This window comes from Thiohalocapsa sp. ML1 (genome assembly GCF_001469165.1).
In the GTDB taxonomy this organism is placed as follows: domain Bacteria; phylum Pseudomonadota; class Gammaproteobacteria; order Chromatiales; family Chromatiaceae; genus Thiohalocapsa.
Genome location: NZ_JABX01000001.1, coordinates 228419 through 332978, shown reverse-complemented (window position 1 = coordinate 332978; position 104560 = coordinate 228419). Strand labels below are relative to the sequence as shown.

87 protein-coding genes (1 of these 87 only partly in view) are annotated in these 104560 nt (G+C 70.1%); 50 read left to right on the top strand and 37 right to left on the bottom strand.

The window, feature by feature from the left end; all coding sequences use genetic code 11:
• Window positions 1–214, top strand: a 214-nt coding sequence (locus ML01_RS29475; RefSeq protein ID WP_216819085.1) for a hypothetical protein, incomplete at its 5' end; no start/stop codon positions are given.
• 452 nt (window positions 215–666) lie between these two features.
• Here ML01_RS29475 and ML01_RS01325 read toward each other — a convergent pair.
• The 3 genes from ML01_RS01325 to ML01_RS01315 all read right to left on the bottom strand — a co-directional run bounded on the left by ML01_RS01325 (window position 667) and on the right by ML01_RS01315 (window position 7285).
• Window positions 667–882, bottom strand: coding sequence for a hypothetical protein (locus ML01_RS01325; protein ID WP_058553574.1), 216 nt, complete (start codon window positions 880–882; stop codon window positions 667–669).
• Window positions 883–2220 (bottom strand): glycosyltransferase 87 family protein, encoded by a 1338-nt coding sequence (locus tag ML01_RS01320; protein WP_058553573.1) that lies wholly within the window; start codon window positions 2218–2220, stop codon window positions 883–885.
• A 193-nt stretch (window positions 2221–2413) separates the two neighbouring features.
• A complete protein-coding gene (locus ML01_RS01315; RefSeq protein ID WP_058553572.1) occupies window positions 2414–7285 on the bottom strand; it encodes an AAA family ATPase in 4872 nt (1623 codons plus the stop codon).
• A 328-nt stretch (window positions 7286–7613) separates the two neighbouring features.
• Here ML01_RS01315 and ML01_RS01310 point away from each other — a divergent pair, with 328 nt between their 5' ends.
• From ML01_RS01310 to ML01_RS01295, 4 genes are all read left to right on the top strand, one after another.
• On the top strand, window positions 7614–9545 hold the full coding sequence (locus tag ML01_RS01310; protein ID WP_058553571.1) for a hypothetical protein: 1932 nt from the start codon (window positions 7614–7616) through the stop codon (window positions 9543–9545).
• A gap of 228 nt (window positions 9546–9773) precedes the next feature.
• On the top strand, window positions 9774–11009 hold the full coding sequence (locus ML01_RS01305; RefSeq protein WP_058553570.1) for a BPSS1780 family membrane protein: 1236 nt from the start codon (window positions 9774–9776) through the stop codon (window positions 11007–11009).
• A gap of 1 nt (window position 11010) precedes the next feature.
• The gene (locus ML01_RS01300; RefSeq protein ID WP_058553569.1) at window positions 11011–13431 is read left to right on the top strand and encodes a penicillin acylase family protein; all 2421 of its coding nucleotides are present in this window, start codon (window positions 11011–11013) and stop codon (window positions 13429–13431) included.
• 245 nt (window positions 13432–13676) lie between these two features.
• Window positions 13677–14675 carry a hypothetical protein gene (locus ML01_RS01295; protein WP_156427493.1) on the top strand — a complete coding sequence of 333 codons (999 nt, stop codon included), beginning with the start codon at window positions 13677–13679 and terminating at the stop codon, window positions 14673–14675.
• Between the two features lie 51 nt (window positions 14676–14726).
• On the opposite strand, the gene ML01_RS01290 is transcribed toward ML01_RS01295, so the two are convergent.
• The 7 genes from ML01_RS01290 to ML01_RS01260 form a co-directional block, all read right to left on the bottom strand.
• A complete protein-coding gene (locus tag ML01_RS01290; RefSeq protein ID WP_058553567.1) occupies window positions 14727–15068 on the bottom strand; it encodes a TusE/DsrC/DsvC family sulfur relay protein in 342 nt (113 codons plus the stop codon).
• 343 nt (window positions 15069–15411) lie between these two features.
• Complete coding sequence (locus ML01_RS01285) at window positions 15412–15906, bottom strand: hypothetical protein (protein ID WP_058553566.1); 495 nt, start codon at window positions 15904–15906, stop codon at window positions 15412–15414.
• A gap of 83 nt (window positions 15907–15989) precedes the next feature.
• Window positions 15990–16469 (bottom strand): hypothetical protein, encoded by a 480-nt coding sequence (locus ML01_RS01280; protein WP_254045104.1) that lies wholly within the window; start codon window positions 16467–16469, stop codon window positions 15990–15992.
• A gap of 180 nt (window positions 16470–16649) precedes the next feature.
• Entirely contained in the window at window positions 16650–17591 is a 942-nt protein-coding gene (gene hypB / locus ML01_RS01275; protein ID WP_058553564.1) for a hydrogenase nickel incorporation protein HypB, read from the bottom strand.
• A gap of 325 nt (window positions 17592–17916) precedes the next feature.
• Window positions 17917–18300 (bottom strand): hydrogenase maturation nickel metallochaperone HypA, encoded by a 384-nt coding sequence (locus ML01_RS01270; protein WP_058553563.1) that lies wholly within the window; start codon window positions 18298–18300, stop codon window positions 17917–17919.
• 193 nt (window positions 18301–18493) lie between these two features.
• A complete protein-coding gene (locus tag ML01_RS01265) occupies window positions 18494–18904 on the bottom strand; it encodes a thiol-disulfide oxidoreductase DCC family protein (RefSeq protein ID WP_058553562.1) in 411 nt (136 codons plus the stop codon).
• Window positions 18905–19090: 186 nt separating this feature from the next.
• Window positions 19091–19609, bottom strand: a complete 519-nt coding sequence (locus ML01_RS01260; RefSeq protein ID WP_058553561.1) for an MOSC domain-containing protein — start codon at window positions 19607–19609, stop codon at window positions 19091–19093.
• 180 nt (window positions 19610–19789) lie between these two features.
• Between ML01_RS01260 and ML01_RS01255 the strand changes: the two genes are divergently transcribed.
• Both ML01_RS01255 and ML01_RS01250 read left to right on the top strand, forming a co-directional pair.
• Complete coding sequence (locus ML01_RS01255; protein WP_058553560.1) at window positions 19790–20680, top strand: DUF6279 family lipoprotein; 891 nt, start codon at window positions 19790–19792, stop codon at window positions 20678–20680.
• Window positions 20677–23076, top strand: a complete 2400-nt coding sequence (locus tag ML01_RS01250; protein WP_058553559.1) for a hypothetical protein — start codon at window positions 20677–20679, stop codon at window positions 23074–23076. The genes ML01_RS01255 and ML01_RS01250 overlap by 4 nt, the downstream gene beginning before the upstream one ends.
• Window positions 23077–23348: 272 nt before the next feature.
• Here ML01_RS01250 and ML01_RS01245 read toward each other — a convergent pair whose 3' ends face one another.
• The 3 genes from ML01_RS01245 to nudE form a co-directional block, all read right to left on the bottom strand.
• A complete protein-coding gene (locus ML01_RS01245; RefSeq protein ID WP_058553558.1) occupies window positions 23349–23795 on the bottom strand; it encodes a hypothetical protein in 447 nt (148 codons plus the stop codon).
• Between the two features lie 82 nt (window positions 23796–23877).
• Entirely contained in the window at window positions 23878–24927 is a 1050-nt protein-coding gene (locus ML01_RS01240; RefSeq protein WP_058553557.1) for a thioredoxin fold domain-containing protein, read from the bottom strand.
• Between the two features lie 110 nt (window positions 24928–25037).
• On the bottom strand, window positions 25038–25604 hold the full coding sequence (gene nudE / locus ML01_RS01235; protein ID WP_058553602.1) for an ADP compounds hydrolase NudE: 567 nt from the start codon (window positions 25602–25604) through the stop codon (window positions 25038–25040).
• Between the two features lie 83 nt (window positions 25605–25687).
• On the opposite strand from nudE, the gene yrfG reads away from it, so the two are divergent.
• Complete coding sequence (gene yrfG / locus ML01_RS01230; RefSeq protein WP_058553556.1) at window positions 25688–26395, top strand: GMP/IMP nucleotidase; 708 nt, start codon at window positions 25688–25690, stop codon at window positions 26393–26395.
• A gap of 19 nt (window positions 26396–26414) precedes the next feature.
• On the opposite strand, the gene rhlB is transcribed toward yrfG, so the two are convergent.
• Window positions 26415–27881: an ATP-dependent RNA helicase RhlB gene (rhlB, locus tag ML01_RS01225; RefSeq protein WP_058553555.1), complete on the bottom strand. Its 1467-nt coding sequence runs from the start codon at window positions 27879–27881 to the stop codon at window positions 26415–26417.
• 289 nt (window positions 27882–28170) lie between these two features.
• On the opposite strand from rhlB, the gene trxA reads away from it, so the two are divergent.
• The 3 genes from trxA (at window position 28171) to ML01_RS01210 (ending at window position 31373) form a co-directional block, all read left to right on the top strand.
• A complete protein-coding gene (gene trxA / locus ML01_RS01220) occupies window positions 28171–28497 on the top strand; it encodes a thioredoxin TrxA (RefSeq protein WP_058553554.1) in 327 nt (108 codons plus the stop codon).
• 253 nt (window positions 28498–28750) lie between these two features.
• Window positions 28751–30007 carry a transcription termination factor Rho gene (gene rho, locus ML01_RS01215; RefSeq protein WP_058553553.1) on the top strand — a complete coding sequence of 419 codons (1257 nt, stop codon included), beginning with the start codon at window positions 28751–28753 and terminating at the stop codon, window positions 30005–30007.
• 67 nt (window positions 30008–30074) lie between these two features.
• Entirely contained in the window at window positions 30075–31373 is a 1299-nt protein-coding gene (locus ML01_RS01210; protein WP_058553552.1) for a paraquat-inducible protein A, read from the top strand.
• Window positions 31374–31391: 18 nt separating this feature from the next.
• On the opposite strand, the gene ML01_RS01205 is transcribed toward ML01_RS01210, so the two are convergent.
• The 9 genes from ML01_RS01205 to ML01_RS01165 all read right to left on the bottom strand — a co-directional run bounded on the left by ML01_RS01205 (window position 31392) and on the right by ML01_RS01165 (window position 41211).
• Window positions 31392–32366, bottom strand: a complete 975-nt coding sequence (locus ML01_RS01205) for a YafY family protein (protein WP_058553551.1) — start codon at window positions 32364–32366, stop codon at window positions 31392–31394.
• A 1-nt stretch (window position 32367) separates the two neighbouring features.
• Entirely contained in the window at window positions 32368–33366 is a 999-nt protein-coding gene (dusA, locus tag ML01_RS01200) for a tRNA dihydrouridine(20/20a) synthase DusA (protein ID WP_082673830.1), read from the bottom strand.
• 820 nt (window positions 33367–34186) lie between these two features.
• Complete coding sequence (locus ML01_RS01195) at window positions 34187–34744, bottom strand: DUF697 domain-containing protein (RefSeq protein WP_058553549.1); 558 nt, start codon at window positions 34742–34744, stop codon at window positions 34187–34189.
• Window positions 34728–35516, bottom strand: a complete 789-nt coding sequence (locus ML01_RS01190) for a DnaJ domain-containing protein (protein WP_058553548.1) — start codon at window positions 35514–35516, stop codon at window positions 34728–34730. Before ML01_RS01190 ends, ML01_RS01195 begins: the two co-directional genes overlap by 17 nt.
• Before the next feature lie 7 nt (window positions 35517–35523).
• Complete coding sequence (locus ML01_RS01185; protein ID WP_058553547.1) at window positions 35524–37224, bottom strand: hypothetical protein; 1701 nt, start codon at window positions 37222–37224, stop codon at window positions 35524–35526.
• 71 nt (window positions 37225–37295) lie between these two features.
• Window positions 37296–37499 (bottom strand): hypothetical protein, encoded by a 204-nt coding sequence (locus ML01_RS01180; RefSeq protein WP_156427491.1) that lies wholly within the window; start codon window positions 37497–37499, stop codon window positions 37296–37298.
• A 14-nt stretch (window positions 37500–37513) separates the two neighbouring features.
• Window positions 37514–39703 (bottom strand): ABC transporter substrate-binding protein, encoded by a 2190-nt coding sequence (locus ML01_RS01175; RefSeq protein ID WP_058553546.1) that lies wholly within the window; start codon window positions 39701–39703, stop codon window positions 37514–37516.
• Between the two features lie 2 nt (window positions 39704–39705).
• The gene (locus ML01_RS01170; protein ID WP_058553545.1) at window positions 39706–40584 is read right to left on the bottom strand and encodes a prohibitin family protein; all 879 of its coding nucleotides are present in this window, start codon (window positions 40582–40584) and stop codon (window positions 39706–39708) included.
• Window positions 40585–40629: 45 nt separating this feature from the next.
• Window positions 40630–41211: a YcjF family protein gene (locus tag ML01_RS01165; RefSeq protein ID WP_058553544.1), complete on the bottom strand. Its 582-nt coding sequence runs from the start codon at window positions 41209–41211 to the stop codon at window positions 40630–40632.
• 547 nt (window positions 41212–41758) lie between these two features.
• Here ML01_RS01165 and ML01_RS01160 point away from each other — a divergent pair.
• From ML01_RS01160 to ML01_RS26735, 9 genes are all read left to right on the top strand, one after another.
• Complete coding sequence (locus ML01_RS01160; protein ID WP_162267941.1) at window positions 41759–42706, top strand: DNA-binding response regulator; 948 nt, start codon at window positions 41759–41761, stop codon at window positions 42704–42706.
• 162 nt (window positions 42707–42868) lie between these two features.
• Window positions 42869–43909: a prohibitin family protein gene (locus tag ML01_RS01155; protein WP_058553542.1), complete on the top strand. Its 1041-nt coding sequence runs from the start codon at window positions 42869–42871 to the stop codon at window positions 43907–43909.
• 100 nt (window positions 43910–44009) lie between these two features.
• Complete coding sequence (locus ML01_RS01150; protein ID WP_058553541.1) at window positions 44010–44225, top strand: hypothetical protein; 216 nt, start codon at window positions 44010–44012, stop codon at window positions 44223–44225.
• Window positions 44226–44328: 103 nt separating this feature from the next.
• Window positions 44329–45069 carry a sensor histidine kinase KdpD gene (locus ML01_RS01145; RefSeq protein ID WP_058553540.1) on the top strand — a complete coding sequence of 247 codons (741 nt, stop codon included), beginning with the start codon at window positions 44329–44331 and terminating at the stop codon, window positions 45067–45069.
• On the top strand, window positions 44981–46243 hold the full coding sequence (locus ML01_RS01140; RefSeq protein ID WP_256363605.1) for an FAD-dependent oxidoreductase: 1263 nt from the start codon (window positions 44981–44983) through the stop codon (window positions 46241–46243). The genes ML01_RS01145 and ML01_RS01140 overlap by 89 nt, the downstream gene beginning before the upstream one ends.
• 163 nt (window positions 46244–46406) lie before the next feature.
• Window positions 46407–48212, top strand: coding sequence for a glycosyltransferase 61 family protein (locus ML01_RS01135; protein WP_058553538.1), 1806 nt, complete (start codon window positions 46407–46409; stop codon window positions 48210–48212).
• 12 nt (window positions 48213–48224) lie between these two features.
• Window positions 48225–51098 carry an AMP-binding protein gene (locus ML01_RS01130; RefSeq protein ID WP_058553537.1) on the top strand — a complete coding sequence of 958 codons (2874 nt, stop codon included), beginning with the start codon at window positions 48225–48227 and terminating at the stop codon, window positions 51096–51098.
• Window positions 51099–51104: 6 nt separating this feature from the next.
• A complete protein-coding gene (gene galE / locus ML01_RS01125; RefSeq protein ID WP_058553536.1) occupies window positions 51105–52076 on the top strand; it encodes a UDP-glucose 4-epimerase GalE in 972 nt (323 codons plus the stop codon).
• A 24-nt stretch (window positions 52077–52100) separates the two neighbouring features.
• A complete protein-coding gene (locus tag ML01_RS26735; protein ID WP_371258167.1) occupies window positions 52101–52529 on the top strand; it encodes a DUF433 domain-containing protein in 429 nt (142 codons plus the stop codon).
• Between the two features lie 67 nt (window positions 52530–52596).
• On the opposite strand, the gene ML01_RS01120 is transcribed toward ML01_RS26735, so the two are convergent.
• Window positions 52597–53487 (bottom strand): hypothetical protein, encoded by an 891-nt coding sequence (locus ML01_RS01120; protein ID WP_156427489.1) that lies wholly within the window; start codon window positions 53485–53487, stop codon window positions 52597–52599.
• Window positions 53484–54737, bottom strand: coding sequence for an AAA family ATPase (locus tag ML01_RS01115; protein WP_082673824.1), 1254 nt, complete (start codon window positions 54735–54737; stop codon window positions 53484–53486). Before ML01_RS01115 ends, ML01_RS01120 begins: the two co-directional genes overlap by 4 nt.
• A gap of 164 nt (window positions 54738–54901) precedes the next feature.
• On the opposite strand from ML01_RS01115, the gene ML01_RS01110 reads away from it, so the two are divergent.
• The 28 genes from ML01_RS01110 to ML01_RS00975 all read left to right on the top strand — a co-directional run bounded on the left by ML01_RS01110 (window position 54902) and on the right by ML01_RS00975 (window position 84863).
• A complete protein-coding gene (locus tag ML01_RS01110; RefSeq protein WP_216819084.1) occupies window positions 54902–55297 on the top strand; it encodes a hypothetical protein in 396 nt (131 codons plus the stop codon).
• A gap of 442 nt (window positions 55298–55739) precedes the next feature.
• Window positions 55740–57020, top strand: coding sequence for an FAD-dependent oxidoreductase (locus ML01_RS01105; protein WP_058553534.1), 1281 nt, complete (start codon window positions 55740–55742; stop codon window positions 57018–57020).
• Window positions 57002–57808, top strand: coding sequence for an aldo/keto reductase (locus ML01_RS01100; RefSeq protein ID WP_058553533.1), 807 nt, complete (start codon window positions 57002–57004; stop codon window positions 57806–57808). Before ML01_RS01105 ends, ML01_RS01100 begins: the two co-directional genes overlap by 19 nt.
• A complete protein-coding gene (locus ML01_RS01095) occupies window positions 57801–58250 on the top strand; it encodes an NUDIX domain-containing protein (RefSeq protein WP_058553532.1) in 450 nt (149 codons plus the stop codon). Before ML01_RS01100 ends, ML01_RS01095 begins: the two co-directional genes overlap by 8 nt.
• Window positions 58251–58277: 27 nt before the next feature.
• Window positions 58278–60620 (top strand): PfkB family carbohydrate kinase, encoded by a 2343-nt coding sequence (locus ML01_RS01090; protein ID WP_058553531.1) that lies wholly within the window; start codon window positions 58278–58280, stop codon window positions 60618–60620.
• A gap of 76 nt (window positions 60621–60696) precedes the next feature.
• A complete protein-coding gene (locus tag ML01_RS01085) occupies window positions 60697–61692 on the top strand; it encodes an NAD(P)-dependent oxidoreductase (protein ID WP_082673822.1) in 996 nt (331 codons plus the stop codon).
• Between the two features lie 498 nt (window positions 61693–62190).
• Window positions 62191–63288, top strand: coding sequence for a DegT/DnrJ/EryC1/StrS aminotransferase family protein (locus ML01_RS01080; protein WP_058553529.1), 1098 nt, complete (start codon window positions 62191–62193; stop codon window positions 63286–63288).
• Window positions 63289–63346: 58 nt separating this feature from the next.
• Window positions 63347–64057, top strand: coding sequence for a hypothetical protein (locus ML01_RS01075; RefSeq protein WP_058553528.1), 711 nt, complete (start codon window positions 63347–63349; stop codon window positions 64055–64057).
• Between the two features lie 50 nt (window positions 64058–64107).
• A complete protein-coding gene (locus tag ML01_RS01070) occupies window positions 64108–64962 on the top strand; it encodes a sugar phosphate isomerase/epimerase (protein WP_162267940.1) in 855 nt (284 codons plus the stop codon).
• A complete protein-coding gene (locus ML01_RS01065; protein ID WP_058553526.1) occupies window positions 64959–65729 on the top strand; it encodes an SDR family NAD(P)-dependent oxidoreductase in 771 nt (256 codons plus the stop codon). Before ML01_RS01070 ends, ML01_RS01065 begins: the two co-directional genes overlap by 4 nt.
• 117 nt (window positions 65730–65846) lie before the next feature.
• Window positions 65847–67751: a transketolase C-terminal domain-containing protein gene (locus ML01_RS01060; RefSeq protein WP_058553525.1), complete on the top strand. Its 1905-nt coding sequence runs from the start codon at window positions 65847–65849 to the stop codon at window positions 67749–67751.
• A 9-nt stretch (window positions 67752–67760) separates the two neighbouring features.
• Window positions 67761–68690 carry an inositol monophosphatase family protein gene (locus ML01_RS01055; protein WP_058553524.1) on the top strand — a complete coding sequence of 310 codons (930 nt, stop codon included), beginning with the start codon at window positions 67761–67763 and terminating at the stop codon, window positions 68688–68690.
• Window positions 68687–69502 (top strand): HAD family hydrolase, encoded by an 816-nt coding sequence (locus tag ML01_RS01050; RefSeq protein ID WP_082673821.1) that lies wholly within the window; start codon window positions 68687–68689, stop codon window positions 69500–69502. The genes ML01_RS01055 and ML01_RS01050 overlap by 4 nt, the downstream gene beginning before the upstream one ends.
• A complete protein-coding gene (locus ML01_RS01045; protein ID WP_156427488.1) occupies window positions 69486–69908 on the top strand; it encodes a secondary thiamine-phosphate synthase enzyme YjbQ in 423 nt (140 codons plus the stop codon). Before ML01_RS01050 ends, ML01_RS01045 begins: the two co-directional genes overlap by 17 nt.
• Entirely contained in the window at window positions 69905–70879 is a 975-nt protein-coding gene (locus tag ML01_RS01040; protein WP_058553522.1) for a UDP-glucuronic acid decarboxylase family protein, read from the top strand. The genes ML01_RS01045 and ML01_RS01040 overlap by 4 nt, the downstream gene beginning before the upstream one ends.
• Complete coding sequence (locus tag ML01_RS01035) at window positions 70876–71763, top strand: hypothetical protein (RefSeq protein ID WP_156427487.1); 888 nt, start codon at window positions 70876–70878, stop codon at window positions 71761–71763. The genes ML01_RS01040 and ML01_RS01035 overlap by 4 nt, the downstream gene beginning before the upstream one ends.
• Window positions 71763–72635, top strand: a complete 873-nt coding sequence (locus ML01_RS01030; RefSeq protein ID WP_162267939.1) for an endonuclease/exonuclease/phosphatase family protein — start codon at window positions 71763–71765, stop codon at window positions 72633–72635. The genes ML01_RS01035 and ML01_RS01030 overlap by 1 nt, the downstream gene beginning before the upstream one ends.
• A 113-nt stretch (window positions 72636–72748) precedes the next feature.
• A complete protein-coding gene (locus tag ML01_RS01025; protein WP_058553519.1) occupies window positions 72749–74092 on the top strand; it encodes a condensation domain-containing protein in 1344 nt (447 codons plus the stop codon).
• Window positions 74089–75291 (top strand): FAD-dependent oxidoreductase, encoded by a 1203-nt coding sequence (locus tag ML01_RS01020; RefSeq protein ID WP_058553518.1) that lies wholly within the window; start codon window positions 74089–74091, stop codon window positions 75289–75291. The genes ML01_RS01025 and ML01_RS01020 overlap by 4 nt, the downstream gene beginning before the upstream one ends.
• Before the next feature lie 173 nt (window positions 75292–75464).
• A complete protein-coding gene (locus ML01_RS01015) occupies window positions 75465–77069 on the top strand; it encodes a class I adenylate-forming enzyme family protein (protein WP_058553517.1) in 1605 nt (534 codons plus the stop codon).
• Window positions 77066–78127, top strand: coding sequence for a hypothetical protein (locus tag ML01_RS01010; RefSeq protein WP_058553516.1), 1062 nt, complete (start codon window positions 77066–77068; stop codon window positions 78125–78127). The genes ML01_RS01015 and ML01_RS01010 overlap by 4 nt, the downstream gene beginning before the upstream one ends.
• 127 nt (window positions 78128–78254) lie before the next feature.
• Window positions 78255–78506, top strand: coding sequence for an acyl carrier protein (locus ML01_RS01005; protein ID WP_058553515.1), 252 nt, complete (start codon window positions 78255–78257; stop codon window positions 78504–78506).
• Window positions 78507–78510: 4 nt separating this feature from the next.
• Window positions 78511–79434, top strand: coding sequence for a sulfotransferase domain-containing protein (locus tag ML01_RS01000; protein ID WP_058553514.1), 924 nt, complete (start codon window positions 78511–78513; stop codon window positions 79432–79434).
• The gene (lhgO, locus tag ML01_RS00995) at window positions 79431–80642 is read left to right on the top strand and encodes an L-2-hydroxyglutarate oxidase (protein WP_058553513.1); all 1212 of its coding nucleotides are present in this window, start codon (window positions 79431–79433) and stop codon (window positions 80640–80642) included. Before ML01_RS01000 ends, lhgO begins: the two co-directional genes overlap by 4 nt.
• Window positions 80643–80766: 124 nt before the next feature.
• Window positions 80767–81390 (top strand): sulfotransferase family 2 domain-containing protein, encoded by a 624-nt coding sequence (locus ML01_RS00990; RefSeq protein WP_156427486.1) that lies wholly within the window; start codon window positions 80767–80769, stop codon window positions 81388–81390.
• Window positions 81391–81444: 54 nt separating this feature from the next.
• Window positions 81445–83085: a cyclic peptide export ABC transporter gene (locus ML01_RS00985; protein WP_058553511.1), complete on the top strand. Its 1641-nt coding sequence runs from the start codon at window positions 81445–81447 to the stop codon at window positions 83083–83085.
• Window positions 83086–83151: 66 nt separating this feature from the next.
• Window positions 83152–84111 (top strand): sulfotransferase, encoded by a 960-nt coding sequence (locus tag ML01_RS00980; protein WP_058553510.1) that lies wholly within the window; start codon window positions 83152–83154, stop codon window positions 84109–84111.
• Window positions 84112–84119: 8 nt separating this feature from the next.
• Window positions 84120–84863, top strand: a complete 744-nt coding sequence (locus ML01_RS00975) for a sulfotransferase family 2 domain-containing protein (protein ID WP_058553509.1) — start codon at window positions 84120–84122, stop codon at window positions 84861–84863.
• Between the two features lie 55 nt (window positions 84864–84918).
• Here the strand turns inward: ML01_RS00975 and ML01_RS00970 are convergent, their stop codons facing one another.
• Window positions 84919–85776, bottom strand: a complete 858-nt coding sequence (locus ML01_RS00970; protein ID WP_082673820.1) for a putative nucleotide-diphospho-sugar transferase — start codon at window positions 85774–85776, stop codon at window positions 84919–84921.
• 519 nt (window positions 85777–86295) lie between these two features.
• On the bottom strand, window positions 86296–87495 hold the full coding sequence (locus ML01_RS00965; protein ID WP_058553507.1) for an ATP-binding protein: 1200 nt from the start codon (window positions 87493–87495) through the stop codon (window positions 86296–86298).
• Window positions 87496–87876: 381 nt separating this feature from the next.
• Here ML01_RS00965 and ML01_RS28270 point away from each other — a divergent pair, with 381 nt between their 5' ends.
• On the top strand, window positions 87877–88017 hold the full coding sequence (locus tag ML01_RS28270) for a hypothetical protein (RefSeq protein WP_156427485.1): 141 nt from the start codon (window positions 87877–87879) through the stop codon (window positions 88015–88017).
• A gap of 318 nt (window positions 88018–88335) precedes the next feature.
• Here the strand turns inward: ML01_RS28270 and ML01_RS00960 are convergent, their stop codons facing one another.
• The 10 genes from ML01_RS00960 to ML01_RS00920 all read right to left on the bottom strand — a co-directional run bounded on the left by ML01_RS00960 (window position 88336) and on the right by ML01_RS00920 (window position 101219).
• Window positions 88336–88779 (bottom strand): type II toxin-antitoxin system VapC family toxin, encoded by a 444-nt coding sequence (locus ML01_RS00960; protein ID WP_058553506.1) that lies wholly within the window; start codon window positions 88777–88779, stop codon window positions 88336–88338.
• Window positions 88776–89030 (bottom strand): hypothetical protein, encoded by a 255-nt coding sequence (locus ML01_RS00955; protein WP_058553505.1) that lies wholly within the window; start codon window positions 89028–89030, stop codon window positions 88776–88778. Before ML01_RS00955 ends, ML01_RS00960 begins: the two co-directional genes overlap by 4 nt.
• A gap of 326 nt (window positions 89031–89356) precedes the next feature.
• Window positions 89357–89731 (bottom strand): type II toxin-antitoxin system PemK/MazF family toxin, encoded by a 375-nt coding sequence (locus ML01_RS00950; protein WP_254045102.1) that lies wholly within the window; start codon window positions 89729–89731, stop codon window positions 89357–89359.
• Window position 89732: 1 nt separating this feature from the next.
• A complete protein-coding gene (locus tag ML01_RS26725; RefSeq protein WP_216819083.1) occupies window positions 89733–90014 on the bottom strand; it encodes a hypothetical protein in 282 nt (93 codons plus the stop codon).
• 180 nt (window positions 90015–90194) lie between these two features.
• The gene (locus ML01_RS00945) at window positions 90195–91820 is read right to left on the bottom strand and encodes a cyclic peptide export ABC transporter (protein ID WP_162267938.1); all 1626 of its coding nucleotides are present in this window, start codon (window positions 91818–91820) and stop codon (window positions 90195–90197) included.
• A gap of 232 nt (window positions 91821–92052) precedes the next feature.
• Window positions 92053–92928, bottom strand: coding sequence for a YdiY family protein (locus ML01_RS00940; protein ID WP_058553503.1), 876 nt, complete (start codon window positions 92926–92928; stop codon window positions 92053–92055).
• 253 nt (window positions 92929–93181) lie between these two features.
• On the bottom strand, window positions 93182–97036 hold the full coding sequence (locus ML01_RS00935; RefSeq protein WP_058553502.1) for a type I polyketide synthase: 3855 nt from the start codon (window positions 97034–97036) through the stop codon (window positions 93182–93184).
• Between the two features lie 15 nt (window positions 97037–97051).
• Window positions 97052–97792, bottom strand: coding sequence for a carbon-nitrogen hydrolase family protein (locus tag ML01_RS00930; protein WP_058553501.1), 741 nt, complete (start codon window positions 97790–97792; stop codon window positions 97052–97054).
• Window positions 97793–97795: 3 nt separating this feature from the next.
• A complete protein-coding gene (locus ML01_RS00925; protein WP_058553500.1) occupies window positions 97796–98764 on the bottom strand; it encodes a pyridoxal-phosphate dependent enzyme in 969 nt (322 codons plus the stop codon).
• Window positions 98765–98969: 205 nt separating this feature from the next.
• The gene (locus tag ML01_RS00920) at window positions 98970–101219 is read right to left on the bottom strand and encodes a heavy metal translocating P-type ATPase (protein ID WP_058553499.1); all 2250 of its coding nucleotides are present in this window, start codon (window positions 101217–101219) and stop codon (window positions 98970–98972) included.
• A 643-nt stretch (window positions 101220–101862) separates the two neighbouring features.
• Here ML01_RS00920 and ML01_RS00915 point away from each other — a divergent pair.
• A protein-coding gene (locus tag ML01_RS00915; protein ID WP_082673816.1) for an AMP-binding protein crosses the window boundary here: on the top strand, window positions 101863–104560 show its 5' portion. Its footprint extends 500 nt past the window's final position; the window shows 2698 of its 3198 coding nt (coding positions 1–2698); its start codon is at window positions 101863–101865; its stop codon lies beyond the right edge, outside the window.

The window sequence follows — 104560 nt, the reverse complement described above, 5'->3', positions numbered from 1 at the left end:
GGGCGGACGACTGCGCATGTGGCCTCTTGTCGGCCCGGACGCCGCCGGCGCGGCATTGAGCCGCGTCGGCGCCGAGCCGGCTGGAAAGCCGGCGGTCCCAGTGAGCGGCGCCGGCACGGACTGGGAGCGCCGGCTTTCAGCCGGCTTCGCGTGCCGGGGGCTCGATGCCCCCGGCGCGCGATCTGCGGCGCGGGAGCCGGGCGGTTGCCCATGACGCGCCGCCGGGCGGACGAGCGCGCATGGTGGCCTTGTGTCAGCCCAGGCGACGCCGACCCGGCATCGAGCCGCGTCGGCGCCGAGCCGGCTGGAAAGCCGGCGGTCCCAGTGAGCCGCGCCGGCGGCGAGCCGATAATCCACTTGCGACACAGCTTCAGCGGTGTCGCGCCTCAAACGGCGCTCAGCGCCGCGGTGCAGTGACGCGCGGGAACGGTGGAGACTCGACAGCGAAACACTTATGCGCCCGTAGCCGTGCCGGAGCCGGAGCCGGAGCCGGAGCCGGGGTCGGGCCGGAGAGCCGACCTCCCGGTCGGCTCGGCGCTCGCGACATCAGTGCATTCCGCTCTGTCGCCGTGTTGACCTGGAGGTCAACACTCCAGTCAACACTCCAGTCAACACTCCAGTCAACACTCCAGTCAACACTCCAGTCAACATTCCAGTCAATAACCGTCAAACGACGAAACCCGGGTCTCGGGATTTGGGCAGCGAAGCGCTAGACGGCTCAGCAGTTCGTGTCGTGTTGGTCCCGATTTCAATAGCAATCCCGATAGCGATCCCGATCCCGATCCCGATCCCGATCCCGATCCCGATCCCGATCCCGATCCCGATCGCGATTTCGATAGCGATGTCCTTGACGTCGGGTTTTCGCCGCACTTGAACCGTCACTCAGGGCTCTGCCGCCGCCCGGCGCCGCGCTGCGGTGTGCCGGACCAGCCGCTCCAGCAGCAGGGCCCAGAGCCCGAGCACCGCCACGGTCATGAGCGCCATGATGGCCCGGGAGTCGGTGCGGACCTCGCGCGGGATCAGGTCATCGAGCGTCAGCGCGAGCACGGCTAGCACCAGCCCGGCGGCGAGCCGCCCAACCGCATCCGCGCGCGCGTGCAGCACGCCGTCGCGCAGTAGCACCAGCGCCGCTGGCAACAGCATCACCAGGTGATGCGTCCAGCTCGCCGGCGCGGCGAGGAAGACCCAGACGGACAGCAGCGACAGCTCCAGATCCACGGCCACCGGCTGGTCAAGGGTCTGCCCGCAGCGCCGTGCCCGGAGCGAGCGCGTCACCGCCCAGCCGGTGATCAGGCCGAGCGCCAGCACCAGCCCCGTCGCGAACAGCGCTGCGAGCTCCGGGCTCGCCACGACGGGCGCCGTGAACTTGTTCGGCACCAGCCAGCGCGACAGCTCGCCGGCGAGACTGCGGTTCCAGGGCGCGGCGATGCTGCTGTGCCCCGGCGGCAGTTCCGTGAAGCTCGTGGTCCCCGGCACCAGCGCCCACCAGGCGGACCAACTGCTGGCGGGGGCGAGGGCGACGCTGAGCCCGAGCAGCGCCGCCCCCGCGAGCGCTGCGCCGGCAAGGAGCCATGCACCCGGTCCCGCGCGCCAGCCACCGCCTGATGCCCGCCGGCCGAGGCAGCCGAAGGCGGCGACCACGAGCAGGCCGTAGTGCGGTTTCGCGACGCTGCCGAGCGCGAGCGCCGCACCGCCCGCGAGCCCGCCCGCGGCGCCCGGCCCCGACGGTGCCCGCGCAATGCGCCAGTACCCCCAGAGGCAGAGCAGCAGGAGCAGGTTCGTCTGTTGGAAGTGGATGGTCAGATAGACCGCGCCGAACCCAGCGACGTAGAGCGGCCCCCAGGTGGCGAGGCGCCGGCCCGCCAGCGCCGCGTCCGCGCTCGCGCCGCCGCGCGCCAAATCCCGCGGCAGCAGCAGCATCAAGACCAGCGCCAGCGCGATGTTGACCGACCACAGCAGCGCGGATGCCGCGGCCGATGACAACCCGGCCAGCGGCTGCAGCAGAAACAGCGCCGTCGGCGGATAGGTGAAGGGCAGCCCGGCGTCGCCCGGCCGGGTATAGGGCTCGGTGCCGAGCACGAAGACGCGCTCGGCCGCCGCCAGGTAGACATCAAGGTCCAGCGCGCGCAGCGGCGTCAGCGCGGTTATGACGGCGAAGAGCGCGAGCGCGGCGAGCAGCGGCAGGGGCCTTAGGAGCGAGGGCCGAGGGCCGAGGGCCAAGGGAGCCCTCCTCGGCCCTTGGCCCTTGGCCCTTGTTTCAGTGGCGATAAGGCGCGGGTTGCGCAAAAGGGTTCTCTGCCCCGGATTGGGATCGGGATCGGCTGACACTCGGTTCGATTTCGATTTCGATTTCGATTTCGATTGCGATTTCGATAGCGATGAGTGCGACTCGTCGGCCTGAGGCTTCGCTGCGCTAGGGCTCAGCATCCGCGCGTGCCGCCGCCGCGTCGTCCACGATGACGTTGTCGGCGCGGAAGCGATAGGCCTCGCGGATCAGCGCGAGCCTGCTGCGGTCCTCGCCCCAGCGCTTGCGGACCTCGGCGGACACCTCGCCGCCGTCGCGCCAGATGCGCCAGAGCATCGCCGCGTTCTCCCAATAGGCGCCGGCGATGTAACGGCCCTCAGGGCTGAACACCGCCGCGGCGACGCCGCCCAGGCTGGCCTGCACCGGCAGAAACGCCTGCTGCTCCACGAGCTCGTTGGACCCATCCATCGGCGCGTCCGGTCGGCGCCATAGACGGATGCTGCCGTCGCGCGAGGCGGTCAGCAGCCAGCGGCCGTCCGGGCTGAAGTCGGCGCGGTAGATGCGGTCCTGGTGGCCCATCAGCACCGACACCGGCGTACCGTCGCGTTGCCAGACCCGCGCCGTCTTATCCAGCGATGCGGTCAGCACCTGCGCGCCGTCCGGCGCGATGGCGACGCTGTAGACGCGCCCGGCATGGCCGGTCAGGTGGCCGGCGAGCCGGCACGCGCCGTCCGCGTCGATGGCCACCAGCGCGGCGCGCGCATCGGCGCCGGCCACCGCCGCGATCCCGCCCTCCGCGCTGAGCGCAATGTCGCCGATGGCGCCGATGCCGACCTCTTGCTCGCAGCCCGGCCGCCAAGCGCCGGCCGCGTCGCGCAAGAAGACCCGCAGCACGCCGGCATCATCGCCGGTGGCCACCAGCGTGCGCGCGCCCACGGCCTGCACCGCCGCCGCCTCCACCGGCACCTGGCCGTGCGGTAGTGTGGGAGTGTCGGCAAGCGGTTTGCAGGCCGGCACCGTGAACAGCCGCACCGGCCCCGCCGGGTCGTCGGAGGTCGTCAGGAGCCAGTCGCCGGCCGGGCCGAACAGCGCGTTGTAGACCTCGCCGTTCGGCGCTGTCGCCGCCGGCAGCGCACAGGAGTGCTCGGTGACGAGGTCATGCACGCCCGCCGTGCCGTCGTAGGCGGCCGAGGCCACGAAGCGCCCGGTGGCATCGAAGCTCACCTGCCGTACGCGCCCGGTGTGGGCGGTCAGCGTGTGCAGCAGCTCGGGCGCAGGGCGATCCGCCATGCGCTCGTAGCGCCAGACGCGCACGCCGCCGTCGAAGCCCGCGGTGGCGAGCAGCAGCGCCTTGCCGTTGGGGGCCAGCGCCTCTGGCGCGCTCGCCATCGCCAGATCCCAAACGTGGTCCGGATGGCGCAGCTCGAAGCCGAGCCGCGTCACCGGGTCCACGCTCCACAGCCGCACCGTGCCGTCCAGCGCCGAGAAACTGAACAGCCGCGTGCCGTCGGCGCTGAAGCGCACGGCGCTGACCGCACCGTCGTGGCCGAGCACGGCGATGGGCTTGCCCGTCTCCAGGCTCCACAGCCGCGCCGTTTGGTCCAGCGAGGCGGTCAGGACCAGATGCTGGTTGCCGATGCTGTGCGCCGGCATCGGGGCGATCTCGACGTCGCTGACGCTGAGCTGGTGACTGCCGAGCACGACGGCCTGCCGGCTCGCGTCTAGCGTCCAGCGCACCACCTGCCCCTCGTCGTCCACGGCGACCAGGAAGTCGCCCTTGCGCCCGAAGGCGACGTCCCGCACCGCGGTGCGATGCACCTTGATCAGCGTGCCGCCGATGTTGCTGTCCGACAGCGTCATCAGCGGCGTGCCGTCGGCGCCGAACACCCGCACCTGTTCATCTGCGCCGGCGATGGCGATACGCTCGCCCGCGGCGTCGAACACCGCGGCGTTGAACGGCCGCCCGACCGGCCCCTCGGGTGGCAGCGACAGCACTCGGCGCCCTGCCGCGATGTCGAACACCTGGCTGCGCCCGGCGGCGGAGGCGGTGACGAGCCGGTCGCCGTCGGGCGCGAAGGCGAGCCCGCGGATCTCGCCGTCGCCGAGCATCCGGTTCAGCAGCAGCTTGCCGGGCAGCGTCAGGTCGAGCACGCAGACGCCGTGGCGCCCCTCGTCGTCGGCCACCGCGATGGCGAGCAGCCGCCGGTCCAGGCTCAGCGCCAGGGCGCTGCCGGGGCTGGTACCGCAGGCATAGAGCGGCTCGGCGCCGGGCGCGGCGGGCAAGCGCCAGACGCCGTCGGCGCCGATGCCGAGCACCTGGTCGGCGTCGCCGATCACGAGGCTGTGCAGCCCGAGCGCATCGCCGCCTAGGTCCCGGTCGGCCACGTAGCGCCCGCGCTCCAGCCGCCACAGCAGCGGACCGCGGTCCGGCGTGATGCTGGCGAGCAGCTCGCCGTCGGCGCTGAAGCCGGGCAGGTACGTCACCCCCGGCCGGCCGCCGGTGGAGGGGGCCATGGCCAGCAGCCGATTGCCCATGAAGGCCAGGCTCAGCGTGCGCACCGCGCGCTCCGGCAGGTCTTGGCTCGCGTTGATGGCGTCGATGACGGCCTGCGGCGTGTTGCCGCGGGCGATGTGCAGCTCCGCCTCCTTGAGCACGCTCTTGTGCAGGTTCACGCGCGCGCTGCGCTGCGCTTGCCAGGCGAGCCCGGCGGCGGTGAGCGCACCGAGCATGAGCGCCACCAGCAGCGCGCCGACGCTGCGCACGAAGCGGTTGCGCCGGCGCAGAAAGGCCAGGTTCGCCGCGGTGGCGGCGAGGAACTCGCGCTCCAGCGGCTCCAGCTCCGGCTCGTGCTCGCGGGTCAGCGGCTCGGCGGCGGCGTAGTCGCGATCCCGGTACAGATAATCGCGGTTGCAGTCCGTGCGCTTCCAGAGCCGCGCCTGGCGGTCGAGCTGCGTGCGCAGCAAGAGCCGGCGGCGGTGGCCGGCGTCCGCGAGCCAGCTCCGCACCGGCGCCCAGTCCGTGAACAGCGCCGGGTGCGCGAAGCTCGCCACCGCGCGCACGTGCTGCCAGTCCGGGCCCTCCGCGGGGCTGCCGGGCGCCGCCTGCTCCGCGCTGTCGCGCTCGGCTGCCGCCGCGGGCGCGGACGCCAGCTCCGGGGTCCGGCCACGCAGGCGCAGCCAGCGCAGGTGCCATTCCTCGCGGCCCTGGCGCCAGACGCCCCGAAACAGGGCCAGCAGCCGCAGGTCCGGCGCCTCGCAGCGCCGGCGCAGCTCCGGGTCGTCTACGCCTTCGGCGGTGACGAGTCGCGCGCCGATGAGCGCATCGACGAGGCGCCGGCAGTCCGGGTCCGAGCGCAGCACGTCGAGGTCGCCGGCGCGGGCCGCGGGTCGGTTGGCGGCGCTGCTGTCGACGGCGACAAGCGCGCGGCAGAGCTGCGGCAGCGCGGCGCGGGCGGCGGGGTCGAGCGTCGCCCAGACTTGCTCGGCGCGGTCGATGACGGTGCCGGCGACGCCGCCCTGCGCCCGCACCTGGGCACCGGTGAGCGTCAGCTCGCGGCCCGGGCCGGCCGCGGCCAGCGCGCGCTCGTAGGTGCGCTGCAACAGTGCCTGCACCGGCGGTGCCCAGGCGCTGAGGCCGCTGGTCTCCGCCTCGATGTGCTCGACGAGGCCGCGGCCCTCGCCGGGGCTGTTGCCGTCGAGCTCGATGCCGGCGACCCGCGCCGGGATCTCGATCACCTGGCGGATGCGCATCGGCGGCGGTGGCTCCAGCGCCAGCCACTGCTCCGCGGCGGGCCGGGCCGGGTCCAGCAGCGGCTCCGGCAGACCGGCGAGCGCGCGCAAGGCGTCGCTGCGCAGCGCCATCACCACCCAGATGGACGGATGGGCGGCGAGCCCGCGCAACGCCGCGAGCAGCGCCGCCGCGCTGGCGGCATCGGCGTCGAGGGCCGGCTCCAGCGGGTCCACGACAATGGCGAGCCGCAGGGCGCGCTCGCTCCCGCCGCCCTGCGCGAGCTGTTGCATCGCGCCCGCGAGCTGGCGCGCGGCGAGCGCCGGCTCGCCCGCGAGCAGCCGCGCTAGGCCGTCGGCACCGAGGCCGAAGCCGGCGAGCGCCGTGCCCAGCACATCGGCCGCGCCGAGCCGGGCAGCGAGCGCGCCGAGCGGTGTGGGGCCGTCTTGCACCGGGTCCACCAGCACGCAGCGCACGCTGGCGATGTCCTCGAACAGAAACGGTCGCGTCAGCCGCGGCACCAGCCCGGCGCGCAACAGCGAGGTCTTGCCGCTGCCGCTCGCGCCGCTCACGACGATGAGGCCGGCCTGCCCGGGTGGGCGCCGCTCCAGGCGCCGGAGCAGGCCGCGGATCTCTTCCTCGCGGCCGGTGAACACGCGCTCGTCGCCGATGTCGAAGGGGCGGTCGGCGCGGAACGGGCTGCCCTGCCACTGGCTGCCGCCGGCACCGGCGGCACGGCGCTCGGCGCTGATGCGGCGGTTCAGCAGCTTGCGCAACTGCGTTTCCACCAGCTCGCGGAATGCCGCATCGCTGTCGAAGTCCCGGAACGCCCGCCGGAAGGTATTGTCTTCGTTGAAGAAATTGGTGCGGAAGAAGTCATCGAGCCGGCGCCGGTCGTCCACCGCCTCGCGGGCGCGGGCGCCGTCGGTGATGTCCACCAGCTTCGGCGCCGTCTTGCGGTAGACCAGCACCTCGGGCGAGCCGGTGCGCGCGGAGGCCTCAACGGCGTTGACGAACTCCCACTCGGTGCCGGTCATGCCCCGGTAGGGCTCCTCCGGCAGCGGCGAGCCGAGCCGGGTCCAGAGGATCACAAGTACGATCTCGCAGTCCTCGGGCTGGGTCAGGCCGGCCTGGAAGGTGCGATCGGCGGTGAGCGCCTCTTCCTCCCACAGCACCGCCTGGAGCTCGAAATAGGGCAGATACTCCCGGCTCAGGCGCTCGACGATGTCCTTGACGGCGGCGCGCTCGTGCTCCACGTCCGCGGGCGAGGAGACGAACACGCGGATGCGCGCGTCGCGGGCGCGTTGCTTCATGCCGGGGCGGCTTTGGATGGACCGATCATGGCCCGATGATAAAAGAAAGGGGGAAGTTTGAAGTTTGAAGTTTGAAGTTTGAAGTTTGAAGTTTGAAGTTTGAAGTTTGGAATAAGGGTGAAGTTTGAAGGAGGGAGGGTGGCGCTGTAGATGGCGCTCTGTCCTTGGCCCTCGGCCCTCGGCCCTCCGCCTTCGCCCTCCGCCTTCGCCCTCGGCCCTCCCATCCGCGGTACAATCGCGCGCATCGCCGGTACGCGCGCCGGCCTCCGCATGCCGACACCCGAGCCGAGCAGCGGTGTCGGCGCAGCCAACCCACGCGGGAGGGGCTATGAGACAACAGGCGCCGTTGGAATCCATCAGCATGGACGAGCTCCTCACCGAGGCGGTCGGCACCATTCTGCGCGAGCCGGACCCCGAGCGGTTCCTGACCTGGGGGCGCGAGCGCATCCCGCTCGCGCTCGCGGGCGTGGAATCGCTGGACGCCGATGACACCCGCCGCCTCGCCGCGCTGCTCGCGCAGGCCATCTGGAACGCCGTGCCGCGGCCGGATTTGGGTTTTACCGTCAGCCCGCTGGCGGAGCCCGCACCCGCCGACCCCTGCCGCTGCGGCTCCGGAGCCGCCTATGGCGACTGCTGCATGGCCGCGGGCTCGGTGCCCGAGCTGCCGCCCGAGATCCTCTGGGACCCGCTGCTGGACCAGCTCAGCGAGCCGCAGCTCAAGGCCGCGGTGGACAGCGGCAGCGTGCCGCGCCCGCTGCTCGCGAAGGTGGCGGACCGCTGGCTCGCGCTGGACCGGCCCGGGCGCGCCGCGGCGCTACTGGAGCCGCTGTTCGACGGCGACCTGGCGACGCTGGACGAGGCCTTCGAGCCGGCGCTCGACATGCTCTGCGACGCCTACGACGCGCTGGATCACTGGAAGAAGAAGCAGGCCTTTCTGCTGCGTATCACCGACGTTGCGCCAGCGCCACTCAAGTCCGCGGCTTGGCAGCGGCTGTCGGTGATGTTTATCGACGAGGGCGACTTCGATTACGCCACCGATGCCTTCGCGCAGGCACAGCGCCACGGGCCGGACCACCCCGGCACGGCGCTGCTGGAGATCACGCTGCTCGCCGCCCGCCATCGCGACGACCATGCCCGCGCCCGTGCGCATTTCTGGCAGCACAAGCTCCGCCGCGCGGGCCACGACGGCACCGGCATTTACGAGTTTCTGGAGCGTGCCCGCGAGGACCCGCAGCAGGCCCTGATGATGAGCCAGGCCGGCGCCATGGACCCGGCCCTGCTGCGGCTGCGCGACTGGGTCCAGGCTCTCGCCGCGCGGGCGCTGCCGCCGCTCGCCCTGGAGGCCATCGACGACCCCGCCACCTGCGGCGACCCGCGCCAGTTGCCCTTGTTCGACCCGGAGCTGTTGCCGCTGCCGCCGGGCGCGCAGCGCAGCGGCGCCTGCTGCGCCGTCACGGCCGGGCGCGCGCTGGCCGGCGTCGAGCGCGGCTGGCGGCGGGTGTTCCCGGTGGGCAAGCCGTTGTCCACGCTCTTGGCCGGCACCGAGCACGAGCGCGCCTGGCTGCGCGACGAATGGCTCGATTACCTGGAGGCCGAGCCGGCCGCAGCGGACAGCCTGGACGTGCTGGACGACGTCGCCACCGCGCTCTACGTGCACCCCGAGAGCAGCCTGCCCTGGGTTGCCCACGTCATGCTCGACCCCGTTCTGCAGCGCGCCGAGTCGGTCTTGCGCAACGCCATGGGCCCGAACGGCCCCGCGGCGCTGCCCTGGACCGACCCGCGCAACCGCCCGGCGCTGCGGCTCCTGTTCCGTCGCTATCGCCAGTTCGCCGAGGCCGGCGACGAGGCCGCGGCGACGGGCATCGCCGAGCTGTTGCTGACGCTGAACCCCCGCGACAACCACGGCGTGCGCGCCGAGCTGATGAACCACTACCTGCGTGCGCACGAGGACGAGCTGGCGCTGGCGCTCGCCCGCCGCTTCCCCACCGATGCCCTCGCGGACCTGGCCTACGGCGAGGTGCTGGCGCTGTACCGGCTCGGCCATCAAGAGCGCGCCGCGCTGGTGCTGCACGAGGCCGTCGGCCGGCTGCCGCGGGTGCCGCGCTTTTTGCTGCGCAAACGCGTGCGCCGCCCGGCGCTGCACCAGGGCGGCTTTGCGCCGGGCGGCGACGACCAGGCCTGGCTGTACCGCGAGGCCATGCGCGACGTTTGGGCCGCGGAGCCGGGCCTGTTGGCGTGGATGAAGAAGGTCACCGCCTGACCGGCGCCTCCCCGCCGGTCAACCCCGGCGCCGCAGCGTCCTTGGGGGATCGGGGCGGGATCGAAATCGAAATCGAAATCCGGTGAGGCTTGCGGGTTTCGATCAGCATCACGACAACGACAACGACAACGAGACGGCGCCGGCCGGTTCGTTCCACAATCTGCGAAGACAAATCTACGAAGAAGGGACTCAACCGGGTCCTGCGGGCGACTTTGGAGACCTCACCCCATGAGCGCGTTCAATCAGGCGGTTTTCCAGGTGGTGTTCACCGGCCAACTGCGGCCCGGCGTCAATGCGGAGCAGGCGGCGCGAGACTTCGCTGCCGTGTTTAAGATTGCTGAGGATAAGGCCCGGCGCCTGATCCTGGACCAGGGCGAGCACATCCTGAAGCACGACGTGGATGACGCGAACGCCGCCCGGTATCGCGATGTGCTGGAGGAGATCGGCCTCGAGGTGCGGGTGGAGCCCGCCGGGACGCCCCTAGGTGGCGACCGCATGGACGGCGCGGCGGCCGACGACGAGCTGCCGCCCGACTGGGGCGGTGCCGCAGCCACCGGCGCTGCCGGCGCGGGCGCTGCCGCGTTCGATCCGGCCGATCCCTATGCCCCGCCGCAGGCGGACCTGACCCCGCCCATGACGGACGACGACGGCCCGATGACGGGCCCGCACGCCGTCCCGGCGGGGCATGGGTGGCTCTGGATCAGGGATGCCTACGCGCTGTTTCGGGCACGACCGCGCCCCTGGATCGGCGCGCTGGCGACCGTGTATCTGATCAATGTCGCCGTGAGCCTGGTGCCGATGGTCGGCAGCCTGGTGAGCTTCGTGCTCGGGCCCATCTTCGGCGGCGGCCTGATGGCGGGCGCAGGCAAGCTCGACCGTCATGGGGAGGCGCGCGTCAGCATGGTCTTCGACGGCTTCTCAGCCCGCGCCGGTCAGCTCGCGCTGGTGGCCGTGTTCTACCTTGTCGGCATCCTCGCCGTGATGCTGCTGGCGGTGCTCATCCTGGTGGGCGGCGGCGTCGTCTCCGGCGCCGGGCTGGAGGCGCTGTCGGCCAACGACCCGGAGGCGTTTGCCGCCGCCGTGGCGCCGACGGCGATCGTGCTGCTCGTGCTCGTCGTCATGGCGCTGATGATCCCACTGATCATGGCCTATTGGTTTGCACCGGCCCTGGTGATGCTGGAGGACATGACGGCCTGGGAGGCGATGCAGGCGAGCTTCCACGGCTGCTGGAAGAACATCGTGCCCTTTCTGCTCTACGGGCTCGTGCTGCTGGTGATCCTGATCGGCTTCTCCATCGTCGCCGGCCTCCTCGTCGGCGTGGGCGCCGCGCTGGCGGGCTCCGCGACCGGCGTGCTCGGCTTCATCGCCGTGCTGCTGCTGGTGCCGCTGCTGCTCGCCGCGGCCGCCATCGGCGTGCTGACCCAGTACACCGGCTATCGGGACATCTTCCGCCACGCCGGCTGAGGTGCTGCGCTGGCTCGCCATCGTCGTTGTCGCGCTCGCGCTGCTGGCGCTGGGTACGGTTGGCTCGGTCTACTGGCTCGGCAAGCGTGCGGAGCCGCGCTATGCGGGTGAGGTGGCGCTTCCGGGGCTGGCCGCGCCGGTGGCGCTGCGCTTTGGTCCGCACGCGGTGCCCACCATTGAGGCCGAATCCGTCGATGACGCGCTGTTTGCACAGGGCTACATCGTCGCCGCCGAGCGCATGTGGCAGATGGATATCCTCCGGCGCCTGGCCGGCGGGCGCCTCGCCGAGGTCTTCGGCGACGGCGCGCTGCCGGTGGACCGGTTCTATCGCACCATGGGCCTGCCCGAGGCCGCCCGACAGGCGTACGCCGCGCTGGAGCCCGAGTATCGGCGCCTGCTCGATCGCTACGCCGACGGTGTGAATGCCTACCTGCACGAAGCCGCCGGCCGGCCGCCGCTGGAGTACCTGATCGCGGGCGTCGAGCCCGCGCGCTGGGAGCCCACGGACAGCCTCGTCATCGGCGAGTACATGGCCTGGATCAACAGCGTGAACCTGCGCGAGGAGCTGACCTTTCTCGCGCTGGCGCGGCGTCTCGGCACGGCACGGGCCGCGGAGCTATTCCCGGTGGATGTGGGCGTGCCGGCGCCGGTGGCCGAGGTTGCGCAGTTGCCGGATTACAGCCGTCTGGTCCTGCCGCCGGCGAGCCACGTGGATGTGCGTGACCTGGCGCCGGCGGTGGGCCTGCGCGGCGGTGCCAGCAACGTCTGGGCCGTACGGGGCTCGCGTACCGCCGACGGCGGCGCGCTGCTCGCCAACGACCCGCACCTGGGGCCGTCCATGCCCGCCATCTGGTACGAGCTGGAGCTCATCGCGCCGGGCCTGCACGCCGCGGGGCTCGCGCTGCCCGGCGTGCCGATGGTGCTGCTCGGCCACAACGAGCACCTGGCCTGGGGCATGACGACGGTGACGGCGGACACCCAAGACGTCGTCATCGAGCGTCTCAATCCCGCCCGCGATGCGGCGCTGCGCGCCGATGGCCGCTGGGAGCCCATCGCGACGCGGACGGAGGAGATCCCGATCAAGGGCCGCAACGCGCCGGAGGCGCTGGCCATCCGCTCCACGAGCCACGGCGTGCTCATCGACGACGTCATCGGCCCGGACAACCCGGAGCGCCTGCCGAGCGTGCGCGTCGGCGACGCGCTGGCGCTGCGCACCAATCTGAGCGTGCCGGACCGGGCCATCGTCGGCCTCTGGCGGCTGAACACGGCAACGACGCTGGCCGAGGCGCGCGCCGCCGGCGCCGAGCTCAAGCACGTGTCGCAGAACCTGGTCATCGCGCATCGCGACGGCGGCATCGCCTGGCAGGTGACGGGCACGCTGCCGGAGCGCGGCCGCGGCACGGGCCTGCTGCCGGCACCGGGCTGGGAGCCGGGCTACGGCTGGCAGGGCTGGCAGCCCTTCGCGACCAACCCCGGCGTCACCGACCCGCCCGAGGAGCGCATCGTCAACGCCAACAACCGCAGCGTGGCCATTGAGGTCGCCGCCGCCGTGGGCAGCAGTTGGCTGCCGCCGTACCGGGCGGAGCGCATCCTGGAGCTGCTCGACGACGCCGCGGCGCTGTCCGCCGCCGACCTGGCGCACATGCAGGCCGACCGCGAGAGCCACCGGGTACGGGTGTTCATGGCCTCCCTGCGCCGAGCATTGCCGGACTTGGCCGTGCTCGACCCCGCCGCGGCGCGCATCGCCGAGCGCGAGCTGCTGCATTGGCGCGGCGACTTCCCGCCGGATGGGCGCTCCGGCGCGCTGTTCGGGCTGCTGGTGCCGGCGCTGTACCGGGCGCTGTTCGTCGACGAGCTGGGGGAGGACTTGCCGGCGCTGATGCGGCTCGACACCAATACCTACGGCCCGCTGGACGAGGCGCTGCAGAGCGGTCGCTCCAGCTTCTGGGACAACGTGGAGACGCCCGCCGTGCAGGAGGGGCCGGCGCATGTGTGGCGGGCGGCGATCCTGTCCGCGCAGGCCGAGTTGGATGAGACGCTGCCGCGCGGCCCGCAACGGCTCGACCGCCTGCGCGGCGTGACCTTCGATCACGCCTTTGCCGGCCAGGGCGCCCTCGGGCGCTGGTTCAGCGTCGGGCCCGTGGGCCTGGGCGGCGACAACTCCACGGTGAATGTCGCCAATGCGTCGATGCTCGCGCCGCGGCGCATCGGCTACATCCCGTCCATGCGGGTCGTCTACACGCCGTCGGACTGGACCGGCACCCGCGGCACGCTGCCGCTCGGCCAATCCGGCCATCGCTTCTCGCGCTTTCGCACCGACCAACTGGACGACTGGCTGGCGGTGGATGCCCACGCCTGGCCCTGGCAGGGTCCGGCGCCCGGCACCGAGCGCGGCACGCTGCGATTGGTGCCGGCGCGCTGAAACCGCGGCAGGGCGAATAGCCGCGGCGCCTGCGAAGAGAAACTACGAAACACGCGAAAAGCGCGAAAGGGCCAACGCCGGGAGCAACCCGCCCCTTGTCGTGTGTTTCGCGTGTTTCGTAGTTGCAAAAATTCGACAACGACAACGACAACGAAAAACCCGGTCTCGGTATTTCCGCGGCGAAGCACTAGCATGCGTGCTCAGGTCATCCCCCACCGGTGCCTCCTGCGCACCCCGAGTCCGCCATGCCTCGCCGCCTTGTTCTCCTGTCGTCTTCTTTGCTTGTGCTGCTCTGCGCCGCGGATGCCGGCGCCGCGCTCGTCGCCGACGTCAGCTTCGACCCCGCCAACGCGACGACGACCGCGGAGGTGAAGAGCATGGGGTATTACACGGAGTGGGGTAGGGCGCTGCCGAGCGACACCTCGGCGAGCTGGTCCGTCGGTACATCGCTCGGCACCCTGTTTCAACGGCCGACCTTCCAGAACGGGTATTCGGCGACGGGGCCGGTGACCGGCGCCGCCGGCACCGCCGTGACCATCGGCCAGGAGCCGAGCTTTCCGGATAGTCGCAGCGCGCGCGAGATCATCCGGCTGACCTTCGGCGTCGGCCACGGGCTCGCGGACGCAGCGGGCGTTGATGACATCGCCATCTTCGAGCAGGCGACGAGCGAGGCCTTTGCGCTCAGCGTGCACATCGCGCTGGGCGGCGATTTGGGATTCTCCGTCGGTTGGACCGACTGGTTCTACATCCCCTACGAGGACGCCTACGACAGCGACAACGACGCGACGCCGACGCTGGTGGATCTGGGCGCTGACCTGGGCTTGCCCGGCGTCACCATCAACGCGATAGAGCTGACGAGCCTCGCGCCAGACGACACGGTGGAGATGCAGATCGACGGCGCCGATCCAGGCCTGGGCTGGGGTCGGGTCACCTTCGGCGGCGCGTCCGGCGGGCTCACGCCGGCGCGCGACAGCAGCTCCCAACGGAAGTGGGTGCCGTTCGAGTCCACGAAGTTCGACCCGGACATCCAGTACGTCGTCGGTCTGCATGACTTGGTGGCATGCGCATCCTGCACCATCAGCGAGCCCGGCGAGCCCACCGCGGGCTCCGCGCCGACGCGCGTTGCGGCCACCGGCACGCCAGCCGCCGTGCCGGTGCTCGGCACGCTGCCGTTGCTGCTCGGCGGGCTGTCGCTGCTCGCCGTGCTGCGGCGCACGGCCGCGCGTGGTCGGTGGCGGGGTTGAGGGGGTTGCGGGGCCGGCGGCGGCTGCGCACGGCCGCCGCGCGGTGATGCCTCAGCAGGAGTGGCAGTAATACTCGGGCAGCCCGGCGATGCGGCAGGCCTGCCGGCAACCGCCGTTCGGGAACAGGCTTTCGAGGTTCTTGCGCGTGCACGGCGTGTGCTTCGACACCTCGTGACCGATGGCGCGGATCACGACCTTCGGCGACGGCGGCATCTCATGGAACGCGTAGTACTCGCGCAGGAAGTCGATGACCGTCCAATGACACTCGGTGAGCTTGAGCCCGTCATCGGCGGCCAGCGCTTCGGCAAGGTCGTTGTCCCAATCCTGGAACTGGGCGAGATGCCCTTTCTTGTTGAACAGCACTTCGCGGCCGGCGATCTGTACAGCAGTCATGCAGTGTCTCCTCCACCCGAAGGTGGCCGATGGTAGGCCGATGGTCGGCCGCTGGCGCAGATACGCACGGCTCCATCGATTGGTTTATTAGTAAATTGGAATTCTCTTGAACAGGTGTTTGTGCACCTGTCAAGGAAATATAGATCAGGCGGCCGACCCGTGCGGGCCGAATTATGGAACCCAGATCAACTGCGAGGCAGAAAACGGGGCTTGGGCGCGAATCCGGCGGGAGTCCGCGGGATTCGGCCCATCAGGAGTGACCTGCGGGGTGTGTCGGGGCGGGCTGCGCCCGCGAGCGAACCGAGGGTCCGCTCGGGTCTGGCCGGTAAGGGCTGTCGGTGGGCTACCAGCTCACGGCCGCATTGGCCACATCGCGCAGCATGTCGGCAACCTCACCCATGACCGCGCTCCCTTCGCGCTCGGCGGCGGGGATGGCGCGGTGCACGACGTAGGTGGTGTCGGCAGCGTCGGGCAGGGTATAGACGGCGATGATGAAGGGGCACTGGACGATATGCGTCGGATCCTCTGCGATCATTTTCCGTGACAACACGGCGCTGCAGAACTCGATGGATTGTGCGTGGCCATAGAGCTTCTGCTCCATGCCCAGATCCTTCCCGGTGCGCTCCAGCATCTCATCCATGTGCATGACGTTGTTGATGTACATGCCGCGTTCCTGGATCGCGAGCGTGAGGCCGTCGACGACGTCCTCAAAGCTGCTGTCGCTCTCATAGACGGCGTATCGGTCGGCGGCTTGAACGGCGAAGCCCTGGCCGAGGCCGGCGGTGAAGAGCAGCGCCGCAAGGGCCGGTGCGCGGTGGAGTGGGGTCGTCTTCGGCATCGTCGAACCTCGGCAGCGGGTCGGAGCGGGCGCCGCGGCGGCCGGCCGCAAGGGGCCGGCGCGCAGGACGGGGTCGGTCGGTCTCAGTACTGATCCATGGGCCGGAACGCGGGTGCGGAGGGCCAGTCGCCGCTCGCCGCCGGTGGGGCGGGCGGGGCGGACCTTTGGCCTTCCAACTGCTCGATGCGGCGCCTCAGCGCTTCGATTTCCTGGTCCTTCGCGCTGTCGCCGCCGGCGGCGGGAGCCGCGGGTGCGGGTGTCGCGTAGGACGGGGCCGCGGAGCCCGCTGCGGGCGGGGCGTAACCCGGTGCAGCGGGGTAGCCATAGCCGCCGCTGTAGGGTGCGTAGCCCGGCGCGCCATAGGGCGCGTAGGGTGCACCGTAGCCGTAGGGGCCGGGTCCGTAGGGCCCATAGGGCCCGTCCTCATAGTAGTAATCGTCGTTGTTGCCGCCGAACCAGCGGCCCGGACTGAACATGTCGCCGAAACCAAACGCCTGCGCGGCCGGCACGGCCACAAACAGGGCGAGCAGCCCGCAGAAGGTCGACAGGGTACGCCTTTGCATGACGATGGGCATCCTCCAAGCACTTGATGATGAAAGGGTCTCGCTCCGGGGCGGCAACACCCGCGGGCTGCCCTGCCGCAGAGAGGCGGGCAAGACGCTTGCCGCGGGATGGCGATCTAGGTGCCGCCTTTCGCCGCCGCGAAAGGATACTACAGCGCTGCGCGTGCGGAGCTGTCCGGCTCAGGCGCGCGCGTCGTCGTGCTCGTGCAGAGCGTGAACATGACCGTGCGCGTGCCGATGGCCGTGGCCCGGTTCGTGATTATGCCCGTGTCCGTGCCCGTGCCCGCCGTGCTCGTGTCCGGCGTCGCCGCCATGCAGCAGTGCACCGTCCGGCTGGAGTGCCGGGCGGGCCGTGCTGCCTTCGGCGATGCGTGCGCGCTGTTCGTTAAGCTCCGTGCGCAGCCAGTCGAGCCAGGGGCCGAGCGAGGCGGCATCCCGGCGGGCGCTGAGCGGGACGAAGGGCGCCGGGCTCGCGAGCTGGCGCAGGTAAGCCTCGGCGCGGGCGGCGTCGAAATCGTCGAGCACGGGCAGCAGGTCCGCCTTGGTCAGCAGCACGAGGTCCGCGGCGCGGAACATGACCGGGTACTTGGCGGGCTTGTCGTCGCCCTCCGGCACGGACAGCAGCGTGACGTTGCGGTGATGGCCTAGGTCGAAGCTCGCGGGGCAGACGAGATTGCCGACGTTCTCGATGAACAAGATGTCGATGCCCTCGAGGTCCAGCCGATGCAGTGCCTCGTGGACCATGTGCGCGTCCAGGTGGCAGGCGCTGCCGGTGGCGATCTGGATGGCCGTGACGCCCTTGGCGCGGATGCGCTCGGCATCGTTCTCGGTCTCGAGGTCGCCCTCGATCACGGCGATGCGCAGCTCTCGGCCGATGGCGTCGAGCGTCGCTTCCAGCAGGCTCGTCTTGCCGGAGCCCGGCGAGGACATGAGATTCACGGCCAGCACGCCGTGGGCGTCGAGGTGGGCGCGGTTGTGCGCCGCTTGGTGGTCGTTCTCGTCGAGCAGGTTGGTCAGCACCTCCACCGCCGCGTGGCCGGAGGCGGTCTCGGCGTGCTTGCCGCCGGGGCGCACGAGGTGCTCGTTACCGGGGGTGACGTTGCAGCCGCAGGTTTGGCACATGCTGGTGTTCAGGCTTTCCGTGACGGGAGTGCCCGGACTATAGCAGTGCAGCGGCGGAATTTGACCCTGCCGCGCGCGTGGAGCGCGGCGTCGGCGGTGGTGCAGGCTCCCAGGGGGTAGCGAAGCTTCGCCTCAGACCGACCAGGGTACGGCGCCTCGTCTGGCGCAGCCCGCTCTTCGGCGCATTGAACCAAGGGCCAAGGGCCAAGGGCCAAGGGCCAAGGTGGGCTCCCTCGGCCCTCGGCCCTCGGCCCTTTTGCCTGCAAGCGCGCCGCGTCGCCGCGAAACTTGACTCATCTGCCAACATTCGGCGCCGTCAAGCAAGCTAGGCGTCCTGCGCGGCCTCGTCCGGGTCGCCGTCGTCCGGGATGCTGAGCTCGAGCCGGGCGAGCAGCATCTCATCGCCGCTCACGAGCCGCGTGTGCCAGTCGCCGCAGGCGCCGCAGATAAGCCGATTCGGCGTTGCATCGGTCTCGGCGCCGCAGGTGACGCAGTGCACGCGCACCGGTGCGGGCTCGATCTCCAGCACGGCATGCTCGGCGACGGTGCCGGCGGCGGAGAGCGGAAAGGCGTTGCGCAACAGCGGACCTTCCACGCCGGACAGCGGGCCGATGCGCAGCAGGATGCGCTCCACGCGGTCGGCGCCGTGGTCTTGAGCGATGCGCTGCACCTGGTCGAGCAGCGACTGGCACACCGCGAGCTCATGCATGGGCTGGTCTCGCATGGGCCGCGCCCCGCGCGCGCGGCGCGGCGACGAGGGTCGTTGCTCGGGACGGGGGATGGACGGGGGCGGCAACGAGGCGGCCCACCGAAACGGCTCTGGTCATGCGGGATGGAGATCAATGCGGCCGGGCGAAACGCGAGACGTTAGCGGCGCCGTTCACGCCCGGCACTGACGGCGGTCAACTTTCGCCGTGGTGCAGACCATCCTGCGGCGGCGGCGCGTCGATGGCGCAGGTCCCGTCCTGACAGCGGCGCCGGAAGCGCCAGTCCGCGAACCGCGCATAACCCCAGTCCAGCGGACCCGTGAGACGCAGCGCGGTGACGACCGTCGCGAGCAGCCGATAGCCCGGCAGCCGCCGCCAGATGGCGACGAAGGCCGGCACCCCGCGGATCATCCGGCCGGTGGCGTCCTGCACATGGAGCCGACGCATGGCCGTCGCGGGGTCAAGCCCCGCGGCGGCGAGCATCTCCGGTGCCGTCGTGATGTCCACCCAGTGGATACGCTTGCCGCCGTCGAGACGGCGATAGTGGGCGATTTCGCGGCTGCACAGCGGGCAGCCGCCGTCGTAGAAGGTGGTCAGCTCGGTCATGGGTTCTTCCGGTTCTCGTGTGTGGCTGGAGCCCGCGCACCGGTGCCATCGGCGGGAGGCGTCTTTGCGTGCAGATGGGGCCACTTTCACGACGACACGGCGCTTGGGCGCAGAAGGGCGGCAGGCTTGAGGGAGCCTTTCTCGGCACTCGGCACTCGGCCCTCGGCCCTCGGTAGAGCTCCGCCCTCAATCGCTATCCAGCGGCTCCACCGCGGCGCCGAGCGCGAAGCAGCCGGAGACGACGACGGCCGCGGTGATGCCGCCGTGGCCGCGCATGGCGTTATAGCCGCCGGGGCCGAGCTCCTGCTCCATGCGCGAGCAGGGGTGGGCGAGGCCGGTCATTTCGAGCACCGCGTCGCCGATGCGAAAGCGCCGGTCCTTGAGCGCCAGCAGGTTGAGTCCGCCGACCACCAGATTGCGCCGCAGCCGTGCCGGCGCGATGGGCGGCTCCCCGAGCAGCGCCCCGAGCGCGGCCAGATGCTCGGCCTGGATCAGCGTGACCTGGCGCTTGCGCCGGCCGACCTGGCGCCGGCCCGCCGCCGCCGCAGCAGCATAGTGGTCGCCTTCGAGCCCGAGCCCGGCGACGGCTTGCGCCTCGGTCAGTGCCGTCAGCGGGGCCAGGCGCGCGGGCCGGATGCCGATCCAGTCCACCCGGCCGGCGTGCCGGAAACGGCCCAACAGGTCCGGTAGATCAAGCTCGGTCACGCGCGCTCCGTCCCGTCGGGCGAGAGTTAAGTGTCACGCCGACTCGGCGCTTGGCTGCAGAACTGGCCAAGGGCCGAGGGAGTCTTCCTCGGCCCTCAGCCCTCCCCCCTTCCCCCTTGCTATATTGCGTTCTGACTCCGCCGCGCAACCGCGGCAGCGACACGGATTCTCGACACCGCCATGCGACCCCCTCGCGCCACCGCCGCGGCGCTCGCCGCCGCGCTCTTTGCCGCCCTGCTTGCCGCCCTGCTGCTCGGCGGCTGCTCCGGCATGCGGCTCGCTTACAACACCGCGGACTTCCTTATCGAGCGCTATGCCGACGATTACCTCGGCCTCGACCGCGCGCAGATGGCGCGCTGGTCGCCGGAGCTGGACGCGGCCCTCGCCCGCCATCGCCAAGAGGAGCTGCCCTATCTCGCGGCCTTCTTCGACACGATGCAGAACGACGCGCGTAAGGGCTTCACCCGTGCGGACGTGGACTGCTTGCTGGATCAGTTCGAGACCATCTACCAGCGCCACTTCCGGCTGGCGGCGGCCACCGCGGCGCCGCTGCTCGCCGATCTCGACAACGCGCAGATCAACGCCCTGGAGCGCACCTTTCGCGAGGACGCCCAAGACGACGCCGAGGATGCCGCTCGGCCCGTGTCGGTGCGCGTGGACAAGCGCGTGGAGCGCTACGCCGACAACATGCAATGGTGGGTCGGTGAGCTCTCGGAGCGCCAGCGCGGCATCGTCCGCGACGTGGTCAGCGGCCTGCCCGAGAGCGCCGACTGGTACGCCTACCGCGACCGCAAGCGTGGCGAGCTGATCCGGCTGCTGCGCAGCGGCGCGTCGGCCCCGCGCATCGAGGCGTTTCTGAACGCCTGGCTCGTGGACTACGCCGACATGCCCGCGGGGCTGCGCCGCGATCGCACCGAGCTGCGCGGCGACATCGCGGACCTGATCCTGCGCCTGTCCGAGAGCTTCTCCGCGGAGCAGCGCCGGCGGCTCATCGACCGCGCCGCGGGGCTGCGCAACGACTTTATGACCCTGCAGCCTGATGCGCGCATGGCGCCGGTGGGCTGCCGGTGAGCGCCGCCGCCGCGCTGGCCGAGCGCGTCCGCGGCGCCCTGCGCGGCGCCGCGACCCTGCTGCCGCTGCGGCTCCTGTTGCTGCTTGCGCTTGCGGCCGTCGTGCTGCACCTGTTCGGCCTGCTGCGGCTGCCGTTTCCGCCGTTCACGACGCTTGGGCAAATCTACGTGGACAGCCCGGAGGTCTATACGCGCGAGCGCCTCGTCAACGACCGCTATGACCAGGACTTCTGGCTGCGCGAGCAACTGCGCCTGCTCGACGCCGCGGAGGCGCGCGACCTGCTGACCACCCGCGCCGAGCGCGACGTGCAGGTACGCATCGCCGACGACGGCAGCGACGCCGCCGCCGCGGCGGTGCCGGTAGCGCCGCCGGGGCTTACCTTCGAGCAGCGCTTCGAGCTGGTGTCCGGCATTCGCGACCGCATCCGCCAGCAGATGCTGGAGAACATGCTCGATGACCGCCACGATCTCACGGGCAACTCGGTGTTCGGACTCAAGTTCGATACCACCGTGATCCCGGGGTGGAACACCCGCGATCGCGCCTTCGTCAGTGTCGTGCTGCGCCCGGACGCGCTCTTCGTGCCGGCGGACGCGCCGGCCGATGCAGACACCGGTGCCGCCGCGCTGCCACGGCATCTGCGCATCCATGCCGAGCGCGCATGCCTCGCGAACCAGGCCGCTGACGCCTGCGGCGAGCGCATGTCGGGGGCCGAGCAGCGCCGCCACGACAAGCAGCTCGCCCACTACGACGCCTGGCTCACGGACATCGCCAAGCGGCTCAACCTGACCGAAGACTCCTTGTTCGAGAGCCTCTACACCCGCGGCGACCTCGGCTGCCCCAGCCCCGCCGAGGAGACCGCGGCGACGGCCGCCGACGCAGCACAGTTGCGGGCCGAGGGCTTCGCCTTCTATGACGAGCTCACCCGGCGCACGCTGCGCGCGGTGCTGGGCCTGCCGGAGGAGCGCTTCCTCATCCACAACAAGCCGCAGGCGACCCTGGACGCCTACCAGGCGGCCGCGGACCGCGCCGACCCGCTGTTCGACGACACGTTGCCGGTGCGGCTCCCCCAGCCCTGGGCGCGTTACCTGCAAATCCGCCGCCGGCCGGTAGCGCTGCCCGGCGAGCGGCCCTGTGCGTATCGGGTCTGGTTCGAGGTGCACCCGGTGTATGAGAGCTTCGTCGCGCGGCCCATCGACCCCGCCGCGCCGCCGCCCCGGGGCGCAGCAGGGCAGCCCGTCCCCATCGGCGAGACCAAGCACGGCACCTGGCAGCTCCTGGTCCAGCCTTGGTCGATGAACGACCGCGGCTCCTTTCTGACCTCGCCGCGACCCCTGTACACGCCGCCGGCCGACCTCATCGCGCTGATCCGCGACCAGGGCGGCGCGACCGCGGCGGCCGGGGACGTCGGCTTGTCGATGCTGCCGTCGGGGTTCTTCAACTTCGTGGAAAGCATGGCGGGGCTCGACGCCTATGCCTATGCCGTGTTCCCGAAGAACGACGTGCAGGGCCAGCAGTTCGACAGCAATCTGCGCGGCGGCGCCGGCGCCCGGGGCGGCATGCTGGCCGTCGCCGACCGCCTGGTCGGCACGCGCACCGTGCCGGTGCTCGTGGGCTTCGGCGATGGGCAGCCCGCCGATGGCGACCCGGCGGGCCACGCCGTGCGCTTCGGCTGGGTGGTGTCCGCCGAGGGCAACATGCAGCCGAGCTTAAAGACGCAGCTCGCGCTGGTGTCCGTGCCGGCATGGGCGGACGCGCTGCACCTTACGATCACCACCGGCTGGCTCAACGGGGCGGGCAGGGCGCGGGCGGCATCCGACCCCTTCGAGATGGACGTCACCGTGCCGCCGGACTTCTCGGCCTTCGATTCCATCTTTCGCGACGACGCCTGGGTGACGCGCGGCCCGCGGGTGCAGGACGACAGCATGGACCCGCGCCTGTACGTCATCGCCGGGCAGCCGACGCGCATCCTGATCCCGGGCTCGCGGCTGTGGCGCAGCGCAACCGTGACGCTGGGTGCACAGCGGGCGGACCGCATCCGCGTGCTGCCGAACATGGAGGGCATCATCGCCGAGTTCCTGAGCGTCGATCTGCCCTACGCCCAGCCGGCCGCGGACGCCGACGCGGAGGCGCATTGCACGCTCGAATCGCCGAAGCTCAAGGACATGCGCACGCGCCCGGTGCGCGTTCGGGTCTGGACCAGCGAGGGCGTGGACGACGCGGCCCGGCCGGTGTGCGTGATCTACGACCCGGAGGCGCAGATCCGGGTGCCGGTCACGGCCGCGACCGAGACCCGAGCGCCGCCGCCGACGCCGCCGACAGCGCCCGAGGCAGACGCTGCAACCCAGCCGCAGAGCCCGGCGACCGACGCCGACGCCAAGGTCACCGCGCCGGACTGAGCGCGCCGTCCATACCCGTCAACCGCGGACGTTCGGTTACGAGTAGCGCTCTGTGCCCCGGTGCATTGAGGCACTGGAACGGCGGAGACTCGGCAGCGGAGCACTTGCTCGACCGTAGTTGAACCGGGCCGGGCCGGGGCCGGAGAGCCGACCTCCCGGTCGGCTCCCGCTCGCGACATCGGTGCATCCCGCTCTGTCGCTCTGTCGCCGTGTTGACCTGGAGGTCAACACTCCAGTCAACACTCCAGTCACCACACGCCAGTCACCACACGTCAGCGGATGGTCGTGCCCCTGACACCGCCATTGCCGCCGGGGCAGATGCAGGTGGAGCCCACGGGCTGGGGCACTTCGAGCTTGCAGATGCCGTTCTCGGTGGCGCAGCGCGCGCCGTACTCTTGCTGGGCGATGAGGTCGTAGACCGCCGGCTCCGCCGCCGCGCGCTCGGCGGTCTGCCGGCTCGCGGCGACGCGGCTCGACACCGCGCTGTCAGCCTGCACGGCGGCCGGGGCGAAGGCGGTGCCCGCAAGCGCCGCGGCATCCGCCTCGCGCACGGCGGCGCTGCTTGCGATGGCCGCGATGGTGGGTGCCGGCGCCAGCGCCGGCACGGGGAGCGCCGACGCCGCCTGCTCCACCGGCGGGTGCTGCTGCGGTGCGAGCGACGCGGTGCCGTAACCCACTGCGAATGCGATGCCCGCAATCAAAAAATAGCTGACTTTCATGCTGCTGCGTTCGAGTGGTAGGAAACTGCTTGAAAAGTCTAGCACAGCACCGGCGACCCGCCGGGTGCGGCTGCCGTGAGCGTCAGAAGGGCCGCGACAGCCGCCAGCGCTGGTAGCTGGGCTCGTCGAGATAGGCCTTGCTGCCGACGTAGTTCATCACGTTGCGCAGACGATAGAAGCCGACGACGGAGTCCACGCGCACCAGCTCACGCCCGTGCTCATCGAAGAACAGCAGCGATGGCGTGTAAAAGAGCCCGAGCTGCTTCGCCCATTCCCGCGCGGTGGTGCGCTCGCCGGACGGCGTGACGACGGGCGCGTCGGACCAGATGTCGAGCTGCACGCTGTCAAACTGCTCGAACTCGCGCTGGAGCAGGAGCTCCTGCAGTGCCTCGCCGTGCAGCACGTCGCAGGCGTGGCAGTCGCCCTGCTCGAAGAAGACCACCAGCGGGCGCTCGCTCGGCAGGCGGCTGCGGTCGAGGTTGTGCGGCGGCGGCTCGAAGAAGTCCTGGTCGTTGAGGTCGCCGGCGTCGAACACCATGCGGTTTTCGCCGCGGGCCAGGTAGTCGCGGAAGGTCTCGCGCTTGTAGTGGTCGTCGGCGACGTATTCGAGCGCGGCGCGGAACTGGTACGGCGGGTAGTAGCCGCGCAGGCGCAGCGCCTCGGCGCCGGTCTCGTCGTAGAACACGAGCGACGGCGTGAAGTTGGTTTCTTCCCGCAGCGCAAAGTCGCGCTCCGTCAGCACCTCGCCCTGGATGTCCGTGACCTCGGCGACGCCCCAGATGTCGATGGGGACGATATCGAAATGCTCGCGGGTGTATTGCTCGATGTCCGGCGCGCCGAAGTTCACGTCCATCAGTTGGTGGCAGTAGGCGCAGCGGAGCTGGCCGAAGTACACGACCAGATCCTTGCCGGCGGCGACGGCCTTGGCATGGTCCGCCGGCAGGTCCAGGAAGGGCTCCTTAAACCAGTCCGGGTAGTCGAGCGGCGTGTCGCGCGGGGAGTCGTCGAAGGAGATCGCGTCCTCGGCGACGGCCAGCGCGGCAGCGCTGGCGAGTGCGAGCAGAGCGGCTGCGAGCACGTGGGACGCGATGGCCGGGAGGCGGCGGGTTCGGCACCCTGGGGCGCAGTTCATCAATGGTCCTCCGGTGATGCTGACGTCGGGCGGCCCGGCTGCATCGGCGGCGGGCGCTCCGCTGTTGTGGTCTGGTGTCCGATGGCGCGGCCTAGCACTCAGCCCAGCGCTCAGCCGAGCGTTCCGCCCGCCGCGCGCTCCGCTGCCAGAAAGCGCTGCACCAAAAACAGGGCTGCGACGGACCTGGCCTCGGTGAAGTCCGCCCGTGCGAGCAGCCCGTCGCTGTCCGCGAGCGGCCAGGGCACGACCTCGATGGGCTCCGGCTCGTCGCCCGGCAGCGGGTCCGGGTGCAGGCCGCGGGCGAGCACGATCTGCGTGCCGTGCTGGATGTAGCCGGGCACGAGACTGACCCGCCGGACGATGCGAAGCTCCCGAGCGGCAAGGCCCAGCTCCTCGCGCAGCTCGCGGCCGGCGGCGGCGAGCATGTCCTCGCCTTCATCGACGACGCCCTTCGGGAAGCCGAGCTGGTAGTCGTCGCTGCCGGCGGCGTACTCGCGTGCCAGCAGCAGGCGGTCGTCGGCGTCGAGCGGCACGATCATCACCGAGTCCCGCCCGCCCAGAATGCGCTCGTAGGTGCGGTGCTCGCCATTCGTGAACTCCAGATCCAGCGCTTCGACGCGGAAGATCTTGGACTGTGCGACGAGGCGTCGGGCGAGGATGCGGGGCTTTTGCTTCATCGGCTGGTCATCGTGGCTATGCTGCCGCGCGGCGGCGTCCGGTATTCTGCGCGCCATTGGGTCCTCCACCAAGGCTTGCGATCATGTCTTCGACCATTACAGACCAAGGCGGTGCCTGCGTGCCGCCGGTGCTCGACTGGGACGCCATCGACAGCGTCTTTCTGGACATGGACGGCACTTTGCTTGATCTCTACTACGACAACCACTTCTGGCTGGAGCACGTGCCGAAGCGCTATGCCGAGAAGCAGGGCCTGAGCCACGGCGACGCCCGGGACGCGCTGCTGCCCCGGTATCGGCGCATCCAGGGCACCTTGGAGTGGTACTGCATCGACCACTGGAGCCGCGAGCTCGGGCTCGACATCGCGCTGCTAAAGGCGGAGGTGGAGCATCTGATCGCGGTGCATCCGTATGTCATCGATTTCCTGGAGGCGCTCGCGGCGCGCGGCAAGCGCCGCGTGCTGGTGACCAACGCGCATCAGAAGTCCGTTGAGCTCAAGCTCGGCCGCACCAAGCTCGGCGGTCACCTGGAGCGGGTCATCTGCGCGCACGATCTGAGCCTGCCGAAGGAGGCGCCGGGGTTCTGGGCGCGGGTGGCGGACATCGAGCCCTTCGATCCGGAGCGCACGCTGTTTGTGGACGACAACCTGGACGTGCTGCGGGCCGCCCGCGACTACGGCTTTCGCTGGCTGCTGGCCGTGAGCGCGCCGGACTCGCGCCAGCCGCAGCGCGACGTGGCGGAGTTTCCCACGGTGGCGCGCTTCAACACGCTGCTGCCGGGTTTGCGCTGCTAGCCCCGGCGCTGGCTGGCGCTCACTCCGCGGGCGCGGCTGCCGCGGCCGGCTTGCGCCGACGCCGGCGGCGTTTGGGCTTGTCGGTGGGTTGTTCGCTTGTCGGCGCATCCGGCGCGTGCTCGGGCTTGGCGGCCGGCGGCTCCGGCCGGGGCGCGCTCACCGCGCCGGCGTCGCGGCTGCGGTGCGGTCCGCCGCTCCTGCCGCGGGGCGGTGGGCCGTCGCGCCTGTGGCCGTGCCCGGATCGGTCGCCGCGCCCCTCGCCGCGCTCGTCCCGGGGCCGGCGCGGTGCCGGTACGCGGCTGCGGGGGTCCACCTCGGCGAAGGCCTCGGCATTGAGCTCGCCCACCGGGATCTTCATGCCGATGTAGGCCTCAATGTCCGGCAGGCAGAAGGCGTAGGTCTCGCAGACGAAGCTGATGGCATCGCCCGCCTCGCCGGCGCGGGCGGTGCGGCCGATGCGGTGGACGTAGTCCTCGGCATCGTCCGGCAGGTCGTAGTTGATGACGTGGGACACGCCCGGGATGTGCAGGCCGCGGGCGGCGACATCGGTGGCGACCATCACCGGCAGCTCGCCGTCCTTGAACTGCGCCAGGAGCTTGAGGCGCTTTTTCTGCGGCACGTCGCCGGAGAGCATCGCGGCCTTGATGCCGTTGCCCTCCAGATAGCCCCAGACGCGCTCGCCCTCGCGCTTGGTGTTGACGAAGACCATGATGCGGCCGTCCTCGATGCGGCGCGCGAGGCCGATCAGGAGCGGGATCTTCTCGTCGTTCGCGACCATGTAGCAGGTCTGCTGCACCCGGTCGGCGGTGACCTGCTCCGGGGCGATCTCCACCATTTGTGGGTCGTTCATGTGCTCGTAGGCGAGCTCTGTGACCCGGTAGGACAGCGTAGCCGAGAACAGCATCCCCAAGCGCTCGGCCGGGCTGGGCATGCGCCGCAGCACGAAGCGGATGTCCTTGATGAAGCCGAGATCGAACATCCGGTCCGCCTCGTCGAGCACCACCACCTGCACCGACGCGAAGTCGAACACGCCTTGCTTGTAGTAGTCGATGAGGCGCCCCGGCGTGCCGATCAGGAAATCTACCCCCGCCGCCACCTCGTCGCGCTGCTCCTGATAGCCCGTGCCGCCGTAGACGAGCCCGAACTTAAAGCCGGTGTGGCTGCCGATCAGCTCGGCGTCCTTGTGGATCTGCACCGCCAGCTCGCGCGTCGGTGCCAGGATGACGACGCGCGGCTGCGGCGGGCCGCGGCGGGGCTCCAGCGGGTGCGTGAGCAGGTGCTGCATCGCGGCGACCAGAAAGGCCGCTGTCTTGCCCGTGCCGGTCTGCGCCTGGCCCGCGACATCTTGTCCGTTCAGGGCGAGCGGCAGGGTCTGCGCCTGGATCGGCGTGCAATACTGGAAGCCTGCGTCGGCAAGCCCCTGGAGGATGCGTGGGTCGATGTCGAAGCTGTCGAACGGGACGTCGGTGAGATGGGTCTGAGGCATGGAATCCTGCGGCGGCGCGGGGCTCCCGTGCACGGCGCGCGTGGCGCTTTGGCGCGGCGCTGCGGCCGGCGGGGCAGGGAGGGGTTGCAAATCTCGATCTCTTTGGCTCAAATAGCATCTTAACCTTTGGGGCGATAACAACGCCAATCCGCCCGACTCCCCCCTTATCGTGCAGCGACACCGCGCCACACCCGCCGCGTAAGGCAGGCGCTGCTTGTGACTGCACCCCCGGCTGGCGCTCGCCGCCGACGCCGGCATTCCCTCTCACCCACGCGGAGACAGTACAGACGTGACCGACCGCATCCTTCACGTAACGGACGAAACCTTTGAAGAGCAGGTGCTGCAGTCGTCTGAGCCCGTCCTGGTGGACTACTGGGCCGACTGGTGCGCTCCCTGCAAGATGATCGCGCCGCTGCTCGACGAGATCGCCAACGACTACGCCGGCAAGCTCAAGATCGCGAAAATCGACATCGACAAGAACCGCGGTGTGACCGAGCGCTACAAGGTCCGCGGCATTCCGACGTTGATGTTGTTCAAGGGCGGCGAGCCCGAGGCGACGAAGGTCGGCGCGGTGTCCAAGTCGCAGCTGACCATCTTTCTCGACAGCAATCTCTGATTCCGGCCTCGTCGCCGCCCCGTCGCGACGCGACGCCATGACGCTGCCACCCAAGCACCAGCGGGTGCGGCGACGCAAGCAGACCCCGGAACGCCCGCCCTCGCCACGGGCGGCCGGCAGTACCACCCGACAACCCCCGCCAGCGCCGGCTCATCGGCAGCCACGCACCTCGGCAGCGCAGCCCGATTGCGCTGAATCCGCGCCATCCAGGCGCCGGCCCGCCGGCGGCAACACCGCCACCACGCAGAACACAATGAATCTGACTGAACTCAAGAAGATGCCGGTTCCACAATTGGTGGAGCTTGCCCAGTCCATGGAGATCGAGGGCATCGGCCGCTCGCGCAAGCAGGATCTGATCTTCGCCATCCTGAAGGCGCAGGCAAAGCGCGGCGAGGACATCTCCGGCGACGGCGTGCTGGAGATCCTGTCCGACGGCTTTGGCTTCCTGCGCTCCGCGGATGCGTCCTACCTCGCGGGGCCGGACGACATCTACGTCTCGCCGAGCCAGATCCGCCGCTTCGCGCTGCGTACCGGCGACACCATCAGCGGCAAGATCCGCCCGCCGAAGGACGGCGAGCGCTACTTCGCGCTGCTCAAGGTCGGCGACATCAACTACGACCGCCCGGAAGCGGCGAAGAACAAGATCCTGTTCGAGAACTTCACGCCGCTGTTCCCGCAGAAGCGCTTGAAGCTCGAGATCGGCAACGGCAGCACCGAGGACCTCACCGCGCGCATCATCGATCTGGTCGCGCCCATCGGCAAGGGCCAGCGCGGGCTCATCGTGTCGCCGCCGAAGGCCGGCAAGACCATGATGCTGCAGAACGTCGCGCAGTCCATCGCCTACAACCATCCGGACGTGTACCTCATCGTGCTGCTCATCGACGAGCGCCCGGAAGAGGTCACCGAAATGGCCCGCTCCGTGCGCGGCGAGGTGGTGTCGTCGACCTTCGACGAGCCGGCAACGCGCCACGTCCAGGTGGCCGAGATGGTCATCGAGAAGGCCAAGCGGCTGGTGGAGCACAACCGCGATGTCGTGATCCTGCTGGACAGCATCACCCGGCTCGCGCGGGCGTACAACACCGTCGTGCCGTCCTCGGGCAAGGTGCTCACCGGCGGTGTGGACGCCAACGCGCTGCAACGCCCGAAGCGCTTCTTCGGCGCTGCACGCAACGTGGAAGAGGGCGGCTCGCTGACCATCGTCGCGACGGCGCTGGTGGAGACCGGCTCGCGCATGGACGACGTCATCTACGAGGAGTTCAAGGGCACCGGCAACATGGAGATCCACCTGGACCGGCGCATTGCCGAGAAGCGGATCTTCCCATCCATCAACATCAACCGCTCCGGCACCCGCCGCGAGGAGCTTTTGATGGCGCCCGCGGACCTGCAAAAGATGTGGATCCTGCGCAAGATCCTGCACCCCATGGACGAGCTCGCCGCGGTGGAATTCCTGCTCGACAAGCTCAAGCACACCAAGACCAACGGCGAGTTCTTCGACTCGATGAAGGGCTAGACGAGCGCAGGGCTAAACGAGCAGGCCCGCTCGGCCGCGTGCCCGCGGTCGCGCAGCTCCCGGAACCATGTCACCGCCTCAAGCAAGGATCGCCGCCGCCCTGTCCCTGGGGACGCTGCTCCTCGCCGCCGTGCTGCTGGCAAGTCAGCTCATCCTCGACTTAAGGCGCGTGCAGCAGCTCGAAACCGACCTCGCCGAGCTGCACGACGTGCGCTACGGCCTGCTCAACGCGAGCCTCTGGGTCGAGCGCCTGTCCGGGTTGCTCGCGCGCAAGATCGACACCTTCGAGCTCACCGACGAGAATCGCCCGGCGCTCAAGCGCAACATCGAGATCGCGCTCGATCGCATCCTGGTGGAGGTCGAGCGCTACCTGCGCCAGCGCAACGCCGGCGGCGGCAACTTCTGGGAACGACTCGGCGGGGCCTTCCGCCAGGGCGTGCAGGACTTTCTGGTGGACTTCACGGAGCTACGCGCGCAGGTGCCGGCCTACGCGGAGGCGATTCTCGATGAGTTCGAGCGGCCCGAGGCCCGTGCCCAGCTCAAGGCGCAGCTCTTGGCCGCGGTCGATGGCGCGGCGGCGGCCACCTTCACGGCGACGGACTTCTCGGCCTACCGTGCGGTGCTCGCGCGCCACGGCTGCGCGGATGCCGCCGCCTGCGAGCCCGGGCTGCGCGCGGAGGCCGATGCGTTGCAGGCCCGCGCCCGCAGCTTTTCCGCGGGCGTGCTCTTGGCCGTCGCCGGCATGTTCCTGGTGGCCTGGCGCGAGCGCCCGCACTTACAGCCCGAGGTCATGGCCATGCTCACCGCGGGCGCGCTGGTGCTGCTCGCGGGCGGTGTCGTCACGCCGATGATCGATGTCGAGGCGCGCATCTCGGAGCTGCGCTTCATGCTGCTCGGCGAGCCCATCGTGTTCACGGATCAGGTGCTCTATTTCCAGTCCAAGAGCATCCTGGATGTCGTGCGCGTGCTCGTGGAGACCCGCGCCTGGGACATGATCCTCGTCGCCGTGCTGATCACGCTGTTCAGCCTGGTGTTCCCGTCGTTCAAGGTGCTCGCGGGCTTCGTCTACTACCTCGACTGGCGCGGGCTGCGTACCAACTGCTTCGTGTACTTCTTTGCGCTGCGCTCCGGCAAGTGGTCCATGGCGGACGTGCTCGTCGTCGCCATGCTGATGGCCTATGTCGGCTTCAGCGGTCTGGTCGAGAGCCAAGTGGCCGCCATGGCCGGCAGCGGGCGCGGGGTCGATGTCATCACCACCAACGGCACCGCGTTGCAGCTCGGCTTCTATCTGTTCCTCGCCTTCGTACTCGCGAGCCTGGTGCTGTCGTCGCTGCTGGAGGCGCGGGTCGGCAAGCGGGTGAGCTGACGGGCGCGTGCCCGGCGCTCAGCGCAGCGGCGAGTCGTCCGCGTACACCGAGGCGGCCGAGCGCAGCCGTTCGGCCACCAGCGTGCGCAGCTCCGACGGGGCAACGACCTCCACGTCCGGCCCGAACTTCAGGATGTCCCGCAGCAGCTCCCGCGGGTCCGAATAGGGCACCTGCAGCTCGTAGCGCGCCCCCGCCCAGAGCCCGATCTGGTCCGGGTGCCAGACCTCGTCTGCGACCCAGCGCGAGGCCTCGGCGCTGAACCGCAGCACCGCCCAGGCGGTGGCGCTGCCGGAAAAGATGCCGAAGCTGCCGCCCAAGAAGCGCTCAAGGGCCTTGCGCTCGACCTCGGGGCGAGGCGCCGCGTGGTGCTCGGCGCGGTCGATCCGGTCGAGCGAGAAGATGCGAAGCCCTTGCGCCCGCTCGCAATACGCGGCGAGGTACCAGTTGTCCCGGTAGCGGATCAGGCGTTGCGGATGGATCACGCGCTCGGTGACCTCGTCGCGGATGCGGGCACGGTAGCGGATCAGGAGCGCGCGCCCCTCCAGCAGCGCGCCGGCGATGGTGCCGAAGCGCTCCGGATGCGTGGTGCGCGTCGCCATCGGCTGCAGCAGGATGCTGTCGGCGACGGCCCGGGCGCTGTGGCCGCTTTGCGCCAAGAGGTCGCGGATGCGCCGGCGCAGCGGGCCGATGTAGGGCGCGAGCAGGCCCGGTTGCATCTGGTCAAGCATCTGCCCGGTGGCGAGCAGCGCGCAGAGCTCGCTCTCGTTGAGCCAGAAGCCCGGCAGCTCGAAGCGCCCCGCATCGGCCGCATAGCGGTAGACGTTGTCGGTGCGGTGGTACTCGATGGGCGCCTGCATGAAGTCCTTCAGATAGCTCAGATCGCGCACGACGGTCGCGCGCGATGACTCCAGCGCGTCCTGCAATTGCTGCAGCGAGTGGGGCTTGGCCTTCAGCAGGGCGTCGATGCGATAGAGGCGCTCGGCGCGGTTCATGTCAGCGGACCAGCCGCGCCGCCTGCCGCAGCACCTCGATGTCGGCGCCCGCGCAATGCGCCTGCTCGCTCAAGCAGCGACGCCAGCGCCGCGCACCCGGGCGGGCGTGGAAAAGGCCGAGGATGTGCCGGGTCATGCTGTTGAGCGGCACGCCGTCGGCGAGGTTCCGCTCCACGTAGGGCAGGAAGCGATCAAGCACCTCATGCGGCGTCGGCGGTGGGCTCGGGTCGCCGTAGATGACCCGGTCGGCGTCGGCCAGCAGCCATGGCGACTGGTAGGCGGCGCGCCCGATCATGGCCCCGTCGAGTCGGTCCAGGAAGCCCGCCGCCTGCGCCAAGGACTTGATGCCGCCGTTGATGACCATGGGCAGGGCGGGGAAGTCCTGTTTCAGCCGCAGCACCACGTCGTAGCGCAGCGGCGGCACGTCGCGGTTCTCGCGCGGGCTCAAGCCCGCCAGCCAGGCCTTGCGCGCGTGCACGATGAGCGCATCGCAGCCCGCCGCGACGACGGCGCGGGTAAAGGCGACCAGCTCCTCATAGCTGTCGCGCTCGTCCACGCCGATGCGGGTCTTGACCGTGATGGGCACCGCCACGGCGGCCTGCATCGCCGCGACGCAGTCCGCGACCAGCTCCGGCTCCGCCATCAGGCAGGCGCCGAAGCGCCCCTGCTGCACCCGGTCCGACGGGCAGCCGACGTTGATGTTGATCTCATCGAAGCCGGCGTCGGCACCGAGGCGCGCGCAGCGTGCCATCTCCGCCGGATCGGACCCGCCGAGCTGCAACGCGACGGGGTGCTCCGCCGGGTCGTAGCGCAGAAAGCGCGCCGTGTCGCCGTGAATCAGCGCACCCGTGGTCACCATCTCCGTGTAGAGCAGCGTATGCCGGCTCAACAGGCGCGCGAAGAACCGGTAGTGGCGGTCCGTCCAGTCCATCATGGGGGCGACACAGAGGCGACGGTCTGACCTCGATAGCGAGCTGCGCTCTAAGATGCTGTTTATCATGCCGTCTTGGTAAAAGTACGCACATCCAAGGACGCTAAAGGAAGATGCAAGAATAACCGGAACACTGGTCAATCCGATCAGCGCAGCGGAACCCGACGTTGGCCATCGCTATCGAAATCGAAATCGAAATCGCTATCGAAATCGAGGATGAGCGACACACTAGCGAGGCAGAGCCTCAGACCGACCAGGGCACGGGGTGTCGTCTCGTGTCGCCCGCAGGTTGCCGCAAGTGAACCAAAGGGCCAAGGGCCGAGGAGGGCTCCCTCGGCCCTTTTGCCTGCAAGCGTCGGGTCGTCGTGAAACTTGACCCATCTGCAAGCATTTGGCGCCGTCAAGCAATCCAGGTGTCTCTCACGCGACGTCGCTTGAACCTGATGCGATTAGGGACAGAATCCCGATCCCGATCCCGATCCCGATCCCGATCCCGATCCCGATCCCGATCCCGATCCCGACTAAGGGGCGGCTGACCGGGAGCGTCGGAGACGGGAGTGCCCTAGTCGCCCTAGTCGCCCTGGTTGCCAAGCTCCAGCTTGGCAACCCCGGCCTGGGAAGCTCCAGCTTCCCGTCTCGCAGCCTCGTGCTTGCAGGCGTCAGGCCGGGCCTCCCCCTCGACGATCAACCGCTCCCCGCCGGCATGGCTCCGAGCACTGGACCTGCGCCGGAGAGTACGGGGAATCGCTGCCCGGGGCCTGGCCCGACGGCGGGTGTCGGCCATGGCAACGGCGGCCCAGGCTCCCGGCAACGCGACTCCGGGCGCCGCGGGGCGGGAGCGCCGGCATCTTGCCGGCACTGGGTTCCCCGCATTGCCCCCCGCGTCCGCTCAGGCCGGGCGGCCGGCCAGTAGCGCTTGCATGCCCGGCCGCCCTTCACGCAGCGCCCGCCGGAACCGCATGCGAAAGGCGCGTGACGAGAGATTCTCCAGCGTGCCGCCGGCCTCGAAATGCTCCATCAGGACCTTGCCGGTGGCATAGCTCACCAGCCCCGCCAGCGTGGACAGCGTGGCGGCGGCGCCGAGCGCGCCGAAGCCGGGCCAGAGCTTCAGCGCGGACAGGCCGAGACCCGTCGCCAGCACCGGCAGTGCGCCCGTCACCACCGACGCGGCGATGCCCCGGTAGAACGGGTCGAAGGGTAGGCCGTAATGGTCCGCCAGGCGGCCGATGAGATTGAACTGGAGATTGAACAGCAGGATGCCGTCGATGAGCGGCAGCGGTGCCATGCTCAGGGTGCTGCCGAGGATGACATAGTCGCGGATGATGCTCTCCGCCTCGGCGCGGGTGCGGCGCGACTCCGCCACGGCCAGGCGCACGTCCGGGCTCAGGGCATGGTCGGCGCCGATGTCGGGCGCCTCGGGCGCCTCGGGCTCAGTCGGTCCAGTCACGGCGCAACCTCCGGTAGGCCTTGCGGATCTGATCGGTGCGCCGGGCGGCCTCGGCCAGCGCCTCGGGCGCGGGGTCGCGGTGGGCGAGCTTGTCCGGATGATGGCGGCTCAGCAGCCTGCGGTAGGCGCGCGTCACCTCGTCGCGGGATGCATTGGTCGTCACGCCCAGAATGCGCGCTGCCTCCCCTTTGGACAGCCCGCCGTCGGCAGCCGGCGTCCGGGAACGTTGCGCCCGCCAAGCGGCCTCGAAGCGCCCCAGCCGGCGGGGCGTGACGCCGAGCCGGGCGGCGATGTCACGCAGCAGTGCCCGCGCCGGTGCGGCCGCGTCGAGGTCGTCCACCAGCGGCATCAGGGTGGCGATGAAGCCGAGCGCAATGTCCGGCCGGCGCTGGAAGCTGCGGCGGAATTGGCTCAGCACCGCCGACAGTGGAAAGTCCGCCCGCTGCCCGTCGCGGAACAGCGCCTGCGCCCGCGCGCGCGCGGCGGCATCCAGTTCCTCGTCCGCGAGCAGGCCTTCCAGCACCGCGGCGCGTTGCGCCGGCGCCAGCTCGGCGGTGCGCACCAGCGCCCCGGCGACGCTGAACAGGGCCGTGCGCCGCCGCCAGATGCGCCGCTCGCGCTGGCCGGGGTCGCGCACCGGCGCATAGGCGCGGATCAGCCCGGCCAGATCCCGGTCCAACTGGTGGCCGACGCCCACCGCGGCGAAGGCCGCGATGGGCCCGCCGATGAGCCCAGCCAGGCCGCCGGCGAAGAGCTTGCCCCACCAGAGCATGGGTGAGTCAAGCCGCTGCGGCGGCTGCGGGGCTCGGTGCCGGCGCCACGTCGATCGGGCGTCGCGACAACAGCCCGGGCAGCAAGCGCAGCAACAGCCCCATGGACAGGCCGCCACCTAAGCCCAGCACCAGCGCCGCACCCGCGCCCAGCAACTGCACCGGCAGGGCCTCGGCCACCGGCACGAACAGGAAGCCGTCCGGCCCCACCAGTGCCGGTGCCAGGGCCGCGGCGAGGCCGGCGATGGCGAAGCCCGCCGCCAGCTCCCGGGCGGGATCAGCGCCCTGCAAGGCGCGCGCGAGCAACCCGTGCAGCAGCCCCACCAGGGCACCGAAGATGAGCGGTACGGCCATTCCCGACGCCGCCGCCGCGGGCGCGGCGATGATGCCCGCCAGCAGCGCGGCCGGCAGGGCGTCCAGCCGCCCGGCCCCGCCGCGCAGCAGCGCGTTGAACAGCGCCGCGACCACGAGTGCCCCCGCCGCGGCGGCCCAGCTCGCCAGCACCAGCGCGGTGGCGGCGTCGGGCGCCGCGGCGACCTGCGGCTCCAGCCAGCCGATCCAGATGAGCAGCACCGCGACCACCAGGAGCGCGGGCTCGCGACCGGGGCCGTCGGCAGCTTGGTCCCGCGAGCGTCCGACGCCGGCGCGGCCGAGGCCGAAGGCGAGCCCCAGCGCCGCGCCGCCGCCCACCAGCGCGGTGCCGACCACGGCGCCGCTGTCGGTGAAGCCGAGCGCGGCGAGCCAGCCGGCGGCGGCACCGCTCCAATGGCCGAACAGCGGCAGCAGCAGCGCGCCGACGGCGAGGCCCACCAGCAGACCGCCGACGGCCGTGAGGCGTGTGCCGACGGTCACCGCCGCCAGCACGGCCATGGCCGCCACCAACGGAAGCTGTGCGAGCAGCGGCGCGGCGACGGCGGGCGGCGGGGCGTCGGGCGACAGCGCGAAGAGCTCCGGCAGAAAGGCCAAAGGCGTGCCCATGATGCCGCCCAGGCTGGCGCCATCGCGAATGCCGATGCCCACCAGCACGAAGCCGAGCACCGCACCCACCAGCGCAAGCAGCAGGCCGCCCGGCGGTGCACCGGCCGGTGCCGCTGCCGGGGCGCTCGTGCGCGAGCGCGCCATGGGGTAGAGCAGGATCCCCGCCGGCAGCAGCAGCCCGAGCGCAAAGGGCAGCAACGACACGTCGGCGTCGCCGCGCTCATCCGCGGTCTCGGGGGCGCCGGCGGCTTCCGGTTGCCCCGCCGCCGGCTCGGCCAGCGCCGCCTGAACGCTGCGCTCCGTGCGTTGAATCTGCACCTGCAGGGCCATCATCGACTGCTGGTTGTCGTCGATCCCCATCAGCGTCTCGTAGAGCTTCACCGAGTTGTCCTCGATGCGTGCCTCGTGCGCTTCCAGCAGGTCTTGGGCCTGCTCCAACTGCTTGGAGAGGGAGTCGAGCCGCAGCGAGATGGGATCCATGCGCTTCATCTCGGCGTCGAGGCGCTCGGACTGCCCGGCGATCGCCGCGCGGTTCTGCGCCGTCTGCTCCTGCAGCGTCTTGATGCCCTGATCCATGCCGTTAAGCTGCTGTCGCAGCGTCGCCAGGACCTCCTCGGGCGACGGCTCGGCGGACTCCGCGGACTCCGCGCCAGCGCTCGGATCATCTTCGGGTGCCTGCGCGAGGCCGACCGGCACGGGCAGCAGGGCCGCCAGCAGCACCCAAATGGCCAACCGCCGCCCCCGCATCGGCGCCTGGCACCGTGTGTACGGGCGAGACGCGGGCTGCGTTGAAGCCGAACCTGTCATTGCGCCTGCTCCCGGCCGCGCGCCTTCTTCGGCGGCGGATCTGCGGCGAGCACGAACAGGAAACCAAACAGCGGCGTGAACAGGATTGAGGACCAGAGATAGCCCCAATAGCCCCATTTGCGCCGGCGCCCGAGAAGGGCCACCAGCACCGCGGCGGTGAGGTAGACAGCAACGATCAGGAGGACATGGTAGTTGGGCATGATGGCGGTTGTCGTCAGTCGTTGGCGGCGGCCCCGGCGGCCCCGGCGGCCGGCGCGGCGGCATCAGCGCCGGCGGCGGTTGGTGCGGTTTGCGCGGGGGTCAACAAAGCGGGCTCGATGGCGCGGGAGACTAAGCTCAGCAACCTGGGATCGGGCCGAATGCCCAGCTCCGCAAAGGCGTCGAGGTCCGCACTCACCGCCGGCAGGTTGGTCAGTTGGCGATTGAGCGCGCTCACCCGCAAGCCCTTGAGCACCCCGTTGAAGCGCAGCGCCACTTGCGGGTCGTCGAGGTCGACCCCGGACGCCACCAGCGCCAGGGTCAGGCCCAGGTCGGTGTCCAGGGATTGCGCCAGCGCAAAGGCCGGCACGCCGAAGCTGCGCAGGGTGCGGTTCAGGCGCCGCACCAGCCCCGGGCGGAGGCCGGAATCCGGCACCACGAGCATCGCATCGGTGTCGCGCGCCAGGCGCGTCCAGCAGCGCACGGCGGCCTGCTCGACGGGATTATCCGCGGAAATCCCCGCCCGTTCCCGCCGGGTCAGCTCGATGGCGTTCAGCGGCTCCGCAGCGTGCGCGTCCGGCGCCGGCAGCTCGCAGATGTCCACGGTGAAGCCACGCGCGTCCGCCAGGGTGCGCGCGAGCCCGACCGCGGCGCCGCCGGCGCTCGTCCGCGGTACCACCAGACCCAGTCGCTCGAAGCCCAGGATCTCGTGCGCGAGCGTGAGCCAGATGCGGTTGCGCTCGGCGGTGCTGAGCCGGGCGCTGGTCATTGCCTGGAGATCCGGCTCGGCGTCAGGGGCCGCGGCCGTCGCGCGCTCGGCGTCGGCGGCGGGCGGCGGCTCGGCGGCGACAGGGCTCGGCGCCGCGTTGCCGGCGGCCTCGGGTGCTGTGGCCACGTCGGGCATCGCCCCGGGGGCCGGTGCGGGCGTCTGCACCTGCTGGGCCTGCTCCCGGGCCATCTCCTGGCGCGCGGCGCGGAAGCTGGCGAGCCGGTAGGGCGCCGTGACGCCGGGCAGCGGCCACCAGCGGTCGAAGCGCAGCACCCGAAACTCGAACAGCTTGCCGTAGACATTGCCCTGCGGATCATGGGCGAAGATGCCCGTGACGCCGGCCCGCGGCGGCGCGTAGCGGGCCGTGGTGGCGAGCACCCGGGGCTCGGTGCTGCCGGCGGTGCGGACGATGTCCGCGAACAGCCGCGCCGTGTCGTAGCCCTGGGCGGCGGACTGGTCCGGCGCAACGTCGTAGGCCGCGCGGAAGGCGGCGACGAAGGCGCGGTTGCGCGGTCCGGGCGTGTGGACGTCGTAGACGCCGGGCGCCACGGTACGGTCGCCGGCGTCCCCGGCAAGCTCCTCGTAGCGGCCGTACGCGAGCCGATCGGAGCCGAATACCGGCTGTACAAAGCCGAGCTCGCGCAGTTGACGCACCAGGCGGGCGCCGGAGAGATGCTCGGTGGAGAGATAAACGGCGTCGAAATCGACGCCATTGAGCTGCCCGAGCAGGCCACGGTAATTGGTCTCCGCGGCGAAGAAGGACGCGCCGAAGACGATGCGCAGGCCCCGCGCCCTCGCCTCGTCTTCGAACAGGAAGGCCAGCTCGCGCGCATAGTCGTCGCGGCTGTGCAGCACGGCGATGCGTGCATGGCCGAACAGCTTCGCGACGCTGGCTGTCTGCGCCGCCATGGCGGCATTGTCCGGCAAGGTGCGCAGCACGAAGTCGAAGCCGTGCCGGGTGAGCTGCTCGGCAGTGGCGAACGATGGCATGAACAGCACGCTCGCGCGCTCGTAGATCACCGACAGCGGCACCGCCAGCTCGGAGGTCCGGTGCCCGAGCACCGCCGAAACGCGGGGGTCCTGCGCGGCGGCGATGGCCGAGCGGCGCGCCTGGCGCAGGTCGGCGCCGCCCGGGAAGCGGCGGATCTGCACCGGCCGCCCGAGCAGCCCGCCGCCGGCGTTGATCTCCCGCACGGCCAGTTCGATGCCCTGCACGAAGCTGGGCCCGAGCGGGTCCTCCACCGCGGCGATGACGACGGGGCCGACGCCGGCACGCGCATAGGCCGCGCGCGCGTCGCCCATGCCGGTGTACTCGCGGCCGCAGCCCGTCAGCGCGAGTGCTGCGCACAGCAGCGCCAGAACGCCGGCGCGCGCCGCGGGATAGGCGCGGCGCTCGGCGCGCGCGCCCGCTGTGACGGCCCGGTCGCGCGCAAGCACGATCAGCGCCCGCCCGGCACCAGCGGCAGGCCGCCTTCGTCCGAACCGATGATCACGACCCGGGCGTTGTCGGACGTCGCCAGGTCCCGGGCCGCGCGGATGCCCTCGTGGCGCAGCAGGCGCGGTGTGAGCGACGCGTCTACCGTGGCCTGGAAGTCCCGTATGCCGGTGGCCTCCGTGCGCTTGCGCTCGGCCTCGCGATGGGCGGTGTCCAAGCGGAAGTCATAGGAGGCCAGCAGCTGGCGCTGCTGCAGCTTGTCCTCGATGGCGGCGGTGACCCGCTCCGGCAGGCTGATGCTGCGGATGACGATGTCGTCGGCCTCGACGAAGTTGCGGCCCACCTCGTCGCGGGCCAGCAGCACGGCGGCGCCGAGCAGCCCGTTCTCGTTGGTGTAGATCTGCTCCGCCGAGAAGCGGGACAGCTCGCGGCGCAGCACGGATTCGGCCTGCGGCACCACCACCCGGTCGGCGTAGTCGGGGCCGACACGCTGGTGCAGCAGCCCGAGCTGCTCCACCTGCGGCTGGTAGCGGATGGCCAGCTCCAGGTGCACCGGCAACCCGCGCACCGACAGCACGTCGAGCTCGTGCATGACCACCTGACGGCGGGTCTCGTAGGGCACCATGGTGTCCCAGGGTGGGATGATGTGGAGACCCTCCGGATAGACCCGTTGGGTCACGGTGCCGGTGAAGAACCGATACAGCACGCCGGTCTCGCCGGGCTCGATGGAAATGAAGATACGCCGCCAGAGCAGCGCGGAGACGAGCACCAGCAGCAACACCGTAACCAACAGCACCGGCAGCCGCCGGCCGAGCCAGCGCCCGAGCGGCGAGCGCTCGTCAGCCCGGGCGGCCGGCTCGGCTTGGGCGTCGGTCCGGGACACGTCAGGGGCGACCTGAGCGGATGTTCGCGCCCGGTGCGCCGAGCATCATGGCGCCGCCGCTGCCTGCTCGCCGGCTTCCGCCCGCGCCTCGGCCGCGGCCGCCTCGCCCTCTTTGACCTTGCGCGCAAACAGCCGGCGCATCGCCTTGAGATCGACGTCGAACAGGTTGCCGCCGCCTTCGAAGTGCTGCACGAAGACCTGCCCCACGGCGTAGGTCAGCGCCCCGCCGCCCACGGCCACGCTGCCGCTGCCGAGCAGCGAGCCGATACCCGGCATCAGCTTGGCGCCGGAGCTCAGCCCTACGACGGTCAGCACCGGCGCGCTGCCGGCCAGCAAAGAGGTGACGATGGCGCGGGTGCGGAGCTTGTCGAAGGACACCCCGTAGAGGCCGGACAGGCCGTGCACCATCGCGACCTGATTGCCCGCCAACAGGGCCAGGTCGAACAACGGCAGCGGCACCAGGCCCAGCGTCGTCGCGACCAGCACATGGTTCTTGATGCGGACATCGGCCTGGCGGCGCAGCGTCGCCGCCTCGGCGGCGTCGATCTCCTGCTCCAAGCCGTCTGCGCCGGCGGTGTCGCCGGCCTCGGCGTCATGCGTTTGCGCCGCGGAGTGTTCGTGGGTCATCGGCAATGAGCTCCTGTGGGCACCGGGCTGTCGCGCGCTGCGCCATCTGCATGCGCGCGGCAGACGTGGGAAGCGACGGGGGTTCTCGCGGGATGGTCCCGCACACGCTGGATCAGCGCTGGTTCAGTGAGGCGTATAAGACTGTAAGCGCTCGCCCCGGGCACCACAACGCAGGCTCGCGCGGACAAGACGCACGCCAAAAGGTGTCAAGAAGCGTCTTCCAATCTTAAATATCAGAGGCTTACTGGCGCGCCCGGTCATTTGCCGTGCCGGGCGCCGCGCCCGGTGCTTGCCAGGCGCAACGGGAAGTTTGGCCAGCGCAAGCCGGAGCCGCCGACGTAAGCCCTAGTCCGACTGTTCCGGTTGACTACAGCCCGCATAATGCGGGAAACGCTGACATGGGTGCCTGTGTCCGCTGCGTCTTTCGCAGCCGTTGCGCGCGTGCGGCGGTGCCCATCCGACCGCCCTGTCAAGCGGGCCGTCCCCCAGGAAGGACGGTATGTACAGGACTTCGATCGAGCGACCATCACAGATAAAGAGAGCGCGCATGATCAATCCAAGCACAGCAGCGGTGGCCGAGTGGCGCCCCGTCGGCGAGCCGTTTTCGGTGGTTGTCGATACCGGCGCCGCGCCGGTGCCCGAGCCGCCCCTCGATGCCGCCCCGCCCCCCCTGGAGCGCGTCGAAGACCCCGCCCACCTGCTGGTGGTCGATGACCAGCTCGACGGCCTTGAGCTTGTCATCGCCCATCTGCGGGACTACGACTTCGCCGTCAGCACCGCGGCGACCGGCACCGAGGCGCTCGCCGCCGCCGACGAGCATCGGCCGGACCTGATCCTGCTCGACGTGTCCTTGCCCGGGCTCAACGGCTTCGAGGTCTTGCGGCGCCTGAAGCAGGCGACCGCTACCGCCGCGATCCCGGTGCTGATGGTGACCGGCCATCGGGACACCGAGCACAAGGTTCGCTGCTTCGAGCTCGGCGCCGCCGATTACCTGGTCAAGCCCGTGGCGGAGGCGGAGCTGCATGCCCGGGTGACGGCCCAGTTGCAGCAGACCCGTCTCCGGCACGCCTTGTCGGCGCGGCTGCGCAGCTACGAGCAGCGCTTCGGCCCGTTGGATGAGTCTGTGCCCGGTGCCGCGGGCAAGACCGGGACGCGCGCGGATGCGGCTTTACTGATGCGCGCCCGGCAGATCCTGCGCGAACGGCTGGCTGAACCGCCCTCCCTGAATGAGCTGGCAAGCCTCGTCGGCACCAATCAGCCCCGGTTGTCGAAGGGCTTTCGCACCCTGTTCGGTACCACCGTCTACGGCTTCGTGCGCGAGTCCAGGTTGCGGCGCGCGCGCGAGCTGCTCGCCGAGACCCAGCTACCGGTCAAGAGCATCGCGCTGGAAGTGGGCTACCGCGGCACCAGCGACTTGACGCGCGCCATCAAGGGCCATTGGGGGCTCACGCCCACCGCCCTGCGCCACCGGTTGCAGACGGCCCCGGCGCGTTGATGGCAGGCGTTGGCTAACGGCCATGGCGACCAACGCCACCCCGGAGGATGAAAGGCGCTGCTCGCCATGGCCGTTTCCCTCACCCCGGCCCTCTCCCAAGGGGAGAGGAGGAGTAAGGAGCGCGCTGCGCGCGACTTTCATGGTAATGCAATGCCCGCGGGAATGAGCTCGGACGCCGAAGCCCGAGACAACGAGCGCGTCTCCGACGAGGTCGTCGACGAGGCTATCGACGCCGGTTGGCGCCGGCGGCTGCGGCGCTGGCTCGCGCCGCGGATGCCGTTCGTGTCCATCGCCCTGCAGTTGCTGCTGCTGGCGGTTATTCTATTCGCGGACCGGATCTTCATCCGCATCCAGGCCGGTGAGGCCGGCGTGCACTGGAATCGCTTCACCGGCACCCAGGTGGCCAAGGTCTATGGCGAGGGACTGCACGTCATCAGCCCGCTGGACCAGATGACCCGCTACGAGGTGCGCAAGCAGGTGGCGCTGCACCGCCTTGACGTGCTTTCCAACGAGGGCCTCACGCTTACCCTGGACCTGGCCATCCGTTACCAGCCCGAATACGACCTGCTCGGCATGCTGCATGAGCGCGTCGGCCCCGAGTACCTGACCCGGGTCGTGGTGCCGCAGACCGAGTCCGTGTTGCGCAAGGCGCTCGGCAACGCCACCGCCGAGGCCATCTACACCAACGAGGGCGGCCTGCTCACCCGCGCCATGCTCGCGGCCATGGCGGAGATCGGCCGCAACTTCGTTGCCGTCGAGGACATCATCATCCGCAGCATCGAGCTGCCGGAGTCCATCCGCATCGCCATCGAGGACAAGATTACGCAGCAGCAGTTGCTCCAGTCCTATGTCTTCCGCCAAGGGACAGCAGAGCGCGAGGCCGAGCGCAAGCGCATCGAGGCCGGCGGCGTCGCCGACTACCAGCGCATCGTCGACGAGAGTCTGAGCGACGCGCTGCTGGACTATCAGGGCATCCGCGCGACGCAGGAGCTGGCCGCCTCCGGCAACGGCAAGACCGTTGTCATCGGCGCCGGGGGCGACCTGGCGCTGCCGATCTTCATGCACGACGGCAGCCCGACGGACGCCGCCGGCAGCCCGGCTCGGCACCCGGCACCGGAGAGCGACGCGCCGCCGGGCGTCGACGGCGTGCCGAGCGCGGTCGGCGAGGGCTTGAGCGACCCGAGCGACCCGACTGCTCGCTGAGCTGCGCAGGCGGCGATTGCGACAACGACAACGACGACGACAACGAAACGACAACAACGCGCCGACGGCCGCGACGCCGGCTCGGTCCCGGCCGGCCCGGGTGCTGCACGACGGCGCCGAGATCAGCGCGCCCGCGGAGACCCTCGCGCCCGGCGATGTGGCGCTCGTCGCCACCGGCGAGCCGGTACCGACGGACGGGCGCATCCTGGCCGGCAGTCTCAGCGTCGATCAGCAGCAGCTCACGGGCGAGCCGCCGCGGAGGCCCGCGGCGCCACCGCCCTGCTGGTCGCTACCGCCGCCGGCGTGCAGGGCGTGATCAGCCTGGGCACGCGGGCGCGCGTCGAGTCCGCCGGCATCGTGCACTTCCTGACCGACCACGGCATCAGCCGGATCGCGCTGGGCATACCCTGCTGCACGACATGGACCACCATGCCCAGCGCGCGGCGGCCGAGCAGGGCCTGGGCTACCGCAGCGAGATCGCCGACGGCCTGCCGGCGCGCGTCCAGACCGACGAGCGCCGCCTGCGCCAGGTGCTGCACAACCTGCTCGACAACGCGGTCAAGTACACCGATGCCGGCGAGGTCATCCTGCGTGCCGGGCCGTTGCCGGGTGCGCGCCCCGGCGTCTGGGTGGAGGTCGAGGACACCGGCCGCGGGATTCCGGAGTGCGAGCGCGAGCGCCTGTTCCGGCCCTTCGAGCAACTGCACCCGGGCCAGCCGGGCAGCGGGCTGGGGCTCGCCATCTGCCAGGAGATCGCGAAGCTGCTGGACGGCCGGCTCACGCTCGACAGCGCCCCGGGCCGCGGCAGCCGCTTCCGCTTCGAGCTGCCGCTGCGACCCGCGCCACCGGGTGCGGTGCACCCGGCACCGTGCGCGGACGTGGTCGGCTACCGCGGCGCGCGCCGCCGCGTGCTGGTGGTGGACGACGACCGCCCGCGGCGCCGCGCCGGGGTATGCCGACTCGGGTCGGCGCGCCGACGGCGCGGCGCAATGCCGCGCAACCGGCGCGACGCGCTGCTCGGCGCAACGGCCGTACGAGGCGCGCGCTCGGCGCGGCGGAGGAGACTTAGGCATACCGGGGGCCGACCGGCTTGCCGCTGCCCACACCCGCTTTCGCAGACGCAACGCTTGCCGCGGCGGCTCTTGGAGTGCCGATGCTAGGGTTTCGCGAGGTACACCGGACGCCGCGCGCCTGCGCCGCGGCCTCGATAGCTCGCGCTCGCAGACCATGCTCCAACATCCCGACTTCCTCGTCGTCGGCGCCGGCCTTACCGGTGCCACCCTGGCCCGCCTGCTCGCCGATGCCGGCCACCGCGTGGTGGTCGTGGAGCGGCGCGATCGCATCGCCGGCAACCTGCACGACAGCGTGCATGAGTCCGGCATCCGCATCCACGACCACGGGCCGCACTACTTTCGCACCTCCTCGGCGTGGATCTGGGACTTCGTCAACCGCTTCGCGTCGTTCCATCCGTTCGAGGCACGCATCAAGAGCCTCGTGGACGGCGAGCACGTGAGCTGGCCGCTCGGGCGCGCCTACATCGAGCGGCGCATCGGCGCTTGGCAGCCGCCGCCGCGCACGCATGGGGCGCGCGACTTCGAGGAGGCCGCGCTGTCGTTGATGCCGGCGCCGGTGTACGAGACCTTCGTCAAGCCCTACAACGAGAAGCAGTGGGGCGTGCCGGCGCACAGCCTGAGTGCGGATCTGTGCAAACGCTTCGACGTGCGCGAGGACAACGACGACCGCCTGACCCCCAAGGCGACCTTCCAAGGCGTGCCGCGGCAGGGCTATGCGGCCATGCTCCAGGCGATGCTGAGCGGCATCCCGGTGCTCATGAACCAGCATTTTCGCGCCGCGTCGGACTGGCTCGCGCCCAAGCGGCTCACCTTCTTCACCGGCCCCATCGATGAGTACTTCGACTACTGCGACGGCCGGCTGCTGTACCGGGCGCAGCGCCGCGCCCACCGCTGGCTGCCGGACACAGACCTGCACCAGCCCTGCGTGCAGGTCAACAACCCGCTGCACGAAGCCGGGCCGCACATCCGCACCATCGAATGGAAGCACCTGATGCCGGAGGCCTATCGGCAGCGCATCACCGGCACGGTGCTGACCACCGAGACGCCCTACACGCCGGATGACCCGGCGGAGTATGAATACCCGTTCCCGGACGCCGCGAACCAGGCGCTCTACCGCCGTTACCGCGAGCGCGCCGACGCGGTGCCGAACGTGGTCTTCTGCGGGCGGCTCGGCGAATACCGTTACCTGGACATGGATCAGGCCATCGGCCGCGCGCAGACCATCGCCAATCGCGTGCTCGAAGGGCGGGAGGCAGCCTAGTGCCACGGTGCAGCAGCCCATTGATCCCATCCGCTCGTGGTCGTCGGCGTTCTCGCTGTCGTTGTCGACATCCCGATCGTGCGTCCTCGTCGATGGCAACGCCGATCTCGACAGCGACGACGAGGCAACCCGGCCTCCGCCTTTTCACGGTGAGGCGCTAGCAATGGCAGGCATCGAGACAACCTCGACCGGTCACGCCCGGCGCGACTACGAGTGGCCGAGCCCGCTGCGGTCCACCGGCAGCGTCGAGGACACCGGCGCCATCTTCCACGAGACCCTGGCCGCGCTGGCCACGCCGGCCCCGGCGCTGCGCGCGGTGCCGGCGGCGCTCGGGGATGTGCCGACGCAGGGCGCGCAGGCGGCGCCGACGCCCGCCCGCCGCCTGTTTCCGGCGGACCGCTGGCAGATGCGCGCCTGCGTGCAGGCCTGCGCCGGGCGCGACGAGGCCGCCGTGGTCTACACCAGCCGCGCGCCGGTGCCGGACCTCACCGACGTCAACGACGAGCTGATGTTCGCCACCGGCTACGCCTTCCGCCCCGGCACCGACGACCTGATCCGCGAGGGCGCGGACGGCTATCTGGTCGGCTACGGCGACACGCTGCACCTGTGCCTGGACGTCATCGAGCGCCTGCTCGCCGACGGCATCAGCATCGGCCTGGTGGGCAAGCCGACGCTGGATGCGCCCGACCCGGCGATGCTCGCGCGCCTCGCCCGCGCCCCCGCCGTGCTGCTGATCGAGACCTTGGCCGACCCCCTCGGCATCGGCCCGCGGCTAGAGGCTTGGCTCGATGAGCTCGGCTTCGGCGGTGCCTATGCGCGGCTCGCGCTGCCGGCCGACCGCGACGGCCTGCCGCAGGCGCCGACGGCCGGGCACATCCTCGGCGCGCTGCGCCGGCTGCTGCCGGCACGCTCGGGCGCCCACACCGCCCGGGCACTGACCCGCGAGGAGCTGCGCGACCGCGCCGTGCGCTGCATCGCCGTCGATGACTCGGCGGCGGGTCTTGAAGAAGTGGACCTGCCCGCGCCGAAGGTCATCGGCACGCTGGACCACCGCCTGGCCGCAAAGCTCGGTCCCTATCGATTCCAGACGCCGTTCGCCGCGGAGCTCCGCGACGTGCGCCTGCTCGGGCCGCACGCCGTGGGCTTCACCGCGGACGGCCGGCCCATCCTGGAGACGGCCGCCAACCGCATCGACGTGCTCGGGCGCAGCCTGGACCGCACCCCGCCCGAGCGCTTCGACGCCCCGGCAACGGCGCACCTGGATCTGGCCCTGTCGCTGGTGGACCTGTGGAGTCCACTCTACGCGCATTGGCTGATGGAGGGTCTGACCCGTTTGCAGGCTTGGGAGGCCTATGCCGAGGCCACCGGCGAGCGTCCGGCGCTCATCATCGACGCCGACCCGCCGGCCTGGATGCGCGAATCGCTCCGGCTCATGGGCGTGGACGCGGACGCCTGCGTGCAGTGGCGCGGCGGCCCGGTGCAGGTGGAGCGCCTCGTCATCGGCACGCGCCGGCGCGAGCGCGGGCGCGTGTCGGCGCGGGCGCTCGCGTGGGTGCGCGAGCGGCTGCTGCCGAACCTGGACCCGGCGCCCTCCCCCGGCCCCCGGCGCATCTTCATTACCCGTGCCGATTCGCGCTTCCGCCAAGTGCGAAACGAGCACGAGCTGCTCGCGGCGCTGGCACCGCTCGGCTTCGAGTGGGTGCGGCTGTCGGACCTGCCCTGGCCGGAGCAGGTGCGGCTGTTCCGCGACGTGGAGGCCGTGGTGGCCGCCCATGGCGCCGGCATGACCAACCTCATGTTCTCCACGCGCCGGCCGCTGGTGGTCGAGCTGTTTGGGCAGAAGGTCAGCCACATGAACTACACCCTCGGCCTCGGCACCGGCTGCGACCATCGCGTGCTCTGTTGCAAGCCGGACGGCGACGACCTCTGGGTCGACACCGAACGGCTGCAGCGGCTGATCGAGATGTAGGGGACAGCGGCAATGCCATTCATCGACGTCGTCGCCCGCGGTGCGCGGCTGTTTCCGGAGCGTCCCGCGCTCCTGTTCGCGGACCGCGCCTTCGATTACCGGGCGCTCGATGCCGGCATCGACGCCGTCGCGGCCCGGCTCGACGCCCTCGGAGCCGGCCCCGGCGACCGGGTCGCGCTGCTGCTGCCGAACGGAGCCGCGTTCGTCGCCGCCTTCTATGCCGTGCTGCGGCTCGGCGCCATCGCCGTGCCGCTGGCCGCCGCGGCGGCGCCGGCGCAGCTACGCGCCCAGCTCGACGACGCCGGCGTGCGGCTGCTGTTGACCTGCGATGCGCTGGCCGCTGCCGCCGACCGCGCGGTGGTGAACGCGCGGGTGCGGGTCGGCATGGTCACCGACGCCTGGCTTGCGCCGGCGGCGACGCCGGCGGCACGGCCCGAGCTTGCACCGGACCTGCCCGCGGCGATTCTCTACACCTCCGGCACCACCGGCGCGCAGAAGGGCGTCACCCTGTCGCGGCGCGCGCTCGACTTCAATGCCGAGGCGACGGTGAATGCGCTGCGGCTGGGGCCGGAGGATCGCGTGCTCGGCTGCCTGCCGCTGTCGCACTCCTTCTCGCTGACCGCGGCCATGCACACTACGTTCGCGGCGTGCGCGACGCTGGTGGTGCAGCCGGAATTCGACGCTGCCGCGACCGCCGCCGCCATCGCCGCGCACGCCGTCACGGTGCTGCCGGCGGTGCCGCCGGTGTTTCGCATCCTGCTCGACACCGCCGCGCCGGCGGCCCTCGCGTCGCTTCGGCTCTGCCTGTCCGCGGCGATCCGGCTGCCGGCCGACACCGCCGCGGGCTGGGCGGCGCGCTTCGGCGGCGTCATCCACGAGGCCTACGGCTGCACCGAGACCTCGATGACCTGCTTCAACCATCGCCTCTGTTACCGGCCGGGCTCCGTGGGCACGCCGCTCACGGGCGTCGAGCTGGCGGTGGTGGACGACCAAGGCCGGCCTTGCGCCCCCGGCGAGGTCGGCGAGGTGCAGGTGCGCTGCGACGGCGTGATGCTCGGCTATTGGCGCCGGGACGACCTCACCGCAGCGGTGCTTCAGGACGGCTGGTATCGCACCGGCGACCTGGGCTGCGTGGACGATGACGGCTACCTGTTCCTCACCGACCGCCTGAGCGACATCATCAACACCGGCGGGCGCAAGGTGCTGCCGTCCGACGTGGAGGCGGTGCTCGTGTCGCACCCGGATGTGGCGGAGGCCGCTGCCTTCGCCGGGCCGAACGCGCTGCTCGGTGCCGACGTGCGCGCCGCGGTGGTGCTAAAGCCGGGCCGGCCCTGGCAGCCCGAGGCGCTGGCCGCCCTGTGCCGCGCGGAGCTGCCGGACTGGCAGTGCCCGCGCGCCATCCACCGGCTCGAGACGCTGCCGAAGGCCAAGTCCGGCAAGGTGCTGAAGCGGGAGCTGAAGGAGCGCGCGGCGGCCGGCGACCTCGGCGGCGGGCTGCCGGCCGCGCCCGCCGGCGCTGCCGGCCCCGCACCGGCCGCGGGCGCCGACGCACCGGCGCGGACCGCCGAGCGACGCCGCGCCATCGCCGAGGCAATCGCGAGCGTGCTCGGCACGCAGCCGGCAGTGGACGCGGACCTGCGCGGGCTCGGGCTGACATCGCTCAAGGCCTCCGAGCTCGCGGTGCTGCTGGAGGTCATTGCCGGCCGCGCGCTGCCGGTCACCATCGCCTTCCAGCACCCGACCCTGGCGGCGCTGCAAGCCCATCTGGCCCCGGCGGAGGACCAGGTCGCGGGGGCCGCGTCGGAGCAGGCACGGTTGCAGCGACTCAGCGATTCAGCCATCGCCCGAGCCCCGCACATCGACAGCTACGCCAGGCTCGACTTCGTCCACACGCCCTATCTCAACTTCACCGTGCGCCCCGATTACCGCTCCAAGGTCATCTGCACGGACCGCCACGGCTTTCGCGTCAGCCACGACGCGGACGGCCGCGTCGATGCGGACGGCTGGTTCCAACGCCCGCACCGCGCGCTCGCCGTGGGCAACTCCTTCATGTTCGGCTGGGGCGCCTCCGCCGATGCCGAGACCATCCCGTCGCTGCTCAACGCGCGCACGCGCTTGTGCTTTCTCAACGTCGCCACGGCCGGCGCCAACAGCATGCAGGACGTCATCAGCACGCTGCCCTTCCTCGCCGACGCCGAGCTGATCCTGCTCGGCGGCGGGCTCTCGAACCTGCTGCGCGCGCTGGAATACGAGCCGCACAACGCGCTGTTCGGCGGTCTCGTCGGGCGCGAGTTTTTCGCGTTCACGCGCGCGCTGGATTTTCGGCAAGTGCTGGAGCTGCTTGGCCAGTCCCACGACCCCGCCGCCGCGCTGCCGCCCGCCGGGCAGGCCGCGGCCGCGCTGCTGCGCGAGGCCATGGCGGCCCACGCCGAGGGGCTCGCGCGCTGGCAGCGCGAGGGCTGGAGCGAGGCCGAGGTGACGCGCCGCTTCGAGCGCGCACTCGCGCACCAGCGCCGGGACCTGTCACTGCTCGCGCGCGCCAAGCCCGACGGCGCCCGGCTCCTGTTCGCGATGCAGCCGATGGCGATGCTGGCCAAGCCGCGGCACGCGCTGACGCCGGAGGAAGAGGGCCTGTTCGCCGTGCACCAGCACTACAACACCATGTGGAAGCAGGTGGTGGAGCCCTATGCCGAGCGGCTGCTGCCGGCCTTCATGGACGCGGTCGCCGAGCACTGCGCCGCGCTCGGCGTGCCCTACACGGACCTGAACCAACTCGACTACGACGGCTGGTGCTTCTGCGATCAGGGTCATCTCACGGACCGCGGCAACCGCATCGTCGCTGATTCTCTCGCCAACTGGCTCGACGCCGCAGGCAACGAGGGGTAGACCGAGATGCACGTTCTGGTCACCGGCGGTGCCGGCTACATCGGCAGCGTCACCGGCGCGCTGCTGCTCGACGAGGGTCACTCGGTTACGGTCTTCGACAACCTGGAGCTCGGCCATCGCGCGGCGATCGACACGCGCGCCGCGCTGATGGTCGGGGACCTGCGCAACGCCGACGCCATCGATAGGGCCATTGCCGAAACACGCCCCGACGCCGTCATGCACTTCGCGGCCGATGCGCTGGTGGGCGAGTCCATGGCGCAGCCGGAGCGCTACTTCGGCAACAACGTCGCCGGCGGCCTCAACCTGGCCGCGGCGATGCTGCGCCACGGCGTCCGGCGCATCGTGCTCTCCTCCACCTGCGCCACCTACGGCGAGCCCGAGCGCCTGCCCATCACGGAGGACAGCGCGCAGCGGCCGACGAATCCCTACGGCGAGTCCAAGCTGATGCTGGAGCGGGCGCTCGACTGGTATCGGCGCCTGCACGGGCTGCACGTGGTGAGCCTGCGCTATTTCAACGCCTGCGGCGCCGCCGGCGGGCGCGGCGAGGACCACAGCCCGGAGACGCACCTGATCCCGATCCTGCTCCAGGTGGCCCTCGGGCAACGCGAGCAGGCCTGCATCCACGGCGACGACTATCCGACACCGGACGGCTCCTGCATCCGCGACTACATCCACGTGTCGGATCTCGCCCGCGCCCATCTGCTCGCGCTGACCACGCCGGCGAGCGGCGCCTTCAACCTCGGCACCGGCAGCGGGTTTTCCGTGAAGCAGGTACTCGCCGCGGCCCGCGCCGTCACCGGCCACCCGATCCCGGCCAGCGTCGGCCCGCGCCGCCCCGGCGATCCGCCGGTGCTCGTCGCCGCCGCCGACAAGGCGCGGCAGGTGCTCGGCTGGACGCCGCAGATCACGGCCATCGAAGACATCATCGCCAGCGCCTGGGAGTGGCATCGCGCGCATCCGGATGGCTACGGCGGGTGAGCCCTGCCCGGCGGTGCAGGCAACATGCCCGCCCGACGCGCGCATCCGCACGGCGCCGTCCTCGGATCAGGTTCGTTGCGCCTAGAACGCGATGGGCATACCTTGCCCACCAGCAAACGGCAATCCCGGCGAGGCGCGGAAATGGGTGAGAGCGTGATTGTGAGAGACCCCGAAATTCTCAGCGGAACCCCAGTGTTCGCCGGCACCCGAGTGCCCGTCGCCACGCTTCGACTGTCTCGCCGCCGGAGACTCGATCAACGACTTCCTGGACGGCTTTCCGAGCGTAAACCCCGAGCAGGTCATCGCTTACTTGGAAGAGGCGAGGGAGAAGACCCTTGCCGCGGCTTAAGGTCTTGCTGGACGAGTGCGTCGATCGGCGATGTAGCCGCCATCAGCATGCCTGAGTCGCTTCGACATTGGTCGCTTAACCATATTGGCAGCCAGGCCGATTGACTCCTTCGGGGTGTCAAGTGTGCTCGCGCACAACCGGGGAAGCCAAGAGACGAGACTGATCAGACGGCTAAGACACGGTCAAGAACCACGCTTCGGTGGCTTCGGTGAGTAACCGGGCGCGGTCCGGGTTACTCCTGAAAAGACGCACGAAGCTCCGTACGCAATTAGCGTGCGCCGAATCATCCGCGGTAAAGCGCGACAGCAACTCCGTCGCTCTGCGGCGCTCTTGCGCCGACATGGCTTGGTCCGATTCCTTAACCAACTGCGGATAAACCACCTGGAGCAAGCGCGCGCGTTCGCGAAACAGATTCTTCCTCCCGCTTGCATCGTCCAGACGGAAAAACGCGATAACGACCAGTGCGCGTCGCCTGCTCCACCGGCGACGCTTCTTGGCACGCGGCGACAGTCCGTGAAACTCGATGAGCGTCTCGGGATCAACATCGACACTACCGAGCGGATAAATCAAATAGGGGTGCTCATCGGCAACCATCCGCCTCGGCGACTCACCATCAAGGCAATATGCCTCTTCCACTGGGAAGCGAGCACCCTTCAGCGAGGAATTGCAGGGCTTGCAGCACGCGCAATAATTGAACGGATGATACGCGAGCCGATAATAGCCGGCGTTGCTTGCGGGTACGGGGACAGGGGCCACGCCTAGAAGCGAAAGCCCGTCGGGCGGGTCCCACGCCGAGATCCTTCCTTTGGGTCGGAAATGCTCTACGTCCCACTCGACCAAGCCGTAGGTCTCAGGCTCGAGCGTGCGCTCGCAGTAGGCGCACTCGTTCCCTTGCAGGCGCATATAGACCGCCTTCACCTCGCTCCAGATGGAGCTGGTCTCGTCATAGCGCCCTTCTTCGCGAATCATGCGTGTACGGTCGGCCGCACGTCGGAGCCATCCAGGTTTGTGCTGCTCAATGCGATCACTAAGCTCATTGAGCTTGATGGGGAAGCGAATCACCCCAGCGCCTCCGAGCCGGCGCTCATCTCCCGGAGTAGCTCCAGGGCTGCTTGGTCGTCGCCCTCGCGCGCCCGCAGCGTCAACGCCTTCAGCCGGGCCTCCTTTGACGGGGCACGGGTAGAGCGCAGCCCAAACAGATCGGTCAGCAAGAGCTGATCCGCGTCCAGCCCGTGAATGCGCTCCGGGACGCGCACCACCTTGCTGGCCTGCTGCGGTTCGGGAACCATCACCAGCACATTCATCCACTCCAAAGAGCCGGCGATCAGGGGGCTGTGGCTGGTGACGATGAACTGGATATGGGGCAGAGCCTTGGCGATCATCGGCAGCACCTGCATCTGCCACTGCGGATGCAGGTGCAGGTCGACCTCATCGACCATCACCATACCGCGGTTGTCCGTCAGCTTGCGCCCCCGCGGACAGGTCTCGCAGATGTGATACAGCAGGTCCCCGATCCAGCCGAGATAGGCCCGGTATCCGTCGGACAAGGCCGGGAACGGCACCTTCAGTCCTTGGCGCTCGAATAGGTACTCCCCTTCATCCATCTCCCCCTGAAAACCGTATCGATCCTGCCCCACCAGCTGATTGACGAGCTTGATGACTTGCCTGTATTGGCTGGGCTTGCGCTCTTTGAGGCCCGGCAACCATGCGCTCAGCGGGATCAGCGAGTAGGCATCCTCGAACAGGCTCTTTACGCGCTGAGCTCGGATAAACGACGAACTGCTGCGAGCCCCGAAATCGAGTTGTTCGCGCCGCTCCACGCGGCGGGTGGCGCCATAGCCGACGAAGAAGAAGGCGTCCGATTCGGCCTTGTAGATCGGGTGCCAAGGCTTCTCTTCAGCATGCGTCCAGTGCAGGGATTCCAAGTCACCGGAACGTTCGACCGCAATAGCGGATTCAATCCTTGTGATCCTCCTCAAGTCGCCATTCGGATCGTCTTGGGCGTGGTGGGTGAAGATCGCCTCGATGCCGGCCTTGCCCCCGTCTACACCGTCCGGTGGGTTCCCGGCCTTGCGGATCAAGTGATAGGTATATATTCCGGATCTATCGACCGCGGGTCCCAGCGCGGCCAAGGCGATCGCTTTGAGGAGCGTGGTCTTTCCAAGGCCGTTGTCGCCCAGCAGCAGATTGACATTGGGCAAGGTTGGCTTGGGCAAGCCGTCGCGATCGAAGTCCCGATCGGGATGCACAAAGTCGGCACTGGCGGCGCGAAAATTACGAAAGTCGCTGATCTGTATTCGATCGATGTACATGGTGATCTCCGCTAGTACGCGCTGACGGCTCGGAAGGCGCGCAAGCGTCCAAGCGTCGCCTCGATCCGGAGTGCGGCATCGGCGGTCACGATGGGCCGGAATACGCACAGGCAAGACTCGATGCCCTGAAGGATGCGATCCAGGCTTCAAGCCTCAAGGATGCGGTGCTGCGCAGCAGCGCCGTGATGCTGCTGCTCGCGCGCGAGCTGGCCGATGGCAAGCATCTGTATCTGGGCGAGCGACGGGAATCCGCCGAGCGCCTGGTGCTGCCGGAGCTGGAGTCGCTGTCGCCGCACTGGCGTTGGCTCGTGGCGCGCCCCCACCCCTGGCGCAGACAGCTCTGGGTCAAGGGGCGTCGCGTGCTGGCGTCCCGGGTCTTCAGCGACATGCGCGCCAACGACCTGACGCCCGAGCAGATTGCCGAGGATCTGGATCTGCCGATTGCCGCCATCGATGAGGTCGTGCGCTACTGCGAGGAGAACGCGACCCTGATCGCCTTGGAGTGCGAAGAGGAGCGGCGGTGGCTCGGCGAGGCGGGAGTGGTATCGCCGACTCCCTGAAGAACTTGGAGGATGCCGCTGTCCCCTTGCGCGGCGCATTCTTGGCGCTGAACGCCTGGCGTTATTGACACAATGATCAAACCGGGTGCGGCACGTATCGCCACCAAACCGCGCTGATCTCATTGGCGCGTCAACGGCGACGTACGATCGTCACATCGGCAACGTCGCGCCCGCGTCTACCTGCGCCGACGCTGCAACAGGTCGGGCACCACGCGCCGCCGCCGATCGTGGCGCCAGTGGCGCCATCCATTGCGGGCTTGCCACTGCCTCCAATCCGGTTTGCCCGCACCCGGTCACGGGTGTTCGCCCGAGCTCCGCAACCCGACGCTCGCGACGGCTTCGCAATCACAACGCATCCTTTCGCAGAGCCAAGGGTCAGCGCCACACGGCGGGACTGCATCGGGGACACTGGAGTCCCCGTCAGCGACCCGGACCGGACAGCGTGCCGAAGCCCCTCACCAGATCACCGCAGCCAGCGCAGCAGCGCGCCGCCGGCCCCGCTGCCGACGGCTTCCGGGTGCTCGATGCGGTGATCTTCGGCGGCTCGGCGTCGGGGCTGTGGATCCTGCGCCAGTTGGCGGCGGCCGGGCGCTTCGCCCTGCTGATCGAGACGGATCGGCTCGGCGCGGGCCAGACCGCGGCCTGCCAGGGGATCATCCACGGTGGGCTCAAGTACACGCTGAACGGCCAGCTCAGCGCTTCCGCCCGCGCCATCCGCTCCATGCCGGCGGTGTGGCGGGCGTGCATCGACGGCGTGCGCGCGCCCGCCCTGGGCCGAGGCGTGCTGCGCGCCGACCACTGCCACCTCTGGCACAGCGGCCGGGCGCTCGGGCATCTGGGGATGATCGGCGCGCGCCGCGGGCTGCGCGTGGCGCCGGTGCCGCTGACCCCGGAGGAACGCCCGCAAGTGCTCGATGCCGTGCCGGGCTTGGTGTGCCGGCTCGACGAGCAGGTGGTGAGCCCGCGCCGGCTCGTCGGCGCGCTGGCCGCGCCGGTGCAGAACCTGTTGCTGCGGGCCGCGCCGGACGCGGTGGGCGTCGAGCACCTCGCCGACGGCGGCCTGATGCTGGTGCTGGACCCGGCCCGCACCGAGGCCACCGGCGCGCGGCCCCTGCTGCTCCGGCCGCGGGCCGTGATCCTCGCCGCCGGCATCGGCAACGCGGCGCTGCGGGCCAAGCTCGGGCTGAATCGCCCCTTGATGCAGGTGCGCTCGGTGCAGATGCTGCTCGCCCGCGGCGACCTGCCGGAGCTGAACGCCCACTGCGTCGAGGGGGCGTCCGCGCTGGTCACCATCACCTCGGACCGCGACTCGGCAGGGCGGACGATTTGGCAGATCGGCGGCGGCCTGTCCGAGGACGGCGTCGACCTGGCCGCCGACGCGCTGGTGCGGCACGGCCGGCAGGTGGTGGGCGCCGCGCTCGGCGGCCGGGCGCTGTCCGGCACCGAATGGTCCGCGTACCGCGCCGACAAGGCCGAGGTCACGACCCCCGGCGGCCAGCGCCCCGATGACGCCTTTGCGCTACGCGAGGGCCGCATCATTACTGCCTGGCCGACGAAGCTCGCGCTGGTGCCGCGGCTCGCCGAGCGCGTGCTGGCGCTCGCGGCGCCGCTCTTCGGCGACCGGCCCGCCGCACCCGTCGATTGCCGCGCACTCGGCTGGCCGCTGCCGGCCTTGGCGCCGCCGCCTTGGGAGGGGAGCCTGCAATGGACCGCCGCAGACTAGGTCGCAGCGATCTCATGGTCGCGCCCATCGGCTTCGGCGCGGTCAAGATCGGGCGCAACCAGGGCGTCAAGTACCCGCGCGCCTACGCGCTGCCCGACTCGCACGCCGTCGAGCGGCTGCTGCACGGCGTGCTCGACGCCGGCATCAACCTCATCGACACGGCGCCCGCCTACGGCAGCAGCGAGGCGCTGATCGGGCGCCATCTCGCGCACCGGCGCAGCGAGATCGTGCTCGCCACCAAGGTCGGCGAGCAGTTCGCGGACGGGCGCTCGAGCTTCGACTTCTCCGCCGCCGGCATGCGCCGCTCCATCGAGCAGAGCCTGCGGGCGCTCTGCACCGATGCCGTGGACATCCTGCTGCTGCACTCCGACGGCCGCGATCTCGACATCCTGACCCAAACCGACGCCGTCGCGGTGCTGCTCGATGCCCGCGCGCGCGGCCTTGCCCGCGCCGTGGGCCTGTCCGGCAAGACCGTCGCCGGCGCCCGCGCCGCCCTCGCCTGGGCCGACGTGCTGATGCTGACCTACAACCTCGAAGACCGCTCCCACGCGGCCGTGCTGGAGGAGGCCCGCGCCGCCGGGGTCGGCGTGCTGGTGAAGAAGGCGCTCGGCGCGGGGCAGCTCGATGCCGCCGCGGCGATCGGCTTCGCGACCGCACCGGCGGCGGTGGGCGCCGCGGTGATCGGCTCGCTCAGCGTCGCGCACATGCGCGAGAACCTGGCTGCCGCCGCGTCGGCCGCCCCTGCGCACGCGTGCGGCGCATCGCACCGGGAGACGAGCCATGCCTGAGGCGACCTGGCAATCCGGCAGCGACGGCCGCGAGCCCCCGGGCGCCGACATCGTGCTGCTGAACGCCCGCGAGGAGGTCCTGCTCGTGCTGCGCGACGACAAGCCGGAGATCCCCTACCCAAACACCTGGGCCCTGCTCGGCGGCTATCTGGAGCCGGGCGAGACGCCGACGGCGGCCGTGCTGCGCGAAATCGCGGAGGAGATCGGCGTCCATCTGACACCGCCGCCGCTCTTTCGCACCTACCGCTGGCCCGAGTGCACCGAGCACATCTTTTGGCGGCGCCTGGAGCTGGACCCGGCGCGGGTGGTGTTGGCCGAGGGCCAGCGGCTCGCCTGGTTCGAGCGCGGGGCGCTCGCCGGGCTGACCTTCGCGTCCCACTACCGACAGATCCTCGACGACTTCTTCGCCTGCGCACCACACCGGCCGTCCGCGGTCGGCTGAGCCGGTGCCACAACCCCGGGTTTCAACATGGCGTCATCCGTTTTGCATCCATCGCCTGCCGTTGCCGAGCTGCTGCCCGTGCCGCCGGCTGCGCCCGGCGCGGAGGCCCGGGTCGTCGATCTCGACGAGCTGGCCGCCCGCTGCACCGAATTCCGCAACCGCGGCCTGAAGGTGGCCCACTGCCACGGCTGCTTCGATCTGATGCACCCGGGCCATATAAAGCACTTCGAAGCCGCGAAGCGCTTCGCCGACGTGCTCGTGGTGACGGTGACGCCGGACCGCTTCGTGCAGAAGGGCGGCAACCGGCCCGCCTTTCCCGAGACGCTGCGCGCCTACTCCATCGCCAGCCTGGCCTGCGCCGATCTCGTGGCCGTCAACCGCTGGCCGACGGCAGGGGAGACCATCCGGCTGTTGCGGCCCGCCTTTTTCGTCAAGGGCCAGGAGTTTGAGACCCTCAAGGATCCCACCGGCAAGCTCCAAGAGGAGGTGGCCGCGGTGCAGGCGGTCGGCGGCCAGATGCGCTTCACCCGCGAGCAGGTGTTCTCGTCCACGGCCCTGCTGGGCGCGCATTTCGGTCTGGAGGACCGTCGTGCCGAGGACCGCCCCCTGAGTGCCCAGTCCCGCGCCGACGCACCGGCCGCTGCCGAGCCGCCGCGCGCCGCCGCCGGGCCGGTAGCCGAGGCCGCCATGAACGCCGCCGAGCTGATGCGCGAGATCGGTGCCATCGCGGCGCTGCGCGTGTGCGTCATCGGCGACACCATCATCGACGAGTACCACCATTGCGAGCCGCTCGGCATGGCGTCCAAGTCGTCCGTGGTGGCACACCGCCGTGAGGCCGAGGAGGCCCACGCGGGGGGCGTGCTGGCAATCGCAAACCACGTCGCGGAGCTCTGCGGGCAGGTGCATCTGGTCAGCGTGCTCGGCGCCGAGGCGGACCGCGAGGCCTTCGTCCGCGGCCACCTGCACCCCGGCATCGAGGCGCGCTTCTTTACGCGACCGGACGCCTCAAGTGTCGTCAAGCGCCGCTATCTGAATCGGCGCAACGGGCAGAAGCTTTTCGAGATCAACAGCCTGCCCGCCAGTGATCTGCCCGAGCCCATCCAGGACGAGGTCATCGGCTACCTGGACAAGGTGCTGCCCGAGTTCGATCTGGTGCTCGTGGCCGACTACGGCCACGGTTTCCTGGGCGAGGGCATTGTCGGCGCGCTCGCGCGCAATGCCCGCTGCCTCGCCGTCAACGCGCAGACCAATTCCGCCAACGCCGGCTTCAATCTGGTCACCCGCTACCCGCGCGCGGACATCGTCTGCATCGACGAGCTGGAGGCGCGCATGGCCGCGGGCTCCCGCGACGGCGCCATCGAGGGCGTCGCGCGCCGGCTGCGAGATGCCCTGGACGCTCGCGCCTTCGTCGTCACCCTGGGCAGCCGCGGCTGCATCGCGCTGGGGCAGGACGGTCAGTCGGTCGCCGCCGCCCCCCTGCACGACCCACGGCTGGTGGACGCCATCGGCGCCGGGGACGCCTTCCTATCCTACTGCGCTCCGGCCATCGCCGCCGGCCTGCCGCTGGACATGGCCGCGCTGCTCGGCAACGCGGCGGGTGCGCTGGCGGTACAGATCGTCGGCAATCGTCGGCCGGTGCGCCGGCAGGAGCTCATCGACTACTTGTGCGCCCCCGCCGGCCCGATGCCGGTGCCGGTGCCGCCGGTGGACAGCGCCGCGACTGCCGTTGCGAGCATGCCGGCGGCAGCGCCGAGCGTGCCCGCCGCACCGACGTTGGAGCCGCCCGCCGCCGGTGCCGATGCCTACCCGGACGCCTATTACCGCGACTTCGTGGACCGCGCCCGCCGCGTGCGCGTCACCGACGGCAGTGGCGGCATGCTCGATTTCGCCGGCGGCGTGCTGGAAGCCAGCGCCGCCATCGACGCTGCCCGGCGCACCGGCCGCAAGGTCATGTTCATCGGCAATGGCGCCAGTGCCGCCATCGCCAGCCATATGGCAGCGGACTACGCGAAGAACGGCGGCGTGCGCGCGCTCGCCTTCAACGATGCGGCGCTGCTGACGGCGGTCAGCAACGACATCGCCTATGAGCAGGTCTTTGCCGAGCCCATTCGGCTCTTTGCCGAGCCCGGCGATCTGCTCGTCGCCATCAGCAGCTCCGGACGCTCGCCGAACATCCTGTATGGCAGCCGCATGGCGCGGGACAAGGACTGCCGGGTCATCACCCTGTCCGGCTTTCGCGAGGACAATCCGCTGCGCACCCTCGGCGATCTCAATTTCTACGTGCCCTGTTTGTCCTATGGCGTCACCGAGGTGCTGCACCATTCCCTGTGCCACTGTCTGCTCGACACCTATCTGAATCAATACACCTGAGCCGATACGCTTGAGCCGATACGCTTGAGCCGATACACCGAGCTCAATCCGCAGATCCATCCGAAAGAGGCCCGCAGTGAATCCAGCGAAGACCATCCTCGTCACCGGCGGTGCCGGCTATGTCGGCGCCGTACTGGTGCCGCAGCTCCTTGATGCCGGCTACGCGGTGAAGGTGATCGATCTCTATCTCTACGGCGACAACGTGCTGGATGCGGCCCGCGGCAACCCGGCGCTGACCGAGATCCGCGGCGACATCCGAGACCGCGCGCTGCTCGATGAGATCATGCCCGGCTGCGACGCGGTGATCCATCTCGCCTGTATCTCGAACGACCCGAGCTACGAGCTGAACCCGGCGCTCGGCAAATCCATCAACTATGACGCCTTCCTGGGTCTCGTGGACAGCGCCAAGGCGGCCGGCGTCAAGCGCTTCATCTACGCCTCGTCGTCTTCGGTGTACGGCATCAAGGACACCGAGAACGTCACCGAAGACCTGCCGCTCGATCCGCTGACCGACTATTCCAAGTACAAGGCCCTGTGCGAGACCTACCTGGAGGAGGCGCGCGCGCCCGGTTTCACGACCCTGGTAATCCGCCCGGCCACGGTCTGCGGCTATTCACCGCGGCTGCGGCTCGATCTCACCGTGAACATCCTCACCAACCACGCCTTGAACAACGGCCTGATCAAGGTCTTCGGCGGCGAGCAGAAGCGCCCGAACATCCACATCCAGGATATGGTGGACATCTATCTGCTGGCGCTGGCGGCCCCGGACGAGGCCATTGACGGCAAGATCTTCAATGCCGGCTACCAGAACCATCGCGTGCGCGAGCTCGCGGAGATGGTCCGCAGCGTGGTGGGCGAGGTCCCCATCGAGGTGACGCCGAGCAACGATCAGCGCTCCTATCACATCTCGTCAGAGCGTATCGGCAAGGAGCTCGGCTTCGTGCCGCGGCACACCATCGAGGATGCGGTACGAGACCTGGTCGCCGCGTTCAAGGCCGGCAAGATCCCGAATCCGATGGACGACGAGCGCTATTACAACATCCGGCTGATGCAGTCGGTCGATTTGAGCTGAGGCGACGTTTACTCGCCAAATCGGCAGATGAGAGATTGACCGCGCATCGAGCCCATCGGGATCGGGATCAGGCTTACCGATAGCGATAGCGGGCGCAGAGAAGAGGAGAAGACGAGAGGAGAAAGATAAACGGTCAGGAGAAATACTCAGCGGCGGAAACTTGGGGCGGGCATTGTGTCGGCGGGTGTCCAGCCGCAGAGTAGCCTGCGCAGAGCAACTACGAAACACGCGAAAAGCGCGAAAGGACCGAAGCGAGTTACGAATCCGTCCTTTTTCGCGTGTTTCGTGTCTTTCGTAGTTCCAAAAGACTTCGATCTCTCCAGCGAGGCTGCGCCTTGAACCGACGGGCATCATTGCACTGTGCTGCACACAGAACCTGACTCATCTGCGAGCATTTGTCCCACGCAGGCAATCTCGGCTGAGGTGCGAAGATGAGTGTGTATCGGTAGTTTTTTAACGGTCCCCTAAATTCTCACCACCGATTTTCGAGCCTATAGCATGCAAGTCCCCTATCTCGCACTGCGCCGGCATTTCGACCACGACGCGCTGGCCCGGCAACTGCGGCGGCACCTGAGCGATACCGACTTCATTCTCGGCGAGTCGGTGACGCAATTCGAGCAGGACTTCGCCGCGCTTTGCCACAGCGAATACGCCGTCGGCGTCAATTCCGGCCACGATGCGCTGTTCCTGGCGCTGAAGGCGCTCGACATCGGCCCGGGTGACGAGGTCATCACCGCGCCCAACAGCTTCATCGCCAGCGCCGGGGCCATCGTCGCAACGGGCGCGACACCGGTGTTCGCCGATGTGGGCGCGGACTACAACCTGGACCCGGACGCCGTGGCCGCCGCCGTCACGCCGCGCACCCGCGCGCTGCTGCCGGTGCATCTCACCGGCACGCCTGCGGACATGCCGGCGCTCGCGGCCATCGCGGAGCGCCACGGGCTCGCCGTGGTCGAGGACGCCGCGCAGGCGGTGGGCGCGAGCCTGCAAGGTCGCCCGGTGGGCGCCTTCGGCAACGCCGGCTGCTTCAGCCTGCACCCGCTCAAGAACCTGCCCGTGGCGGGCGACGGCGGCGTCGTCACCACCAGCCGGCCGGAGCTGGCCGAGCGGCTGCGCCGGCTGCGCAACCACGGGCTCTGCAACCGCAACGAGATCGCACACTTCGGCTACAACAGCCGGCTCGACACGCTCCAGGCTACGGTGGCCCGCTTCGGCCTCGCGCGGCTCGCCGACATCACCGCCGCGCGCCGCCGCCATGCCGCGCACTACGACCGACTGCTCGCCGGCATCGACGGCGTGACGCTGCCGCCGCGGCGCGCCGACGCCGAGCCCGTGTTCCACACCTACGTGATCCAGGTCGAGGCGCGCGACGCCCTGATCGGCTTCCTCGCCGAGCGCGGCGTCGAGACCAAGATCCACTACCCGATCCCGATCCACTTGCAGGCGCCGTGCCGTGCGATGGGCCATGGCCCCGGCGACTTCCCGGTCTGCGAGGCGCAGTCGGGCCGCATCCTATCGCTGCCGGTCAACGAGCACTTGACCGACGCCCAGATCGCCTACGTCGCCGACGCCGTGGCGCGGTTCTACGCCGCCTGAGCCGCGGCCCGCCCACGCCTGTTCCAGCCATGTACAACCGCCCCGCGAGGCCAGCCGCATGATCGAGAATTTCGCCTGCCGGGCACCGGAGGAATCCCACCTCGCCGCCATCGAGCGGGTCGCCGGCCTGTTCGCCACCCGGCTCGCGGAGCCGGCGGCGCTGCTCGGCGACGCGGCGCTCGCCGCCGGGCTCGCCTTCGACCACGTCGGCGTCATGGTGCCCTGGGGCACGGGCGCCGAGGTGGTCGATGAGCTCCAAGGGCTCGGCTATCAGGTCACCGAGCGCTTCGAGAGCACCGTCGTCGCCGGCCTGCTGCGCGCGCAGTGCGGGCAGGAGGACCTGCGCGTCGTGGTCACGACCGCCGAGCGCCGCGACGACAGCCGCTGCCGGCTGGAGGTGTTCTGCCCCGAGAACGCGCGGGCGGACCGGCAGGATTGTCTGCTGCGACTTGCGCCGGTGATCGGCCATGTCGCCTTTCGCCCCGCCGGCGACGCCGATGTCGACGAGCTCGGCGAGGCCGTGCAGGCGCGCGGCTTCAAGCCGCTGATGGAGGGCACCAACGGCAACCAGCGCGGCTTCGGCAGCGGCGGCGGCGTCAGCCTGCGCTACTACGTCAATCCGAGCTCCGCGCTCGGGCAGGTGAAGCTGGAGCTGGTCAGCGCGCTGCCGCGCTCGGCCGTGCAGCCGCCGGTCGGCGTCGGGCGTGCGCGTGCCGGCCTCGCGCAGCGCCTGCTGACGGCACTGCTGCCCGGGCGCAGCGCGGAATGATCCGCGGCAGCGTCCAACCCAAGCCATCCGTGCCGATGCCGAGCCCGACCATGCCTGTGCCGACCATGCCTGTGCCGCTGCCCGACACCATGCCGAGCTTCGTCTGTGCCGCCTGGGGCTGGCGCGAGTATGAGATGCCGGCCTACTTCGATGCCGCGGTGGCGCTGGGCCTGCCGCTAGTGGAGCTGAACGCCCATCCGCAGGCGCCGAAGCACCTCAGCCATGAGCCCGACCTGGCCGCGCTGCCCGCGGTGCGCCGCTGGGCCGCGGACGCCGGCGCGAGCCTGCTCTGCGTCGCCGGGCGCAACGATTTTGCGACCGCCGACCCGGCGGCGCGCCGCGAGCACCTGCGCAACGCGCACTGGTTCATCGACGCCGCGGCCGAGCTCGGTGCGCCGTTCGTGCGGCTGCTCTCCGGCGGGCACCGCGACGATGCCCCGGACGACGCGACCTTCAGCCGGCTGCACGCGGCCTTCAACGAGGTCGGCGCCCACGCCGAGCAGGCCGGCGTTGCCGTCGTCATCGAGAACCACGGCGGCCCCACGGCCACCGGGCAGCGGGTGGCGCGGCTGATGGCGGGCATCGAGAGCCCGGCGGTGGGCCTGAACTACGACCCGGCCAATTTTCTCAACCAGGGCGCCGACCCGCTGATGGCGCTGCGCTGGACCCGCCAGTGGGTCCGCTACAGCCATTGGAAGGATGTGCGCTGGGGCTGCGGCGGGCCGGCCTTCTGTGCCTTTGGCGATGGCGAGATCCAGTGGCGGCCGATCCTGGACCTGCTGCTCGGCACCGGCTACCGCGGCTACTTCGGCATCGAGTACGAGGAGCCGCAGGACGTGCGCGCCGGCACCGAGCGGAGCCTCGCGAATCTGCGCGCGCTGCTGGCGGAGGTTCTCCCGGGATGACTGCCTCGGCGGCACCCTCACCGCGCGTCGCGCTGATCTCAGGTGCCAGCGCCGGGCTCGGCCGGGCCATTGCGGTCGGGCTCGCACGCTCGGGCTTTCGCGTCGGCATCAATTTCGCCCGCGACGGCGCCCGTGCCGAGCAGACCCTCGCCGAGGTCCGCGCCGCCGGCGGCGACGGCGTGCTGCTGCAAGGCGATGTGCGCGAGCCCGGCGACGTGGCGCGCCTCTACGGCGAGCTGGCGGAGCGCCTCGGCCGCGCCGACACGCTGGTGCTGAACGCGAGCGGACCACACCCGCAGGTGCCCTTCGAGGAGCAGCCTTGGGCCGTGTTCCAGGCGGCGCTCGATGACTTCGTGAAGGGGCCGTACCTGCTGACGCAGGCCTGCCTGCCGGCCATGAAGGCCGCCGGCTTCGGCCGCATCATCAGCATCGGCAGCGATGTCTGCTTTCGCACCGTCAATCACTACAGCGCCTATGTGACGGCGAAGAGCGCTCTGCTCGGCTTCACCCGCAGCCTGGCCACGGAGCTCGCGCCCTTCGGCATTACGGTGAATACCGTCGCCCCCGGCTGGGTGCCGGTGGAGCGCCACGTCGCCGAGCCCGGCTTCGCCGAGAAAAAGGCCGCCTACGAGCAGACCCGCGTGCCCATGGGCCGCGTCGGCGAGCCCGCCGACATCGTCGCCGCGGTGCGCTATTTCGCCGCGGCCGATGCGGGATTTGCCACGGGCCAATACCTCTGCGTCAACGGCGGGGTGAGCTTGATGTAGCCGGGCCGCGGTGAGTGCCCCAAGCGCTGCCATCGACAGCCAACCAAACGCAATCGTGTCGGCGCAGGCATCGGCAACAGCCACCAAATTCAATCGACTCCGGAGACCCACACCCCCATGTCCGCCCCCTTCCCCATCCCCCTCGCCGACTACGAGCCATTGTCGCTGTCGAGCGAGACCCGGACGCTGAACCCCGCACAGCGCGCGGTCATCGCGCGCAACATCGCGCTGTGCCGGTCGGCCATCGTCTTCTTCACGGCGCTGTCGGCCGCCAAGGGCTGGTCCGGTCACACCGGCGGCGCCTACGACACGGTGCCGGAGGCGGTGCTGCTCGATGCGCTGTTCCGCGGCGAGCGCGAGCGCTTCGTGCCGGTGCTGTTCGACGAGGCGGGTCACCGCGTGGCGACCCAGTACGTGTTCGCGGCGCTGCACGGCAAGCTCCCCGCCGACGCGCTGATGACCTACCGCGAGCCCCATTCGCGCCTGCCCGGCCATCCGGAGCGCTGCGAGCAGCACGGCATCGGCTTCTCCGGCGGGCGGCTCGGGCACCTGTGGCCGTATGTGAACGGCATCGCGCTGGCCAATCCGGGCAAGGCGGTGGTCTGCCTCGGCTCCGACGGCTCGCAGCAGGAGGGCAACGACGCCGAGGCCGCGCGCCACGCGGTGGGACTCGGGCTGGACCTGAAGCTCATCATCGACAACAACGACTCCACCTGCAGCGGTGCACCGTCGCGCTACCTGCAATTCGACGTGGCGCGCACGCTGGCCGGGCACGGCCTCGAAGTGCTGCGCGGCCCCGGCGAGGATCTCGACGACCTGTTCGGCCGGCTGTGCGCGGCCGCGCAGACCCGCGGCCCCGTCGCCGTCGTCAACGACCGGCCCATGGCGCCCGGCATCGAGGGTGTGGAAGGGACCATCCATGGCCACGACGCGCTGGACCCCGAGCTTGCGATGCGCTGGCTGGAAGCCCGCGGCCACGCCGACGCGGCACGCATGCTCGCCGAGGCCAGGTCGGCGACCCGCACTTACAGCTTCGCGGCGGACCTGCCGTCGAAGAAGACTCGGCGCGAATTCGAGGCGACCGTGGTGCGGCTGCTCGGCGATATGACCGCGGCCGAGCGCAGCGCGCGGGTGCTCTGCATCGACAGCGACTTGGGCGAGTCCTGCGGCCTCGGGCTGATCGCCGAGACCTACCCCGAGGTCTTCCGCATGGGCGGCATCATGGAGCGGGCCAACTTCTCCGCCGCCGCCGGCTTCGGCCACGCGCCGGGCAAGCAGGGCATCTTCGGCACCTATGCCGCCTTCCTGGACATGTGCCTGTCCGAGATCTTCATGGCGCGGATGAACCGCGCCAACGTGCTCTGCAACCTGTCCCACGCCGGCGTCGATGACCTGGTGGACAATACCTGCCACTTCGGCCTGAACCTGCTGGCCGCGGACAACGGCCTCGGCGAGGACGACACGACCCGGCTGTATTACCCCGCCGACGCGGGCCAGATGCGCGCCTGCGTCGAGCGCAGCTTCCACGAGCCGGGGCTGCGCTTCGTCTTCTCCAGCCGCTCGCCGGTGCCGGAGACGCGCGGCGAGACCGGCGCACCGCTGTTCGGCGACGGCTACCGCTTCGAGCCCGGCCGCGACGACCTGATCCGCGACGGCGACGCCGGCTTCATCGTGAGCTTCGGCGAGATGCTGTACCGCTGCCTGCATGTGGTGGACAAGCTCCGCGCCGAGGGCATCCGCGTCGGCCTCGTCAACAAGCCGACGCTGAACCTGCCGGACGATGCCATGCTCGCGCGCATCGGCGCCGCGCCCGTGGTGCTGGTGGTCGAGGCGCTGAACCGCAAGACCGGCCTCGGCGCCCGCTTCGGCAGTTGGCTCCTGGAGCGCGGCCATCGGCCCGCCTACGCCCACCTCGGCACGACCCGTGCCGGCGTCGGCGGCGAGGCCGAGCAGATCCGGCACCAGGGGCTCGACGAGACGGCCATCGAGGCGCAAGTCCGCGCCATGCTGGCGGCGGGCTGAGCCGAGCCGATGCACGCTGATCCCATCAACCCGCACGCATCCGCGGGCAAGCTCGCCGCCCCGCCCGTGTCGCCCGGCCTGTCACTAGAGCGCATGGCGCACATCGCCCTGGCCGACGCCGTCACCGCGCTCTGCCGCGAGGTCGGCCGGGACCAACTGGCGGCGTTCCGCGGCGCCGTCGCGGACCGCGGCACATGCAAGCCCGACGGCAGCCTGCGCTCGGCGCTGGACCTGGCCAGCGAGCAGCGGCTGCGCACCGGCCTCGCCCGGCTGCTGCCGGAGGCCGGCTTCGTCGGCGAGGAGACCGGCGCCGCGGGCGCCGCGGACCCGGTCTGGGTGGTGGACCCCCTCGACGGCACGACGAACTTTCTGAGCGGCCTCGCGCCCTTCGCGGTGTCCGTGGCGCTGGTGCGCGGCGCCGTCGCCGAGCTGGGCGTCATCCACGCCCCGCCAACGGGCGAGTGCTTCACCGCGGTGCGCGGTGCCGGTGCCTGGCGCAACGGCCGCCCGCTGCCGCGGGCCGTGCCGCGTCCGCTCGCCGAGGCCGTGGTCTGCGTCGGCCTGCCGGTGCGCTGCACCGGGCCGGCCCGCGCGGCGCTGCTGACGCGGCTGGACGGCATCTGGGCCGGCGCCCGCGATGTCCGCTGCCTCGGCTGCGCGGCCATGGAGCTGGCCTATGTCGCGGCCGGCGACGTGCAGGGCTTCTGGGAGGCGGGCTTGGGTCCCTGGGACGGTGCCGCCGCGTCGGTGCTGCTCGCCGAGACCGGCTGCCGCATCGCCGACGGCGACGGCGCACCCTATGCGCCGCTGCGTTCGCGCGGCCTGCTTGCCGGGGTGCCGGGGGTGTTCGAGGCGCTGGCGGAGATCGTCGCAGGGATTTGCGCGGATGCGCCGCGGCCGGCTGCCGGCGCCTTGTTCATGCACGGGAGCGGCCGATGACCCCGGACACCTTCGTCCTCGCCACCGACCTCGACGGCACGCTGCTCGGCGGCGATGCGGCGACGCGCCGGCGCTTCTACCAATGGCTCGCCGGGCTCGGCGAGCGTTGCATCCTGATCTTCGTCACCGGCCGCGCGCTGGCGGACACGCTGCCGCTGCTGGACGCCGCCGGGGGCGACGAGCCGCTGCCGCCGCGCCCGCGGTGGATCATCTCGGACATCGGCACGCGCATCGTGGATGGCGACACACTCGCGCCCATCGCGCCGCTGCAGGACTGGGTCGCCGCCGCCTGGGGCGACGCCGGCGCGCGGGTGCGGGCACTGCTGGCGGACGAGCCGGCCATCGCGCCGCAGGCGGTCGATGCGCCCTATCGGGTGTCCTACTTCTTCGACCCGGCCGACTTCCCGCGGCGCATCGCCGACAAGATCGCCGCTGCCGGCTTCGACTGCCTGCTCTCCCACGAGATGTACCTCGATGTGCTCCCGCGCGGGGTGGCCAAGGGGCCGGCGCTGCTGCGGCTGCTGGAGTACGCGGGTCTCGCGGAGCACCCCGTGGTGGTCGCCGGCGACACCCTGAACGATCTCTCGCTGTTCCAGACCGGGCTCCCCGGCATCGCCGTCGGCAACGCCGAGGACGGGCTGCTGGACGCGATCCGGCACCTGCCCCGGGTCCATCTGAGCGCTCATCCCGGCGTACTCGGCATCCACGACGGCCTGCGCGCCCATGGCCTCTGCGACGGCGTTCCCTGGCCGGACCGCGACGCCGAGCATGCGCACCTGCCCCTGGAGCACCGCCATGCGGCTGCATCGTGACACCCTGATCATCGACACCCCCGGCGAGCGCGCGTTGCTGGCCGTCACGGCACAAGTGAACGCCGTGATCGCCGCCTCCGGCCTCGCGAGTGGGCTGTGCAACCTGCTGTTGCTGCACACCTCGGCGAGCCTGCTGGTGCAGGAGCGCGACGCGACGCCGGACCTCGAGCGCTTTTTCGCTAACCTTGTGCGCGAGGACGCGGGCTGGCTGCTCGCGGGCGAGGGCGCGGACGACATGCCCGCGCACGTGCGCTCGGCGCTCACCGCGAGCGCGCTGACCCTGCCGTTCGAGCACGGCGCCTTGGCGCTGGCGCGGCTGCAAGACGTGTTTCTGTGGGAGCACCGCCGCGCGCCGAAACAGCGCCGCCTGACCATCACCCTGCTGGGAGAGAACGCCGACCCATGAGCATCAACCGACTGGACCATCGCACCCGCACCCTGGTCACCGGCGGTGCCGGCTTCATCGGCTCGCATCTCTGCCGGCGGCTGTTGGAACGGGGCCACGACGTGCTTTGCGTGGACAACTTCTTCAGCAGCACGCGCGGCAACATCGACGAGCTGTTGTCGCATCCGCACTTCGAGCTGCAGCGCCACGACATCACCTTTCCGCTCTATGTCGAGGTGGACGAGATCTACAACCTGGCCTGTCCGGCGTCGCCGGTGCATTACCAGTTCGATCCGGTGCAGACCACCAAGACCAGCGTCCATGGCGCCATCAACATGCTCGGACTCGCCAAGCGCACCAAGGCGCGCATCCTGCAGGCGTCCACCAGCGAGGTCTATGGCGACCCCGAGGTACACCCGCAGCCGGAAGGCTACTGGGGCAATGTCAACCCCGTCGGCCTGCGCTCCTGCTACGACGAGGGCAAGCGCTGCGCCGAGACCCTGTTCTTCGACTATCACCGCCAGCACGGCGTCGCCGTGAAGGTCGCGCGGATCTTCAACACCTATGGCCCGCGCATGCACCCCAACGACGGCCGCGTGGTCTCGAACTTCATCGTTCAGGCCCGGTCCGGACGCCCGCTGACCATCTACGGCGACGGCAGCCAGACGCGCTCGTTCTGCTACGTCGACGACCTGGTCGATGCCCTGATCCGCCTCATGGAGACCGACGCCGCCGTAACCGGCCCGATGAACCTGGGCAACCCGCTGGAATTCTCGATGCGCCAGCTCGCCGAGAAGGTCATCGCGCTGACCGGCTCCGGCTCCAGGATCATCTTCGAGCCGCTGCCATCGGATGATCCGCGCCAGCGCCGGCCGGACATCACCTTTGCAACGCAGGCCCTGGGCTGGCGCCCGACCACCGGGCTCGATGACGGCCTGGCCCGCACCATCGCCTATTTCGACGGCATCATGCACCTGGAGCAGTGCGCATGAACGCAGCAGCAATGCCCAGTCACTTGGCCATTCCCGAATCGCGTCCCGAGGCACGCCTGCCCGCGTCGGTACAAGCGGCGCTGGCCGCGGCGCTGGAGCGGCTGCCCGGCGGGCACCGGGCGGCGCTCATGGCGCCGCCCAACGAGGGCGCGCTGAACCACGTGCTGCTGATCGACACCGACCGGGGCGGCGCCGTGTTCCGGATGCGTCGCGACGCGTCGTCGGCGGAGATCTTCGATTATCTGAACGGCATGTACCTCTACACCGGCTTTCCGGAGCGCGGCGGGCTGTTTCGGCTGCGGAGCATCGCGGAGGAGATCGCCTTCGTGGAGCACGCGCGCGCGCTCGGCCTGCCGGTGCCGGCATTGCTCGCCGTCGGCGACGACTGGATGCTGATCGAGCGCATCCATGGCCGCACCGCCTATGCGGCCGTGAGCTGCGGCGATTTGAGCGTCGTCGCGCCGGTGCTCGAGACGCTGCACGAGGCCCATGCCTGCGGCGTCATCTACGGCGACCGCTGGGGCGACAACGAGATCATCGAGCCGGGCGGGCGGGTGCGCCTGATCGACTTCGACGTGGAGTGGGCCATGCGCACGCGCGAGCCCGGCTTCCTGGAGGCGATGGAGTGCGGTGTCTATCTGTTCAACGCGATGCGGCTCACCAGCGACCGCCCGGCGCTGCTGGCGTTGGCGGAGCGCGAGCTGGTGCCGCGCCTGCGCGCCCGGGGCTACGACATGCAGCGGATGGCCCGCGTCGTCGATGGGCTAGGGCACTTCTACCTGGACCCGAACAAGCCGGGCAACGAGTGGTCGTTGCCGCTCTCCCTGTATCAGGGCCTCGCCGCGCCCCTGGCGCGGCTGGTCGGCGCTCTGGACGGCCGATGATGCGCAACACGGCGGCTTTCACGCTCTGCACCTTCAACCTGCGCTTCGCCACCGCGCCGGACGGTGCCGATGCCTGGCCCCGGCGCAAGCCGCTGCTGCTGGACTGTCTGGCCCGGCTGGCGCCGGACATCCTGTGCACGCAGGAGGCGATGCCGGAGCAGATCGACGCCATCCGCGCGCGCTTCCCGCACTGGGGCATGGCCGGCGAAGGCCGCTTTGCCGGCGTCGTCTCGCCGCGCCCGAGCGAGCCCGCGCCCGGCGAGCACTGTGCCGTGTTCTTCCAGGCGGAGCGGTTCAGGCTGGAGGAGACGCAGACCCGCTGGCTCAGCGCAACGCCGGACCGCCCCGCAAGCCTTGGGCCCGGCGCCGATCTGCCGCGCATCGTCACCCGGGTGCGGCTGCGCGAGCAGGCGAGCGGACGGCTGCTCGATGTCTACAACACCCATTTTCATTGGGGCAGCACCTTTACCGGCTTCGCGGTGGAGCTGCTCGGCCACTGGCTCGGCGATACGCCGGCGGACGTGCCGGTGGTCCTGACCGGCGATTTCAATGTCGATGCCGCGGGCCCGGAGCACGCGGCACTAACGGCGCCGGCGCTCGCCGGCGGGCGTCGGCTGCAGGATGTCTTCGACGCGCTGCCGGGTCGCCAGGGCACGCGCCACGACTTCACCGGTACGGCCCGGGTCTGCATCGACTGGATCCTGGCATCATCGGATCTCGCGGTGCGGCGCGCCTGGACCGACACCTGGTCCCGCGACGGCCGCTACCCGTCCGACCATTTCCCGGTGGTGGCGGAGCTGGCGGCCGAGGTTCCGCAAGCACGGCCGACCGACCGGTTCCTTTCATCGCCTCGCGAGCTGAAGCAGCGCTGACCGCGCATCTCCGCGTCTTGTGAAGGGGAGATGATCGTCGCATCCCATGCCGGCGCCGAACGCCGCTGTCCCGCCCTCGAAGGAGGGCATGCCCGCTAGGTTCTCGATACGCGATGAGCACCGACACCCTGCCTCTCTCCGACTGCCAAAGCGGCTACCTCGCGGCCACCGGCGGCGACCCCGCCGACCCGGTGCACAACACGGCGCTGCCGCTGCTGTTCGACGCCCCGGTCAGCGCCGACCTGCTGCGCGCGGCACTGACGACGCTGATGGAGCGACATGCGATGCTGCGCACCGCCGTGCGCTTGGACGCCGGCGGGACCTCCGGCACGCAGTGGACCACTGAGCCGACGCACTGGTGGCAGGAGGTCGATGCGAGCGGCCTGGATCGGGGCGCCCTGCTGGCCCGCGCCGCCGCGGACCTGCGCCGGCCCTTCGTGCTCGAGCACGGCCTGTTCCGCGCGACCCTGTACCGGGGCGCGGAACCGGGTGCGCTGCTGCTGCTCGCGCTGCACCACATCGCCGGCGATGCGCCGAGCTGGGGCATTCTGGGCCGCGAGCTCGTCGCCTGCGTTGGTGCCCTCGCCGCCGGCAAGCCCGTCGAGCTGCCGCCGCTGCCGGCCACGCACGCCGACTACGTGCGCCGGGAGCAGGACCTGCTCGCCGCGGACAAGGGCCGGCGCATGGCCGACTACTGGCAGGCGCAGCTCGCGGGCGAGCTGCCGCGGCTTGAGCTGCCGACGGACCATCCGCGCCCGCCGGCGAAGACCTTCAACGGCGCCACCCTCGGCCTCGCGTTGCCGGACCGGCTGACCCGCGCCGTCCAGTCGCTGAGCGCCGCACGGTCCTGCACCCGCTTTTCGGTGCTGCTGGCCGCCTGGCTTTGGCTGCTGCACCGCTGGACCGGGCAGGACGATGTCTGGCTCCTGGTGCCGTCGTCCATGCCGCGCCAGCAGCCGCGCTTTCGCGGCGTCGTCGGCCTGCTGATCAGCCCGCTGATTGTCCGGCTGCGCGTCGATCAGGTCCGTGGCCAGGATTTCGCGGCGCTGGTGCGCGCCGTCAACGGCCAGTTGCTGCTCGGCCTGCACCACCAGCCCTTTCCGGTTATTCGGCTGCTCGAAGGTCGCGCCGACCCCGCCGCGGGCGGCGCGCCGGCGGCGCTGCGGTCCATGTCCGCGTGGGAGCACAGCGACTTCATTCCGCGCCGGTTCGCCGCCGCCGGCATCTGCGCCGAGCGCTGCGACATCCCGCAGCTCGACGGTCTCTATGACGCCGGCCTGACCTTTCTGGAGGACGTGGACACCCACGCCATCGGCGCCGGCCTCAGCTTCAACCGCGATCTGTTCCGGCCTGCCACCATCGACGGTCTCGGCGCGCGCTTCCTGCGGCTGCTGGGGGAGGCCACCGCGGCGCCGGAGCGACCGCTCGCCGACCTCGGCGCGAGCGGCACGCTATGAGCGGCACGCGCGCGCAGCCGCACTCGGGGTTCGAAGCCCGGGCAGCCGGCACCGCCAACGGACCGCTCCTGGTGATCGGGGCCGGTGCCGCCGGCATGGCCTGTGCGTTGGCCGCCGCGCGCGGTGGTGCCGAGGTGCTGCTCCTCGAGCGGGCCGCCGACACCGGCGGCACGGTGGCCGACGCGCTCATCCACACCATCGGCGGCCTGTTCGACGAGGCCGGCGAGCCGGTGAACGCCGGCCTGCCGCTGGAGCTCATCGAGCGCCTGATGGCCGCGGACCCGCGCACTGCCCCCCGGCGCATCGGCCGCACCCGGGTGCTCAACGTGGACCCCGCCGTCTACCGCGAGGTCACGCGCCGCTGGCTGGCGGAGGAGTCGCGCATTACCTGCCTCACCGACAGCGAGGTGACCGCCATCGAGACCCGCGACGGTCGGGTCCATGGCGTGCGGCTGCGCGTCGGCGGCGGCGAGCGCCGCCTGCACCCCCGCGCCGCCGTGGACGCCAGCGGCGACGCGGCCGCGGTGCGCTTGGTCGATCCGGCGCTGGTGGAGCCCGGCGAGGCCCTGGCCGGGCTCGTGGTCGTGGTGACCGGGGCGGCAACCGGCGCACTGGCCTTCCCGAAGGGCGTCGCGCTGATCAAGCACATCCGCGCCGCGGTCGCGGCCGGCGAGCTGCCGGAGGCGTGCGCGACGCTGTGGCCGGACAGCGGCATCGCCGCCGACGAGGTCTATCTCAAGCTCAACCTGTCCGCGGCCGACTTCGATGGGGAGCGCATGCAGGGCACGCTGGCGCAATTGCTGGATTGGCTCCGCCGCCTGCCGGAATTCGCCGCGGCCAGGCTCGGCCCCTGCGGTCGGCTCGGCGTGCGCGACGGCGGGCGCGTGCGCGGGCGCTACCGACTGCAGGAGGCGGATCTGAAATCCGCGCGCCGCTTCGAGGACGCCGTCTGCGCCGGCTGCTGGCCCATCGAGCACTGGCACCCCGAGCAGGGCATCAAGCTCGAGTACCTGCCGCCCGGCACCCGCTACGACATCCCGCTCGGCGCGCTCGCCGTCGCCGGCATCGACGGCCTCTATGCCGCCGGCAAGTGCTTGAGCGCCGAGCCCCGTGCGCAGGCGTCCGCCCGGGTCGCCGGCACCTGCTGGGGGATGGGGGCCGGTCTTGGCCGGCTGCTGGCCGCGGGCGAGGTGCCCTGATCGGATCGACACCGCCGGAACCGGCCGCGACCGGCAGATCTCAAGCATCAGCGGCCGCCGCTTGGGCAACGCAAGGATCACTTTGCGAGCGGCAAGGCTGCGCCCGTGGGGGCCGTGCTGCCGTTGCTAGACTGCCGCCAATCCTATCCCGAGCGTCCGAGGGGTCTCGCGGCATGACCGCAGCTACGCCGTTCGAGCCATGCGCCGAGCCACGCGCCGAGCCACGCGCCGAGCCAACCAAGAGCCTGGCCGACGACTTCTTTGCGCGCGCCGCGGCGCAGCCGGGGCACCCGGCTATCCTTGGGCCGCGCCCGGAGCCGATCGAGACCTATGCAGCGCTGGCGATCCGCGTCCAGGGTTTGGCCGCGGCCCTGGCCGACGCCGGCGTGCGGCCGGGCATGAACATCGGCCTGCACTATCCGAGCGGCGCCGCCTACATCGCCTACACCTACGCCATCTGGGCCTGCGGCGCCTGCGTGACGCCGATCCCCACCGAGCTCGCCGGCGCCGAGAAGCGGCTGATCCCCCGCTGCATCGCCCTCGACGGCATCATCAGCGGGCAGCGCGGGCACGCCGAGCTGCTCGACGGCGCCGCGGCGCGGGTCGGCGGCGAGCTGCCGGAGCAGGCGCTGTACCTCACCGACACCCGCTTGCGCGAGCCGCCGCCGGGGCTCGCTGACCTGCACCCGGCCTTCATCCGCTTCACGTCCGGCACCACCGGCGCGGCCAAGGGCGTGGTGCTGTCCCATGCCACCATCCGCGCGCGCATCGCCGCCGCCAACGCGGTGATGGCCATCGGCCCTGAGGATCGCGTGGTGTGGCTGTTGTCCATGGCCTACCACTTCGCGGTGTCCATTGTTGCCTATCTCAGCTATGGCGCCGCCATCGTGCTGCCGGCCAACGCCTTCGGCGTGAGTATTCTCAAGGCTGCCGACGACCACCGCGGGACGCTGATCTACGGCTCGCCGACCCACTACGACCTGATGACCCACGACGCCGACGCGCGGCTGCCGGACAGCCTGCGGCTCGCGGTGGTGACCACAGCGCGGCTGCGCCCGGAGCTGGCGGAGCGCTTCCGCGCGCGCTTCGGCCGGGGGCTGAACGAGACCTACGGCATCATCGAGATCGGCCTGCCGGCGATCAATCACGACGGCGCCCGCGCGCACGAGGGCTCGGTCGGGCGGCTGCTGCCGGCCTACACGCTGAAGCTGGTCCCCACCGCGGAGGCCGATCCCGAGGCGTCCGACACGCCCACGGGCGAGGTGCTGCTGCAAGGCCCGGGCCTGCTCGATGCGTACTATGACCCCTGGCGCCCGCGCGCCGAGATCTTGGCCGCGCGCGGCGGCTGGCTCGCCACCGGCGACTTGGGCCGGCTCGATGCCGACGGCTACCTGACCCTGGTGGGCCGTGCGAAGGATCTGATCAGCGTCGGCGGCATGAAGTTTTTCCCGCAGGAGGTCGAGCGCGTGCTGGAGCAGCATCCCGGCATCAGCGAGGCGTGCGTTTATGGCGTGTCGCACCCGCGCGACGGCGAGCAGCCGCACGCGGACCTGGTGCTGGCGCCGGCAGTCACCGCACAGCCGGACCCCGCGGCGCTGGAGGCCCACTGCCGCGAGCTGCTCGCACCCTACAAGGTCCCGCAGCGCTTTCGCATCGTCGCCGCGCTGCCGCGCACCGCGAGCGGCAAGCTGCTGCGCCGAGGCGAGCGTCCGCCGGCGCAGGACGGCATGAGCGCGCCCTCCGCCCGCACGAGCCGCCACGCACAGGCCCGCCCATGAGCGCCGATCCGACCCCGGGGGACGACGCCGCCGGCGACCGCGGCCTGGGCCGCCGGGGGCGCAAGCTGCTGGCGACCATGCCGCATATCATCGCCTATCCGGGCGCCGACTATGTGCTGGCGCCCTATGTCAACTGCGCGTTGCGGCCGGGCATGGACACCGGCACTATCCGCGCGGACGCCTATGGCTACCGCGTCACCCACGATCCCCATGGCATCGTTGACAGCCGGACCTGGCTTGCGCGTCCGCGCCGCGCCCTCGCGCTCGGCAACTCCTTCCTGCTCGGCTGGTGCTGCTCCGGGGATGCGGCCACGATCCCTTCCTATTTGAGCGCCAAGACGCCCTACAGCTTCCTGAACCTGGGGCTTGCCGGCGCCAGCTCGCTGCAGGAGACCATTGCGGGCATTCCGTTTCTGGATCAGGCGGAGCTGGTGGTGATCATCAGCGGCATCGGCAATGTGCAGCACTACTTGGAGCACACCCGGGACTACGACCTTTACGGCGCGTTCTTTTCCCAGCATCTGTACCTCGGAACCAGCCAGACGCCCGTCCGCCAGCTGAGTGCCCTGCATCAGCAGGACACCAGTGCAGACGTGGAGCTGGCCCGCGAGCGCCTGGCCCGGCATGCCGCCGCGCACGCCGTGCCGAAGCAGCAATGGAGTGCCGCGGAGGTGCGGGAGCGCCATGATCTGGCGGTGCAGCACCACTTCCGCGACTTGCGCCTGTTGCGCCGCGCGCTGAATCCTGGCACCCATCTGCTGTATGCGCTGCAGCCGGTCTCCTGCCTCGCCAAGCCCGTGCTCGAGCCGGACGAGGTGGCGCTGCATGCCGCGCTGCACCGGATGCCGATGTGGAAGGATATCTTCGAGCCCTATGTCATACCCGGGTTGCCGGACTACATCGACGCGCTTCGCCGCAATTGCGAGGCTCTCGGCGTGCCCTGCGTGGACCTGAGCCAAGTCGATTACCGCGGCTTCTGCTTCGTCGATTACGTGCACACGACCGACACCGCCAACGAGCAGATCGCCGATTACCTTGCCGAGCGGCTGCCGGCGTGAAGCGCAGACGCGACCACGTGCGCCCCGTTGCGGTCTCGGCAAGCACCGCCGTGCGCATCGGCAGTGATCGAATGACATGCCCGGCCCGTCGGGACCCCTCTGAACAGCATTCTTTCGGCGATTCGACATGACCAACGACCTCGCTGCACGCCTGCGCACCTGGATTCTCGACAACCTGTTCGACGGCAACCCGCCGGCGGGCTTCGACGACGACACCGACCTGATCGCGGACGGCGTCATGGACTCGCTCGCCATCATGCGCACCATCGGCCATCTGGAGACCGACCACGGGATCAGCATCGACCCGGGCGACATCGTGCCGGAGCATTTCGTCAGCGTGCGCTCGCTGGCCGGTTTCATCGCCGGCAAGGCCGGCTGAGCCGATGTCGCAGCCGCCGCCCACCGTTGTCCGCCGTCCGCGTCCGGACAGCGTCGAGGCGTTCCTGGCGCTGCTCGCGGAGGGGCCGGACGAGCCGCCCGCGGCGCCCCCCGGCTTTCGCGTCCGTCCGGACGATGTGCTGATCGCGAGCTGCCCGAAGTGCGGCACCACCTGGCTGCAGCAGATCGTGCACGGACTGCGCAGCGGCGGCGCGATGGACTTCGAGGAGATCTCGCTGGTGGTGCCCTGGATCGAGACCGCGCCCATGCTCGGCATCGATCTGAACGCACCGCAGGTGGCAACGCCGCGGGCCTTCAAGACCCATCTGACCCGGAACCGGCTGCCGGACGCCGGCCGCAAGCTGTTCATCGTCCGTGACCCACAAGACGCCTTGGTATCGGCCTACCGCTTCATGCGCGGGGTCATGTTCGAGCCGGACGCGGTGGACATCGCCGCCTTTGCCGAGGCGTACTTTCTGCGCGAGGGGCCGGTCCCGCGCTACTGGGACCATCTGCGTGCCTGGTGGCCGGTGCGCCACCACGCCGATGTGCTGTTCCTGTGCTACGAGGACCTGCGGCACGACCTGCGCGGCGCCGTCGCGCGCATTGCCGCCTTCTGCGGCATCGCCGCCGACGCCGCGCTGCTCGACCTGGCCACCCGCCAGGCCGGTTTCGACTTCATGCGCGCGCACGCACGACAGTTCGACGATCAGCCGACGCTGACCGCTTTCATGGACCTGATGCGCCTGCCGCCCGCACGCGCCACCAAAGTCCGCACCGGGCGGGCCGGCGACGGGGGCATGGAGCTGCCGGCGGCGGTGCTGGAGCGGCTGGCGCAGCGCTGGCGCGAAGACATCGAAGCGCCGCTCGGCATCGCGTCCTACCCGGTGCTTCGGGACACCCTGGCGCGAGAGGCGCAGCCTGCATGAGCGCCGGCACCTGCGACATCGCCGTCATCGGCGGTGGCATCGTCGGCCTCGCCACCGCGCGCGAGCTGGCCGAGCGCGGACTTGGGCGGGTCACGGTGCTGGAGGCCGAGGACCGCCCGGGCGCGCATCAGACGGGCCACAACAGCGGCGTCATCCATTCCGGGCTCTACTACCGGCCGGGCTCGCTCAAGGCGCAGAACTGCACCGACGGCCGCGAGCGCCTGTACCGCTTCTGCGCCGAGCACGGCATTCACCACGAGCGCTGCGGCAAGCTGGTGGTCGCCACTGCACCGGAAGAGCTGCCGCGCCTCGACGAGCTGGAGCGCCGCGGTCGCGCCAACGGGCTCGCCGGGCTCAGGCGCCTGTGCGCGGAGGAGCTTGGCGAGCATGAGCCCGCCGTCGCCGGCATCGCCGGGCTCTGGGTGCCGCAGACCGGCATCGTCGACTTCCGCCAAGTCGCGGCCAAGCTCGCCGAGTTGTTTCAGGGGCAGGGCGGCAGCCTGACCCTCGGCGCCCGGGTCACCCGCATCAAGCAACGCGCGCGCGCCTGCGTGCTCCACTGGCGCGACGGGGAGATCGAGGCGCGCCACCTGATCAACTGCGCCGGCCTCTACGCCGACCGCATCGCAAGGCTGTGCGGGCTCCAGCCCGCGTTGCAGATCGTGCCCTTCCGCGGCGAGTACTATCGGCTCGCGCGAGCACGCGAGGGGCTGGTGCGGAACCTCATCTACCCGGTGCCGGACCCGCGCTTTCCGTTCCTGGGCGTGCACTTCACGCGCATGGCCCGGGGCGGTGTCGAGGCCGGCCCCAACGCCGTGCCGGCGCTCGCCCGGCAGGGCTACAGTTGGGGCCGGATCTCTGCGCGGGACCTCGCCGAGACGCTGGCCTACCCGGGCTTCCGGCGGCTCGCGCTGCGCCACTGGCGCATGGGGCTCGGCGAGATCCACCGCTCGCTCAGCAAGCGCGCTTTCGTCGCAGCCCTGCGGCGGCTGATCCCGGCGCTCGAGCCCGAAGACCTGGAGCCCAACGGCGCCGGCGTGCGCGCCCAGGCCGTCGCCGCGGACGGCAGCCCCGTGGATGATTTCTGCATCATGGAAGCGCCGCGGACGCTGCACGTGCTGAACGCACCCTCGCCGGCCGCAACCGCGAGCCTCGCCATCGCCCGTTATTTGGCGAATCGGGTCGAGGCGATGCGGGGCGGTGCCTGATGGCGGCACTGCCGCTCGCGGCGGGGCTCCAGAGCAGCTGCGCGACCGACGGCATCGCTTTCAAGACCCGGTGCCGCAGTACAGCCGCGGCATCGGCAAAAACCGCAACCGTGGAGACAAGACCATGCTGTCGATGCGGCACCAATGCATCTTCGTCCGCGTCTCGAAGGCCGCCAGCACCAGTGTGCAAGATGCCTTCAAGGCCGACACGCGACCCGGCGACGGAGGCTATTTCGACATCAAGCATCACACCCTCGACTGGTACCGCGCCAACTACCCGGATCACTTCCCGCATTTCTACAAGTTCACCTTCGTCAGAAATCCCTGGGACCGCATCTATTCCCAATACCGCTTCCAGCGCCATGTGATGATCCACAAGCTGCCGGAGATGTTCGCCTTTGCCCAGTGCAGCTTCCGCGATTGGCTGCTCCAGTGTGCCGACGCCTATGCAGTGCCCAACCGCTTCCTGTTCGGTGTCGACCGCGCGATCTTCGGGCGGCATTTGACCAATCAGCTCGACTGGGTCACGCTCGACGGCGAGATCGCGGTGGACTTCATCGGTCGCTTTGAGCACCTGGATGCGGATTTCGCGAAGGTCTGCGAAGCCCTAGGCGCACCGCTGGCGCTGCCGAAGCACAACGTCACCCCCTCAAGCAACGACTATCGGGACGCCTACGACGACGAGACCCGCGCGCTGGTCGCGCAATGGCATGCCCGCGATATCGCTCATTTCGGCTACACCTTTTGAGCGTCGAGCGCTACCAATGCTGATGCCCCAACACGCGGGTATGGTGGGTCGTCGATGAGCCTGCTCGGCTTCGTCGTGCAGGAAAGCGGCGCCGACCGGGTCAAAATCCTGTCCGCGGCCGCCCTGTCCGGGCTCGCCAATGGGGTCTTCATCGCGGTCATCAACGCCGGCGCCGCGCATGCCGCCAACGATGAATTCAAGGCCGAGCTCATCGCGGCGGCGCTCCTGTCCATTGCCCTGTTCGCGGCGCTGCAGTATGTCGCACTCGGCCAAGCGGTGGCCGCCGCCGAGGCGGCGCTGCTGCGGGTGCGCCTGCGGATCATCGGCAAGGTGCCCCGCTGCCGGCTGCGGTTCATCGAGGCGCACGGGGATTTGAGCGAGTTCCTGCCGCTGAGCGAGGACGCCGGGCTGATCTCCCAGGGCGCGCTGACGCTGGCGGCGGCGGCGCAGGGCCTACTCGTGGTCGCCTTTGCGGCGCTCTACCTGGCCTGGCTGTCGCCGGGCACCTTCCTGCTTGCGCTCCTGATCTACGCCGCGCTGATTCCGCTGGTGCTGCGCCGCCGGCAGCAGGCTCGCGGCGAGCTGGGCAGCGCTGCCGCCGCGGATGCCCGCTTCTTCGAACGCTTTGCCGGGCTGCTCGCGGGCTTCAAGGAGCTCAAGCTGAACCGCCCGGAGAACGATGCGCTGTTCACGGAGATCCGCCGCGGCACCAATGCCGCCTTCCGGCTCAAGCTCGACGCCAGCACGGGGCTCGCGCGCAGCATCGCCTACGGCTATGCCGTGCCGGTGCTGGTGGTCTTTGCGGGCGTGTTCGTGATCCCATCGCTGACGCCGGAGGCCAGCGAGACGGTGCACAAGGTCACCGCGACCATCCTGTTCATGAATGCTCCGCTCGGGGCCCTGGTCAACGCAGCGCCGTTGCTCGCCCGCATCGACGCGGCACTGGCCAGGATCGAGGCACTGGAGCAGGAGGTGGACCAGGCCGCCGACCCGGCGGACGGACCGCCCGGACCTGCCACAGTAGCCGTGCGCGATGCGGCGCCGGGTTTCGAGCGGATCGAGCTGCGCGCCGTGCACTTCCGCTACCTGGACCAGGACGGCCAGCCGCTCTTCGCGGTCGGCCCCGTCGATCTCGATCTGCGCGCCGGCGAGCTGCTGTTCATCGTCGGCGGCAACGGCGCGGGCAAGTCGACGCTGCTCAAGCTGCTGACCGGCCTCTATCCACCGGACCAGGGCGAGCTGGTGCTGGACGGCCGGAGGGTCGGCACCCGGGACCTGGGGCGCTATCGCGCCCTGTTCGCGACCGTCTTCACCGACTTCCACCTGTTCCGGCGGCTCTACGGCATGCCGAGCCTGGACCCGGCCGTCGTCAACCACTGGCTCGCCGAGCTCGACATCGCCGACAAGACCCATTACACGGACCGGGGCTTCGACCGGCTGGACCTCTCCACCGGCCAGAAAAAGCGCCTCGCCATCGCCGCCGCGATGCTCAAGAACCGGCCCATCTGCGTCTTCGACGAGCCCGCGGCGGACCAGGACCCGGCCTTTCGCCGGCGTCTCTACGAAGAGCTGCTGCCGCGCTTTCGCGCCGGTGGGCGCACGCTCGTCGTCGTCTCCCACGACGACCGGTATTTCCACGTTGCCGACCGCGTGCTCACGATGCGCGACGGCGGCCTCGCCCCGCTGGCGCACTGAAGCCGGAACGCAAAAGCCGCGGCGCACACCATCAACGTCTCTCCTGCTGCCTGGAACCCACATGGCATGAACCGGACTGCGACACCGACCTTTCTCGGCATTGGCGCGACCAAGGCCGGCACTACTTGGCTGCACCACCAATTGGCCAAGCATCCGGACATCTGGGTGCCGCCGGTCAAGGAGCTGAACTTCTTCGACCGCGCACCCCACTATTTGAGCTCCAATGCGCTCGCCCGGCGCGATCCATGGGCCCGATTCTTCGGCCCGCACACCTGGGAGCGCCGGCGCAGCCGGGACAATGCCAAGCAGGTCTTGACCCTGGTCCGTGCCGGCGCGTTGCGGGAGGCCGGTTGGTGGCTCAACTGGACCTTCGGCATCTACACGGAGCGCTGGTACGCCCGGCTCTTCCCGCGGCGATCCTTTACCGCCTGCGGCGAGATCACGCCCTCCTACTCGATCCTGGAAGCAGCCGACATTGCCCGCATCAAGGCGGTCAATCCGGACATGAAGCTGATCTATTTCATACGCAACCCGATTGAACGGGCCTGGTCCGCGGTGCGGTTCCGGGCCAGCCTCGGGCTACCCAAGATCGACCTCGGCTGCGATGCGGCCGTGATCTCGCTGGTGGACGAGCCCGGCATCGTGCTGCGCGGGGATTACGAGCGCACCCTCGGCAACTATCTCGGCGTCTTCAACCCGTCACGGCTACTGATCTGCTTCTACGACGCCATACAGGCCGACCCGGCGGGTCTGCTCGCGGACATCACCGCCTTTCTCGGCGTCCCGCCGCCCGATCCCGCCACCATCGACAACCGCACCCGCGTCAATGCCTCGCCGGCGCATGCGATGAGCCCGCGGATCAGGGACTATCTCAATGACAGGTACGGCGCCATGACCGAGCGGCTGGCACGAAGGCTCGGCAGCTATGCCGAGACCTGGATCGACAGCGCCATGACACCCGCTGCCATGACCGCCGCGGGGGCCGCAATCAGACCGGCCCCGACGCTGCATCTATCCGGAGCCTAGCAGGTTTCATGAAGCAAGCACCATTCACGCAGACCGCCGGAGCGAACGCCAACCGCAGCGAGGCTTTCGGCTTTCTGCACATCGGCAAGACCGCCGGCACATCCGTCGTTCATCTGATCCAGTTGTGCGAGGATCATGGCTACCGCCCACCCCGGCTGTTCGGCCATGACGCGCGTCTGCCGGTGATCCGCCGCGAGCATCCCAACATCCGGATTGGCTTCTTCGTGCGCGACCCGATCGCGCGCATCATATCCGGTTTTCAAAGTCGGCTGCGGCAGGGTCGGCCGACCTTCTCCAGCATGTGGGCGCCGGAGGAGGCGATCGCGTTTGCCTATTTCGAGAATGCCCGGGACTTTCTGGTCGCCTTGGTGTCCGACGATGAGCGTCTGAAGTCGGCGGCATTATTTGCTGCACAAAGCATATCGCATGTGCGCCGGAATTACGCTTTCCATTTCGAGAACGTCGAGACCTTGCAACAGCACAGGGAATCGATCTACTTCTGCCGACCGCTGCGCGAGCTGCCCGAGGCGCTGCACGACTTGTTCGGCCCTTGTGGTATTCCGAGGTCCTTCATCGATGAGCACTATCAGCCCGCGCACCGCGGGGGCGGCAGCACGGAGGCGATCATGGACGCGTTGGATGGCGACGTTCTCGAGCGATTGCGGGCCCACTTCGCCAATGAATATGCCATCTATGGCCATCTGTCGGGATTGCGGCCACAGGGATTCGGCCGACGCATCGCGGGCGGGTAGGGAGCAGGCGCCGCGGCTCCTCGGCGATGAAGCGGATCGCGTGCCTACACCGGCATCAGCGCTCCGGCGGCAGCAGCCAGCAGCCCGTTTCCACCAGCCCCGCGCGCGTGGTCTCGGCGGTCTGCCCGGACAGGCAGTGCTTCACGTAGGCATCCTCGCCGGGGAAGTGCACGCGCTGAAACAGGTGCTGCGGCAGCACATCGACCTTCAATGCCCCGGCCCGTCCACGAATGCTCCGGCGCGAGCAGGTGATGTCCACACCGAAGGGGGTCGGGATGCTGTAGGGCTCGGCGATGTCCCAGACCACCGACTTGGCCAGCAGGAGTTGGTTGAACGAGACCTGGTCGTCGCGCGAATCCGCGACGTGCGCGATCCATTCCGTCATGAAGCGGCGCACGGCTTCCGTCGCGCGCAGAAAGAACAGGCCGCAGCAGAGGGTGAATCTCCAGGCTTGGTAACAATCTGTCGGCCACTGGGTCGCCTGGGAGAACACGATATCGGCGTCGCTGCCGAGGAAATGCTCCGTGCGCGGGTCCTTAAGCCATACGGCATCCACGTCGGAATGAATGAGATGATAGCCGCGCTGAAGGATGTGGCTGAACAGCGCGACCCGCTGCGGCCACAGCGCCGACAGGTCGTCCTCGCACGGCGACAGGTGACAGGCGACGCCGTGTCTGCGCAGATGCTCGTAGGTCGGCTGGTCGAGGGCGACCACCAGCAGATTCTCGATGCCGAGCCGGCTCATCGCGAGGCGCCAATTATCGAGGATCGGCAGGTACTTGAAATTGCTGAAGGTCACGATGACAGTGCCGTCGGCGCCGACGGTTGGCAGCAATGCGTCCAGCGCGTCCGTCAATTCGGTTTCGGCCCCGGCGAGCTGCATAGCGGGCTTCGCGTTGGCTGACATGGTCATGGGCTTGGCCTGGGTTAGGGAGAAGCCGTCGCGCCCGGCAGGGCTCGTCGGAGTGCAGCTCAGCCCAGCCAACGGCGGCGCAGGCGGCAGCGCACGGACGACAATCCCGGCGGGCTCGCGAACAGTATCCCCCGCATCATCCGACAGGCCGCCTCGAATCGCATGCAAAGGATATTGGGATTGCGAAACGCACCGTTGTGATCGGCAAGCTTGCAGCCCTGCTGGCCGCGGTGCTGCAGGGCCGTAGGATGGGTATGATCAGGTCCGGGTTGGTGAAGACGCAATCCGCGTAGCGGGGCCGCGTCTATTGCCGTGCTATTCGCAATCTCCCCGGGGGTACGCCAGCACCACGCCGCAGTTGCGCAACTCCGCTCGGTTGCGCGTGGCCACCCTCAGACCGGCCGCAGCGGCGATGCCCGCGATCATGTTCCCACGGACTGCGCTGCTACATCGGCTGCTACATCGACTGTTGCTGTGTCTCATGAACCAAGCGCCGAGCCAGGACGGCATGCGCCAGGATCACTGCTCTTCGTGCTGCGGCATCCGCCAGAGCGTGACCCGCACCCAGCGCTCGTCTTGATCATCCTCCAGCAGGGGCTCGGTCCCGTTGAAGGCCTGCATCGCCCGGCGTATGCGCGGGAATCCGCTGCCGCGCTGCTCCATGAGGCCGAGATCGAACAGGACGTTGGCCATGGCCTCATTCCTGGAGCGCGGCGTGCCGCCGGCCAGCACCGATTCGCGCCGCTTGTGGTTGGGCAAGCCGCCGGGGCTCATGACGACGACGCGGTCATCGAAGACCTCGACTAGGATGCGGCTGCCGAGGATGGCATAGTCGCGATGCGCGACGGCGTTGACGACACACTCGCGAAACGCCGGCAGCGGCACGATCCAGCGGTCCTCGCGGTACAGGCCCTCATAGCGCTCCCATGTGCCCAGGGACTTGAGCCAGCCCTCGGCGCGTGCGACCTGCTCGTCCAGTCGGCCGCGGGCCTGCCCCGACAACAACACATCGTCGCCGCGGTCCGTGCCGGCGTAAGCGACCAGGTCGACCCAAAGGTTGCGGGTGGGCGGAAAGCCTTGCGGGTCCTTGCCGAAACAGAGGAGCCCGTAGAGGGTCGCGCGCAGCGTGCCATCGAAATCGCGGTCCAGCACCTCCCGGTTGAAGAGGTCGGTCTCGATGCTCAGCTCCGGCACCGCGTCGAGGTCGAGCCCCTTGCGCCGCCAATAGCCGCGGAAACTGGCCGGATCGATGTCTTGGATACCGCTGCCGGGGACGATGCGTTCCTCCGTGAACACAAGCCCGAAAACTTTGTAGAGCTCTTGCAGTTCCGACGATGACGGCTCGTCGTTGGAGCGTCCGCGCCGCACATAAACCTGTCCGCGATAGCGCAGCGGCTCCGAGCCGCGCATGCGGGCAACCTCGATCCAGTGCACCCAGCCGGCAGCGTCCTGATGCTTCCCGATCCGCGCCTGCAACGGCGCCGAGAAACCGGTCCGCAGGCTGTCGCCGAGCCGCTCCTGCACCGCGTCGGGGTGCATTGGAACGCCATCGATGGCGCCGTCGTCGCTCACTCCCAGCAGGATCAGCCCGCCCTCGGTGTTCGCGAAGGCACAGGCGGATTTCTGCCATTCCTTTTCGGCGAAAGAACGGAACCGACCCAGCTCTGTATGCTCGTCCTCGCCACGCTCAATCCGCTGCTGGATGTCCAGCCAGTCCATGTCAAGCCTCGTCGGGGGTGCTTTGTGGGAGCCATTGTCGCAATCGATCCCTGCATGCGAGATTAGCGCAGAAGCGCGCCCGTCGCTCGGGGACCACCGCGCCGCACCGCAGGCGGGGCGGTCGCGCGAACCCGCCTCGCGCAAACTGCTTGTTCATCCGAGGTTTCCGCACTGCATTGGGCGTACCTTCTGCCTGCGACTTCCGTGCACGTGGAACGCTTGGCAATCGGAAACCGCTTGCTGTGCTTCGCAGAGCTTGCGCCGGCGCGCACGCCGCTGGCTGATAGGATAAGGGCATCATGCACATGACCGGGCGCTTTCCCGAGTACGGCATGTGATCAACACGCTGACGCCCTGGCGCGGGTGCCGGCGGCGCGTCCGATGAGCCTGCTCGGCTTCGGCGTGCAGGAAAGCGGCGCCCATCGGGGCAGGATCCTGGCCGCGGCCGCCATCTCCGGACTCGCCAACGGAATCTTCATCGTCCGTCATCAACGCCGGCGCCGCGCATGCCGCCAACGATGAATTCAAGGCCGAGCTGATCGCGGCGGCGCTGCTGTCCATTGCCCTGTTCGCGGCGCTACAGTACGTCGCGCTCGGCCAAGCGGTGGCCGCCGCCGAGGCGGCGCAGTGCGAGCGTTGTATGTCTCGCTGGAAAGCAACCGCGCTTCCGCGCCGCCGGACGCACGCTCGTCGTCGTCTCCCACGACGACCGCTATTTCCATGTCGCCGACCGGGTCGTGGAGATGCGCGACGGGCGCCTCTCCCCGCTCAGCGGAATCGGCCGCAGCAGCACGGGCGTCTGAGGCTGGACTCACGCTGCGCTTCGTCTGCGTTGCCGTGCTATTCGCAATCTCCCCAGGGGTATGCCAGCGCCACGCCGCAGTTGCGAAACTCCGCTCGGTTGCGCGTGGCGACCGTCAGTCCAGTCGCGGCGGCGATGCCCGCGATCATGGCATCCGGCAGATGATCGTCGAGGGGCTCGCCCAGCGCGCGTTTCCGCGCCATGATCGACGCGCAGCGCTCGGCTGCGGCCGACGTGAAATCCCGAACGCCGGCGCCGAACAGCTCGGCGACCAGGCCGTCGAAGCTCAACGTCAGGTCATCGCGACGCTTGCCCTTCGGCAGCAGTGCCAAGCCGTAGCGAATCTCCCAGCGGCTGACCGTGGAGATGGCAAGCGCGGCGATACCAGCCGCATCGATCCACGCAAGTACCGCGGGGCTCGGCTCGGGGCGCATCAGCTCGGAGACCACGTTGGTATCCAGCAGGTACACAGTGCCGCTCACGGCGCTTCCGTATCCTGAAAGGTCGGTACATCGAAACCGAAGCGCCGGCGCTCGCCTAAATCAATGCCTTTTTGCGGCCCAAAATGACGCCGCACGATTGCCGACGGGCTGCGCTGCTCCATCGACTGTTGCCGTTTCTCATGAATCAAGCGGCGAACCAGCTCTTCCATCGAGAGCTGCTGTCGCGCTGCCTCTTGCTGGAGCCATTCCTTGTCGGCCCGATCGATTTGGCGCACCGTGAGCATGGCCATCGCATCAGCTCGGAAACTGTTGGGATCGCGCCGACGGTACTGCATGCACTCCTTGCATGCAAGTTGTCGCGCCGCGAGCTGCGGGCTTTGATCAGCGCGCGCCGGGCGGGCGTGTCGCTGTGCCGAGCATTTGGCGCCATCAAGCAATCTAGCGAGGCTGCGCCTCAGACCGAGGAGGCGTGCTCATCGCTATCGGGATCGTTGCCGAATCGGGATCGAATTCGAACTGGGCGGCAACCGATCCCGATCCCGATCCCGACGCCCCTGGCCAGTTCGCCCCCGTCGAAACTTGACTCATCTGCAAGCATTTGCCGCCGTCAAGCAATTTAGGTTCGCCGCGCTCCCAGGCCGTCGAGCAAGCAGTCTGCCCCAATCAGCGTAATCAGCCGCAGCAGCACTTGCTCCATGACACCCGGCTCCGCCTCCGCGGCCTTCTTGGCCTTGCGGTCCCGCCAATCCAGAGTCTGGATCAGGTTGGCGGCAACCACGCTCGGCACCTCCAAGTTGTTGATCGGTACCTCGGTCTTCGCCCCTCGGATGCTTGTGCTGATGGGCGAGCATATGAGCAGGCCCGTGCGAGCGTTGTATGTCTCGCTGGAAAGCACCAACGCGGGACGGTACTTGCCGATCTCCTTGCCCTTGGTCGGCTCGAAATCGAGCCAGACAATATCGTTCCGCTGCGGAACATAGCGTGCTGCCACGTCAGTCCCCGATCTCGGATGGCAGCAATGGGCATAGCTCGTCGGCATGGGCGGCATAGGGTGTCATGCCCTCGAGCAGCTCCGCTTCGGACAAGGGAGCATCGAGTTGTTTACGCTGCGGCATGCGGCTGACGCTCAAACCCTGCTCGGAGACTTCGACGAGCACCCTGTCGCCCCGGGACAGCCCAGCGAGCTCGCACATGGGACGCGTGATTCGGAGCCCCAGGCTGTTGCCCCAAGGCTGAATAGTGGCCTCAAGCTTCAGGTTGCCGGATGCGGTCATGCTTGCGGGTCCGTCGGTCGTGATAACACTGTAGTTACATCGTTGCGATTCTGGTCGCGGATGGACCCGAAGGCAAGTTTCTGATGGAAGCCGCGGTGGGTCCGCGGGGCTGCCCGAATGTCACGCTTCGATGGTATGGCCATGCAGTCGTGCGCGCATCCACGTTTCGCGCACACGGGGTCACCCATGCTCGTCGTCTGCCAGCCGCCCATCGCGCATCGTCAGCACGCGATCGGCGACATGGAACCAGCGGTCGTCGTGGGAGACGCAGACCAGCGTGCGGCCCTGCGCCTTGAGCCCCGGCAGGATCTCCTCGTAGAAGCGCTGCCGAAAGGCGGGGTCCTGGTCGGCCGCCAGCTCGTCGAAGACGCAGATGGGCCGGTTCTTCAGCACGGCGGCGATGAAGGCGAGGCGCTTCTTCTGGCCGGTGGACAGGTCGAGGTTCGTAAAGCCGCCGTCCGCGTAGCGGGTCTTGTGGTCCATCTCCAGCACGCGCAGCCAGTGGTTGACCGTCGCCGGGTCCAGGTCGTCGAGGCCATAGAGCCGATCGAACAGGTGGAAGTCCGTGAAGACGCTGGTGAAGAGCGAGCGGTAGCCGGGGTAGTCGTCGGCGCCGAGCAGGCGGCCGTCCAGCGCGAGCTCGCCCTGCTCGGGGTGATACAGCCCGGTCAGCAGCTTGAGCAGCGTGGACTTGCCGGCGCCGTTGCCGCCGACGATGAAGACCATCTCGCCCCGGCGCAGGCTGAGATCGAAGGGACCGACGCGGAACAGGGGCTCGCCGTCGGCATCCTGGTAATGGAAGCAGAGCCCGCGGGCGTCGATGCGCTCGAAGCCCGCGAGCGGCACCGCCGCGACCGGCGCCTCGGCGTGGACTGCCGCGCGGTCCAACTCGTTTTCCAGTCTGTAGAGGTGCTCGATGGCGGCATCGACCTTGGCGATGACCGGCACGGCGTTCGCCGCTCCGAGCAGGCCGCGGACCGCGAGCATGAGCACGACCGCGACCTTGAGCACGGTGTCGCTGGCCTGCGGCACGACGGCCGTGACGCCGAACACGGCGGCGAAGAGCACCACATAGGTCAGCCCGTTGGCGAAGATCATGTCCAGCACCTGGCGGTCGCCGGCGGCGAGCTTGCGCGCCTGGGCGCTGCGGGCCATGCGCTCGATGTCGGCGAGCAGCGCAACGCTTTCCGGGCGGTTGAGCTTCAGCTCCTTGCAGCCCGCGAGCATGCCGCCAAGGGCGTCGAACACCTGGTCCTCGTCCGCGCCGGCGGCCTTCAGGTCCGCACGCGTGCGTTCCGCGTGGCGCACGATCATCGGCACCGCGAGCCCCAGGATCAGCAGCGTCACCGCGAGCGTCGGCGGCGACAGCCAGGCTACGTAGCCGAGCGCGAACAGCAGTACCAGGGACTGCTGTGCCACCAGCACCAGCGGCCCCGCACCCTGAGCGATGAGCCCCGAGTCCTGGGCCAGCGAGCGGTAGGCGCCGGCCCCGCCGGCGAGCTCGATGAAGCGCAGGTCGCTGCGGCGGACCTTGTCGGCGATGCGCAGCTTCAGGCGTTCGAGCGCGCGCTCCACGGCGGCGATGGATTCCACCAGCGCAAAGCTCAGCGCCGTCAGCAGGATGCCCAGCAGCAGCAGGTAGGCCGCCGCCAGCTTGGCCGGCAAGGCATCGACGATGACCTCTTCGGCGGCGCTGTTGATGATCGCGATCAGGCTCGCGTCGGCGATGCCGGCGAGCGCGGCCATGGCCAGGATCCGGCCGCGGGGTGCATTGGCGTCCTCGACGATGAAGCGCAGCAGGAGCATGGGCGGGAGAGGCGGCGAGTTGTGGTGGCGCGACCGATCCGCCATGCCCCGGCCGGGTCGCTCCGCACCGCGGTCCGGGGCATGCCGGCGTTGAGCTGTTCAGCCGGGCGGCGCCGCGCCGGGCTCCGCCGGCAGCGGCCGGCAACCGGTTTCGGCGACATGGCCCACCCAGTCCGACATCAGTGCCTGCGCTCGGTTAGCCGGCGCGTCCCCGAGGCGTCGCCCCCCGCTCTCAGAAAGCGGCCACCAGGTTGACGCTGGTGAAGGTGTCGGTGCTCTCGATGCCGGGCGGGGTGAAGCTGTTGTTGAGCACCGTGTAGCTCAGGCTGAGGGCCAGCTTGTCGGTCATGGCCACCCGCAGGGCCGTGATGGATTCGATGAAGGTGTTGTCCGAGCCCGCGAGGACGGAGAAGTCTTGGGTGAATTGGGTATTGTCGGTCAGCTTCAGGGTGTAGTCGAAGCCGGCGCGGCCGACAGGCTCCTCGGAGTCGGGCGTAGCTTCGGTGAACTGAGTGATCCGATATCCGCCGCCAAGCTCCACGGTCAGGGTCTGGCGGTCGCCCCACAGCAGCACATGGCCGAGACCGAGCGTGGCCGAATAGCGGTTGTCGATATTCGAGAACGGGTCGCGGTCGTAGCCGAAGAAGCCGAAGGCGAAGGTGCGTCGGGAGAAGAAGTACTCCGGCTTGTAGCCGACGGCGTAGCGCTCCGTCGTGCGCTCGCCGTTGGTCTCCGCGATGATCGCCTCGGCGCCCAGGAAGTGCCGCCACGGGAAGGCGGTGTAGCTGATCAGCGCGTTGGCGTTGAGGTTGCTGTTCTCGCTGTTGCCGGTGGTCGCGCCCAAGCCGATCTGCGCCTCGCCCGCCCACTGCGGCGGCTGGTCCGCCTGCGGCACGGAGCGGACGGTGAAGAGCTTCTTGGCCGACTCGTTGCCGCCGCGGTCCGCGCCCACCGACTCGCCGCCGGTGACCTCGGGCGGCGGCTGCTGGCCCGGCGGTTGCGCGAGCACCGCCGTCGGCGCGCCCAGCAGCCCCGCGAGCAGCCCGGTCAATAAGATCGAGCGCGGCGCCCGGGCGAGCGGGCCGGGGATTCGCGCGGGTTTCGCCATCGGTATGAGGCGGCGGGGCAAGTCTGTGAATGCGTCGTTTGACATGGTCGATCATCTCCGTTCTGGCGTGATTTGCTGCGCGGCAGCCGTTAGGGGCGCTGCGTGCTCCACTGTAGCGACGGGGGAGCGGCGGCGGACGCCGGGGCGTTGCGTTGGCGAAACCGATTGTTGTCCCGGAAAGAGCGCGCGCCCGTGCGGCGGGCCGTTCGGTTTGGCCGTCCCTGCGGTCGCCGCGGGCAAACCAACACTGGTTTCACGTCGCCGACCGGGCGCTCTCCGTGTCTGACGGGCGCCTGGTGGAGCGGGGCGGATAGAAGCGCCAGAGCGCGGCAGCGACGCCGGCCAGCAGCAGCGCCGCCAGCACCCAGACCCAGGCGCCCGGGTGCCCATCGGCGCCGCCCGCGGTCCGCGCCAGATCTACATAGCGCTGCATCAGCGGCTCGGCGGGATGCGCGCCGTCGGCGCCGCCGGCATAGAGCAGCAGGTCGCCGCTCGCGGGCTCGAAGACCATCGACTGGACGGTGGCGGCATTGAAGATGGGCCGCGGCAGCAGTGGCTTCAGGATCTCGGCACAGCGGTCGAGGGTGGCCCGAAAGGGCGCACAGGAGTCGTACAGGCCGCGGGCCATATTGGCGTACTGGGCGCCCTGGCCGGTGAACAGGAAGGCGATCTGGCCGGTGCCGCCCCCATCGCCGGCGGGCGGCTGCGCCGGCACCGACAGGTCCGCGAGCCGCTCACGCAGCGCCGCGGTGGAGGCCGCCACCACCGCGCAGCGCCGGCCCAGGTGGCGCCGGCCGGTGGCGGCCGTCGCGCAGAGCGAGGTCAGGTCCGGCGCCGGGGACTCGTCGAGCAGCTCGCGCCAGCGCCCCACCAGCGCCTGCAGGGCCGGGCCGCCGGCGGCGGAAAGCACCAACAGATGGTGCGAGGGCCGCGTCGTCGAAAGCGGCGGCGCGGCGGGCTGCGCTTGCGCGGGGGCCTCTTCCAGCACCAGGTGGCAATTGGTGCCGCCCATGCCAAAGGAGCTGACCCCCGCCCGGCGCGGGGTCTCAGGCGGCGCCGGCCAGGGTCGCAGCCTGGCATTGACCTCGAACGGGGTGTCGGTGAAGTCGATCTCCGGGTTCGGGCTGCGGTAATGCAGACTCGGCGGGATCTCCCGGTGCCGGAGCGCGAGCACGGTCTTGATGAAGCCGGCGATGCCGGCCGCCTCGTCCAGATGGCCGATGTTGGTCTTGACCGAGCCGACGGCACAGCGCGGCCCGCCGTCCGCCCGCCGGCCGCGCTCGGCAAAGGCGCGGGTCAGCGCGGCGATCTCGATGGGATCGCCGAGCCGCGTGCCGGTGCCATGGGCCTCGATGTAACCGATGCTGTTCGGATCGACCCGCGCGGCGTCGAGGGCGCTCGCGATCACCGCGGACTGCCCGGCGGCGCTCGGCGCCGTGAAGCCGGCCTTGGCGGCGGCGTCGTTGTTGATCGCCGAGCCCTTGATGACGGCGAGGATCGGGTCGCCGTCGGCCTGCGCCCGGGCCAGCGGCTTCAGCAGCACCACGCCGACACCGCTGCCGAAGAGGGTCCCCTCGGCGTCCGCGTCGAAGGCCCGGCAGCGCCCGTCCGGGGAGCGGATCATGCCTTCCTCGAACAGATAGCCGGCCTTCTGCGGCACCCGCAGCGCAACCGCCCCCGCCAGGGCCGCATCGCATTCGCCCGCGCGCAGCGCCTGGCAGGCCAGGTGGACCACCACCAGGCCGGTGGAGCAGGCGGTCTGCACCGTCACGGCCGGTCCGCTGAGCGCGAGCTTGTAGGCGATGCGGGTGGCGAGGAAGTTGCGGTCGTTGGCCAGGTTAGCCTGGTATTCCTGCAAGGTCGCCTCGGTGACCGGCCGGTGCGTGGCGACCTGGTTCAGGAAATAGCCGCTCTGGCTGCTGCCGGCGTAGACGCCGATGCGCCCGCGCGGCACCACCCCGGCCCGCTCCATTGCCTCCCAGGCGCACTCCAGCAGCAGGCGCTGCTGCGGGTCCAGCAGCGCCGCCTCCTTGTCGGTGTAGCCGAACAGATCCGCGTCGAAGCCGGCGATGTCGTCGAGCACGGCCCCGGCCTTGACATAGTCCGGGTCGACGCGCAGGCGCGGGTCCGGCTGCTCCAGCTCGGCATCGGAGAAGTCCGCGATGGCATCGACGCCGTCCCGCAGGCCCTGCCAGAACGCCTCCGGCGTCGTGGCACCGGGGAAGCGGCAGGCCATGCCGATGACGGCGATCTCCTGCGCCGCAGCGCCGTGCCCGTGGCCGTGCGCCTGCACCGGACCCGCGGCGGCCTCCGCAGCGCGGCCCGGCGCGCGCCCGAGATAGGCGGCCTGGGCGGCGATGGTCGGGTACTCCAGCAGCTGCGCCAGGGTCAATCGGCAGTGCGGGAAGGCGTCCTGCAGGCGCCGATGGAGCTGGGCCAGGGCCAGCGAGTCGCCGCCCACGTCGAAGAAGCCGTCCTGTGGGCCGACGGCATCGCGCTGCAGCACCTCGCGCCAAAGTTGCGCGATCCGGCCTTGTGTGTCGCCGTCGGCCGCGGCAGGCGACGCAGGGGCGGTGCTGCTCAGGGCCGCCAGGCGCCGCCGGTCGAGCTTGCCGCTCGGCGTGGTCGGCAACGTTGCCAGCGCGATGACCCGCTGCGGCACCAGGTGCCGCGCGACGCCCGCGCGCAGCTTGCCCAACAATCCCCGCGTGTCCAGCCTCGCCGGGGTCACGAAGACCACCAGGCTGCGGTTCTCGGCCAGGCCCGGGTCCTGCTGCACCACGGCCGCGGCGGCATCCACGTCGTCGGCGCAGGCGAGCACGGCGGCCTCCACCGCGGAGAGCTCGATGCGATGGCCGCGCACCTTGACCTGGTCATCGCCGCGTCCGGCGAAGCGCAGTTGGCCGTCGGCGCCGAGCCGTACCCGGTCGCCGGTGCGGTAGAGCCGGCCACTGCCGCCGAAGGGGTGCTCGATAAAGCGCGCCGCGGTCTCCTCGGGGCGATGCAGATAGCCGCCGGCCAGCAGGGGGCCGCCCGCCAGCAGCTCGCCGGTTTCCCCGGGGGCCACCTCACGCAGGTCGTCGTCGACGATGCGCACTTCGGTGCCGGGGATGGGGCGGCCGATGGGCGCGCCCGAGTCGTCGAGTGCGGTATCGGGGGTGATTGCGGTGCAGCTGATTTCGGGGACCTCGCTGCAGCCGTAGAGATTGACCAGCGCGGTGTCGGGCAGCGCCCGCCGAAAGGCGTCCACCAGCTCGGCCGTCAGCCGTTCGCCGCTGACGATGCAAAGCCGCAGCCGCGGCAGCCTGCGCCCCAGATCGGGCGCGGCGAGCAACAGCGCGCGCAGCTGCGAGACCACCAGCGAGAGCCGCGTTGCCCCGTGTGCGGCCAACAGCTCGATGAAGCGCGCCGGACTCGCGCTGTCCGACTCGCGCGCGATCAACAGCGGGCGACCCTGCAGCAGCGTGCCGAAGATCTCCAGGCTGGCATCGACGAAGTGCAGCGCCGTCTTGTGGCAGACCAGCTCGTCGTCAGCCAGCGGGAAGGTCCGCCAAAGCCAGGCCAGCCGCGCGCGCATCTGGCCATGGGTGCCGCAGACGCCCTTCGGCATCGCCGTGCTGCCCGAGGTGTACAGCACGTGGAAGAGGCGGTCGTCCGCTGGTGCCGGCGGGCAAGCGGCGCGGGGGACGGTGCCGCGCGCCAGGTCCGCCGCCGTCAACACCTGCTCGCAGGCGTCTTCGAGCCCCGCGGCGGCTTCCGGTCCGTCGGTCAGCAGCCGCCGCAGGCCGGCCTCGCGCACCATGCGTCGGCGCAGCGCGGCGGGATAGCCGGGGTCGATGGGGACATAGGCGCCGCCGGCCAGCAGGATGCCCAGCATCGCCGCAACCGCATCCACGCCGCGGTGCATGCACAGGCCGACCGGCTCAGCGGCATCGCTTGCGGCACCGACGCCTCGCTCCGCCAGGGCGCCGGCGATGCGCTCGGCACGTGCGGCGAGCTCGCCGTAGCCGACGGTGCCCTCCCCGGTCACCAAGGCGACCGTGTCCGGGGCGTACCGGGCGTGCGCCGCGAAGGGCGCGAGCAGATGTGAGTCAGCGTCCGGTGTCATCGCAATGGCGGCGCCTCAGCTGCCGCGATAGTAGTCGCGCAGGTCTGCCAGCTCGTCGAGGCTCAAGTCGGCGACCATCAGGCCCTCGGCGTGCGCGATGCGGTGGCGGACACCAAGGGGGTGGCAAATCATGGATTCGGCGAGGGTGTCGTCCGCCACGGCGTCGCACAGGACGAAGTACACGAGATTCTCGAAGGCGCGGGCCAGCGGCAGCACGCGCAGCGGCTCGGCGTCCAGCGCCGCATCGACGAGCCGGCTGGGGCAGAGGATCAGCTCCGCACCGGCGGCCGCCAAGGCGGCAACGTCGTGCGCAAAGGCCATGTCCCAGCAGCAGATGATGCCGATGCGGCATGGCCCGATGTCGACGACCGGCGGTGCATCGGCACCCGGCTGAAAGAACTGCTGCTCGCGCCGCCAGAGATGGACCTTGTCGTAGCGCCGGCGGATCGCTCCGTCCGGTGCGACCAGCAGGATGCTGTTGCGTCGCGCCCCGGCGACGCCGGATTCCGCACCGAGCACGGCCCAGAGCCCGTGCTGCCGACAGGCCGCGCACAACGCCCGAATCGGCTCGGCGAGATCGACCCAATGCTCGATCACCGGATTCAGGCAGTATTCGGGGAAGCAGACCAGCTGCGCGCCGGCCCGGTGCGCCTCTGCCATCCAGTCGAGCAGCCGGGCGAGATTGTGCTCGGGATCGGCCTCGATCCGCAGCGAGGCGACGGCCAGACGCAGCCGGCGTTGGTCTCGGCCGGCCACGGATCAAACATCGCGCAGGCGCGCCAGCAGCGAGGGGTCCACATTGGCACCGCAGAGCAGCAGCGCCACCGTCTTGCCCTTGAACTGGTCCGGACACTGCCGCAGCGCGGCGACCGCGAGCGCGCCGGAGCCCTCCACGGCGATGCCGTACTGCGCGTCGAGCAGCAGCATCGCGTCGGCGATCTCCGCCTCGCTCACCAGGATGTAGTCGTCCACCGCATCGCGGCAGACCGGGAAGGTGACGGCGCCCTGCTCAACGCCGCCGGCAGTGGCGTCGGACAGCGTCGGCAATGACGGGATGTCCAGGATCTCGCCGGCGCGCACCGACAGGGCCATGATCGCCGAGTGCTCGGGCTGCACGCCGATGACCCGGCAGCTCGGGGCGACCTGCCGCAGGTAGGTCGCGATGCCGCCGATCAGGCCGCCGCCGCCCACGGGCACCAGGATCGCATCCAGCCGCTCGCCGACGGCCTCGAGCTGTGCCAGCACCTCGCGGACGATGGTCGCCTGCGCGACCATCGCGTCATATTCGTTGTACGGCGAGCGGAAGGTGGCGCCGTGCTCGGCGGCGAAGGCGCGGGCCGTGACCTCGGCCTCGACGATGTCGTCGCCGCTGAAGATGACCTCCACCGGGTGCTGCCGGATTACCTCGACCTTGTGCGCCCTGACGCTGCTGGGCAGGAATACGGTGCCGGGAATGCCCAGCTCGTGCATGGCCCAGGACATGGAGATGCCGTTGTTGCCGGTGGATACGGTCACGACGTGCCGGCGCTGCTCCGGGGCCAGGCTGGACAACATGTAATAGGCACTGCGTGCCTTGCAGCAGTTGGTGAGCTGCAGGTTCTCCTGCTTCATGAAGACCCGGGCGCCGACCTCCCGTCCCAGCTCGATGGCGGGCGTCAGTGGTGTGTCCCGAATGACGCCGGCGAGGGTCTGCGCGGCCTGGTCCGTGCTGGTGACGAAGTCGGTCATGTCCACTACCTGCATGGTTGTTTCGACAGCGGTCGAGACGGCGCCGGTCGCTGATCTCTGACGGGGCACCTTGGTGAGGCGCAGCGGCTCGCGGCGAGCCGCAGGCGTGGAGGGACGATACCGCAGGGCCCGTGGCCGACCGGGCGGATTCCGTTCGGGCTGCCAAGCCCTTTGTTGTCTTTGCCAAGCGCCGGGCGCGGTGCGGCTAAGCAGCCTGCCTGCCGGCCTCGCTCGGGCAGACCGGCGTCTGCTCGGGCGGGTGTTGTTGCGGCTGCGCGTCGGCCTCGGCAAGACGCGGCGGCCGCTGATCCGCAGCGAGCGGCTGCACGTGCGCAGGTTGCGGCAGCGACACGGGTCGCAGTGCATTGGCGATGCCGGCCCAGAGGCTCAGCTCGAACAAGGCCGCGGCGCCGAGGACACCGAGATGCAGGAACAGCACCCCGCCCCAGATGCCGAGCACCGGCACCGTCGCAATGGCCAGGCCGCGCTGGAAGTTGCGCTCCATGCCTGCGGCCAGATGGAAGAGCCCGGGGAGCTGGCGCAGGGTCCCGTCGAGCAGGACGACCTGCGCCGTGTCGGTGGCGACCCGGGTCGCGCCGGTCAGTGACACGGAGACATTGGCCTTCTTCAGGGCGATGGAGTCGTTGATGCCGTCGCCGACGAAGCAGATCGATCGGCCCTGCCGCTGCATCTGCTCCACCAGGGCGGCCTTGTCCGCCGGCAGCGTATTGGCGTGATAGTCGTCGATGCCGAGGGTCTCGGCGAGCCGGCGTGTCGGTTCCTCCTGGTCGCCGGAGATGATGTAGAGCTTGAGTCCGCGCCGGCGCAGCGCGGCCAAGACATCGGCCGCCTCCGGCCGCAGCCTGGCCTCCAGCTCGACGGCGCCGGCCAGCCGGCCGTCCACGGCGATCATCACCATGGCCCGACCCTGGTCGCGGGCGGCGTGCAGCCGGGCCAGTGCGGGCGGCGGCAGGTCGATGCCGCTCTGGATCATGAAGCGCTCGCTGCCCACCTGCACCAGCTCGCCGCGCACCCGCGCCTGCATCCCGAAGCCGAGCTCGCAGCGGGGCTCGGTGACGGCCGGCAGCGGCAGATTGCGTGCCGCCGCGCAGGCCAGGATCGCCCGCGCCACCGGATGCGACTGGCGCTGCTCGACGGCGGCGGCGAGGGTCAGGAGCGCATCGCCGTCGCGCTCGTCGAAGCTGTCGATCTCCACCACCTGCTGCTCGTCCAGTGTCAGGGTGCCGGATTTGTCGAACACCACCGTATCGATGGAGGTCAACAGCTCCAGGGAGCGCCCGTCCTTGATCAGGATGCCGCCGCGGGCCGCCCGGTTCAGATAATTCAGCAGGGCGATGGGGCCGCTCATGCGCAGACCGATCCCCATCATGGTGCTGGCGACGGCGACCATCGCCTGGTAGCCGACCAGGAGGCCGGCCACGCCGGCGACCGCGAAGGTCGGCCGCACGGCCTCGTCGGCGAGGCGCTCGGCCTTGCTGGTGACCGCGAGCTGGTAGCTCGCGGTGTTGTTCAACAGCTCGCCGATCTTGGCGGCGACCGTCTCGGACCCGGCCTGATCTGCGCGGATGTGCAGCGAGCCCGCCAGCACCAGCGTGGACGCGAGCACCTCGTCGCCGCCCCCCTTATCGGCAGGCTGTGCCTCGCCGGTCAGGCGGTGCTGATCCACGCTGGCGCTGCCGTGGGTGATGCGGCCGTCGATGGGGATCATCTCGCCGGCGTGGACGACCACAGTGTCGCCGATCTTCACCGCCTCGAACGGGACCTCCAGCTCCGTACCGTCCACCGCCACCCAAACCGTCTGCGGATGCTGGCCGAAGGCGTCGGCGAGGCCCTGCTGCGAGCGGTCTTGGGCAATGGACGAGATCTTGCCGCCGAGCGTGCCCAGCACAAACAGGCTCGCGCCGACCACGTAGTAGCCACCGAGCCACAGCGCGGTCTGATAGAAGGCGTTGAGCAGCGCCACCGATGGGCGCCGCTGCCGGACCAGGGCATCGAGCGCAAGCTCCAGCTCGCCGCGGACCAGATAGGCGGCCATCGGCAGGCAGGTCAGCGCGCGCACCCAGAACGGCAAGGGGAGCGTGACAATGCTGACCGCCAGCAGCAGCGTCGAGAAGGCCATGCGCAGGTTGACCGCCCGCTCGCGCTCGCCGAGCACCAGCGTGTCGGAGCGCCCGGAGAGGTCACGCAAGTGGCGCTCGCGGTCCCCGCCCAGCAGGGGATCGACTCGGGCCTGGATCAGCTGGTGCAGCGCGCGCTCCCAGGGGCCGGGCTCGACTGCTGCCTGCGACTGCGGCGAGGAACCAGGCCTCACATCGACGGCTGTCGCCGCCTGCTTCAGCCGGCGCACGCCCTGCCTGCGCCGGACCCGTTGGGCCGGTGCGATGGCGAAGACACCGGCAGGGAGGAGCGTGAGCGCTGCGATCGGGATGGCCATGGGGCTCTTGTGTGCTCGGTAGGGTTGCGTGATCAGGCTCGGGATGCGGGGTCGGCGGCAGCGCTCGCGGCACCCGCCAAGGTCACCGAGGGTCAGCATCCGCGGCCCGCGCCCGTCCTTAGACCGGAATCTTGTTGCGCGACACCCGGCGCGAACCGTTGCCGCAGCCCACTGCCCCGGCGCTGGCCCGCATGACATGCGCGTCCGTCTTCGGTGCGGCTGGGCCTGTGCCTGCGCGACCGGAGATGCAAGCGCAGACGGCCGCTCAGCGTAACCCGATGCGGCTCGTGCGCCCATCGACTCGGACCTACGCGCCCAAACAATCCCTTGTCTCTGGCAAGCGCCACCGCGGATCGGGCAATGACACGCGGGCTGCGGATGCCGGCAGCGGCGCCGCGACAATGTGCTTGCACTGAGGCTGGGCTTTCGCAAAGACAAGCAGTTGTTTGGCATCCCAAACGGATTGCGTTGCCGGGCTCGCAGCGATCTGTGAGCATGAGCTGCGCGTCGCGGCACAGCTTCGAGTCGACCGCACCCGCACGGTCGTCACCGGCGTTGCAGTGCGCCGGGATCCAGCCGGGACGCCAGCCTGGACGCCACCGGCAAACACCCCAAGCCACATCGAGCCAAGCATGCAAGCATCGTGAGCGCGACAGTACCAAGCCATTTCCAGTCCCCGGCGGCCTTGTTCGAAGCCCAGGTCGAGCGAACGCCCGAGCGAACCGCGGTCTCCTGCGGGCTCTACGACATCAGCTTTCGGGAGCTGAACGAAAAGGCCAATCGGCTCGCGCACCAGCTTGTGCAGCACGGCATCGGGCCGGAGCGGCTCGTCGCCATCTACCTGGAGCGCTCTGTTGAGCTGATCATCACCCTGCTGGCCATCGCCAAGGCGGGGGGCGCCTATGTCCCGCTGGAGACCGACCTGCCCCCCGAGCGGCTCGACACCATCCTGGAGGACTGCCGCCCGGCGCTGCTGGTCACGCGAGGCGCCCCGCGCCACGACTTTGGTTACCGATGCCCGGCATTGATCGACCTGGATGCCGACTGGCCGGTCATCGAGCGCCGGCCGGCCCACAATCCCGGCGTTGCGGTGGATCACCAGACGCTGCTTTACGTCATTTACACCACCGGGATGACCGGCCATCCGAAGGCGGTCCAAGGGGTCTGTCGGGGCGTCGTCAATCGGCTGCACTGGACCTGGAAGCAGTATCCGTTTCAGGACAACGAGGTCGCCTGGCAGCGCGTCTCCATCGGCTTCGTGGACCATGTCGCGGAGATCCTGGCGCCCCTGCTCGCCGGTATTCGACTGGTGATTCTGCCGGGCCGCCAAGCGAACGACCCGGCGGAGCTGGTGTTGGCGTTGGCACGCAAGGGCATCAGCCGTTTGGTGGTCGCGCCATCCCTGCTGCGCGCGCTGTTGGGGGTGCGCAAAGACGCGTTGTTTCACCTGCCGCAGCTGAAATACGTCTTTTGCAGTGGCGAGCCCTTATCCACGGCGCTGGCCGGGCTCTTCTATCAACGCTTCAAGCACGCCCGGCTGATCAATGTCTACGGCGCCACCGAGACCAGCGCCGATGCCACCTGGTATGAGGTCCGACGCTCGGACGTGGACAATGTGCTCGGTTACTTCAACAGGTCCGTGGGCACCGGCGCCGTGGGCACCAGGGCGGCCACGGCGGGCGACGACGGGCCCGGGGCGCCGGGCGACATCACGGTGGCGAACGTGCCCGTGGAGGCGCTCGCCATGCGCTTTCGGGACACGCGCATGGCGGAGCTCCCGCGACCGCTGTCGAATTACCTGAACTGGCTGCGCGAGACGGTCCTGCCCTTCTCCATCGACACCGCATCGCCGCGCTACATCGGGCACATGACCTCGGCATTGCCGGACTTCGTGCACGACCTGAGCAAGCTCATTTCGGAGCTGAATCAGAATCTGGTCAAGGTGGAAACGGCCAAGTCGGCCATCCTGCTGGAGCGTGAGGCCCTGGCGATGCTGCATCGCTGCTTCTACGGCTTCAGCGACGATTTCTACGACGCCCATGTGCAGAGGAAGAATGCCAATCTGGGCCTGGTGACCACCGGCGGGACCCTCTCCAACATCACCGCTCTGATGATCGCGCGCAACCGCGCCCTGGCCCGGCTCGCCGGCGAGCATGAGTGGTCGCAGCAAAGCATCTACGCGACTTTGCAGCAGAGCGGCTACCGCGACCTGGTGCTGCTCGGCTCGGAGTTGATGCACTATTCGATGAAGAAGGCCGCGTCCGTGCTCGGCCTCGGCATGCGCAATCTCGTGCATGTCCGCTCGGCGCCGGACGGAGCCCTGGATACCGGCGACCTTCAGCGTAAGCTCGCGCAGTGCCGTCAGGAGGGTCTACTGCCCTTCGCCATCATCGGGATCGCCGGCGCCACCGAGACCGGTCATATCGACCCCTTGGCGCAGATGGCAGACATCGCGGAGGCGAACGGCATCGACTTCCACGTCGACGCCGCCTGGGGCGGAAGCGGCCTGTTCTCGGCCAAACATCGCGGGCGCTTCAGCGGCATCGAGCGCGCAAGCTCGGTGACCTTCTGCGCCCACAAACAGCTGTACCTGCCCCAGGGCATCAGCGTCTGCCTGTTTCGCGATCCGGATGCGCTCGGCTACGGCGCCACCACTGCCGCCTATCAGGCGACACCCGATTCCTATGACGTCGGGCGCTTCAGCATCGAGGGCTCGCGCTCGGCCATGGCGTTGTTGGTGCATGCCGCACTGCAAGTGATCGGGCGCAGGGGCTATGAGGCCCTGTTCAATGCCAGCATGGACAAGGCCGGCTTCTTCGCCGACATCGTCAAGGCCATGGAGTGTTTCGAGCTGGTGTTCGAGCCGCCCCTGAACATCGTCAATTACCGCTACATCCCGGACGCCTACCGCAGCCGACTGCGTGCGGGCACACTTTCCGCCGCCGACAATGATGCGATCAATACCGTCAATCGGCGCATGCAGGAGCTGCAATTCGAGCGCGGATCGAGCTTCGTCTCCAAGACCACGCTGACCAATACCCGCTATGGGCCGGACTGTCCCATCGTCGTGTTTCGCGTCGTTCTCGCCAATCCGTTGACGACGCAATCCGACATCCATCAGGTCCTAGAAGACCAGTTGGCGATTGCACAGGACATCTGCGGCGATCTGCCGGTTCCCACGCCGGTGAGTGCCGACGCCGGTGCGGGGCCAACCCTCGCCGACGCCTTCTCCGAGGCGGCGGTGCTGAAGGAATCCCTCGGCGAGCCGCTGATCCCAATCGGCAAGCCGCTGCCGGACTGTGTCGTGCACATCCTCGACGAGCGGCAGCAGCCGGTTGCGC

Bases quoted from the DNA above. Each gene is read 5' to 3' on its own strand.
- ML01_RS00990 (WP_156427486.1), top strand. From the start codon at position 80,767: ATGCTGTCGATGCGGCACCAATGCATCTTCGTCCGCGTCTCGAAGGCC.
- ML01_RS01080 (WP_058553529.1), top strand. From the start codon at position 62,191: ATGCAAGTCCCCTATCTCGCACTGCGCCGGCATTTCGACCACGACGCG.
- ML01_RS01245 (WP_058553558.1), bottom strand. From the start codon at position 23,795: ATGAAAGTCAGCTATTTTTTGATTGCGGGCATCGCATTCGCAGTGGGT.
- ML01_RS01070 (WP_162267940.1), top strand. From the start codon at position 64,108: ATGCCTGTGCCGACCATGCCTGTGCCGCTGCCCGACACCATGCCGAGC.
- ML01_RS01240 (WP_058553557.1), bottom strand. From the start codon at position 24,927: ATGAACTGCGCCCCAGGGTGCCGAACCCGCCGCCTCCCGGCCATCGCG.
- ML01_RS01130 (WP_058553537.1), top strand. From the start codon at position 48,225: ATGCCATTCATCGACGTCGTCGCCCGCGGTGCGCGGCTGTTTCCGGAG.
- ML01_RS00925 (WP_058553500.1), bottom strand. From the start codon at position 98,764: ATGACCGACTTCGTCACCAGCACGGACCAGGCCGCGCAGACCCTCGCC.
- ML01_RS26725 (WP_216819083.1), bottom strand. From the start codon at position 90,014: ATGACCGCATCCGGCAACCTGAAGCTTGAGGCCACTATTCAGCCTTGG.
- ML01_RS01290 (WP_058553567.1), bottom strand. From the start codon at position 15,068: ATGACTGCTGTACAGATCGCCGGCCGCGAAGTGCTGTTCAACAAGAAA.
- hypB (WP_058553564.1), bottom strand. From the start codon at position 17,591: ATGTGCCAAACCTGCGGCTGCAACGTCACCCCCGGTAACGAGCACCTC.
- ML01_RS01295 (WP_156427493.1), top strand. From the start codon at position 13,677: ATGCCTCGCCGCCTTGTTCTCCTGTCGTCTTCTTTGCTTGTGCTGCTC.
- ML01_RS01155 (WP_058553542.1), top strand. From the start codon at position 42,869: ATGAGCTCGGACGCCGAAGCCCGAGACAACGAGCGCGTCTCCGACGAG.
- ML01_RS00955 (WP_058553505.1), bottom strand. From the start codon at position 89,030: ATGGCCATGCTCACGGTGCGCCAAATCGATCGGGCCGACAAGGAATGG.
- ML01_RS01055 (WP_058553524.1), top strand. From the start codon at position 67,761: ATGCACGCTGATCCCATCAACCCGCACGCATCCGCGGGCAAGCTCGCC.
- ML01_RS01010 (WP_058553516.1), top strand. From the start codon at position 77,066: ATGAGCGCCGATCCGACCCCGGGGGACGACGCCGCCGGCGACCGCGGC.
- ML01_RS00975 (WP_058553509.1), top strand. From the start codon at position 84,120: ATGAAGCAAGCACCATTCACGCAGACCGCCGGAGCGAACGCCAACCGC.
- ML01_RS00940 (WP_058553503.1), bottom strand. From the start codon at position 92,928: ATGGCGAAACCCGCGCGAATCCCCGGCCCGCTCGCCCGGGCGCCGCGC.
- rho (WP_058553553.1), top strand. From the start codon at position 28,751: ATGAATCTGACTGAACTCAAGAAGATGCCGGTTCCACAATTGGTGGAG.
- ML01_RS01165 (WP_058553544.1), bottom strand. From the start codon at position 41,211: ATGACCCACGAACACTCCGCGGCGCAAACGCATGACGCCGAGGCCGGC.
- ML01_RS01265 (WP_058553562.1), bottom strand. From the start codon at position 18,904: ATGACCGAGCTGACCACCTTCTACGACGGCGGCTGCCCGCTGTGCAGC.
- ML01_RS01270 (WP_058553563.1), bottom strand. From the start codon at position 18,300: ATGCATGAGCTCGCGGTGTGCCAGTCGCTGCTCGACCAGGTGCAGCGC.
- ML01_RS01115 (WP_082673824.1), bottom strand. From the start codon at position 54,737: ATGTACATCGATCGAATACAGATCAGCGACTTTCGTAATTTTCGCGCC.
- galE (WP_058553536.1), top strand. From the start codon at position 51,105: ATGCACGTTCTGGTCACCGGCGGTGCCGGCTACATCGGCAGCGTCACC.
- ML01_RS01095 (WP_058553532.1), top strand. From the start codon at position 57,801: ATGCCTGAGGCGACCTGGCAATCCGGCAGCGACGGCCGCGAGCCCCCG.
- ML01_RS00980 (WP_058553510.1), top strand. From the start codon at position 83,152: ATGAACCGGACTGCGACACCGACCTTTCTCGGCATTGGCGCGACCAAG.
- ML01_RS01180 (WP_156427491.1), bottom strand. From the start codon at position 37,499: ATGCCCAACTACCATGTCCTCCTGATCGTTGCTGTCTACCTCACCGCC.
- ML01_RS00945 (WP_162267938.1), bottom strand. From the start codon at position 91,820: ATGCTCCTGCTGCGCTTCATCGTCGAGGACGCCAATGCACCCCGCGGC.
- ML01_RS01075 (WP_058553528.1), top strand. From the start codon at position 63,347: ATGATCGAGAATTTCGCCTGCCGGGCACCGGAGGAATCCCACCTCGCC.
- ML01_RS01035 (WP_156427487.1), top strand. From the start codon at position 70,876: ATGAACGCAGCAGCAATGCCCAGTCACTTGGCCATTCCCGAATCGCGT.
- ML01_RS01310 (WP_058553571.1), top strand. From the start codon at position 7,614: ATGAGACAACAGGCGCCGTTGGAATCCATCAGCATGGACGAGCTCCTC.
- ML01_RS00920 (WP_058553499.1), bottom strand. From the start codon at position 101,219: ATGGCCATCCCGATCGCAGCGCTCACGCTCCTCCCTGCCGGTGTCTTC.
- ML01_RS01005 (WP_058553515.1), top strand. From the start codon at position 78,255: ATGACCAACGACCTCGCTGCACGCCTGCGCACCTGGATTCTCGACAAC.
- ML01_RS00935 (WP_058553502.1), bottom strand. From the start codon at position 97,036: ATGACACCGGACGCTGACTCACATCTGCTCGCGCCCTTCGCGGCGCAC.
- ML01_RS01000 (WP_058553514.1), top strand. From the start codon at position 78,511: ATGTCGCAGCCGCCGCCCACCGTTGTCCGCCGTCCGCGTCCGGACAGC.
- ML01_RS26735 (WP_371258167.1), top strand. From the start codon at position 52,101: ATGCCCGCCCGACGCGCGCATCCGCACGGCGCCGTCCTCGGATCAGGT.
- ML01_RS01065 (WP_058553526.1), top strand. From the start codon at position 64,959: ATGACTGCCTCGGCGGCACCCTCACCGCGCGTCGCGCTGATCTCAGGT.
- ML01_RS01040 (WP_058553522.1), top strand. From the start codon at position 69,905: ATGAGCATCAACCGACTGGACCATCGCACCCGCACCCTGGTCACCGGC.
- ML01_RS01285 (WP_058553566.1), bottom strand. From the start codon at position 15,906: ATGCCGAAGACGACCCCACTCCACCGCGCACCGGCCCTTGCGGCGCTG.
- ML01_RS01205 (WP_058553551.1), bottom strand. From the start codon at position 32,366: ATGAACCGCGCCGAGCGCCTCTATCGCATCGACGCCCTGCTGAAGGCC.
- rhlB (WP_058553555.1), bottom strand. From the start codon at position 27,881: ATGCCTCAGACCCATCTCACCGACGTCCCGTTCGACAGCTTCGACATC.
- ML01_RS01060 (WP_058553525.1), top strand. From the start codon at position 65,847: ATGTCCGCCCCCTTCCCCATCCCCCTCGCCGACTACGAGCCATTGTCG.
- ML01_RS01255 (WP_058553560.1), top strand. From the start codon at position 19,790: ATGCGACCCCCTCGCGCCACCGCCGCGGCGCTCGCCGCCGCGCTCTTT.
- yrfG (WP_058553556.1), top strand. From the start codon at position 25,688: ATGTCTTCGACCATTACAGACCAAGGCGGTGCCTGCGTGCCGCCGGTG.
- nudE (WP_058553602.1), bottom strand. From the start codon at position 25,604: ATGAAGCAAAAGCCCCGCATCCTCGCCCGACGCCTCGTCGCACAGTCC.
- dusA (WP_082673830.1), bottom strand. From the start codon at position 33,366: ATGATAAACAGCATCTTAGAGCGCAGCTCGCTATCGAGGTCAGACCGT.
- ML01_RS01145 (WP_058553540.1), top strand. From the start codon at position 44,329: ATGGACCACCATGCCCAGCGCGCGGCGGCCGAGCAGGGCCTGGGCTAC.
- ML01_RS00970 (WP_082673820.1), bottom strand. From the start codon at position 85,776: ATGACCATGTCAGCCAACGCGAAGCCCGCTATGCAGCTCGCCGGGGCC.
- ML01_RS01190 (WP_058553548.1), bottom strand. From the start codon at position 35,516: ATGCTCTGGTGGGGCAAGCTCTTCGCCGGCGGCCTGGCTGGGCTCATC.
- ML01_RS01030 (WP_162267939.1), top strand. From the start codon at position 71,763: ATGCGCAACACGGCGGCTTTCACGCTCTGCACCTTCAACCTGCGCTTC.
- ML01_RS00965 (WP_058553507.1), bottom strand. From the start codon at position 87,495: ATGGACTGGCTGGACATCCAGCAGCGGATTGAGCGTGGCGAGGACGAG.
- ML01_RS01025 (WP_058553519.1), top strand. From the start codon at position 72,749: ATGAGCACCGACACCCTGCCTCTCTCCGACTGCCAAAGCGGCTACCTC.
- ML01_RS01050 (WP_082673821.1), top strand. From the start codon at position 68,687: ATGACCCCGGACACCTTCGTCCTCGCCACCGACCTCGACGGCACGCTG.
- lhgO (WP_058553513.1), top strand. From the start codon at position 79,431: ATGAGCGCCGGCACCTGCGACATCGCCGTCATCGGCGGTGGCATCGTC.
- ML01_RS01305 (WP_058553570.1), top strand. From the start codon at position 9,774: ATGAGCGCGTTCAATCAGGCGGTTTTCCAGGTGGTGTTCACCGGCCAA.
- ML01_RS00985 (WP_058553511.1), top strand. From the start codon at position 81,445: ATGAGCCTGCTCGGCTTCGTCGTGCAGGAAAGCGGCGCCGACCGGGTC.
- ML01_RS01090 (WP_058553531.1), top strand. From the start codon at position 58,278: ATGGCGTCATCCGTTTTGCATCCATCGCCTGCCGTTGCCGAGCTGCTG.
- ML01_RS28270 (WP_156427485.1), top strand. From the start codon at position 87,877: ATGAGCCTGCTCGGCTTCGGCGTGCAGGAAAGCGGCGCCCATCGGGGC.
- ML01_RS01015 (WP_058553517.1), top strand. From the start codon at position 75,465: ATGACCGCAGCTACGCCGTTCGAGCCATGCGCCGAGCCACGCGCCGAG.
- ML01_RS01315 (WP_058553572.1), bottom strand. From the start codon at position 7,285: ATGAAGCAACGCGCCCGCGACGCGCGCATCCGCGTGTTCGTCTCCTCG.
- ML01_RS01045 (WP_156427488.1), top strand. From the start codon at position 69,486: ATGCGGCTGCATCGTGACACCCTGATCATCGACACCCCCGGCGAGCGC.
- ML01_RS01160 (WP_162267941.1), top strand. From the start codon at position 41,759: ATGATCAATCCAAGCACAGCAGCGGTGGCCGAGTGGCGCCCCGTCGGC.
- ML01_RS01280 (WP_254045104.1), bottom strand. From the start codon at position 16,469: ATGCAAAGGCGTACCCTGTCGACCTTCTGCGGGCTGCTCGCCCTGTTT.
- ML01_RS01100 (WP_058553533.1), top strand. From the start codon at position 57,002: ATGGACCGCCGCAGACTAGGTCGCAGCGATCTCATGGTCGCGCCCATC.
- ML01_RS01210 (WP_058553552.1), top strand. From the start codon at position 30,075: ATGTCACCGCCTCAAGCAAGGATCGCCGCCGCCCTGTCCCTGGGGACG.
- ML01_RS01020 (WP_058553518.1), top strand. From the start codon at position 74,089: ATGAGCGGCACGCGCGCGCAGCCGCACTCGGGGTTCGAAGCCCGGGCA.
- ML01_RS01135 (WP_058553538.1), top strand. From the start codon at position 46,407: ATGGCAGGCATCGAGACAACCTCGACCGGTCACGCCCGGCGCGACTAC.